The sequence below is a fragment of the Kocuria cellulosilytica genome, assembly GCF_040981245.1.
Taxonomy (GTDB): Bacteria; Actinomycetota; Actinomycetes; order Actinomycetales; family Micrococcaceae; genus Kocuria; species Kocuria cellulosilytica.
Genome location: NZ_JAVFWZ010000011.1, coordinates 1 through 113,170, shown reverse-complemented (window position 1 = coordinate 113,170; position 113,170 = coordinate 1). Strand labels below are relative to the sequence as shown.

Sequence of the window (113,170 nt, the reverse complement as noted above, 5' to 3'; positions counted from 1 at the left end):
GTGGCGTCGAGCTCGTCGGTGCGGTAGGTGCGCCCCGGGACGACGACGTAGACCGGCAGCTCGCGGTTCAGCAGCGTGCGCATCTGCACCGGTGAGGTGTGCGTGCGCAGCACGAGGTGGGCCTCGGGCGGGTCCACGAAGAACGTGTCCTGCAGCTCCCGGGCCGGGTGGTCCGGCTTGAAGTTGAGGGAGTCGAAGTTGTACCACTCGGACTCGACCTCGGGGCCGTCGGCGACCTCCCAGCCCATGGCCACGAACGTCTCCCCGACGCGCTCCATGAGGTTGGTCAGCGGGTGCCGCCCGCCCAGGCGCCGGCGCCGGCCGGCGGCGGTGACGTCCACAGCCTCCTCGACGAGGATCCGGGCGTCCCGCTCCTCCTCGAGCACCGTGGTGCGGGCGGCGATCGCCTGGTTGACGCGGCCGCGGGCCTGGCCGACGAGCTTGCCGGCGGCGGCCTTCTGCGTCTTGTCGAGCGAGCCGATCCGCCGGTTGGCCAGCGCCAGCGGGGAGCGCTCCCCCGCGTGGGCGAGCCGGACCTCCTTGAGCTCGTCCAGGTCGTGGGCGTTCTGCACGGCGGTCAGGGCCGCCTCGACGGCGGCGGTGACCGCGGCCTCGTCGGTCGGGTCGACCGCGCCGCTCGGGGCGGTCTCGGGTGGCAGTTCAGACATCAGCTGGCGACTTCTTCGGCTCGGGGACGGCTTCGTCCGGGCCGCGGGTCCACGGTGCGTGGAGCGCGTGCCACGGGAAAGCCCGGATCGGCACGGATCGCGGGCGGGTCCCAGTCTATGGCACGTCCCCCGGGGGCCGCCCACCGCTGCCCGGGCTCGTTCCGGCCCGTCCGGGCCCTGGGGGACCGCCCCGCCGGGCCCGGAGGCAGTCCGCCCCGAGGTCCGGATCCGGGCGGGGGGCACCGGGCGGGCCTAGGCTGGTGCCATGAGCCCCGGTCCGAGCCGCGCAGCACGCCTGCGGCAGGTGTGGAACATGCTGAACCTGTCCACGCCGCTGGGGCTGCTGGTCGCCGCGGCCACGCGCACGCCGGTGGTCCGCGGGCCCGAGGGGCTGCTCCTGGGGTTCGGCTACCGGCCGCGGCTGCCGAGGGCCGGGGCCTTCACCGTGGGCAACGTCGTCCTGTTCCGCGCCGGGATCGGCGACGTCGCGGCCCGGCCGCGGCTCCTGGCCCACGAGTCGCGGCACGCGAGCCAGTGGGCCAAGTGCCTGGGGCTGCCGTTCCTGCCGGCCTACCTCGTGGCCGCGGGGTGGTCGGTGCTGCGCTGCGGACATCCCGCGCTGCACAATCCCTTCGAGGTGCGCGCCGGCCTCGCCGACGGCGGCTACGTCCCCGGCCACCGGCACCACGGCTGACCGCGCGGGCTGCGGCCTGACCCGCCAGGGTCAGGCCGACCACCGGAGGACGTGGTCGACCGGGCCCTGCGGGGTCGGCCGGCGCGGGCCGGATCAGGCCCGCAGGAGGTCGAGCAGGGCGTGCACGATCGGCAGGTCGGCCGGGATCCAGGGGAGCGCGAGCGCGGCGGCGGGGTCGGCCAGCGGGAGCCACCGCACGGCCAGGTGGTCCTCCCCCACCACGGGCCGGGGGTCGCCGCCGGCGGCCACGGCCGTCCAGACCCGCATCGCCGCGGTGTCCTTGAGCGGCCAGCCCTGGGCGTGCGGTCCGCGCACCTCCGCGAGCAGCCGGACGTCCACGCCGAGCTCCTCGGCGCACTCCCGCACCAGGGCCTGCTCGCAGCTCTCGTCCGGCTCCTGCTTGCCGCCGGGGAACTCCCACAGGCCCCGCAGGGCCTCGGGATAGGCCCGTTGCGCGGCGAGGAAGCCCGTGGGCCGCTCGGCGTCGTCGAGGAGGGCGGCACCGACCACCTGAGTGTGGTACGCGGCGGGCAGCGGCGCGCTCACCGCTCTTCCCCGGCCGCGGGGCGGCGCTGGGCACGGGCCGAGGCGTAGAGGCACACGGTGGCGGCGGTGCCCACGTTGAGGGACTCCGCCCGGCCGTGCACCGGCACGGCGACGCGGTGGTCGGCGAGCGCCTTCTCCTCCTCGGACAGGCCGCGGGCCTCGTTGCCGAACAGCCACACGGTGGGCCGGGCCAGGTCGTAGCCGGAGTCGTCGGGCGGGGCCCCGGCGGCGCGGGCGGCGGAGGCGTCCTGGAGCCGGTCGAGGTCGACGTCCCCGTGGCCGTCCGCGGCCAGCACGCCGCAGCCGGCGGCGCGGGCGGCGTCGAGCAGCGCGGGCAGGTCGGCACCGACGACCACGGGCAGGTGGAAGAGGGAGCCGGCGGTCGAGCGCACGGTCTTGGGGTTGTAGACGTCCACGCTGCCGGTGGTGAGCACCACCGCGTCCGCGCCCGCGGCGTCGGCCGCGCGCAGCACGGTGCCGGCGTTGCCGGGGTCCTGCACCCGCGCCAGCACGGCGACGAGCCGGGGCCGGGCCGCGAGCACCGTCCCCAGGTCCGTGTCGAGGGGTCGGCACACGACGACGACGCCCTGCGGTGTCACCGCGTCGCTCATGGCGGCCAGCACCTCGCGGGTCACGAGGCGGACGAACACGGAGCGGTCCTCGGCCACCCGCTCGAGCAGGGCGGTGATGTCCGGGTGGCGGCCCAGGGCGTCCTCGGTGACGTAGACGGCGTCCGCGCACGGGGACTCCAGGTGCCGGGCGAGGGCCTCCCGGGCGTTCTGCGGACCCTCGGCGAGGAACAGTCCGCGCTTGGCACGCGCGGAGCGCCCGGCCAGTCCCGCGACGTCCCTGACCCGATCGGCTCGGGGGTTGGACATCGGCTGGGCGGCCAGGCGCTCCGTGAGGTTCACTGCTCCGACTGGGCTCAGGCGGCGGCTTCGCGCGGCGCGGAGGTGTCCTCCGGCAGCGCCTTCTTGGCGATCTCGACGAGGCCGGCGAACGCCTGCTCGTCGTTGACGGCCAGCTCGGCCAGCATGCGGCGGTCGACCTCCACCTCGGCGGCCTTGAGGCCCTGGATGAAGCGGTTGTAGGTCAGGCCGTTGGCGCGGGCCGCGGCGTTGATGCGCTGGATCCACAGCCGGCGGAAGTCGCCCTTGCGCTTGCGGCGGTCGTTGTAGCTGTAGACGAACGAGTGGGTGACCTGCTCCTTCGCCTTGCGGTACAGGCGAGAGCGCTGGCCGCGGTAGCCGGAGGCCTGCTCGAGGATCTCCCGGCGCTTCTTGTGGGCGTTGACCGCCCGCTTCACACGTGCCACGTGTGTACTCCTTCACTTCGGTCCCGGCCGGTCGGCCAGGAGGTCAAATCTGTGGGGGCGGGGAGGCGGGCTCCCCTGCGGATGCGGTGGGGACTACTTGCCCAGCATCTTCTTGATGACCTTGGCGTCGCCGGGGGCCACGATCTGGTCGGAGGCCAGGCGGCGGGTCAGCCGGGAGGACTTGTGCTCCAGGTAGTGGCGGCGGTTGGCCTGCTGGCGCTTCACCTTGCCGCTGCCGGTGAGCTTGAAGCGCTTCTTCGCCCCGCTGTGGGTCTTCATCTTCGGCATCTGGGCCGCTCTCCTTGCGATTCATCCGGTGGTGGCCACCGGAGGGCACGGCGACGTCCGCCGCACCTCCACGGTGCCCCCGGGCGCAGCCGGTCCCGGCTGCGCCCGCGGGGCGCTGTCAGTTCTGCTCCGCTCGCGCGGAAGGTCGTGCGCCGCTCAGGCCTGGGGCCCGGGCTTGGCACCCGGCTTGGGGCCGGGCCGGGGGGCCTTCGGCGCCGCGGCCGGAGCCTTCGGCGCCGGGGCCTTGGGCGCCGGCGGCTTCGGGGCCGCCTGCGGCGCCGGGGTCTCGGCGACCTCGGGCTCCGGGGCCGCCTGCGGCGCCGGGGCCTCGGCGACCTCGGGCTCCGGGGCCTCGGCGGCCGCAGGCGCCTCGACGGCCTCGGGGGCGGCGGGCTGCGCCGCCTCCGGGGCCGGCTGCTGGGCCTCGGGCGCCGGCTGCTGCACCGGCTCCTCGGTCCGGCCGGCCTGCTCGCGCAGCTCGGCCGGGAAGGCGTCCCCGATCGTCTGGGTCACGGGCGCCGCGGAGGACGTGTCGACCTTGTCCTTCGCCTTGCGCTCGTTCTCGGCCTTCGCCTCGTCGCGCTGCTTCTGGCGGCGCGCCTCGGCCTTGGCCTCGGCCTTGTTCTTCAGCGGGCCCACGACCATCACCATGTTGCGGCCGTCGACCCGGGGGCTCGACTCGACCGCGCCGACCTCGGCGACGTCGTTCGCGAAGCGCTCGAGCAGGCGGACGCCCATCTCGGGGCGCTGCTGCTCGCGTCCGCGGAACTGGATCATGGCCTTGACCTTGTCGCCGGCCCCGAGGAACCGCTTGGCGTGGCCGACCTTGGTCTCGTAGTCGTGGGTGTCGATCTTGAGCCGGAACCGGACCTCCTTGAGGACCGTGTTCGTCTGGTTCTTGCGCGACTCCCGGGCCTTGACCGCGGCCTCGTACTTGTACTTGCCGAAGTCCATGAGCTTGGCCACCGGCGGCTTGGCGTTGGGCGCCACCTCGACCAGATCGAGATCCGATTCGCGGGCCAGCCTCAGTGCGTCCTCGACGCGGACGATGCCGACCTGCTCGCCTGCGGGTCCGACGAGACGGACTTCGGGGACTCGGATTCTGTCATTGATACGTGGATCGCTAATGCCGTGCTCCTGATGTCTGGCGTGATCGCCCGGAGGTTTCCGGGGACCTCATGGTTCGGTCCGGTCCGCAACGACAAAAGCCCCCGCTGCGGTCGGCAAGCGGAGGCTCATCGGTGCGCCGCCCGGAGGTGGCGCATTGCGTGACGGTACGGACGAGGGATGCCCCGGCCGTGCCGTCGTGCGGACGATGTCGTCGCGGACCCGGCGGCCGTGCTCCGGTCCTCCGAGAGGCTCGCAGGACCGTGGCCGGCGCGGGTGGGAGTCTCCTCCACTTGCACACTGCCGACCAGTCTAGCCCATGGGCCTCCGGTTCGGGAAACGACGGCCGCGCCGGCGTCTCACTCGTCCTCGGTGCTGTGCAGGGCCCGGCGGGCCGAGAGCAGCTCCGTCTCCGGCCGGGCGGCGACGAAGCGCTCGACCTCGTCGAGGACCTCGACGAGGCGGGCGGCGTCCGCGGCGACCACGGCGGTGCCCACGAGGGCGCGCCGGTGGAGCTCGAGGTGGCCGACCTCGGCGGCGGTCACCGGGAACCGGCGGCGCAGCTCCGCCACGAGGGGCCGCACCACGGAGCGCTTGGCCTTGAGGGAGTGGACGTCCCCCAGGAGCACGTCGAACTCGATCCACCCGATCCACACGGTGCTCCGCCTCCTTCCGGCCGGCGCCCGGCCTCCCCTGCAGGATAGTGCGCAGGACCGGTGGGACGGTCCGGGCGGCGACCGGCGGTGTGGCAGAGTTGGGCCATGACTTCCGAGAACACCTTCCGCTTCGACGACGACGCCGCACGGTCCGGCCAGGAGATCCCGCAGGAGACGGTCAGCGCCGTCGACGAGCAGATGCGCGACATCGCGGAGGTCCCCGCCATCGAGGTCATCACCACCGCGGCCGTGCACCTCATGAGCGCGGCCGCCGTGAAGTGCGGGCTCGCCGCCGGCGAGGACGCCGAGGAGCTCAAGGACCTCGACGAGGCGCGCAAGCTCATCACCGCGCTGGCCGGTTTCGTCACCGCCGCGGCGCCGGAGATCGGCTCGCAGCACGCCGCTCCCCTGCGCGACGGCCTGCGCACCCTCCAGCTCGCGTTCCGCGAGGCCTCGCTCTTCCCGGACGCCCCCGGCCAGGGGCCCGGCGAGCGGTTCACCGGCCCGGTCAGCTGAGCACCGCTCCCTCCGTCCGTCGCGGGCTGGTCCGGGCTTCCCGGGTCAGCCCGCCGTCGTGAGGCGCAGCTGCATCGAGTCGACGTCCTCGGCGAGGGCCGGCTCGACGCTCAGCCGGGCCTGGAAGCGGGCGACGACGTCGTCCAGCTGCCCCTGGTCGAGACCGGCCTGCAGGGACAGCACGACGGCGAGCTCGGGGCCGGCCCCGCCGCCCCGGACGAGCGCCCCGTCCGCGGCGCGCACGGCCACGCCTTCGCCGGGGGCGGTCCCCACCCCGACGACCCCGGGCAGCCCGGTGGCGCAGCGCCGGACCGCCGCCTCGACGTCCGGGCTGCGGTAGGAGGGGGTCCAGGCCCTGCCCCGGGCCAGCGCCCAGAGGGCCGGGCGGCGCACCACGAACGGGAGGTCGGTGCCGGGGTCGAGCACCAGCAGCTGGGTGCCGTCCTTGACCGCGGCCACGGCGGCCCGGCGGAGGTCCGTGGCCACCGGCCGCGCCCGGGCGTGCCAGTCCGCGAGCGCCGCCGCGGAGCTGAAGACCGGCAGCACCTGCCGGCCGTCCGCGGCCCGCAGGGACACGAGCGCCATGTCGGCCTCCTTGTCGGCCACGAGACCGGCCTCCGTCACGGTCGAGGACGAGACCTCGGCCACGACGGGCACGAACACGCGGGTGCCGGCGAGCGCGGCGACCACGGCGGACTCGTCCCCGGTGCCCGCCCGCAGGGCCCGCAGGGCCTGCAGCACGGCGGGGGCGGCGGCGCCGTCGTCCCCGGGGAACCGGTGGGTGTGGCTGGTGCCCTCCCCCAGGTTGCGCCCGGCCCAGGCCTGGCCGCCGGTGTCCTCCGTGCCGCCGGCGCCCGCGAGCTGGGCGGCGATGTGCTCCGGCAGGGGCCGCTCCGTCACCGCGCTCCCGGCCGGCCCGCCACGTCGAGAGCCTCCTCGAGGGTGAACCGGCCCGCGTAGAGGGCCTTGCCCACGATCGCGCCCTCGACGCCCGAGGGCACGAGCGTCCGCAGGGCGGAGAGGTCGTCGAGGGAGGAGATCCCGCCCGAGGCGACCACGGGCTTGTCGGTGCGGGTCGCGACCTCCTTCAGCAGCTCGAGGTTGGGGCCCTTGAGGGTGCCGTCCTTGGTGACGTCGGTGACCACGTAGCGGGCGCAGCCGTGGTCCTCGAGGCGGTCCAGGACCTCCCAGAGGTCCCCGCCCTCCTCGGTCCAGCCGCGGGCGGCGAGGACGGTGCCGCGCACGTCGAGGCCCACCGCGATGACGTCGCCGTGCTCGGCGATGACCTTCTGCGTCCACTCCGGGTTCTCGAGGGCCGCGGTGCCCAGGTTGATCCGGGCGGGGTCCAGGGACAGCGCCCGCTCCAGGGACGCGTCGTCCCGGATGCCGCCGGACATCTCGACCTTCAGCTCGAGCTCGGCGGCGACGCGGCGGAGCACGTCGATGTTGTCGCCGCGGCCGAAGGCGGCGTCGAGGTCCACGAGGTGGATCCACTCGGCGCCGGCCTCCTGCCACGCGAGGGCGGCCTCCAGCGGGTCGCCGTAGCCGGTCTCGGAGCCGGCCTCGCCCTGGACCAGGCGCACGGCCTGGCCGTCCGCGACGTCGACGGCGGGCAGCAGCTGGAGGCGGGGGGTCTCGCTCAGGGGCATGGGATCTCTCTTCTCGGGTTTCGGGGTCTCGGACGGGCGGACGGGCGGGGCGTGCTCAGCGGCCCTGGAACCAGGCGTACCCGCCGTAGCCGACGAGGGCCGCCGCGACGGCGGCCAGGAGCACGACCGTCCAGACGGGCTTCTGCTGCTGCTGGAAGGAGATGGCCCCGCCGGCGAGGAACGCGCCGAGGACCATCACCAGGACGGCGGCGCTCACGCCGCGCCGTCCCCGGTCTCCAGGGTCGGCCGGCCGGCCAGGGTGTCCCCGCCCAGGGGGTCACCGGCCTTGAGGTGGTCCAGGCGCCCCGTGCGCGGCAGGGTGCCGAGCCAGTTGCGCAGGAGCTGGATGCCGGCCTCGGAGGACTTCTCCGGGTGGAACTGGGTGGCGCACAGGGGCCCGTTCTCCACGGCCGCGACGAAGCGGCCCCCGTGGTCGGACCAGGTGACCTGCGGCGCCCGCATCTTCTCGATGTTCTGCGGGAAGTCCCACTTCTGCACCCCGTAGGAGTGCACGAAGTAGAACCGCTGGTCCTCGATCCCCCGGAACAGCACCGAGTCCTCGGGCGGCTCGACCGTGTTCCAGCCCATGTGCGGGACCACGTCGGCCTTCAGCCGTTCGACGACGCCGGGCCACTCGCCCATGCCCTCGGTCTCCTGGCCGTGCTCCACGCCGGAGTCGAAGAGGACCTGCAGCCCCACGCAGATGCCCAGCACGGGGCGGCCGCCCGCGAGGCGGCGGCCGATCAGGCGCAGGCCGTCCACGGAGCGCAGTCCCTCCATGACGGCGGCGAACGCCCCGACGCCGGGGACCACGAGGCCGTCGGCGTCGAGCACCGCCTCCGGGTCGGCGCTGAGCACCACGTCCGCGCCGGCCGCCTCGAGGGCGCGCACGGCCGAGCGCACGTTGCCCGCGCCGTAGTCGAGGACCGTGACGGTGGGCCGGGAACCGCCGGGGCCCGTGGTGGTGTCCTCGGTGCTCACAGGGCCCCCTTCGTGGACGGGATGCCGTGCACCCGGGGATCGGGCTCCACGGCCTGGCGGAGGGCGCGGGCCACGGCCTTGAACTGGGCCTCGGCGATGTGGTGCGGGTCCCGGCCGGCCAGCAGCGTGACGTGCAGGCAGATCCCGGCGTGGTGGGCCAGGGACTCGAAGACGTGCTGGACCATGGAGCCGGTGAAGTGCCCGCCGATGAGGTGGTACTGCTGGCCCTCGGGCTCGCCCGTGTGCACCACGTAGGGCCGCCCGGAGATGTCGACCACGGCGTGGGCCAGGGCCTCGTCCAGCGGGACGGTCGCCTCGCCGAAGCGGCGGATCCCGGCCTTCTCGCCCAGCGCCTGGCGCAGGGCGTCCCCGAGGACGATCGCGGTGTCCTCGACGGTGTGGTGGACGTCGATGTGGGTGTCGCCGGTGGATCGGATCCGCATGTCGATCAGGGAGTGCTTCGACAGCGCGGTCAGCATGTGGTCGTAGAACGGCACGGACGTGTCGATGTCGTTCTCGCCGGTGCCGTCGAGGTCGATCTCGACGGACACCGAGGACTCGCTCGTGCGCCGGTCCAGGGCGGCGCGGCGGGGCGCGCGGGCGCCGGTGGGGGTCTGGTCGCTCATTCGGTGGGAACTCCTCGCGGACGCGGCGCCGCCCTCGGCGGGCCGCGGATGGTCCGGGCCGGGCCGCGGGCGGCGGCTCGGGCCCAGGGGTGGTCTGCTTCCATGCTATCCGGGCCGGGGCACGCCCCGGCCCGGGCTGCTCAGGCGCCGGAGACGATCCGCTCCAGGCTGGTCAGGAACGCGGTGGTCTCCGCCTCGGTGCCGGCCGTGACCCGCAGGTGGCCGGGGACCCCGACGTCCCGCACGAGCACCCCGTCCGCGAGCAGCGCCTCCCACATGCCGCGGGAGTCGGCCATGCCGCCGAAGAACACGAAGTTCGAGTCCGACTCGGCGGGCTCGAGCCCGAGCCGGGTCAGTCCCTCGACGATCCGGTCGCGCTGGACCTTGATGTCCTCGACGTTGGCCAGCAGCGACCCCGAGTGGCGCAGCGCCGCGAGGGCCGTGGCCTGGGTGACGGCCGAGAGGTGGTACGGCAGCCGGACGAGACGCACGGCATCGGCGACCTCCGGCGCGGCCGCGAAGTAGCCGAGGCGGGCGCCGGCGAGCGCGAACGCCTTGCTCATGGTGCGGGAGACGATCAGGCGGGGCCGGCCCTCGAGCAGGGTGAGCGCGGTGGGGGTGCCGCCGTGCGAGAACTCGGCGTAGGCCTCGTCCACCACCACGACCGTGCGGAACTCCTCGCCCGCCTCGTACACCGCGGTCACCACGTCCGCCCCCAGCGCCGTGCCCGTCGGGTTGTTGGGCGAGCACAGGAAGACGACGTCCGGCCGGTGCCGGCGCACCTGCTCGGCAGCGGACTCCGGGGACAGCCCGAAGTCCGCCGCCCGCTCCCCCGCGACGAAGGCGGTGTGCGTCCCGGAGGCCAGGAGCGGGTACATCGAGTAGGTCGGGACGAAGGTGAGCAGGGTGCGGCCGGGGCCGCCGAAGGCCTGCAGGATCTGCTGCAGGATCTCGTTGGAGCCGTTGGCCGCCCACAGGTTCTCGGCCCCGAGCCCGTGGCCGAGGTACGCCGCGAGCTCCTCGCGCAGGGTGGTGAACTCGCGGTCGGGGTACCGGTTGAGGGCCCAGGCCGCCGCGGTGACCTCCTCGACGATCGCCGCGTGCACGTCCGCGGGGACCGGATGGGTGTTCTCGTTGGTGTTGAGCGCCACGGCGACGTCGAGCTGCGGGGCGCCGTACGGCGTCCTGCCGCGCAGGTCGTCGCGGAGCGGGAGGGCGTTGAGTCGGTCCAGGTTCTGCGTCACCCGGACAGTTTAGTGCTCCGCCCGGGCCCTCCGGCCCAGGACCCGTCACGGACCCGGGGCTCCCGCGGCGGCCCGGGGCCACGCGCGGCCGGCCGGACCGGGCGGGCGGCTCAGGCGGCCGGGACCTCGAGCGGCCGGCCGGCCACGAGCACGGAGCTGTCCAGATCGTTGAGCTCCACGATCTCGTCCATGACCTCCCGCGGGTCCCGGTCCGGGTCCGCGGTCACGGCGAGCTCCCACAGGCTCTGCCCGGGATGGACGGTGACCTGCTCGGTCCCGGGGCCCGGGACAGGCTCGCTCGTGGCCGTGGCCGTCGAGGGGACGAGGAAGATCACCGCCAGCACCACGAGGGCGGCGGAGCCGGCGAGGACGGGCAGGCCCAGGAACACCAGGCGGCCTCGGCGGGTGAGGGTCAGCGGGGTGCGGGAGCCGGAGCCGGCGGGGCGGGCCCGCCGGGCCGCACGGCCGAGGCCGCCCGCCGCCGCGGAACCGCGGCGGCGCTCGACGACGGCGCTGAGGGTGGCACTGGCACTCATGACATGAACTCCTTGACGTTCCCGCACGGGCGGGCGATCTCGAACACCGGTCCGGTCGACGGCCCGTGCGGGCCTCCATTCGATCGAACATACTTTCGAATACCGATGACCCATGTCTAGCACGTGCCTGCGAACGCTGTCGACACCGGCTCGTACATATGTTTGAACACCCACGGCGTGTCGCCTAGGCTGAGGACGTGTTCGGGCCTCGGGCCGGCGCGCGCTGCGGACCCCCTGCGCCTGCCGACCGGGATCCATCGAACCACCCGGGTCCGACATCGGAACCGGGACCGTGAGGACCGGCGGCACCGGCAGCCGGACGGGAAAGGACGACGCTCCCATGGCCCAGCCCCCCACCCCCGAGGAGCCCCGCGCCCGGGGCGCCCGCCCCGGGGCGCGCTCGCGCAGCCGCGGGCTCAGCGTGCGCCAGCGCACGATCCTCGAGGCCATCCAGCGCTCCATCGCCGAGCACGGCTATCCGCCGTCCATGCGGGAGATCGGGGACCTCGTGGGCCTGGCCTCGCTCTCGAGCGTCACCCACCAGCTCTCCCAGCTCGAGAAGCTGGGCTACCTGCGCCGCGACCCCAAGCGGCCCCGGGCCATGGAGGTCCTCACGCCGCTGCAGCTGCGCGGGACCGCCGGCGCGGAGGCCCCCGAACCGGCGGCCGAGACCGCGGCGGCGCCCGCCGGCCGCGCCGCGGGCCCCGATTCCGTGGCCGAGCTGTCCACCTCGGCGGACGTGACGATGGTCCCGCTGGTCGGCCACATCGCCGCCGGCGGGCCGATCACGGCCGAGCAGGCCGTCGAGGACGTCCTCGCGCTGCCCCGCCAGCTGGTCGGGCACGGCGAGCTGTTCATGCTGCGCGTCAAGGGCGACTCGATGATCGACGCCGCGATCTGCGACGGCGACTGGGTGGTGGTGCGGCGGCAGAGCGCCGCCGACAACGGGGACATCGTGGCGGCCCTGCTCGACGACGAGGCCACGGTCAAGACCTTCCGCCAGCGGGACGGCCACACGTGGCTGCTGCCGCAGAACACCCGCTACGAACCGATCCTCGGCGACCACGCCACCGTGATGGGCAAGGTCGTCTCGGTGCTGCGCAGCCTCTGAGCCGCCGCGCTCCCCGGTGCCCTGGCCTCCGCCGCCGGCGGGGGCCCGGTGCCGTGCGGCCCGGTGTCGTGCGGCCCCCCTGTCGAACGCGCCGGCCGGGCCCGGCCGGTTCGCACCCCGCCCGCGCGGACGTCCGGGCGGGGGCGGCACCCGGTCGGCGCCGGGCCTGCTCAGCCCGTGGCGAGGCGCTGCAGGGCCCCGAGCACCACCGAGCGGTCCGTGGTGGTCCACAGCGGCGGCAGGGAGCCCCGCAGGAAGCCGCCGTAGCGGGCGGTCGCGATCCGCGAGTCCAGGATCGCCACGACGCCCCGGTCCCCGCCCGTGCGGATGAGCCGCCCGGTCCCCTGGGCGAGCCGCACGGCCGCGTGCGTCGCGGAGACGGACATGAAGCCGTTGCCGCCGGCCCGCTCCGCGGCGCGGCTGCGGGCGCTCGCCAGCGGGTCGTCCGGGCGGGGGAAGGGGATCCGGTCGATCATCACGAGCCGGCAGGAGGCCCCCGGGACGTCCACGCCCTGCCACAGGCTCATCGTGCCGAACAGGCTCGTCGAGGGGTCGTCGGTGAACTCCTGGACGAGGCCCGCGAGCGAGGACTCCCCCTGGCACAGGATCGGCAGGTCGGTGCGCGCGCGCAGGGCCTCGGCCGCCTCCTCCGCGGCCCGGCGGGAGGAGAAGAGCCCGAGGGCCCCGCCCCGGGAGGCCTCCAGCAGCGCCAGCATCTCGTCCAGCTGGGCCTCCGTGAGCCGGCGGCCGGGCTTCTCCAGGTGCTTGGCGAGGTAGAGGATGCCCTGTCTCGGGTAGTCGAAGGGGCTGCCGACGTCCACGCCCTCCCAGCGCGGGGCGCCCTCGCCGCGCAGGCCCAGGGCACCGGCGGCGGAGTCGAAGGACGAGCCGACGGACAGGGTCGCCGAGGTGAGGACCACGGTGCGCCCGTCGAAGAGCCCCTCCCGCAGGGTGCCGGCCACGCTGAGCGGCGCCACGTGCAGGGTCGCCGGATCGGTGTCCTCGGCGGGGACGTAGCCGCGGCCGGGCTCCCAGCCGCCCTGCCGGGAGATCCACAGCACCTCGCGGTGCTCCTCGGCGGCGAGGATCCGCTCGGCGAGGTCGAGGACGTCGCTGACCCGGGAGCGGGCCAGCTGCCGGCCGGCGTCCCCGTCCTTCTCCCCCGCACCGGCCTTGGACTCGGTCATCACGGTGCGGGCGGCGTCCCGGATCTGGGCCACGGCCGCCGCCTGGGCGTCCCCGAGGCCCCGGTGCAGCAGCTCGGCCGCAGCGCCCGTCAGGGCGGCCTCGAGGTTGGCGGCCCCGACCGTGAGGGAGTCGGCGCTCGCGGAGGTGTGCTTGCGCACGGACGAGGCCGCCGAGCGCACCATGGCCGCGGAGAGCTGGCCGGTGACCGCACCCGTCACCCGGTCCTGGAGCTCGTGGGCCTCGTCGATGACCACGACGTCGTGCTCGGGCAGCACGGTGATCCCCTCGAACGCGTTGATCGCGAGCAGGGCGTGGTTGGTGATGACGATGTCGGCCTCGCCGGCCCGCTGCTTGGCGAGCTCGGCGAAGCAGTCCTCGACCAGGGGGCAGCTGCGGCCCAGGCACTCCTTGGCGGTGACGGACACCTGGCGCCAGGCACGGTCGCTGACGCCGGGGAGCACCTCGTCCCGGTCCCCGGTCCCGGTGTCCCGGGCCCACTCCCGCAGGCGCTGGACCTCCTGGCCGAGCCGCCCGGGCTGCTCGGCGGCCTCCGGCTGCGGCGCGCCGGGGTGCGGGGCGGCGTCGGGCAGGGCGAACAGCGCGCCGGGGTCGTCGTCGGACGGATAGCCGCCCTCGATCTTGTGCAGGCACGCGTAGTTGCTGCGGCCCTTGAGCAGGGCCACGTCCACGTCGCGCTCGAGCTCGCCCTCGAGGGCGGCCAGCAGCCGGGGCACGTCCCGGCCCACGATCTGCGACTGCAGCGCGAGCGTCGCCGTGGCCACGACCACCGGCTTGTCCGCGTGCTGGGCGTGCTCGACGAGCGGTGCCAGGTAGGCGAGGGACTTCCCCGTGCCGGTCCCCGCCTGGACCAGCAGGTGCCGGCCGCGGTCCAGGGCCTCGGCGACCTTCGCGGTCATCAGCCGCTGGCCGTCCCGGACCTGCCCGCCCATCGCGGTGACGGCGGTGTCCAGCAGGGCTAGGGCGTCCTTCGCCCCGGACAGGGTCTCGGGGCGCACGTCCGGGACGGTGCGCCCGGACTCTTCCACGGATGCGGCGGCCACGCGCTCAGGCGCTCTCGGCGCCGAAGCCGGGAGCGCGCTCGGGGGCGAACTCCGCGAGCTCGGCCGCGAGGTCCTCGCGGACCTTCACGAGCAGGTGGGTGCCCTCTGCCAGGTGCTCGGTGCGCAGGATCTCGGCGTCCCAGTCGTGCAGCCGGCTGACCACGTCGCCGCGCTGGTACGGGACCAGCAGCTCCAGCACCGTCTCGGGGCGCGGGATGGACTCGCTGATCCGCTGCCGGAGCTCGTCGATGCCCTCCCCCGTGCGGGCGGAGACCACGACGACGTTGCGCTCGCGCTGCTTGATCCGCTCGACCACGAACGGGTCGGCGGCGTCCACCTTGTTCAGGGCGATGATCTCGGGGATGTTCTGGGCGTCGATGTCCGTGAAGACCTGGCGGACCGCGCGGATCTGGCCCTCCGGGTCCGGGTGGGAGGCGTCCACCACGTGCAGGATGAGGTCGGAGTCGGCGACCTCCTCGAGGGTGGAGCGGAACGCCTCGACGAGCTGGGTGGGCAGCGAGCGCACGAACCCCACCGTGTCCGAGAGCGTGTAGCCGATGCCGTCCGGGGTCTGCGCGCGGCGGACCGTGGGGTCCAGGGTGGCGAACAGGGCGTTCTCCACGAGCACCCCGGCGTCCGTGAGCCGGTTGAGCAGCGAGGACTTGCCCGCGTTGGTGTAGCCGGCGATCGCCACGGAGGGCACGGAGTGGCGGCGGCGGTTGAGCCGCTTCGTCTCGCGCGCCGGCTTCATGGCGGCGATCTCGCGCCGCAGCTTGGCCATGCGGGTGCGGATGCGGCGGCGGTCCAGCTCGATCTTGGTCTCACCGGGGCCGCGGGAGCCGATGCCCTCACCGGCGGCGGCGCGGCCGCCGGCCTGGCGGGACAGGGACTCGCCCCAGCCGCGCAGGCGCGGCAGCAGGTACTCGAGCTGGGCGAGCTCGACCTGGGCCTTGCCCTCCTTCGACTTGGCGTGCTGGGCGAAGATGTCGAGGATCAGCCCCGTGCGGTCGATGACCTTGACCTTCACGACGTCCTCCAGCCCGCGGCGCTGGGAGGGGGCGAGCTCGGAGTCGACGACGACGGTGTCCGCGCCGGTCGCGGCGACGATGTCCCGCAGCTCCTTGGCCTTGCCGGAGCCCAGGTAGGTCGCCGGGTCCGGCTTGGTCCGGCGCTGGACGATGCCGTCGAGCACCTCGGAGCCCGCGGTCTCGGCGAGCGCGGCCAGCTCGCGCAGGGAGTTCTCGGCCTCGGCGAGCGTGCCGTCCGTCCACAGCCCCGCGAGCACCACGCGCTCCAGGCGCAGCTGCCGGTACTCGAGCTCGGTGACGTCCTCGAGCTCGGTGGACAGCCCCGCCACGCGGCGCAGGGCGCGGCGCTCCTCGAGGTCCTGCTGGTCGCCGTCGTGGACGGTGTGCCCGTCCTCGGCGTCGGCGAGCTCACGGGCCCGGCCGGAGAGCCGGCCCGGCGTGCTGGGGTCGTCCTCGTGCGCGGCGTCCTGGCCGGCGGCCTGCTCCCGGGCGCGGGCCCGGGACAGCACGCGCTCGACGACGTCCTCCAGGTCCTGCCGGCTCAGGCCGTTCTCGGGCTCCGCGGCGGCGCGGGGCTCGGCAGGGGTTTCACGGGGGTGGGTCATGGTTCCTTTCGAAACGGGCTGCTGATCGGTCCAGTCTAGTGGCGGCGCCGGACATCCCGGCGGCGGAGGCGGTGGTCCCCGCCGGGTCCGCGCCGAGGGCCGGCCCGTCCCGCGGTGCGAGGGCCGGCGGGCGCTGTCGGTAGCATGGGGCGCTATGGCACCGCGTCCCGACTCCCCCGATCCCGTGGCCGGCCCGGCGACCCCGAACCCGGGGACCGAGCACTACTTCTCCGAGGACCCCTCGGCGCCCGAGGTGCGGCGCTCCGTGGCCGTGACCCTGCGGGGGCGGGAGGTCGTGCTGCAGACCTCCAACGGGGTGTTCAGCCCGCGGGGCCTCGACAAGGGAACGTCCGTGCTGCTGGAAAATGTTCCCGCTCCCGCCGGTGCGGAGCTCCTGGACATCGGCTGCGGCTGGGGTCCGATCGCCCTGAGCCTGGCCGCCGCCGCCCCGGGGGCCCGGGTCACGGCCGTGGACGTCAACGAGCGCTCGCTGGGGCTCACCCGGGACAACGCCGCGGCCCTGGGCCTGGCCGGCGTGGAGGCGCTGCTGCCGGAGCAGGTGCCCACGGACCGGCGCTTCGACACCATCTGGTCCAACCCGCCCATCCGGATCGGCAAGCAGCAGCTGCACGAGCTGCTGCTGCAGTGGCTGCCGCGGCTGGCCCCCGGCGGCACGGCATGGCTGGTGGTGCAGAAGAACCTCGGCGCGGACTCGCTGCAGAAGTGGCTCGGCACCGCGCTGGGCGGCGCCTTCCGGGTCTCCCGGCACACGACCGACAAGGGCTTCCGGGTCCTGCTGGTCGAGCGCCGGGACTGAGTCGAGCGCCGGGACCGGGCGGCCGTCCCGGGCGGCACCGGCCGCCGGGGCCCGGCGGCAGCCCCGGTCCGGGGCAACGGCGGACGGGACCCGGCGGCAGCCCCGGTGCGGGGCGCCGGGCCGTGCGCGTCAGAGGAAGGTGCCGTCCGCCACCAGCACGGCCGGTCCGGCGAGCACCACGTGCTCGGCGCCGTCGGGCGCCGGCACGAACGTCACGGAGACGACCCCGCCGGGCACCTGCACGAGCCACTGGTCGGGCGCCGTGGCGCCGCCCCAGAAGCGGGTCGCCGCCGCCGCGGCGCACGCGCCGGTCCCGCAGGACTGCGTCTCGCCCACGCCGCGCTCGTGCACGCGCATCCGCACCCGGCCCACCCCGTCGTCGTCGCCGTCGGCGGGGACCACGAACTCGACGTTGGTCCCGTCCTCGGGCTCCGGGCGCACGACCGGGGCGGTGTGCAGCTCGAGCTGGTCGAGCTTCTCTCCCTCCGCGAGCGCCACGACCGTGTGTGGATTGCCCATGCCGATCGACAGCGCGGGGCGGGACACCGTCAGCCCGCCGGCCGTCACGACGGCGTCCGAGCCCCGGGTCCGGGCCGCCTCGCCGTCGAGGAAGGTCCACGGCCCCATGTCCACGGCCCAGCCGGAGTCGGTGCGCGCCACGGTCTTCACGCCGGCGCGGGTGCCGATGCGCAGCACGTCCCCCTCCGGGACCTCGGCGAGGCCCCGCTGGACGAGGTAGTGGACGAACACCCGCACCCCGTTGCCGCACATCTCGGCGACGGAGCCGTCGTTGTTGCGGTAGTCCATGAACCACTCGGCGTCGGGCGCCTCCGCGAGGACGGCCCTGCCCTCGGGGATCGCCTCGGAGCGCACGGCGCGGATCAGCCCGTCCCCGCCGATGCCCCGGTGGCGGTCGCACACCAGCGTCACCAGCTCGGCGTCCAGGGCCAGCTCGGCATGCGGGTCGGTCAGCAGCACGAAGTCGTTGCCCGTGCCGTGGCCCTTGGCGAAGCGGCGGCCGCCGAGCTCCCCCCACGGGCCGGCGTCGGGGCCCGGAACGGCGTCCGGGGCGTGGCGGGTGTCGTGCGTCGGGGCGGGGCTGGTCCGGGCGGAAGTCACCCGACCATGATACGCGGCCCCGGACGGGGTCGTGGGCTGGGTCCTGGGCGGGGCCCGCCGGCCGGGCCGCGCTCCGGGCCCCGGTCGGTGCCGTGGGCCGGAACGCGCTCGGCACCGTGGGCCGGGACGCGCTCGGCGCCGCGGGCCGGGCCACGACCGGCGCCGCGGCCGGGCAGCGGCTCAGCGGGCGGCGCCGGCCCGTTCGACGGTCCGCACGGCGCGCTCCACGAGGCCGGGCTCGGCGGGGTCGAGCCAGTGCACCCGCGGGTCCGCCCGGAACCAGGTCCGCTGGCGGCGGGCGAACCGGCGGGTGGCCGTCACCGTGGCCTCGGCCGCCTGCGCCACGGTGGCACGTCCGTCCACGACGTCGAGGAACTGCCCGTACCCCAGGGCCCGGGACGCCGTGCGGCCCTCGCGCAGCCCGCGCGCCGCCAGGGCGCGCACCTCGGCCTCCAGTCCGGCCTCGACCATGGCCCCGACCCGCCGGGCGAGCCGGTCGTGCAGCGCGGCGCGGTCGACGTCCAGGCCGATCTGCACCGTGGGCTCCACGTGCTCGCGGCGCGGCATGAACGCGGTGAAGGGGCGGCCGGTCAGCTCCCACACCTCGAGGGCGCGCACCAGCCGCCGGTCGTCCCGCAGGCGGGCGGCGGACTCGGGGTCCACCTGCCGCAGCCGCTCCCGGAGGGCACCGGGGCCCCGCTCGGCGAGCTCGTCCTCGATCCGCGCCCGCACCGCGGGGTCCGTGCCGGGCAGCTCGAGCACGTCCAGGGCCGCGCGCACGTAGAGTCCCGAGCCGCCCACCAGGACGGGGACCCGCCCGCGGGAGCGGATCCGGGCGAAGCACGCCCGGGCGTCGCGCTGGAAGTCCGCGACCGAGGTCTCCTCGGTGACGTCCAGGACGTCGAGGAGGTGGTGCGGCACCCCGCGCCGCTCCGGCACGGTCGCCTTGGCGGTGCCGATGTCCATGCCGCGGTAGAACTGCATGGAGTCGGCGTTGACGACTTCCCCGCCCAACCGCAGCGCGAGCTCGACGCCCAGGGCGGTCTTGCCGGTGCCCGTGGGACCGACGACGGCGACGACCGGCAGGTCCGCGCCGGTCACCGGACGGGCAGGCCCGGCATGCCCAGGCTCACGGGCCCGGGGCCGGCGGCGCCCGGGGCGGCAGGGACGCCGCAGGACGCGGCCTGGCGGCGGTCCCAGGCGTCCCCGGCGCGCGAGCGCCGCAGCGCGTAGTCCTGCGGGGAGCGCGGGTCGGCGACGAGGTGGTAGGCGGCGGCGCCGGTGACCTCGACCGTCACGAAGTCGCCGGGGCGCGGGACCTCGGCGCCCTCGGGCACGGAGAAGTGCACGAGCCGCTGGTCCCGGGCGCGGCCCGAGAGCCGGTGGGTCTGCTCGGACTTCTTGCCGGCCTCCGCGGTGACGAGCAGCTCGACCTGCCGGCCGACGACCGCCCGGTTCTCCTCCGCCGCGATCCGGTCCTGCAGGGCCACGAGCCGCTCGAAGCGCTCCTGCACCACGGCCTTGGGGACCTGGTCCGCCATCTCGCCCGCCGGGGTCCCGGGCCGGACGGAGTACTGGAACGTGTACGCGGAGGAGAAGCGGGAGGCGGCCACGACGTCGAGGGTGGCCTGGAAGTCCTCCTCGGTCTCCCCCGGGAAGCCCACGATGATGTCGGTGGTGATGGCGGCCTCGGGGATCCGTTCGCGGACGGTGTCCAGGATGCCGAGGAACCGCTTCGAGCGGTAGGAGCGCCGCATGGCCTTCAGGATCCGGTCGGAGCCGGACTGCAGGGGCATGTGCAGCTGGGGCATGACGTTCGGGGTCTCCGCCATGGCGTCGATGACGTCGTCGGTGAACGCGGCCGGGTGCGGGCTCGTGAAGCGCACGCGCTCGAGGCCCTCGATCTGACCGCACGCGCGGAGCAGCTTCGCGAACGCCCCGCGGTCCCCGAACTCGACGCCGTAGGAGTTCACGTTCTGCCCCAGCAGGGTGACCTCGACGGTGCCGTCGTCGACGAGGGCCTGCACCTCGGCGAGCACCTCCCCGGGCCGGCGGTCCTTCTCCTTGCCGCGCAGGGAGGGCACGATGCAGAACGTGCAGGTGTTGTTGCACCCCACGGAGATCGAGACCCACCCGGAGTAGGCGCTGTCCCGCTTGGTGGGCAGGGTCGAGGGGAAGACCTCGAGGGCGTCGAGGATCTCCAGCTGCGCCTCGGCGTTGTGCCGCGAGCGCTCCAGCAGGGCGGGCAGGGAGCCGATGTTGTGGGTGCCGAAGACCACGTCCACCCACGGGGCCCGCTCGAGGATCGTGTCCTGGTCCTTCTGCGCGAGGCAGCCGCCGACGGCGATCTGCAGGTCCTGGTTGCGCCTCTTGGCGGGCACGAGCTGGCCGAGGTTGCCGTAGAGCTTGTTGTCGGCGTTCTCGCGCACGGCGCAGGTGTTGAACACCACGAGGTCCGGCTCGCCGCCGGCGGCGGGGACGTAGCCGGCGGCCTCGAGCAGACCCGTGATCCGCTCGGAGTCGTGCACGTTCATCTGGCACCCGAAGGTGCGCACCTCGTAGGAGCGCGGGGCGGGCGCGGCGGAGGACGCGGTCAGGGACGGGGCTGCGGGGGTCGACATCACCGGACAATTGTACGGGCCCGGCCCGGTCACGGGGTGTCCAGGTGCTCCTCGCCGATCCCGTCGTCCTGGACCGGGGTGCCGGAGCGCGCCTCGAGCTCCTCCTTCACCACGGCGAAGGCCAGGCCGGGCGGATAGCCCTTCCGGCCGAGCATGCCGACCAGGCGCCGCACGATCTTGTCCCGGGCGGCGCGATCGGCGGGGTCCGGTCCGGCGGGGAGCTTGCGGCGCACCAGCTCGGCGGCGTCCTCCCGCTCGTCCTCGTCGGTGCGCTGCTCGAGCGCCGACTCGGCGATCTCCCCGGTCACGCCGCGGGTGGCGAGCTCGCGGCGGATCGCGGAGCGGGAGAGCTTGCGGGAGTTCGCGCGGGAGCGGACGTAGAGCTGCGCGTACTGGGCGTCGTCGACGAGGTCGACCTCCTCGAACCGGTCCAGCACCTCCCGGGCGACGTCCTCGGGGACGTTGCGGTCGGCGAGCTTGTCCTCGAGCTGCTTGCGGCTCTTCGCGGAGGCGGTGAGCTGGCGCAGGACGATAGCCCGGGCCACCTCGCGGGGGTCCGGCTCGGGATCCTGCGCCGGGGACGACGCCGCCGCCGGGCCCTCCGGCCCGCGGTGGCGGGCGGAGGACCGGCGGCGCCGGCGTGCGTAGGGGCTCTCGGTCACGGGCCCGCTCAGAAGGCCGGGCCGGGGACCTCGGTGGGCAGCCCGGCGACCGGCGGCTCCGCCGCGGTCTCCTCGGCCGCCTCCGGCTCCTGGACGACCCCGAGCTTCACCAGGATCCGGCGCTCGATCTCCTCGGCCAGCTCCGGGTTGTCCTTGAGGAACCGCCGGGAGTTCTCCTTGCCCTGTCCCAGCTGGTCGCCCTCGTAGGTGAACCACGCCCCGGACTTCTTCACGATGCCGTGCTCCACGCCCATGTCGATGAGCCCGCCCTCGGTGGAGATGCCCTCCCCGTAGAGGATGTCGAACTCGGCCTGCTTGAAGGGCGGGGCCATCTTGTTCTTGACGATCTTGGCCCGGGTCCGGTTGCCCACCGGGTTGGCCCCGTCCTTGAGGGTCTCGATGCGGCGCACGTCCACGCGGACCGAGGCGTAGAACTTCAGCGCCTTGCCGCCGGTGGTGGTCTCGGGGCTGCCGAAGAACACGCCGATCTTCTCGCGCAGCTGGTTGATGAAGATCGCGGTGGTGTTGGAGTGCGAGAGCCGGCCGGTGATCTTGCGCAGCGCCTGGCTCATGAGGCGGGCCTGCAGGCCCACGTGGCTGTCGCCCATCTCGCCCTCGATCTCGGCCTTGGGCACCAGGGCCGCCACCGAGTCGATGACGATGATGTCGATGGACCCGGAGCCCACGAGCATGTCCATGATCTCCAGGGCCTGCTCGCCGGTGTCCGGCTGGGAGACCAGCAGGCTGTCGGTGTCCACGCCGAGCTTCTCGGCGTAGGCGGGGTCCAGGGCGTGCTCGGCGTCGATGAAGGCGGCGATCCCGCCGGCCTTCTGGACGTTGGCCACGGCGTGCAGGGCCACGGTCGTCTTGCCGGAGGACTCCGGGCCGTAGATCTCCACGACGCGCCCGCGCGGGAACCCGCCGATGCCCAGCGCGACGTCCATCGCGATGGAGCCGGTGGGGATGGTCTCGATCTTGGTCGCCGGGCGGTCGCCCAGGCGCATCACCGAGCCCTTGCCGTAGTTCTTGTCGATCTGCGCGAGAACGGTCTCGAGAGCCTTCTCGCGGTCGCTGCCGAACTGCTGGTCGGAGCTCTGCTTGTTGCCCTTGGCTGCCATGGTTCACCTCGTGGTCGGGGGGCTCCGCCGGTGCGGCCGGAACCGTTGTTGCTGGTCTTTTCGTGTTCCACGGTATCGCCGGGGTCGGACACCGTAAGGCGTTCGCGCGGGGTCTGGGGAGGAGCGGCGAGCACCGCCCCGGACGGCACGGGCTGTGCAGTCCGCCCTCGGTCTTCGAATATACCTTCGAAGCGCCCCGGGGTCCACGACCACGCCGGGGCGGGCCCCGCGCGTCAGTCCCGGGGCGGGCGGTCCACGCCCCACCAGCGGGTCTCCGGGACGTCCTGGGTCCGGCAGATGGCGAACCACACGGTCCGCGGGTCGACCCCCGCCTCGATGGCCTCGAGGGCCGTGCGGTGGTCCAGTTCCCCGAGCACCAGGTCCCGGGCCAGGACCTTGCTGTAGCCCGCGCCGAACTCGTCGGCCATGAGCTGCCAGAAGCTGCTCAGCCGCATCCGCGTCCTCCTTCGTCGTGCCCCCGCCCGGCGGCGTGCCGGGCGTCGTGCCCGTCCATCCTGCCATCCGCGGCCCGGCCGCCGCAGACCGGAGGGCCCGCCGGTCCTGGGACCGACGAGCCCTCGGGGACGTCGTGGACGGGTGGCGGGCCGCCCGGGCGGATCAGCGGGCGCCGGCCGCGGCTGCCTCGCCGCCGTTGACCCGGCCGAACTCCCGCGAGTACTGCTCGGTGAGATCGCTGGGCACGGTGTCCGGGACCAGGAGGCCCTCGGCGTAGGCCAGGCGGTCCGCGACCTCGCGCAGCATCTGGGACATCGGGATGTCGAGGGCGGCGCAGATCGACGCGAGCAGCTCGGAGGAGGCCTCCTTCTGTCCGCGCTCCACCTCGCTGAGGTAGCCGAGGGACACGCGGGCGCTGTGGGAGACCTCTCGGAGGGTGCGCCCCTGGCGCTGGCGAACGCTGCGCAGAACCTCACCGATCTCCTGGCGGAGTACACCCATCTTCATGTCCTTCGTCTCGGTGCTGTCGTCCTCGTCCAGGCCCACGTCCTTCCAACGGACGACGCCATTGACGGACACGGGTTGCTTGGTCATGTGAATCGCTTGTCTCCTCGTGTGTACGGCAGCTTCACCGCCTGGTGCGGGCGGTGCCCCGGCGCCGGCCGGTCGACGTCGTGACGTCCACCGGCTCAACTCGAGCCTGCGATCATTGCTAACCCCGCTGACGGTTCCATTCTTCCCCCCGGGAGGCCTTTTTTCACTGGGAGTTGGCTGGGAGCACCATCGCCGCGGTGAGCCGCTCCAGGGCCGCGTGCACCGCGGCCGCCCGGATCGCCGCCCGGTCCCCCGCCGCGGCCAGCTCGTGGACCGCGGAGCCGGCCGGTCCCGCGATGCCCAGGTAGACGGTGCCCACGGGCTTGCCGTCGTGCGGCTCGGGGCCCGCGACGCCCGTCGTGGAGACGGCCCAGTCCGTGCCGAGGCGGCGGCGGGCGCCCTCGGCCATGGCGACGGCGACGTCCGGGTCGACGGAGCCCCGCTCGGCGAGCAGCCGGGCCGGGACGCCGAGGACCTCGGTCTTGACCCGGTTCGAGTAGGACACGACCCCGCCCTCGAAGCAGGCCGAGGCCCCCGGCACGTCCACGACGGCGGCGGCGAGCGCGCCCCCGGTGAGGGACTCCGCCGTCGCGACCGTGAGCGCCCGGCGGACGGCCTCCTCGACGAGGGCCCGGGCGGGCGGGCGCGGCTCCGTCACGCCGCGTCCCGCTCGGCCAGCGCCCGGCGGCGCAGCTGCACGGCCTTGACGACGTAGTCCACGCCGGTGACGACCGTGACCACGAGGGCCGCGCCCATCACGGTCCAGCCCAGCCACGGCCACCACGCGCCGACCAGCGGCACCAGCGGCAGCAGCAGGAGCAGGAGCGCCACGGTCTGCAGGACCGTCTTGAGCTTGCCGCCCTTCGAGGCCGCCATCACCCCGTAGCGGATGACGACGAAGCGCATCAGCGTGATCCCCCACTCCCGGACGAGGATCACCACGGTCACCCACCACCACAGCTCGCCGAGCATCGAGAGCACCACGAAGGCGGCGCCGGTCAGCAGCTTGTCCGCGATGGGGTCCGCGATCTTGCCGAAGCTCGTGATCAGCCCGCGCGCCCGGGCGATGTCGCCGTCGAGCTTGTCCGTGTACATCGCGACGGCGAAGACGGCCAGGGCCGCCCACCGCATGCCCAGGGAGTCCTCCCCCTGGGTGCCGCCCGCCCACAGGAACCAGACGAAGAAGGGCACCAGCACGATGCGCAGGGCGGTCAGCGCGTTCGGGAGGTTGAGGTTGGACGCCTGGTCGGCGGGGCTCATCGTGTGCTCGCTTCCTGGTGGGGTGGGGCGGGGCCGGCTCAGCGGCCGGTCAGCTGCCAGGCGTCCTCGGAGCCCTCGGGGTCCTCGGCGCCGTCGCCGTGGTCGGCCGCGGTCCGGGCCAGCGAGGCCTCGACCGGGTCCTCGCCGTAGTCCACGGATCCGCCCTGCGGCGCGGGCGGGTCCTCGCCGCGGATCACGGCGAGGGTCGCGGCGAGGTCGTCCGGCTTGACGAGCACGTCGCGCGCCTTGGACCCCTCCGAGGGGCCGACGACGCCGCGGGACTCCAGCAGGTCCATGAGCCGGCCGGCCTTGGCGAAGCCGACGCGCAGCTTGCGCTGCAGCATGGAGGTCGACCCGAACTGGGTGGTCACCACGAGCTCGGTCGCCTGCAGCAGGACGTCGAGGTCGTCCCCGATGTCCTCGTCGATGGTCTTCTTGGGGGCCTCCTGCACCACGTCCTGGCGGTAGTGGGCCTTCATCTGGCCCTTGACGTGGTCGACGACCTCGTGGATCTCGGACTCGGAGACCCAGGCGCCCTGCACGCGCATCGGCTTGGAGGCGCCCATGGGCAGGAACAGGGCGTCGCCCTGGCCGATGAGCTTCTCGGCGCCCGGCTGGTCCAGGACCACGCGGGAGTCGGTGACCGAGGACGTCGCGAACGCCATCCGGGAGGGCACGTTGGCCTTGATCAGCCCGGTGACCACGTCCACCGAGGGTCGCTGGGTGGCGAGCACCAGGTGGATGCCGGCGGCGCGGGCGAGCTGGGTGATCCGCACGATCGCGTCCTCGACGTCGCGCGGGGCGACCATCATGAGGTCCGCGAGCTCGTCCACGATGACCAGCAGGTACGGGTACGGCCGGATCACGCGCTTCGAGCCGGGCTCGGGCTGGACCTTGCCGTTGCGCACGGCCTTGTTGAAGTCGTCGACGTGCTTGTACCCGTAGTGCGAGAGGTCGTCGTAGCGGGCGTCCATCTCCCGCACGACCCACTGCAGCGCCTCGGCGGCCTTCTTGGGGTTGGTGATGATCGGCGTGATCAGGTGGGGCACGCCCTCGTAGGCGGTGAGCTCCACCCGCTTGGGGTCGACCATCACCATCCGCACCTCGTCCGGGGTGGCGCGCATCAGGAGCGAGACGATCATCGAGTTCACGAAGCTCGACTTGCCCGCGCCGGTGGCGCCGGCGACCAGCAGGTGCGGCATCTTCGCGAGGTTGGCCACCACGTAGCCGCCCTCCACGTCCTTGCCCACGCCCATGACCATGGGGTGCTCCGTCTTGCGGGCGTTGTGCGAGCGCAGGACGTCGCCCAGGGACACGGTCTCGCGGTCGGTGTTCGGGATCTCGATGCCGATCGCGGACCGGCCGGGGATCGGCGAGAGGATGCGCACGTCCGCGGAGGCCACGGCGTAGGCGATGTTCTTGGACAGGGCCGTGACGCGCTCGACCTTGGTGCCGGAGCCGAGCTCGATCTCGTACCGGGTGACGGTGGGCCCCCGGGAGAAGCCGGTGACCACGGCGTCCACGTTGAACTGGTCCAGCACGCTGGTGAGGGCGGCGACCACGGCGTCGTTGGCCTCGGAGCGCTCCTTCGGCGGCGGCCCCTGCACGAGCGCCCCGGGCACCGGCAGCGAGTAGGCGATGTCGCCCTCGAGCTTGAGCTGCTCCGCGCGGGCGGGGATGGGCGACTCGGGGGTGTGGGTGCGGGCGGTGACGGCCGTGGAGCCGGTGGGCTCGGCGGCCACGTCCTCGAGCGCCGGCGAGCCGGAGCCCGCCGCGGTGTCCGCGGCCGGCTCCAGGCCCTGGTCCCGGCGCAGCCGGCGGGCCGCCAGCTGCTCCTGGGTGGGCCGCTTCTGGCCCGGCCGCGGGGTCCCGCCGCCGTCCTCGGCGTCCGCCGGTCCGGTGGCCGGTCCGGCGGGCGCGGCCGCCGTCCCCGCCGCGGCGGCCCGCTGCCGGGCGGCGCGCGCGGAGTCGACGTCGAAGACGCGGGTGGGCGCCTGGCCGTCGGCGGCCTCCTCGTCGACGACGGCCCGCTCGAACGCCTCGTCCCCGCGGTAGCCGTCGAGGGCGCGCCGCTCCGCCTCGGCCTCCTTGCGCTCGCGGCGCTTCTCGCGGCGGGTCTTGGCCGCCTCGGCGCGCGCACGGTGCTCGTCCAGGTAGGAGCGGTCGTGCCGGGCGGCGGAGACGTCGGTCGCGGAGACCGGGCCGTCCTGGCCCATTAGCCGCCAGTAGCCCTGCCGCAGGCGCGGCAGGATGAGGTTGACGGGCGTGGCGGTGACCACGAGCACCGACAGGAACAGGGCGGCGACGAAGATGGCGCCGGCACCGGCCGGGGTGATGAGGGCGCTCAGCGGGTCCGCGGCGAGGAAGCCCACGTAGCCGCCGGCGCTCCGCAGCGCCTCCTGGCCCTGGCTCGGGGACGGCCGGCCCAGGAGCACGTGCGCCAGGCCCGAGCCCGCGACGACGGCGGCGCCGAGCCCGATCGCGATGCGGTTGTTGGCCGAGGTGTCCTCGGGGTGGCGGAAGCGGCGCAGCGCGAAGCCGACGAGCGGCAGCGGCAGCACCAGGGCCGTCCAGCCGAACGTCCCGGCGAGCACCTCGTGCACCGCGACCGCGGGGACCGCCAGCCACGGCGCCGAGGCGCCGGGCAGGTTCCACCACTCGACGGCGGCGGCGAGCAGGCCCAGCAGGAGCAGGAACAGGGCGCCCCCGTCCCGCAGCGACTCCGCGGGCACGTCGGTGCGCAGGGTGCCCATCCGGCGCACGGCGCCGCCGACCACGTGGGCGAGGGCCGTCCAGAGCCCTCCGACGACGCGGGCGCACCACGCCAGGGCGGCGCCCAGCCCGTGCAGCACCCGCGGGGAGGCCGGGGCGGCGGTGCCCCGCCCGGCGGACGCGGGACGGCGGGAGGAGGTGGACCGGCTGGATCCCGACGACCGCGCAGAAGACGTGCTGTTCTTGCCACGCGACGTCGAGGCGCCCTTGCGGGCGGGGGAAGTACGAGTCGCCATGCTCCCAGGGTAGACCACGGTCCCCTCCCGCCCGCGGTGCCGCACGGGCGGGAGGGGACGGGGCGCTCAGGCCTCGATGACGACCGGCACGATCATCGGCTTGCGGCGCAGCCGGCGGCTGACCCAGGAGCCGATGGTGCGGCGCACCACCTGCTGGAGCTGCTGGGTGGTGTGGTTCTTGCCCGAGTGGTTGATGGCGTCCTCGAGCGCGGCGGTGATCTTCGGCTTGATCTCGTCGAACACGCTGTCGTCCTCGGCCACGCCGCGGGCGTGCACGTCCGGGCCGGTGACGACCTTGCCGGTGTCCCGGTTCACCACGGTGATCACGGAGATGAAGCCCTCCTCGGCCAGCACCAGCCGGTCCTTGAGGTCGGCGTCGGTGATGGTGCCCACGGAGGAGCCGTCCACGTAGACGTAGCCGCACTCGATCTGGCCGGTGATCCGCGCCTGCCCGGCGGCCATGTCCACGACGGTGCCGCCCTCGGCCATGAGCACGTGGTCGGTGGGCACCCCGGTCTCCTCGGCGAGCTTGCCGTTGGCGATGAGGTGGCGGACCTCGCCGTGCACCGGCATGACGTACTCCGGCTCCACGATGTTGTAGCAGTACAGCAGCTCGCCCGCGGCCGCGTGCCCGGAGACGTGCACTCTGGCGGTGCCCTTGTGGACCACGGTGGCGCCCAGCCGCATCAGCCCGTTGATGATCCGGAAGACCGAGTTCTCGTTGCCGGGGATGAGCGAGGACGCGAGGATCACGGTGTCGCCCTCGGTGAGCTGGACCTTGTGGTCGCCGTTGGCCATCCGCGACAGCGCGGCCATCGGCTCCCCCTGCGACCCGGTGCACATGATGACCAGCTCCGAGTCCGCGTGGTCGTCGATCCGCTTCTGGTCGACCAGGGTGTTCGGCGGGACCTCGAGGTAGCCGAGCTTCTCGGCGATGGTCATGTTGCGCACCATGGACCGGCCCATGAACGCGACCTTGCGCCCGTGCTCGGCGGCGGCGTCGAGGACCTGCTGCACGCGGTGGACGTGCGACGAGAAGGACGCCACGACCACGCGCTTCGGCGCGCGCCCGATCACGTCCGCGAGGACGGGGCCGATGTGCTTCTCCGTGGGGGTGAACCCGGGGACCTCGGCGTTGGTGGAGTCGGTGAGGAACAGGTCCACGCCCTCCTCCCCCAGCCGCGCGAAGTGCCGCAGGTCGGTGATCCGGCCGTCGAGCGGCAGCTGGTCCATCTTGAAGTCGCCGGTGTGCAGGACGGTGCCGGCCTTCGTGCGCAGGAACACCGCGAGCGCGTCGGGGATCGAGTGGTTGACGGCCACGAACTCGCACTCGAACTCGCCGAGCCGCTCGACCTGCCCCTCGCGCACCGCCATGGTGTAGGGCTTGATCCGGTGCTCCTGGAGCTTCGCCTCGATGAGCGCGAGCGTCAGCCGTGACCCGATGACGGGGATGTCGGGGCGGCGCTTGAGCAGGTACGGGACGGCGCCGATGTGGTCCTCGTGGCCGTGGGTCAGCACCACCGCCACGACGTCGTCGAGCCGGTCGACGATGTGGTTGATGTCCGGGAGGATCAGGTCCACCCCGGGCTGGGTCTCCTCGGGGAAGAGCACGCCGCAGTCGACCACGAGCAGCTGCCCGTTGATCTCGAACACCGTCATGTTCCGTCCCACCTCGCCCAGCCCGCCCAGCGGGACGACGCGCAGGACGTCCTTGCCGAGGGCGGGCGGGGCCGACAGGTCGGTGTGCCACTGGGTCATGTGACCTCTTTCGTCAGTCGATGGTCTCGAGGAGGGTGTCGGAGATGACCGAGCCCGCCAGGTCCGCGCGGATCAGGGCGGCCTCGGCCTCCGTGGGCGGGACGTGCGGGAGGCGCACGGTGTTGTGCGGCAGGCGGCCCTGCCAGCTGAGGATCGTCTTCGCGGCGACGGCGCCGGGGGCGCGGGTCATGGTCGCGCGGACCACGGGCTCGAGCTCGCGGTTGATCCGCTGGGCCGTGGCGAGGTCCTGGGCGCGGACCGCGTCGACGAGGCGGCGGTACCGGGCGGTGGCCACGTGGGTGGTGACGCCGATGAGCCCGGCGGCGCCGATGGCCATCCAGGGCAGGGTCAGCCCGTCGTCGCCCGAGTAGTACAGCAGGTCGGTCTCGGCCAGCACCCGGGTCGCGGCGACCAGGTCCGCCTTGGCGTCCTTGACGGCCACGATGTTCGGGTGCCCGGCGAGGGAGACGAGGGTCTCCGTGGCGATCGGGATGCCGGCGCGGCCCGGGATGTCGTAGAGCATGATGGGCAGGTCCACGGAGTCGGCGAGGCTGCGGAAGTGGGCCTCGACGCCGGCCTGGGAGGGCTTGTTGTAGTACGGGGTGACGATGAGCAGCCCGTCCATGCCGATCTTCTCGGCGGCCCGGGAGAGGTACCGGGAGTGCTCGGTGTCGTTGGAGCCGGTGCCCGCCAGCAGGGGCACGCGGGAGCCCACGGCGTCCTTGACCACGCGGAACACGGAGAGGTTCTCGTCGTCGGTCATGGTGGAGTACTCGCCCGTGGTGCCGCACACCACCAGGCCGTCGCAGCCGTCGTCCACGAGCTGCTCGGCCATGGTCGCGGTGGCGTCCAGGTCCACGGAGCCGTCCTCGGCGAAGACGGTGATCATGGCGGTGAGCAATGTCCCGAACATGGGCTCGGACCGGGTCGCGGGCAGGTCGGCGGGGGAAGGCGAGGCGTTGGCAGTCATGGGTGCCAGGTTACCGTCTTCGCTGCGGGCGCACCGCCGGGGGACGCGTCCGGTCCCGGTGTGCCCGCCACGGGCTCAGGCCCGTTCCCCGCCCGGGGGGTCGGCGGGCTCCGTGCCGCGGGCGGCGCGCCCGCGGGAGAGGGCCACGGCGTCGCGCATCGCGGCGCGGGCGCGGGTCCGGTCCCCGGCGGCCGCGTAGGCGAGGGAGAGCCGGTACCAGTTGCGCCACTCCCCCGGGTCCTCCTCGGTCTGCGCCCGGTACGTCCCGAACCGCTCGTCGGCGGCCTCGCGCACGATGCGCCCGCCGGGGGTGCGCGGCAGGTCGTCGGGCGGCAGCCCGCCCTCCGCGTGCAGGGTCCGGCCGAGCTGCTCGGTCCGGACGCCGAAGAGGACCTCGCGCACCAGCGCCCACACGCCCACGGCCGGCAGCACGAGCAGCGCCGCCCCGAAGGCCTTGGCGATCCAGCCGTCCGTGCCCAGCAGCAGCACGGCGCGGTGCAGGCTCAGCCCCAGGTAGACGACGAGCAGCGACACCATGGCCGCGGCGAGCAGCTTCGCCTTGTTCGTGGACTCCAGGAGCGTGAAGACGCCGGCGAAGACGAGCACCGCGAGGATCCACAGCTTCGAGCCGCCGGGGATCGGCAGCAGCCACAGGGTCAGCAGGGCCGCCGCGAACAGGCCCAGGACCCAGGTCCGGATCGAGTCCATCGGCGCTACAGGCCCAGGTCGAGGTAGTCCTCGAGACCGTGCGTGAGCCCGGGGTGGGAGACGACCTGCCGGACGCCGAGCACCACGCCGGTCATGAAGGAGATGCGGTCGAAGGAGTCGTGCCGGATGGTGAGCTGCTCGCCGAGGTTGCCGAGCAGCGTCTCCTGGTGGGCCACCAGTCCCCGCAGGCGCACCGAGTGCACGCGGACGTCGTCGACGAGCGCCCCGCGGGCCCCGTCCGGGTCCTGCTTCGTGGCGTCGGGCGAGGGCGCGACCCCCGCGGCCCGCCGGGCCTCGCCGACGAGGGCGGCGGTGCGGGCGGCCGTGCCCGAGGGGGCGTCGACCTTGTCCGGGTGGTGCAGCTCGACGATCTCGACGGACTCGAAGAACCGGGCGGCCTGCGCGGAGAAGCGCATGGCCAGGACCGCGCCGATGGAGAAGTTGGGGGCGATGAGCACGCCCACGCCCCGGTGCCGCTCGAGCAGCGCCCGGGTCCGGTCCAGGCCCTCGTCGTCCCAGCCGGTGGTGCCCACCACGCAGTGGATGCCGTGCTCCACCGCGAAGCGCACGTTGTGCTCGGTGACCGACGGGACGGTGAAGTCGACGACGACCTGCGCGCCCGCCGAGACCAGGACCTCGAGGGAGTCCTCGTGGTCGAGCTCCGCGACGAGCTCCAGCCCCTCGGCGCGGCGGACCGCCTGCGCGGCCTCGCTGCCCATGCGGCCGCGGGCGCCGAGGACGGCGACCCGGAGCCCGCCGGTGGTGGTCGCCGGGGCGGTGGTGGTCTCGGTGGCTGTGCGCTCGGTCATGGCTCCAACTCTAGGTCACGGGCTCGCGGGTCACGGTCCCTGGGTCGCGGGGCGGGCGGGCCCCGGTGGCGGGGCGGGGTCAGCGGCGGGTGGGCGCCACGATGGTGGTCACGACGGGTCCCTCGGCCAGCCACGCGGCGAGCTCCCGGACCTGCTCCGGCGTCACGGCGCGCACCCGGTCCAGGGACTCGTCGATGTCGAGGAACTCCCCGGACTTCAGCTCCGCGGAGCCCAGCCGGGACATCCGCGAGCCGGTGTCCTCGAGGGCGAGCACGGTGCCCCCGCCCAGCTGGCCCACGACCTTGCGCAGCTCCTCCGCGCCGATGCCGTCCCGGGCGAGCGTCTCCAGCTCGCCCGTCATGAGCGCCACGACCTCGTCGGTGCGCGCGGGCAGGCACCCGGCGTACATCCCGAAGTAGCCGGCGTCCGAGTAGGCCCCCGAGAAGGAGAAGGTGCTGTAGGCCAGGCCCCGCTTCTCGCGGATCTCCTGGAACAGGCGGGAGGACATCCCGCCGCCCAGGGCCGCGTTGAGCACCGTCATCGCGAACCGGCGGTCGTCCCCGGCCACGAGCCCGGGCCGGCCGACGACCACGTTGGTCTGCTCCACGGGACGCTCCAGGAAGTGCTCGCCCCAGTCCGGGGCCAGGGGCGCCGGGGTGCGCTCGCGCCGCGGGACGGGCGCCGCCGGGACGGCGGGGTCCCAGCCCGCGCGCTCGAGGGCTTCGGCGACGAGGGCGACGACGACGTCGTGCTCGAGCCCGCCCGCCGCCGTCACCACGAGGCCCTCGGGCCGGTAGTGGCGGCGGTAGTGCTCGACCACCGCGTCGCGGGGCACCTCGAGGATCTCCTCGGGGGTGCCGCCGATGGGCCGGCCCAGGGGGTGGTCGCCGAGCACGCGCTGGGTGAACTCCTCGAAGGCGACGTCCTCGGGGTCGTCCTTGTCCATGGCGAGCTCCTCGAGGATGACCCCCCGCTCCCGCTCGAGCTCCTCCGGGTCCAGGGCGGCCGACGTCACCATGTCGGTGATGACGTCGATCGACATCGGCAGGTCCTCGGCCAGCACCCGCGCGTAGTAGCACGTGTGCTCCTTGGCCGTGGCCGCGTTGGACTCCCCGCCCACCTCGTCGAAGGCCTCCGCGATCTGCAGCGCCGAGCGCCGCGCGGTGCCCTTGAACAGCAGGTGCTCGAGGAAGTGCGTGGAGCCCAGCCGGCCCGGCTGCTCGTCCCGGGAGCCGACGCCGACCCAGAAGCCGACGGTCACGGCCCGCTGGGCGGGCATCCGCTCGGTGAGCACGCGGGTGCCGCACGGCAGCACCGTGCGGCGGACCACGTTGCCGCCCGCGCCCTCGTGGAGGGTGTGGCTGAAGCCCGCGGCGGCCGTGGTCAGGGCCGCCGCCGCGGCGGAGGGGGAACTGCGGGGAACCGCCGAGAGGCGGGCGTCCGGGCCCGGGGTGCTCCCCGGGCCGCGGTCGCCCGCCTCCAGCGGCAGATCGACTGCCGTCATCCAGCTGTGCTGCCTTCTCTGCTCGTGCGGTGCTGTGCGCGGGACGGGCCCGGCTCAGGCCTCGGTGTCGTCGTCGTCCTCCGGGAAGACGTTCGGCTCCTCGGCGACCACGGGGGCCAGCGAGAGCTTGCCGCGGTCGTCGACCTTGGTGATCTCGACCTGGACCTTCTGGCCGACGCCCAGGACGTCCTCGACGTCGGTGACGCGCTTGCCCTCGTTGAGCTTGCGCAGCTCCGAGATGTGCAGCAGGCCGTCCTTGCCGGGAGTGAGGGACACGAAGGCGCCGAAGGTCGTGGTCTTGACCACGGTGCCGAGGTAGCGCTCGCCGACCTCGGGGACCTGCGGGTTGGCGATCGCGTTGATCGCGGCCCGCGCCGCCTCGGCCGAGGGGCCGTCGGTGGCGCCGATGTAGACGGTGCCGTCGTCCTCGATCGAGATGTCGGTGCCGGTGTCCTCCTGGATCTGGTTGATCATCTTGCCCTTGGGGCCGATGACCTCGCCGATCTTGGAGACGGGGACGGTCACGGAGATCACTCGCGGGGCGAACTCGCTCATCTCGTCGGGCTGGTCGATGGCCGCGTTCAGCACCCCGAGGATGTGCAGCCGGGCCTCGCGGGCCTGGGTCAGCGCGGCGTCGAGCACCGAGGAGGGGATCCCGTCGAGCTTGGTGTCGAGCTGGATCGCGGTCACGAACTCCGAGGTGCCGGCGACCTTGAAGTCCATGTCGCCCAGCGCGTCCTCGGCGCCCAGGATGTCGGTCAGCGCGGCGTAGCGGGTCTCCCCGTCCACCTCGTCCGAGACCAGGCCCATGGCGATGCCGGCCACCGGCGCGCGCAGGGGCACGCCGGCGTTGAGCAGCGACAGGGTCGAGGCGCAGACGGAGCCCATCGACGTGGAGCCGTTGGAGCCCAGCGCCTCGGAGACCTGGCGGATCGCGTAGGGGAACTCCTCGCGGGAGGGCAGCACCGGGGTGATGGCCCGCTCGGCCAGCGCGCCGTGGCCGATCTCGCGGCGCTTCGGGGAGCCCACGCGACCGGTCTCGCCGGTGGAGTACGGCGGGAAGTTGTAGTGGTGCACGTAGCGCTTGTGCTTGACCGGGGACAGCGAGTCGATCTGCTGCTCCATCTTGAGCATGTTCAGCGTGGTCACGCCCATGATCTGGGTCTCGCCGCGCTCGAAGATCGCGGAGCCGTGCACGCGGGGCAGGACCTCGACCTCGGCGGTGAGCTGGCGGATGTCCGTCAGGCCGCGGCCGTCGATGCGGACCTGCTCGGTGAGGATGCGCTGGCGCACGGTCTGCTTGGTCAGGGCCTGGTAGGCGCCGTTGACCTCGTCCTGGCGGTCGGCGAAGGGCCGGCCCTCACCGGTGAGCTCGGCCAGGGTGGTCTGGTGCAGCTCGTCGGTCGCGGCCTCGCGCTCCTGCTTGTCGGCGATCGAGTAGACCTCGGCGAGCCGGGACCCGACGGAGGCCGCCACGGCCTCCCGGACGTCGTCGCCGAAGCCGCCGAAGCGGGGCAGCTCCATCGCCGGCTTGCCGGCGCGGGCCCGCAGGTCGGACTGGGCGTCGCACAGCGCCTTGATGGCCGGCTTGGCGGCCTCGAGGCCCTGGGCCACGAGCTCCTCGGTGGGGGCCACGGCGCCGTTGTTCTTGATGAGGTTCCAGGAGGTGTCGGTGGCCTCGGCCTCGACCATCATGATCGCGACGTCCTCGGAGCCGTCCTTGCCGGTGACCACGCGGCCGGCCACGGCCATGTCGAACACGGCGTTCTCGAGCTGCGAGTGCTTGGGGAAGGCGACCCACTGGTGCTGACCGTTCTCCCCGGCCATGAGGGCGACGCGGACGCCGCCGACGGGGCCCTGGAAGGGCATGCCCGACAGGGTCGTGGCCATCGACGCGGCGTTGATCGCGACGGTGTTGTAGATCTCGTCCGGGTTCATGGACAGGATCGTGACGACGACCTGCACCTCGTTGCGGATGCCCTTGCCGAAGGCGGGGCGCAGCGGGCGGTCGATGAGCCGGCAGGTGAGGATCGCGTCCGTGGAGGGACGGCCCTCGCGGCGGAAGAACGAGCCCGGGATGCGCCCGGCGGCGTACATCCGCTCCTCGACGTCGACCGTCAGGGGGAAGAAGTCGAAGCCCTGGCGGGGCGACTTGCCCACCGTGGTGGCGGCGAGCATGGTGGTGTCCTCGTCGATGGAGACGAGGGTGGAGCCGGCGGCCTGCTTGGCGAGGCGGCCGGTCTCGAAGCGCACGACGCGCTTTCCGTAGGAGCCGTTGTCGATGACGGCTTCGGCGTACTGGATCTCGGGACCCTCCAAGGGTCACCTCCGTTTCGTGTCGGCGGGACCGTCCGCGCGTCACCCGGTCTTCGATCGAGATCCACGGAAGGGCCGGGGCCGCGGGGGGCCGTCCGGTGTCCGGAGATCACTACCGAGGACCGCGAATGATCGGCGCGGTGGCCCCGTCTGGTGTTCGATGGTGCTGTCTGTGGTGGTGCACCACGCCCGTCCGGCTGCCGTGCCGGGCGGGCCGGTGCTCCGGCGGCGTCCTCCCGTTGCCGGGCGGACGCCGCCGGGGACCGACTAGCGGCGCAGGCCGAGCCGCTCGATGAGCGTGCGGTAGCGCGTGATGTCGGTGTCGCGCAGGTAGGTCAGCATGCGGCGGCGGCGACCGACCAGGGCCATCAGGCCGCGGCGGGTGTGGTGGTCGTGCTTGTGCTGCTTCAGGTGCTCCGTCAGATCGGCGATCCGGCGGGTCAGGACCGCGATCTGCACCTCGGGCGAACCGGTGTCGCCCTCGTGGGTCGCGAAGTCCTTGATGATCTCCTGCTTGATGGCGGCGTCGAGTGCCACGTGTAACTCCGTTCGAGTCAGTACCGTGCGGCCCGGACGACGGGCTCGTCGCCGGGTCCCGGGGCTCCCCGGGGGTCCGACAACCACGGACTGCAGTCGGACCGCCGTCCAGTCTAGCGGACGCGGGCGCGCCGCCCCACCCTCGCCCCGCGCGGCGCGCTGGGCTGGGCGCGCCCCGGCCGGTGGGCCAAGATGGGAGGGACACGACGGCGACGTCCCGGCGCACGGGCGTCCGGGCGCCGGGACGAGCAGCACGAGACGAGCAGGAGCAGCGCGTGAGCAAGGACGAGAAGGACGGGCGGGGGCCGGCGGTCGCCGACCGCACGCACACGATGCGGGACGGCCGGCGGATCCCCGCGATCGGGCTGGGCACCTATCCGATGGACGACGCCGCGGCCGAGGCCGACGTCGCCGAGGCCCTGATGCGGGGGTACCGGATGGTGGACACCGCGGTGAACTACGGCAACGAGACGGGGGTGGGCCGCGCGGTCGCGGCCGCCGGCGTGCCGCGCGGCGAGCTGTTCCTCACCACCAAGCTGCCGGGCCGGGACCACGGCACGGACTCGGTGCGTCGCTCGCTCGAGGGCTCCCTGCGGCGGCTGGGCACCGACCACGTGGACCTCTACCTCATCCACTGGCCGAACCCCTCGGTCGGCCGGTACGTGGAGACGTGGCGGACGATGCTGGAGCTGCGGCAGGAGGGCCTGGTCCGCTCGGTGGGGGTGTCCAACTTCACGCCCGCCCACATCCGGCGTTTGATCGAGGAGACCGGCGAGACGCCGGCGGTCAACCAGGTGGAGCTGCACCCGCAGTACCAGCAGGAGCGGCTGCGGGAGTTCCACGAGGAGCACCGCATCGTCACCCAGGCCTGGTCCCCGCTGGGCCGCAAGACCGACCTGCTCCAGCACGAGTGGATCGCGCGGATCGCCCGGCAGACCGGGCGGACCCCGGCCCAGGTCGTCCTGCGCTGGCACCTGCAGTCGCACACCGTCCCGATCCCCAAGAGCTCCGACCCCCGGCGCATGGCCGAGAACCTCGACGTCCTCGACTGGGAGCTGGACGAGGACCAGATGCGCCGGATGCGGATGCTGCACACCGGGATCAGCGGCTCCGGCTTCGACCCGAACACGCACGAGGAGATGTAGCCGGCGCGGGCGCGGCCGAGGGGCCGCAGCCGGGCCGTGCGGGCGGCCCTGCGGGGCGGCGGCGCGGGCCGCCGGGGCTCAGGCCTCGGCGGCCAGGATGCCCCGGGTGCGCTCGACGTCGTCGTCCATCTGCGCCACGAGCTTGTCCACGCCCTCGTAGGCGACCATCCCGCGCAGCCGGGCGACGAACTCCACGACCACTTCCTGGCCGTAGAGGTCGAAGTCCTCGACCCGCTCCTCGGGGCGGTCGATGACGTGCGCCTCGACCTGCCGGGGCACGTTCTCGAAAGTCGGGTTGGACCCCACGGAGATCGCGGTGGGCCAGCGGGTGCCGGAGGCGTCGACCAGCCACCCGGCGTACACCCCGTCGGCGGGCACGAAGCCGGCCGCCTCCGGGGAGAGGTTGGCCGTGGGATAGCCGAGCTCCCGCCCGCGGGCGGCCCCGTGCACCACCTCCCCGCGCATCCGGTGGTGGCGCCCGAGCAGCCGGGCGGCCGCGCGCACGTCCCCCGCCTGCAGGCAGGCCCGGATCCATGTGGAGGAGCAGCGCCGCTCCCCCGCCGTCGTCACGGCCGGGGCGTGCTCCGGGTGCTCCTCGTGCAGCGCGTCGAGCAGGTCGTCGACCACCCGGACCTCGAAGCCGTGGCGCTCCCCCAGCTCGCGGAGCGTGTCGATGTTGCCCGTGTTGTCCTTGCCCAGGCGGGTGTCCTCCCCGACCACGAGGCAGCGGGCGCCGAGCGGCCCCACCAGGGTGCTCAGCACGAACTGCTCCGTGGACTGGTCCGCGAACTGCAGGGTGTACTCCAGCACGAGGGCGGCGTCCGCGCCGGTCCGCTCGAGGGCGTCCAGCTTGTCCTCGGTGCCCATGATCAGTCCCGGGTGGCTGCCGGGACGGTGCACCTGCGCGGGGTGCGGGTCGAACGTCACGACCACCGAGGCCCAGCCCCGCTCGCGGGCCGCGTCGACGAGCTCGGACAGCACCCGCTGGTGACCCCGGTGGACGCCGTCGAAGTTGCCGATGGTGACCACCGACGGGCCGAAGCCCGGGGGGACGTCAGAGAGATCTCGCCAGCGGAACACGGTTCTCCTCGCAGGAACGACAACAGGCAGGTACGGGTGGGACTCGTCAGCGCGGGCCGGGTCGGTGCGGGCCGCCGGGCTCCTCCGCGGGCGCCGCGGACGGGGACGGCGGGCCGTCCCACGGGGTCTGCGGGGTGCGGGGGTCCTCGGCGCCGAGGGTCAGGATCCAGGCGTCCACCGAGGCGCCGCGCTGCTCCATGAACCCGTCGATCCGCACCGGGGAGCGGAAGCCGAGCCTCCACGCGAGCTTGCGGCTGGCCCAGTTGGGGACCTTGGCCATCCAGTAAGCATAGGTGAGGCCCAGGGACCCGAACGCGTGCTCGAGCAGCAGCCGGCAGGCGCCCTCCGCCGCGCCGGAGCCGCGGGCGTGCGGGCCGAAGTTGAGCCCGATGTCGGCCGTGGTCCCCCGCAGGGCGTTGAGCCCCACCGTCCCGTGCAGGCGGTCGGTCCGGGCGTCCGCCACGGCCCAGTTGTACTCGCGGCCGGCGCGCCAGGCCGCGGGGACGAACTCCTCGACGTACCAGCGGGCGTCCGCCTCCGTGTAGCCGAGGGGCACGGTGGTGAACTCCGCGGCCGCGGGGTCCGCGCAGTTGCGGGCCAGCTGCGGGACGTCGCGCTCCTCGAGCCGGCGCAGCACCACGGTGCCGTCGGTGAGGACGGGGACGTCGTAGTCCTCGGCGCCGTCGGGGCGTACGGGCATCGGCGGGAATCCTTTCGAACGGCGTGCGGCGCAGGGCGCTGCGGCCCGCGACCGAGCCTACCCGGTGCGTGCCGGGGCGCCGCGCGGGGCGGGACCGGCGGGCGGGCGGTCAGGCCGGGGCGAGCCCGGCGCGGGGACGGGACCGGCGGAGCCAGGCGAGGCCGACCACCGGCAGCACCAGGGGGACGTAGCCGTAGTCCCGCCCGAAGTGGGACCACACGCTGGCCTCGGGGAACAGGGCCGGGGCGAGCACGGAGAGCAGCCCCACGCCGAGCACCCCGAGCAGCTCCACGCCCACGGCCGCCGTGGCCAGGCGGTGCCACCGGGGGCCGGGCCGGGCGAGGGCCACGGTGGCCACAACGTAGACCGCCGCGGCGAACGCGGAGAGCAGGTACGGCAGCGGCGCGGTCCCGAAGCCGGTCAGGATCTGGTAGAGCGAGCGGACCCCGGCCGAGAGGGAGAAGACCGCGTAGACCACGACCACCAGGCGCCCGAAGCCCGAGGACTTGCGGTCGCCGCGCGCCGTGCCGGCCCGCGGCCCGAAGCGCTGCTGCAGCCGGGTGGGCCCGCTCTCCGGGGCGTCGTGCGTCATCGGGGTGCCTCCTGCGGGGTCGGGGCGGTGCGGGGGCTCACTGGTAGTACCAGATGAAGTTCATGCGGTAGACCATGATCGCCACCACGGGGCCCGCGGCCGCGAGCACCCAGTTGGACCAGCTCGAGCGCTCCACGAGCGACCACACGAAGGTGCCCGCCGGGACGAGCAGCGCGGTCAGCAGGTAGCCCCAGTGCTCGAGGGCCGAGCCGGTGGGCCCGGGGCCCCGGACGTGCATGACCACCGTGCCCACCGCGTGGACGAGCAGGAACGCCTCGAGGACCAGCACGGAGCCCTGGGTCCAGTCGTCGGGCCGCCGTCCGCGCACGGCCTGCACGGCGCACACGAGGAAGGAGAGGGCGCCCAGCAGCGCCGCGGCCCAGAACCAGCCGTCGTAGCCCCACAGCATCAGCGCTCCCCCGGCGGGGTCCCGGGCGGCGCGGCGAACCGCTCCCCGGGCAGGAAGACGAGCACGGGCTTGGCGGTGCGCTCCCCGCGGTGGCCGCGGTCCGAGAGCAGGGCCACGAGCCGCCCGTCGGGGGCGAAGCCGCCCGTGACGGCCTCGTTGTCGGGCGGGCCCGCACCGGGGTCCGCGGCGCTGGGGCCGATCCGGCGGCCGTGGGCGACGTCCTCGGCCTCGGCCGCCGTCAGCCGGCGGACGGGGAACAGCCCCGCCGCGGCGTCCTCGAGGCTCGTCACGGGCAGCGGGCGGCCGGCGGCCACCTCCGCGGCGAGCTCCTCGAGGGTCGAGGCGTCCTCGAGGCCCCACGCGCCCACCCGGGTCCGGCGCAGGGCGGTCAGGTGTCCGCCGACCCCGAGGTCGGCGCCGAGGTCCCGGGCCAGGGCCCGGACGTAGGTGCCGGAGCTGCAGGTCACGGTGACGTCGACGTCGAGGACGTCGCGCCCGGCGTCGTCGCGGGTCCGCACCAGCCGGTGCACGGCGAACTCGGACACGGTGACGGGGCGGGCGGCGAGCTCGACGTCCTGCCCGGCCCGGACCTGCGCGTAGGCGCGCCGGCCCTCGACCTTGATGGCGCTGACCTTCGCGGGGACCTGCTCGAGGTCACCGGTGAGCCGGGCGACGCCGGCGGCCACCGCGTCCTCGTCCACCGCGGCCACGGCCCCGGGGCCGGCGACGTCGAGGACCTCGCCCTCGGCGTCGTCGGTGACGGTGGTCAGCCCGAGCCGGATCGTCGCCGCGTACGTCTTGTCCCGCCCGACGACCCAGGTCAGGAGGCGGGTGGCACGGTCCACGCCGAGGACCAGGACGCCGGTGGCCATGGGGTCCAGGGTCCCGGCGTGGCCGACCTTGCGGGTGCCCGCGAGGCGCCGGGCACGGGCGACGACGTCGTGGCTGGTCCAGCCGGCGGGCTTGTCCACGACCACGAGCCCGGACGGCGTCGGCAGGGACGGGTCCGGGCTCGGGACGTCAGGCTTCGTGCGGGTCACTTCCCCGGTGCCTCCGCCCGCTCAGCGGTCCCGGGAGGACTCGTCGTCCTCCTCGGCCGGCTTCCGGTAGGGGTCCTCCCCCGCGGCCCAGCTGGCGCCGGCCGCCTGGGCGGCGACCTGGGCGTCCTTCTCCTTGGCCGCACGCAGCACCTCCTCGAGGTGCGAGGCGTTGACCGGGATCTCGTCGGGGACGAAGGTCAGCGTGGGCGTCAGGCGGGCCGTGATGTTGCGGCCGACCTCGCTGCGCAGGACGCCCTTGGCGGACTCCAGGGCGGCGCGGGTGCTCTCCTGCTCCTCCGCGGTGCCGAACACCGTGTAGTACAGGGTGGCGTGCTGGAGGTCGTTGGTGACGCGGGCGTCCGTGATGGTCACGAAGCCCAGCCGGGGGTCCTTGACCCGGCGCTCGAGCGCCTGGGCCACGACGACCTTGATCCGGTCGGCGAGTCGGGCGGCGCGTGCTGCGTCAGCCATGGTGGATGCTCCTCGGGTCGGGGCGGTGCAGTGCTCGAAGCGGTGCTGGAAGGGTCGCGGCGGCACGGGCGGGCGCTGGGCCCGCCCGTGCCGCCGCGGGCGTCCCGCGCGCGGGGCGCGGGACGCGGGACGGGTCAGGCGCGCGGCTTCTCGCGCATCTCCCACGTCTCGATGAGGTCGCCCTCGTGGATGTCGTTGAAGGAGCCGAGCCCGATGCCGCACTCGTAGCCCTCGCGGACCTCGGTCGCGTCGTCCTTGAACCGGCGCAGCGAGTCGATCGTGAGGTTGTCCGCCACGACGTTGCCGTCCCGGACGAGCCGGGCCTTGGCGTTGCGCCGGATGGTGCCCTTGGTGATGTAGGCACCGGCGATGTTGCCCCACTTGGAGGACCGGTAGACCTCGCGGATCTCGGCGGTGCCGAGCTCCACCTCCTCGTACTCCGGCTTGAGCATGCCCTTGAGCGCGCTCTCGACGTCGTCGATGGCGTTGTAGATCACCGAGTAGAACTTCATCTCGACGCCCTCGCGGTCGGCCAGTTCCGTCACGCGCTCGGCGGGACGGACGTTGAAGCCGATGATGATCGCGTTGTCCACGGTCGCCAGGTTGACGTCGTTCTGCGTGATCGCGCCGACACCGCGGTGGATGACGCGCAGCTGGACCTCCTCGCCCACGTCGATCTTGAGCAGCGAGTCCTCGAGCGCCTCCACGGCACCGGACACGTCGCCCTTGATGATGAGGTTGAGCGTGTCGATCTTGCCGGCGGCCACGGCCTCGTCGAAGGACTCGAGCGTGATCCGCTTGCGGCGCTTGGCGAGCAGGGCGTTGCGGTCCGCCGCCTGGCGCTTCTCGGCGATCTGGCGCGCGGTGCGCTCCTCCGGGGTGGAGAGGAACGTGTCGCCGGCCCGGGGCACGGAGTCCAGGCCCAGCACCTGCACGGGGCGCGAGGGACCGGCCTCGTCGACGGCCTGGCCGTTCTCGTCGAACATGGCGCGCACGCGGCCGTACGCGGCGCCGGCGACGATCGCGTCGCCGACGCGCAGCGTGCCGGACTGCACGAGCACGGTCGAGACCGCGCCGCGGCCCTTGTCCAGGTTCGCCTCGATGGCCACGCCGCGGGCGTCCTTGTTCGGGTTCGCCTGCAGCTCGAGCGCGCCGTCCGCGGTCAGCACGATCGCGTCCAGCAGCTCGTCGATGTTGAGGTCCTGGCGCGCGGAGACGTCGACGAACATGGTGTCGCCGCCGTACTCCTCGGGGACCAGGCCGTACTCGGTGAGCTGGCCGCGGATCTTGTCCGGGTTCGCCTCGGGCTTGTCGATCTTGTTGACCGCCACCACGATCGGCACACCGGCGGCCTGGGCGTGGTTGAGCGCCTCGACCGTCTGCGGCATGACGCCGTCGTCCGCGGCGACCACGAGCACGGCGATGTCCGTCACCTGGGCACCACGGGCACGCATGGCGGTGAACGCCTCGTGGCCCGGGGTGTCGATGAACGTGATCTGCCGCTCCTGGCCGTCCAGCTCGGTGCTGATCTGGTAGGCGCCGATGTGCTGGGTGATGCCGCCGGCCTCGCCCTCGGTCACCTTCGTGTTCCGGATGGCGTCGAGCAGGCGGGTCTTGCCGTGGTCGACGTGGCCCATGACGGTGACGACCGGCGGGCGCGCCTCCAGGACGTCGTCGCCCTCGGCCGCGGCCTCGGCCTCCAGGTCGATGTCGAAGGACTCGAAGAGCTCGCGCTCCTCGTCCTCCGGCGAGACCACCTGGATCTTGTACCCGAGCTCGGCGCCCAGCAGCTGGAAGGTCTCCTCGTCGAGGGACTGCGTCTGCGTGGCCATCTCGCCGAGGTGGATGAGCACCGTGACGAGGGAGGCCGGGTTCGCGTTGATCTTCTCGGCGAAGTCCGTCAGGGACGCGCCGCGGCGCAGCCGCACGACCGTGGTGCCGTCGCCGTGGGGCACGGAGACGCCGCCGACGGACGGGGCCTTCATCTGCTCGAGCTCCTGGCGCTTCGCCCGCTTCGACTTGCGCTGCTTGCCGCGGGCGCCGCCGCGCCCGAAGGCGCCCTGGGTGCCGCCGCGGCCGCCGCGGCCGGGGCCGCCGCCGGGACGGGAGAACCCGCCCCCGCCGCCGCCGGGACCGCCGCGGCGCGGACCGGCGCCGCCGCCGGCCGGCCGCGAGCCGATCGGGGCCACGCCGGTGGTGTGACCGGGCATCATGTTCGGGCTGGGGCGCGCCCCACCGGGACGGGGACCGCCCTGGGGACGGGGTCCGCCCTGGCCCTGCGGACGAGGACCGCCCTGGCCCTGACCCTGGCCCTGCGGACGGGGTCCGCCCTGGCCCTGGGGACGGGGACCGCCCTGGCGCTCGGGACGGCCCGAGCGCATGCCCTGCTGGGCGGCGAACGGGTTGTTGCCCGGGCGGGGGCCCGCCGGGCGGGGAGCACCGGGGCGCGGCGCGGCGGAGCCCGGACGGGGCGCGGTGCCGCCGGGGCGCGGCGCGGCGGAGCCCGGACGGGGCGCCCCGCTGCGGCCCATGCCCTGCTGGCTGGCGAACGGGTTGTTGCCCGGGCGCGGGCCCGGGGCCGGCGCCTTGCCGCCCGGCGACGCCGGGCGCTGCGGGGCCTGCTCCGCGGGCTTCTGCTCGGGAGCCTGCTCGGCCGGCTTCTGCTCGGCGGGCTTCTGCTCGGCGGCCTTCTCGGGCGCCTTCTCCGCCGGCTTCCCGGCGGACCTGGCGGCGGCCGGGCCCGGGGCGGGCGCGGCGCTGCCGGGCTTGGACGACGTGCTGGGCTTCGGCGCGGGCCGGCCGGCCGGCGCAGCGGCGGCCGGGGCGGACTTCTCCGCCTTGCCGGCGAGGGCCGAGCGCAGCTTCTTGGCGACGGGCGGCTCGACGGTCGAGGACGCGCCTCGGACGAACTCACCCAGGGTCTGAAGCGTGGAAATCGCTTCCTTGGACGTTATTCCGAGCTCTTTCGCGAGCTCGTGAACGCGGGGCTTGGCCACTTCTCTCCTGTCTCGGTCCGCACCGAAACAGGCACGAACCACTTATTTTCCGTTGAGGCTCCCGGAGCATCGGCCGTCGAGGACGGCGCGGGGTCGCGGGAGGCCGTTGGCAGAGCACAACGAAGCACTCATCGCTGGGCACTCATCGGTTTTCCATCGGTTCTCTGACTCGCTTTCCAGTTCTGCACCCGCGGGCGGACGTGGTCACCGGTCCGGTCGGACCGCGCGGGCTGCCGTCCGGGGACGGCTGTGGTCGGCACTCGTGCGCCCGGTCACGGGACTGCCCTCGTGGACAGCAGGGCGTCCAGTCCGGGGGCGACCGCCTCCGTGTCCACGACCGCCCGGAACGCGCGCCGGAAGGCGCGCCGGCGCAGGGCCGTGTCCAGGCACTCGTGGGAGGGGTGGAGCCAGGCTCCGCGACCGCCGAGGCGCCCCGTCCGGTCGACCACGGCCCGGAGGCCGCCGTCGGTCGGTTCGGTCACCACACGTACGAGCTGGTCAGGGTGTTCGGTGGTCCGGCATCCGATGCACGTGCGACGGGAGTCTGCACTCACTCGCTCCGCACTCCTCGTCTCGCGCCGGGACGTCGGGGACGTCCCGTGCGGGCCGGGAGCCGGCGCCGGACAGGGACCACCAACGGTCTGACCGCTGTCCAGTCTATCCCGGGGACCGCCCTGGGCCGAAACCGGGCGCGCGCGGGATCCCGGGACGGGCCCCGGTGCGGGGCGCCGGCCCCGCACCGGGGCCCGTCTCAGCCGCGCTCGGCGGCCTTCGACTCGGGGACGATGTCGATCTTCCAGCCGGTGAGCTTCGCGGCCAGGCGGGCGTTCTGGCCCTCCTTGCCGATGGCCAGGGACAGCTGGGTGTCGGGGACGACGGCGCGGGACGAGCGGGCCCGCTCGTCGAGCACGCTCACCCGGGACACCTTGGCCGGGGACAGCGCGTTGGCGATGCAGCGGGCGGGGTCGTCCGACCAGTCGACGATGTCGATCTTCTCGTCGTGCAGCTCGTTCATCACGGCGCGCACGCGGGAGCCCATCTCCCCGATGCAGGCGCCCTTGGCGTTGATCCCGGCCTGGGTGGCGCGCACGGCGATCTTCGTGCGGTGCCCGGCCTCGCGGGCCACGGCCATGATCTCCACGGTGCCGTCGGCGATCTCCGGCACCTCCATCTCGAACAGGCGGCGCACCAGGTCCGGGTGGGATCGGGAGAGCGTGATCGACGGGCCCTTCATGCCGCGCTTGACCTCGACGACGAACGCGCGGATGCGGGCGCCGTGGGGGTACTTCTCGCCGGGGGCCTGCTCGTGCGGGGGCAGCACGCCCTCCACGGTGCCCAGGTCCACCTGGACCATGTGCGGGTTGTGCCCCTGCTGGATCTGCCCGGAGACGATCTCGCCCTCGCGGCCCTTGAAGTGGCCCAGCACGGCGTCGTCCTCGACGTCGCGCAGCCGCTGGAGGATGACCTGGCGCGCCGTGGAGGCGGCGATCCGCCCGAAACCGGCCGGGGTGTCGTCGAACTCCCCGACCGCCTCGCCGTCCTCGTCCAGCTCGGGGGCCCAGATGGTCACGTGGCCGGTCCGGCGCTCGATCTCCGCGCGCGCGCCCGGGAGCGCGCCGGCGGTCTTGTGGTACGCCAGCAGGAGGGCCTGCTCGATGGTGGGGATGAGCAGGTCCACGGGGATGTCGCGCTCACGCTCCAGCAGTCGGAGGGTGCTCATATCGATGTCCATGTCCGGCCTTCCTCACCTCTCGACCCCGGGGGCGGAGCGGCACGCCGTCGGGGATGACGGGGCGCCGTCACGGGTCGTGCTCGCACGATCGTCGTCGCACCCGGTGGTCGTCGCACTGCGGACCGCGGCGCCGGTGGGCGCCGCGGCGTCAACGGCACATCTTACACTCGTGCCGGGCCCGGGCGGGCCGTCAGTCCGTGAACTCGACCTCCACCCTGGCGCGGCGCACGGCGTCGAAGGCCCAGCGCTCCGGGTCCAGCAGCCGGGGCGGCATGCCCTTCTTCACCTGGTGGCTGCGCTGCAGGACCACGCCGTCCGGCTCCACCTCGAGCAGGCGGGCCGTGAACTTCTCGCCCTCCACCGGGGTGACGCGCACCAGCCGGCCGATCGAGCGCCGCCAGTGCCGCGGCGCCGTGAGCTCCCGGGTGGCCCCCGGGGAGGAGACCTCCAGCTCGTAGGCGGAGCCCGGCACGGGGTCCGTGCGGTCGAGGAGCTCGGACACGGCGCGGGAGACCGTGGCGATCCGGTCGATGTCCACGCTGGCCGTGCTGTCCTCCGGGAGGTCCACGAGCACCTGCAGCACGAGGCCGGTGCCGGTCGGCTTCAGGGCGACGTCCTCCAGGACCAGCCCCGACTCCTCCACGGCGGGGCCGATCAGCTCGGCCAGCCGCCGGTCGTCGTCGGGTCCGGGGGTGCTGTGCTCGCTCACGGGGTCTCCTCGTGCTGTCGGGACGGCGGGGTCGGTCCTGGAGATCCTATGATGAACGCGCCCCCCTCTCCCGCGCCCGTCCCCCAGGAGCCGCCCGGTGACCGACCCGCGCACGACCGCCTCCCGGGCGCTCCCGCTGCTGCTGGGCGTCCTGCTCGTGACCGGCGGCGCCGGGGCGTGGTGGCTGGAGTCCGCCCGCCCGGTGCCCCCGGACGAGGTCGCGCGCGCCGACGCGTGGCTGCGCACCCGGGCCGTGCTCGCGGTCCCCTCCCCCGGGCCGGTGCCCGCCGACCGGCGGGGCGACGTGCGCGCGGACCTCGCCCGGCAGCTCGAGGCCCTCGGCCCCGCGCCCGACGACCGCACGAGCGCCGCCGCCCGGGCGCGGCACCCGTCCCCCGCGGATGTCGTGGACGCCGACGGCACGGCGTCCACCGCGCTGCGCACGACGGCGACGGCCCTGGCCCGGGACGCCCTGACGGCCGAGGACCCCGCCCTGGCGCGGGTGCTCGGCGCCGCGGCGGTCTCGCGCGCCACGGCGGCCCGGCAGCTGGACGGCCCCGGGCCCCCGGCCCCGGACGGCGGCGCGCTGTGCGACGCGGCCGCGGCACCCGCGCCCGGCGCGCCGGCCGCACCGGGCGCCGTCCTGTGGTCGGCCCTGGACCGGGCCGGCTACGCCTTCGAGGCGCTGGCCGCCCGCACCGGCGCCTCGGCCGGCGGCTCCGTCCCCGACGGGCTCCCGGCCCGGGGCCGGGAGGACGTCGAGGACCTGCTCGAGCTCCCGGCCGCCCGGCAGGTGCTCGCGGCCGACCCGGGGCTGCCCGCGGGCGCCTACGTGCTCCCCGGCGATCTGCGGGCGCACCCCGGCCGGGTCGCGGAGACCGCGGTCCGGGACGTGCAGGAGGCCGCCGCGCACGTGCTCGCCCGGGGCGACGCCGGCACGCGGTGCTGGGCGCTCGTGGCGCTCGAGCGCGCCACGGGGCTGCAGGCCGAGCTCACCGGGGACGTGGAGGCCCTGCCCGGCGTGCTGCGCGACCCCGGCCCGCGGTGAGCTCGCGGACCGCCGGGGCCGCTCAGGCCCCGCGCAGGACGTCGACGCCCAGTTTGAGGATCAGCAGCGAGACCACGGTGAGGAACACGACCCGGATGAAGCGGCTGCCGCGGGCCACGGCGGTGCGCGCCCCGAGGTAGCCGCCGAGCATGTTGGACAGCCCCAGGACGAGGCCCAGTCCCCACAGCACGGAGCCGTGGCCGAAGAAGAAGACGAGGGCGCCCACGTTGGTGGCGAGGTTGACGATCTTGGCCTTGGCGCTCGCGGCCAGGAAGCTGTAGCCCAGCAGCGTGATCATGGCGATGACGAGGAACGACCCGGTGCCCGGGCCCATCACGCCGTCGTAGAAGCCGATCACGGTGCCGATGACCATCGCGGTGCCGTAGTGCCGCGCCCCGCTGTGGCGCAGCTCGGTGAGCTGCCCGACGGTCGGCCGCGCCACGGTGAACAGGAGCACGGCCACGAGCGCGGCGAGGATGATGGGCCGGAACACCTCCTCCGGCAGGGACGCGGCGAGCGCCGCCCCGCCGAAGCTGCCGACCAGGGCGACGCCGGCCATGGGCAGGGCCGTGCGCAGGTCGGGGGACGTGCGGCGGTAGAACGTCACCGCGCTCGTCGCCGTGCCGAACACGGAGCCCATCTTGTTGGTGGCCAGGGCCTGGACCGGGCTGATCCCCGGGACCATCAGGACCACGGGCAGCTGCAGCAGCCCGCCGCCGCCGACCACGGCGTCCACGAAGCCCGCGGCGAGACCGGCGACCACCAGCAGGGCGACGACGCCGGGGTCCATCTGCTCCAGGCCGGAGGGCCCGAGCCAGGCGCCGAGCCCGTGCACGGGCTCAGCCGCGCACGGCTGCGGCGACCACCGCGGCGACGCCGTCGCGGGCCACGTCCTCGCCGGCCCCGCTCGCGCGGTCCTTGAGCTCGAGGACACCGTCCTTGAGGCCCCGGCCGACCACCAGCACGGTGGGCACGCCGAGCAGCTCGGCGTCGCCGAACTTCACGCCCGGGGAGACCTTGGGCCGGTCGTCGAAGAGCACCTCGAGTCCCTCCGCCTCGAGCTCGGCCACGACCTTCTCGGCCTCCTCGAACACCTCGGGGCCCTTGCCGGTGGCGACCACGTGGACGTCCGCCGGGGCGACCTGGCGGGGCCAGATCAGGCCCTTGTCGTCGTGGTAGGCCTCGGCCAGGGCCGCCACCGCCCGGGTGACGCCGATCCCGTAGGAGCCCATCGTCACGGTGACGAGCTTGCCGTTGCGGTCCAGGACCTTCAGCCCCAGCGCCTCCGCGTACTTGCGGCCGAGCTGGAAGATGTGGCCCATCTCGATGCCGCGCGCCGCCTCCAGCGGACCGGAGCCGTCCGGCGCGGGGTCGCCCGCCCGGACCTCCGCGCACTCGAGGACGCCGTCCCAGGCGAAGTCGCGCCCGGCCGTGAGGTCGTAGACGTGCTGGCCGGCCACGTTCGCCCCGGTGACCCAGCGGGTGCCGCGGACCACGCGCGGGTCCACGAAGAAGGGGATGCCCGTCGCGGACTCCTCGCCGAGCACGGCCTGGTCGAGGGACAGGCCCGGACCGATGTAGCCCTTGACCAGCAGCGGGCAGGCGCGCAGGTCGTCGTCACCGGCCTGCTCCACCAGCAGCTCCCCGGAGACGTCCAGGGCGGCGCCGATCCCGGCCTCGATGCGCTTGAGGTCCACCGCGCGGTCCCCGGGCAGCCCGACCGCCACGAGACGGCGCTCGCCGTCGGGCAGGATGACGGCCAGCACGACGTTCTTGAGCGTGTCGGCGGCGGTCCAGGCGCCCTCGGCGCGCGGGTGCAGCTCGTTCGAGCGCTCCACGAGCGTGTCGATCGTGGGGCTGTTCGGGGTCTCGAGCACCCGGGCCTCGGGGGCCTCGGCGGGGTCGCGCTCCTCCGGCACCACGGTGGTCACCGCCTCGACGTTGGCGGCGTAGCCGCCGGGCGAGCGCACGAACGTGTCCTCGCCGATGACCGTGGGGTGCAGGAACTCCTCGGAGCGGGACCCGCCCATGGCCCCGGACTGGGCCGAGACGGCGACCACGGGCAGGCCGAGCCGCTCGAAGATCCGGACGTAGGCCTCGCGGTGCCGGGTGTAGGACTCGTCGAGCCCGGCGTCGTCGACGTCGAAGGAGTAGGAGTCCTTCATCACGAACTCGCGCCCGCGCAGCAGGCCGGCGCGGGGGCGGGCCTCGTCCCGGTACTTCGCCTGGATCTGGTAGAGGGTCACGGGGAGGTCCTTGTAGGACGAGTACAGGTCCTTGACGAGCAGCGTGAACATCTCCTCGTGCGTGGGCGCGAGGAGGTAGTCGGCCTCCTTGCGGTCCTTGAGGCGGAAGAGGTTCTCGCCGTACTCCGTCCACCGGTTGGTGACCTCGTAGGGCTCGCGCGGCAGCAGCGCCGGGAAGTGCACCTCCTGGGCCCCGATCGCGCCCATCTCCTCGCGCACCACCTGCTCGACCTTCCCGAGCACCCGCAGGCCCATCGGCAGCCACGTGTAGATGCCCGGGGCGGCGCGGCGGATGTAGCCGGCGCGCACGAGCAGCCTGTGGCTGTCCACCTCGGCGTCGACCGGGTCTTCGCGGAGGGTCCGCAGGAACAGGGAGGAGAGGCGCAGCGCCACGTGGGCTCCGTTTCTCCCGGGGAGCGCGGCGGAGTGCGGCCGGGCCCGGGCGTCATGAGGGTGGGCGGCGCCGACGGCGCCGCGGATTCCGGTCAAATCTACACCCCCGGCCCGGCGCGCCGCGCCGGGATCGGCCGGCCAGGCGGCTCAGAGCAGCACGGTGGCGAAGGTCCCGACGCGCTCGAAGCCGACCCGCCGGTAGGTGGCGAGGGCCCGGACGTTGTAGTCGTTGACGTAGAGGCTGACCACGGGCGTGCGCAGGCGGGCCAGGCGCACGGCGGCGGCCATGCAGGGCGCCGCCAGCCCCCGGCCGCGGTGCGCCGGGTCGACCCACACGCCCTGCACCTGCGCCACCCCGCGCACCACCGAGCCGAGGTCGGCCTTGAACACCACGCGGCCGCCGTCGTCGGTGAGCACGAGGCAGCGCCCCGCCCCGACCAGCGCGGAGACCCGGTCCCGGTATCCGCGGTCCCCGCCGGCGTACGGGGAGTAGCCGACCTCCTCCTCGAACATGGCGGCGCTCGCCGGGAGCACGGCGGGGAGGTCCTCGGGGCGGGCGACGCGGACACCGGGGTGCGGGGCGGGCAGCGGGTCCCGGTCGATCGCCAGGAGGGGCTGGACGGGGCGCACGTCGAAGGGCCGGGGCCAGGAGCGCTCCACCCGGGCCCACAGCCCGAGCACGAGCTCGGCGGGCCCGAACAGCGAGGCGTGCCGGGACCCGCCGCGCCGCAGGTGCCCGCCCACGAGGTCCAGGCCCTGGGCGTCGAGGGCCACGGGCACCACGTTCGTGCCGACCCAGCAGGCACCGGTGAGCTCCCCGTCCGGCCCGGCGGTGCCGACCACCGGCGGTATCCGCGAGCCCTCGGCGCCGCGGCAGGACTCCACGTGGGCGGCCACGAACGCGTGCGCGACGGGGTCCGCGCCGAGCAGCCGGTCCAGCTGGGCCGGATCGACCTCTCCCGCCGGCACCAGCCGCGGCGCCGTCCTCCGCTGCGTCCTCAACCGCCCGTCACCGGCCCGTCAGCCGACACTCACGACGGGGCTGCCCGCGGTGCTCTCCCCGTTCTCGTCCGTCTCCATCTCGGCGGCGATGCGGTTGGCCTCCTCGATCAGGGTCTCCACGATCCGGTCCTCGGGGACGGTCTTCACGACCTCGCCCTTGACGAAGATCTGGCCCTTGCCGTTGCCGGAGGCCACGCCGAGGTCGGCCTCGCGGGCCTCGCCCGGGCCGTTGACGACACAGCCCATCACGGCCACCCGCAGCGGGACGGTGAGCCCCTCGAGGCCCGCCGTCACCTCGTCCGCGAGGGTGTAGACGTCCACCTGCGCGCGGCCGCACGAGGGGCAGGAGACGATCTCGAGCTTGCGCGGGCGCAGGCCCAGGGACTGCAGGATCTGGTTGCCGACCTTGACCTCCTCGACCGGCGGCGCCGAGAGCGAGACCCGGATCGTGTCGCCGATGCCCTGGGAGAGCAGGGCGCCGAAGGCCGTGGCGGACTTGACGGTGCCCTGGAACGCGGGGCCGGCCTCGGTCACGCCGAGGTGCAGGGGCCAGTCCCCGCGCTCGGCGAGCAGCTGGTAGGCCCGCACCATGGTGACGGGGTCGTTGTGCTTCACGGAGATCTTGAAGTCGTGGAAGTCGTGCTCCTCGAACAGGGACGCCTCCCACACCGCGGACTCCACGAGCGCCTCCGGGGTGGCCTTGCCGTACTTGTCCATGATCCGCTGGTCGAGCGAGCCCGCGTTCACGCCGATCCGGATGGACACCCCGGCGGCCTTGGCCTCGCGGGCGATCTGACCGACCTGGTCGTCGAACTTGCGGATGTTGCCCGGGTTCACGCGCACGGCCGCGCAGCCGGCCTCGATGGCGGCGTAGACGTACTTCGGCTGGAAGTGGATGTCGGCGATCACCGGGATCGGGGACTTCATGGCGATGATCGGCAGGGCGTCGGCGTCGTCCTGGGACGGGCAGGCCACCCGGACGATGTCGCAGCCGGTGGCGTTGAGCTCGGCGATCTGCTGCAGGGTGGCGTTGATGTCCGTGGTGGGGGTGGTCGTCATGGACTGCACGCTCACCGGCGAGTCGGAGCCGACGCCCACGGACCCGACCCGGATCTGCCGGGTCTTCCGGCGCGGGGAGAGGACGGGCTGGGGCGCGGCGGGCATGCCGAGGCTGACCGGGGTCAAGGAGTTCCTCCGAGGTTTCGGGAGCAGGTTTCGGGAGCAGGTTGCGGGAGCAGGATCTGGGGTCGTGGCGCCGGGACCCGGTCGCCGGGCCCGTCGCCGGTTCCCATTGTGCCCCATGCTCCGGGGCGGTCCCCGGCGTGCGGGGCGGAATTCCTCCCTGGCCGAACGCCGGGCGGCCGGGTCCCAGGGCTCCGGGGCCGGCTTCGCCGGTGCGCCGGGGTCGGGCTCAGAAGAGCCGGACCGGGTCGACGATGTCCGCGTAGACCAGCAGCACGGACATCCCGATCATCAGCACGGCCACCGCGTAGGTCACCGGCAGCAGCCGGGCGGGGTCGAACGGGCCGGGGTCGCGCCGGCCGAGGAGCCGGGCGCCGCCCCGCCGCAGCCCCTCCCACAGGGCCCCGGCGACGTGCCCGCCGTCGAGCGGCAGCAGCGGGAGCAGGTTGAACACGAACAGCGCCATGTTCACGGAGCCGACGAGCCCCACGAGGGTGGCGGCCTTGTCCCGCAGCGCGATCTCCTCGTGCGCGGCGATCTCCCCCGAGATCCTCCCGATCCCCACCACGGAGATCGGCCCGTCCGGGTCCCGCGGCGCGTCGGAGAACGCGGCCTCCGCGACCTCGTAGATCCGCTGCGGCAGGTGCAGGACGACCCCGGCGATCTGCTGCAGGCCGTCGAGCACCGCGGGGGGCACCGCGGTCAGCGGCTGCCGGACGGGCTCGGTGGTCGGGCTGATGCCGATGAAGCCGACCCGCTCGTAGCGGGGGGCGCCGTCCTCGCCGGTCACCGCGGCGCCGGAGTCGTCCAGCACGGGACGCGACGACAGGATCGGGGTGAGCTCGGTGGTCACGGTCCGTCCGTCCCGCTCGACCAGCACCGGGATCCGCTCCCCGGCCCGGTCGCGGATGCGGCCCGTGAGCTCGTCCCAGGAGGCGACCGGGGCGCCGTCGACGGCGGTGACGACGTCCCCGGGGCGCAGCCCGGCGGCGTTCGCGGGGGCCTGGGGGTCCTCCGGGCGGCACTCGGCCTGCCCGGCGGCCTGGCGCTCGGCGGCCACCACGCACTCGGAGACCCACGCGACCGTGGTGGTGGGCGCCGCGGTCCCGAAGCCGGAGAGCAGCACGGCGAGGCACAGGGCCCCGAGCAGCAGGTTCATCACCGGGCCGCCGAGCATGATCACGATCCGCTTCCCCACCGGCAGACGGTAGAACGCGCGCTCCTCGTCCCCGGGAGCGAGCCCGCCCGCGGCGCCGCGGGCCTCGGCCGCCAGCTGCTGGAACACGCCGGTGCTCGAGACCCGGGCCGTCGCGCCGGCGCGCGCCGGCGGGTACATGCCCACCATGGAGATGTAGCCGCCCAGCGGGACCGCCTTGAGCCCGTACTCCGTCTCGCCCCGGCGGCGGGAGAACAGGGTGCGCCCGAAGCCGACCATGTACTGCGTGACGCGCACGCCGAAGAGCTTGGCCGGCACCAGGTGGCCGATCTCGTGGAGGGCGATGGAGACCGCGATGGCGACCGCGGCCAGCAGCACGCCCACGAGGAACAGCACGACGCCCATCCGTCGGACCTCCCGGGATCGTCGAGGGTCCCCGACGGGCGCCGGGGACGGCGGGGCCGTGCGCGCGGCACGGCGAGGACCAGTCTGCACCACCATCCTGGACGGCGGGTGGCAGGCGCACCGGGCCACGACGACGGCCGGTGCGCCTCCCGGGAGGAGACGCACCGGCCGTCGCGGGGTGTCCGGGGGGGGCGCCTCAGCGGCGCAGGATCCGGCGGGCCAGCCGGTTGCCCACCACCTGCACGAGCTGGACCAGGACCACGATGACGGCGACCGCCGCCCACGTGACCTCGTCGTTGAACCGCTGGTAGCCGAGCCGCAGGGCGAAGTCGCCCAGGCCGCCGGCGCCGATGGCCCCGGCCATCGCGGACATGTCCGTGATGCCGATGACCAGGAAGGTGTAGCCGAGCACCAGGGGCCCCAGCGCCTCGGGCAGGATCACCGTGGTGATGATCCTGCCGCGGGAGACGCCCATCGAGCGGGCCGCCTCGACGACACCGGGGTCCACGCTCATGAGGTTCTGCTCGACGATCCGTGCCACGGCGAACATCGCGCCGATCGTCATCGCGAAGATCGCCGCGTTGGGCCCGAGCCGGGTGCCGACGACGTCCTGGGTCACCGGTCCGAGCGCGGCCAGCAGGATGATGAACGGGATCGGCCGGACGAAGTTCACCACGAGGTTGAGGCCCTCGTGGACCGCGCGGTTCTCCAGGATGTTGCCGCGGCGGGTGACGTAGAGGCCCACGCCCACGAGCAGGCCGAGCAGGCCGGCGAGCAGCAGCGTGACGGCCACCATGTACAGGGTCTCCCCGAGCGCGGCCAGCAGCTCGGGTCCCAGGACGGACCAGTCGTTCACGCGGCCACCTCTCTCAGGGTCGTGATGCGGGACATCTCGTCGACCACGGCCTGCACGGCCGTGTCCTCGCCCGTCAGCTCGAAGGTCAGGGACCCGAAGGACTGCTCCTGGAGCACGCTGATCCCGCCGTAGGCGATGGTGAAGCGGACCCCGCGGGCGGCGCCGTCGGAGAGCACCCCGCCGATGTCCACGCCGTCGCCGACGTCGACGATCACCAGGCGCCCGCGGTGGGCGCGGCGCAGCCGCTCCACCTCGCGGGCGTCGGGCTCCGAGTGCAGGACGGAGGAGACGAAGCGGTGGGCGGTCTCGGTGCGGGGCCGGGCGAAGATGTCCACGGTCGAGCCGTGCTCCACGACCTTCCCGTCCTGCATCACGGCCACGCGGTCCGCGATCGCCCGGACCACGTCCATCTCGTGGGTGATGATCACGATGGTGATGCCCAGCTCCCGGTTGACCCGCTGCAGCACCTGCAGCACCTCCTGCGTGGTCTCCGGGTCGAGGGCGCTCGTCGACTCGTCGGCCAGGAGCAGCTTCGGGCTGGTCGCCAGGGCGCGGGCGATGCCCACGCGCTGCTTCTGCCCGCCGGAGAGCTGCTCCGGGTAGTTGCCGGCGCGCGCGGCCAGGCCCACGAACTCGAGCAGCTCGGCCACCCGCGCCCGGCGCTTCTCCTTCGGCCAGCCGGCCCGCTTGAGCGGGTACTCGACGTTGCCGGCGACGGTGCGGGAGGTGAAGAGGTTGAACTGCTGGAAGATCATGCCGATCTCCTGCCGCACCGGCGCCAGCTCGGTCTCGCGCCGGCCGGCCACCTCGAAGCCCTCCACGGTCAGGGAGCCGGAGGTGATGGGCTCGAGCCCGTTGATCAGGCGCACGAGGGTGGACTTGCCCGCCCCGGAGTAGCCGATCACGCCGAAGATCTCGCCGCGGCGGACGTCGAGGCTGACGTCGTCGACCGCCACCACCTCGCGCGCCGCCCGGCCGGAGCCGGTGCGGAAGGTCTTGGAGACGTTGCTGAAGCGCACGAGCACCTCGTCCGGGCGCCCGGGTGCGGACGGCCCGGTGGGGACCGCCGCGCTCACTGCTCCTGGTCCTTGAGCTCCTGCTGGTAGCGCTCCGTCAACTCCTGCAGCTCCTGCTGCTCCAGCTGCAGCGGGACGGCGGTGTCCTTGGTCTCCGTCATCTCGGCGTCGAGCACGGGCTGCTCGTGGTAGAGGTCGGCCACCTGCCGGAGGGTCTCGTCGTCGGCGAGCTCCTCGGTCGTGGTGAACAGGTTGACGTAGGCGCGGGAGCCCTCGGCGTCGGGGTCGTCCTGGGCGAGCGCGGACTTCGGGTCGATGTCCGCCCGGGAGAGGAAGTCGTTGTTGATGACCGAGCCGGCCACCGAGTCGAGCGAGAGCACCGTCTGCTCCGCGGAGACCGGGGTGACCGTCACCGTCGAGGCCTCGGTGTCGACGTCGAGCTCGGTGGGGATGAGGGTGTCGGAGGTCAGCTCGACCAGCCCGGCGGCCTCGAGCACGAGCAGCGCGCGGGAGAGGTTCACGGCGTCGTTGGGCACCGCGATCTCGTCGCCCTCCTGGAACTGCTCCACGGAGTCGTACTGGTTGGAGTACAGGCCCAGCGGGTAGATCGAGGTCGAGCCGACCGGGGTGATCGAGCCCCCCGCGGAGTTGTTGTAGTCGGCGAGGAACGGGATGTGCTGGAACCAGGTCATCTCCACGTCGCCGGACTCGTTGGCGGGGTTCGGCTGGTTGTAGTCGGAGAAGTCGACGTACTCGACGGTGATGCCCTGCTCCTCGGCCAGCTGCTTGAGGGCGTCGTGGGTCGGGTCGGTGCCCACGACACCGATGGTGACCTTGTCGTCGGCGAGGACGCCCTCGCCGGAGGACTCCCCCGCGGAGCCGCCGCAGGCGGTGAGGGCGAGGCCGAGGGTGGTGGCCAGGGCGAGGAAGGGGAGGCGCTGCGATCGCATGTGGTGCCTTTCCGTGGGTCCGTAGGTGTCGGAGGTGTCCACCAGGGCCGGGATCCGGCGGCGTCGGCCGATCGGCGCGCGGAAGGGCGCGGGAGGCGTCGAGCCGTACTTGCCGCCGGCCGTCGTCGGCCGTGGCCGGATGGTTCACCTGGGGCACCCCACTACGGGAGAGGGTTGCCGCCCAGCCAGCCAGGGCTTCGTGCTGGGACTCGTCATCCGGCCGACAGACTAGCACGGACGCGCCGTGGCCCGCGGGCCGGGTCAGCGGGCGAGGACCTCGCGGGCCCGGCGGCGGGCCCAGTGCTCGGCCGCCAGGACGGCCTCGAGCTCGAGCGGGCCGCCGTCGTCGTGCCCGTCCAGCACCGCCTCGACCGTGTCCACGATGGCCGGGAAGCGGATGCGGCCGTCGTGGAAGGCGTGCACGGCCTCCTCGTTGGCCGCGTTGAACACCGCGGGGAAGGTCCCGCCCCGCTCCCCCGCCGCCTTGATCAGCTCGACGGCCGGGAACGCCACGGGGTCCAGGGGCTCGAAGGTCCACTCGGTGGCGCGCGTCCAGTCGCACGCCGGGGCGGCCCCGGGCACCCGGTGGGGCCAGGCCAGGCCGAGGGCGATGGGCAGGCGCATGTCCGGGGGCGAGGCCTGGGCGAGGGTGGAGCCGTCCACGAACTGGACCATGGAGTGGACCACCGACTGGGGGTGGACCACCACGTCGATCCGCTCGAGGGGGACGTCGAAGAGCAGGTGGGCCTCGAGCACCTCGAGGGCCTTGTTCACCATGGACGCCGAGTTGGTCGTCACCATCAGGCCCATGTCCCACGTGGGGTGGCGCAGCGCGTCCTGCGGCGTGACCGCCTCGAGCTCCGCCCGGGACCGGCCGCGGAACGGCCCGCCCGAGGCCGTCAGCACGAGCCGGTCCACCTCCCCGGCGGAGCCGCCGCGCAGCGCCTGCGCGAGCGCCGAGTGCTCGGAGTCCACGGGGATCAGCGCGTCGGGGTCCCCGGTGGCCACCGCGGCGGCCTTGACGAGGGCGCCGCCGGCGATCAGCGACTCCTTGTTCGCCAGCGCGAGCTTGTGCCCGGCCCGCAGCGCCGCCAGCGTGGGCGCGAGCCCGATGGAGCCGGTGATGCCGTTGAGGACCAGGTCCGCGCCGGGGTGGGCGGCGGCCGCCGACGCCGCGGCGGGCCCGTGCTCGATCTCGGGGCGGTAGTCCCCCATCCCGGCGGCCGCGGCCCGCTCCGCGATCAGCCGGGCCAGCCGGGCGGCGTCCTGGCCGGTGCCGCTCGTGGCCACGAGCGCGGCGCGGGTCTCGACGGCCTGTTCGGCCAGCAGCTCGAGGTGGTTCCGCCCGGCGGCGAGGGCGACCACGGTGAACGGGGCCCGGCCCTCGAGTTCGCGGGCCGCCCGCACGACGTCGAGGGCCTGGGTGCCGATCGAGCCGGTCGAGCCGAGGACGCTGATCCTGCGGGGACCGGCGGCGACCAGGGCCGCCAGCTCGGGCGTCTGCCGGGTGCGGGGCGAGGAGGCGGGGGGCGTCATGGCCCCAGTATCCCCCGGATCCCCCCGCGGGCCCGCCCCGGACGCGGATGCCGGTCCCGGCGCGGACGCCACGAGGCCCCGTCCACCGGGAACGGTGGACGGGGCCTCGTGGACCGGTGGGACCGGGTCAGTGCGTGCGGCCCTTGCGGCCGGTGACCGCGCCCCAGATGAAGAGCACGATGAGCGCTCCCACGACGGCGGTGATGATGGTGCCGATGTCGAACACGGACTCCAGGTCGCCGATGCCGATCAGCGACCCCAGGAAGCCTCCGAGGAGGGCCCCGACGATGCCGAGGACCATGGTGACGAGAATGCCGCCGCCCTGGTTGCCCGGCATGATGAGCTTGGCGAGAGCACCGGCGATGAGGCCGAGGACGATCCAGCTGATGATTCCCATGATTGCTCCTTATCCGTCCCGGGAGGGACTTTCATTGTAAGCAACCGGCGAGTTCCCCAGGAATACCCTGAGCCGGCTTCGTCGCCAACCCTAGCGGACGCTCAGCCTCCTGTCTTTTTACTTCAGTGAATACGCGCGTGTCCGCCGAACACGGACCGGCCCGCCCGAAGCCGGGGCTTCGGGCGGGCCGGGGATCGTCCCAGGTGGGAGCGGATCTGCCTCAGTGGGCGACGGGCTTCTCCGCCCCGATGCCTGTGAGGGAGCGCACCTCCATCTCGGACTGCTTGACCGGGTCCTCGAGACGGCGCTCCGTCATGGAACCGATGAAGCCGAGGAGGAAGGAGGCCGGGATCGAGACGATGCCCGGGTTCTGCAGCGGGAACCACGCGAAGTCGGCGGTCGGGATCATCGACGTCTCGGTGCCGGACATGACCGGGGAGAAGATGATGAGCCCCACGGAGATGATCAGGCCGCCGTACATGGACCAGACCGCGCCGCGGGTGGTGAAGCGGCGCCAGTACAGGGAGTACAGGATGGTCGGCAGGTTCGCCGAGGCCGCGACCGCGAAGGCGAGCGCCACGAGGAACGCGACGTTCTGGCCCTGCGCGCCGATGCCGCCCGCGATGGAGACGAGGCCGATGACCACCACGGTGGTCTTGGCGACCTTCAGCTCCTTGCGGGGGTCGGAGTCGCCCTTCTTGATGACACTGGTGTAGATGTCGTGCGCGAAGGACGCCGAGGCGGTGATGGCCAGGCCGGCGACGACCGCGAGGATCGTGGCGAAGGCCACCGCCGCGATGATGCCCATCAGCAGCGAGCCGCCGAGCTCGAACGCCAGCAGCGGTGCCGCGGAGTTCACGCCGCCGGGGGCCGCCTGGATCCGCTCGGCGCCGATGAGGGCCGCCGCGCCGAAGCCCAGGATCAGGGTGAAGAGGTAGAACAGGCCGATCAGCGCGATGGCCCAGACCACGGAGGTGCGGGCCTCCTTGGCGGTCGGCACCGTGTAGAAGCGCATCAGCACGTGGGGCAGGCCCGCGGCGCCGAAGACGAGGGCCAGGCCCAGGGAGATGAAGTCCAGCTTGCTGGTCTCGCTCACGCCGTACTTCAGGCCCGGCTCGAGGATGGCCGGGTTGCCGGAGACGGCGACCGCGTCACCGAGCAGGGACGAGAAGTTGAAGCCGTACAGCGCCAGGATCCAGACGGTCATGACCGCCACGCCGGAGACCAGGAGCACCGCCTTGATGATCTGCACGTAGGTGGTGCCCTTCATGCCGCCCACGAGGACGTAGACGATCATGAGCACGCCCACGACCACGATCACGAGGGACTGCCCGGCCCGGGATCCGATGCCCAGCAGCAGGGACACCAGGGCGCCGGCGCCGGCCATCTGCGCCAGCAGGTAGAAGGCGGACACGGCGAGGGTGGAGATGGACGCCGCCACGCGCACGGGGCGCTGGCGCAGGCGGAAGGACAGCACGTCCGCCATCGTGAACTTGCCGGTGTTGCGCAGGAGCTCCGCGATCAGCAGCAGCGCCACGAGCCAGGCCACGAGGAAGCCGATCGAGTACAGGAACCCGTCGTAGCCCTGGATGGCGATCGCGCCCACGATGCCCAGGAAGGACGCCGCCGAGAGGTAGTCGCCGGCGATGGCCAGGCCGTTCTGGGTGCCGCTGAAGCCGCGGCCGCCGGCGTAGTAGTCGGCCGCCGTGGCCGTGGACTTCGAGGCCCGCAGGACGATGACCATCGTGACGACGACGAACGCGCCGAAGATGGAGATGTTGATCCAGGGCGTGCCGACCGTCTCCGTGGTGCCGGCCGCCATGGGCACGAGCGCGGAGTGCAGAGGATTCATCGATCAGTTCTCCTGTCCGTGGGCGCCGCGGGGGAGGTCGAGGGCGGGCTCGAGGCGCTCCCGGATGGCCGTGGCTTTCGGGTCCAGCTTGCGGTTGGCGAAGGACACGTAGGCGCCCGTGATCGCGAAGGTCGTGACGAACTGGAGCAGGCCCAGGACGACGCCGAGGTTGACGTTGCCGATGACCTGGATGGCGAACAGCTGCGGCACGTACATGGCGAGCACCACGTACAGCAGGTACCAGACCAGGAACACGACGGCGAGCGGGAAGACGAAACCACGGTGGGTCTTCCGCAGCTCCTGGAACTCTGGCGACCGCTGGGCCGCGGGGAAGTCGACGTCGGCGACGAGGTCGTCGGCGTCGATGGGTGGCTGGTTGGCCATGGGCTACCTCCTCATGTGATGTGGCCCACACTAGGCCGTTGTATGCACAGGAGCAAGACGCAACGCCCAAAAGTTCCTGTTCAGCGGTCAAACATGACATGCGGCGGCGTTTCTGGACGTTGCCTGGTCCAGCATGTATACACAGGGCCGTTGGGCGGCGCGGTTCAGCGGACGGCCAGGAGCAGTTGGACGGCGCGGTCCAGGAAGGCGTCCACCTGCTGCTCCTCGTAGCTGCGCTCGCCCTGCGCGGGCGGGAAGACGGCCCGCCGCAGCTCGGCCGGCTCCAGGGGGACCGCGCCCGTCAGCCGGGCGCCGAGGCGCTCGCACAGGACGTCCACGTGCGCCGCGGAGTAGCCCTGGGCCCGGGGCCGGGAGGGGCGCCGGAAGCGCTGGGTGCGCGGGCGGTCGAGACGGTTCCGGAGCAGCCGCGCCAGGGCGTCGACGTGCTCCTGCCAGGCCTCGGGGCCCCGGACGCGCAGGCACTGCTCGCGCTCCGCCGCGGCGAGCGCGTCCTCGGCGGCCTCCAGGAGCTCGTCCACGGCCTCCGGCCGGTAGCCGCCCCGGGCGGCGGCGAAGGCGACCGCGCGGACCTGGGTGCTCGTCAGGGCCCGTGGACGTTCGCCGGCGGGCCCAACTGGGGCGAACCCGTCCGGGGCGGGCCCGTCCGGGGCGTCCCCGAGGGCCGCCCGCACGGCGACCAGGACGTCGTCCACCTGCTCGACGTCGTAGCCCCGTTCGGCCGGGCTGCACCGGGGGATGCGAGCGGTGGGAGGCCGGGCTCCCGGGGGTTCGGAGGGCATGTGCTGCGGTTCCTCGACTCCCGGCTCAGGCGCCCGCGGCGAACAGCTCGAAGAGCAGGTACCCGGCGGGGACGGCGAAGAGGATGGAGTCGATCCGGTCCATCACTCCCCCGTGGCCGGGCAGCAGGGTGCCCATGTCCTTGATCCCCAGCTCCCGCTTGACCATGGACTCGGAGAAGTCGCCGAGGGTGGCCGCCAGGACGAGGACCGCGGCCAGCACGGCGCCCTCCCACCAGGCGTGGTCGAGCAGCAGGACGGCGCACAGCACGCCGATGACCACCGAGCCGCCGAGCGAACCGGCGAAGCCCTCCCAGGACTTCTTGGGACTGATCCGCGGCGCCATGGGGTGGCGGCCCCAGACGACTCCCACGGCGTAGCCGCACGTGTCGGAGCCGATGGCCAGCAGGATCACGGTGAGCACCTTCAGCGGGCCGGCCTCGGTGTGGTAGAGCAGCAGGGCGATGCTGAGCAGGAAGCCCACCCACACCAGGGCGAAGACCGAGCCCATGATCGACAGGACCATGCCGTCCCGGTCCCCCAGGGCCCGCCACACGATGACGAGCGTCAGCCCCACGATCACGGCCATCATGAGCGCCTCGCCGCCGCCGGCGAAGGCGGCGACCGGCATCAGCACGCCCGCCGTCACCGCGGGCACGCGCGGGATCGCGATGTCGCGGTAGCGCAGCGACCGGCCGACCTCCCAGACCCCGATCCCCGCGGCCGTCCCGGCGAAGAGCGCCAGGACGAGGGGCTGGACGAACAGCCCGACGAGGAGGGTCCCGATGAGCACCACGGCGACGCCCACGGCGGCCGGCAGGTTCCGGCCGGCGCGGGAGGGCGCAGTGTGCCGGCGCCCCGGGGCCGGCACGGCGCCGTCCGGGACGGGCTCGGCCCGGGTCCGCGAGGAGAAGGCCCCCCCGGCGGTGCCGGGGGAAGCCTTCGTCTCCTGGTGCGGTCGTCGCTGGTGCGGCATCAGACCTGCAGCAGCTCGGCTTCCTTGTTCTTGAGCATCTCGTCGATCTGGTCGATGTGCTTCTTGGTCGAGGCGTCGAGGTCCTTCTCGGCGCGCTTGCCCTCGTCCTCGCCGATGTCGCCGTCCTTGACGGCCTTCTCGATCAGGTCCTTGGCGTGCCGGCGGATGTTCCGCACGGAGACGCGGGCCTCCTCGGCCTTGTGCCCGACGACCTTCACGTACTCCTTGCGCCGCTCCTGCGTCAGCTCCGGCATGACCACGCGGATGACGTTGCCGTCGTTGGCGGGGTTCGCCCCGATGTCCGAGTTGCGCAGCGCCTTCTCGATGTCGTTCAGGGCGGAGCGGTCGTACGGCGTGATGAGCAGGGTGCGGGCCTCGGGGTTCTGGAAGGAGGCGAGCTGCTGGAGCGGGGTGGGAGTGCCGTAGTACTCGACCAGCACGCCCGAGAAGAGGGAGGGGTTGGCCCGGCCCGTGCGGACCGCGGCGAAGTCCTCCTTGGCGCCGTCCACGGCCTTGCCCATCTTGGTCTTCGCTTCGGACATGGTCTCTGAGATCACGTAGGGGCTCCTTCGTCGTGTCGCACGGAGTCCTCCGCGCGGGGTCGGTCCGGCCGGTCGCTGCGCGGTGACCGCGCGGCCCGGCCGTGCTGGCCCCAGTCTAACCGGGGGCCGTCCCGCACCGGCTCACGCGGTGACGAGGGTGCCGATCTGCTCCCCGAGGATGGCGCGGGTGACGTTGCCCTCGCCCTCCATGCCGAACACGCGCATCGTCACGTCGTTGTCGCGGCACAGGCTGAAGGCGGTCTGGTCCATGACCCGGATGTCGCGGGCCAGGGCCTCGCCGTAGGTGAGGGTGGACAGCCGCTGGGCGTCCGGGTTGGTGCGGGGGTCCGCGGTGTAGACGCCGTCCACCCCGTTCTTCGCCATGAGCACCTCGTCCGCGTGCACCTCGAGGGCGCGCTGGGCGGCGACGGTGTCGGTCGAGAAGTAGGGCAGCCCGGCGCCGGCGCCGAAGATCACGACGCGGTCCTTCTCCATGTGGCGGATGGCCCGGCGGGGGATGTAGACCTCGGCCACCTGCTCCATCTTGATCGCGGACTGCACCCGGGTGTCCACTCCGCACTGCTCGAGGAAGTCCTGCAGCGCCAGGCAGTTCATGACGGTGCCGAGCATCCCCATGTAGTCCGCCCGGGACCGGTCCATGCCGGCCTGGGAGAGCTCCGCGCCGCGGAAGAAGTTGCCGCCCCCCACCACGACGGCCGTCTCGACCTGGCCCACGGTGGCGGCGATCTGCTCGGCGATGTCGCGGACCACGCGCGTGTCCACCCCGATGGAGCCGCCGCCGAACACCTCGCCCGAGAGCTTGAGGAGCACCCGGCGGCGGGTGGGGGCGACCCGGGGGTCCCTGCTCAGGCGCAGGGCCTCGTCCTTGATCTCGGAGGCAGAAGTGGTGGGCATGGTTCCTCCCGGCGACGACGGAGCTGCGTGGACGGCTCGACCCCGCGAGGGTGCAGCTGGCTCGGGGCCGGGCCTCACTCAGCATACAGAACACGTCCGCCCGCCGACGCCGCCCCCGGAGGCACTGGGAGCATCGCCGCAGGTCGGAACGGAAACGACGAAGGAGGCGCCCCTGCGGTGCAGGGGCGCCTCCTCGGCTGGGGCGCGGGGCGCCCGGACGGGACCGGTCAGGCGCCGACGCGGAAGCGGGCGAAGGCCGTGGCGGTCGCGCCGGCCTCCTCGAGCACCTTGCCGACGGTCTTCTTCGAGTCCTTGGCGAAGTCCTGGTCGAGCAGGACGACGTCCTTGAAGTAGCCCTTGAGCCGGCCGTTGATGATGTTCGGCAGGATCTTCTCCGGCTTGCCCTCGGCGCGGGCGGTCTCCTCGGCCACGCGCTTCTCCGACTCGACGGTCTCGGCGGGCACGTCCTCCTGGGAGAGGAACGTCGGGGACATCGCGGCGATGTGCACGGCGACGTCGTGGGCGACCTGGCCCGCGTCGGCGCCGGCGACGGCCAGCAGCACGCCGACCTGGGCCGGGAGGTCCTTGGAGGTCTTGTGCAGGTAGACGGCCACGTTCTCGCCCTCGACCCGGGCGATGCGGCGGACGACGACCTTCTCGCCGAGCAGCGCACCGGTCTCGGTGACGAGCTCGGAGACGGCCTTGCCGTCGACCTGGGCGTCCAGGAGGGCCTCGAGGGTGGCGGCGTCGGCGGCCACGGCGGCGTCGAGCACCTTGTTGCCGAACTCGACGAACGGGGCGGACTTCGCCACGAAGTCGGTCTCGGAGTTGACCTCGACCATGTACCCGACGGTGCCCTCGACGCGCGCGGCGACGAGACCCTCGGCCGTGGCCCGGCCCTCGCGCTTGGTGACGCCCTTGAGGCCCTTGACGCGGATGATCTCCTGGGCCTTCTGGAGGTCGCCGTCGGCCTCGTCGAGCGCCTTCTTGACGTCGAGCATGCCCGCGCCGGTGCGCTCGCGCAGGGCCTTGATCTCAGCGGCGGTGTAGTTCGCCATGGAAACTCCTCACGTAGTCGGTGGTGCCGGCCGGGACGGGCGCGTGCCCGTCCCGGCCGGCCCCGGGCGGGGACGGCGCCCCGACCGGGGGGAACGAACGGTGGACGGAGACTACTCGGCGGCGGTCTCGGTCTCGGCCGGGGCCTCGGCCTCGGCGGGGGCCTCGGTCGCGGCGGCCGTCTCGGCCGGAGCGGCGGCCTCGGCGGGGGCCTCGGCCGCGGCGGTCTGCTCGGCGGCGTGCTGCTCGAGCAGCTCGCGCTCCCACTCGGCCATCGGCTCGGCGGCCTGGTCGGCGCCGCCGGACTTCTTGTTGTGGCGCTCCATGAGGCCCTCGGCCACGGCGTCGGCGATCACGCGGGTCAGCAGGTTGACGGAGCGGATGGCGTCGTCGTTGCCCGGGATCGGGAAGGCGACCTCGTCGGGGTCGCAGTTGGTGTCGAGGATCGCGACGACGGGGATGCCCAGCTTCTGGGCCTCGTCCACCGCGAGGTGCTCCTTCTTGGTGTCCACGATCCAGATCAGGGACGGGGCCTTGGTCAGGTTGCGGATGCCGCCGAGGGTGCGCTCCAGCTTCTCCTTCTCGCGGCGCAGGAGCAGCAACTCCTTCTTCGTGTACTGCGAGCCGGCGACGTCGTCGAAGTCGATCTCCTCGAGCTCCTTCATGCGCTCGATGCGCTTGGAGACCGTGGCGAAGTTGGTGAGCATGCCGCCGAGCCAGCGGTGGTTCACGTAGGGCATGCCCACGCGGGTGGCCTGCTCGGCGATGGCCTCCTGGGCCTGCTTCTTGGTGCCGACGAAGAGGATGGTGCCGCCGTGGGCCACGGTGGTCTTCACGGCCTCGTAGGCGCGGTCGATGAAGGACAGCGACTGCTGGAGGTCGATGATGTAGATGCCGTTGCGCTCGGTGAAGATGAAGCGCTTCATCTTCGGGTTCCAGCGGCGGGTCTGGTGGCCGAAGTGCACGCCGCTGTCGAGGAGCTGGCGCATGGTAACGACAGACATGTCGTCTCCTTGTTCTCGTGCGGGAGGGCGTGCGACGACGCCCGGCCCGCGGGTACGGTTCTCGGCTGCGTCCGGCGGACGAGCCCCTGGCACAGCGGTGGGCGGACCCTGCGGGTCCGTCTCCCGGCCGCCGTGCCGCACCCCGCCGGGACGGGGAACGCGGACCGGGGCGGCCGGGCCGGGACGAGAGGCCCCGGCGGCGCTGCGCGCGAAGTCAGCTGCTCGCCACCGCGCCGCCGGCTCCGGCGTCGGGGCCGGGTCCGGGAAGGTCGCGAGGGCACGCCACGGAGGGCGCGGCAGAGCACACTGCGGGCCCTAGTGTACTACAGGGCCTCGTCCGCCCTGCACACCCCCGGAGGCCGGCGGTCGCGCCCGGGACGCGTCCACAGCACGGGGCCGGAGCCGCCCGCCGCCCGGGGCGCGGCCCGACAGTGGGAGCATGCTCCTCGGATCCGACCGGCCCCTCCGGGCCTCCTGCCCCGCACGCCCGGGACGCTCCCGGACGGTGCGCGCCGCGGCACTGGGGCTCGTGCTCGCCCTCGGGGCCGCCGTCCCCTCCCCCGGCTCGGCGTCGCCGGGGTGGACGTGGCCGCTGGCGCCGCGACCGGCCGTGGTGGGCGACTGGGTCCCGCCCGCCCAGCGGTGGGCGGGGGGTCACCGGGGCGTGGACCTCGGCGCCACCCCGGGCGCGACCGTGCGCGCCCCCGCGGCGGGGACGGTGAGCTTCGTGGGGTTCGTGGTGGACCGGCCCGTACTGACGCTCGACCACGGCCGGGGCGTGCGCTCGAGCTTCGAGCCCGTCGAGTCGGACCTCGCCGCCGGGGACCGGGTGCGCCGCGGGCAGGCGGTGGGCGTGCTGGGCGGTCGCGACCACTGCGGTGCGGGCACCTGTCTGCACTGGGGCGTGCGCCGGGACGGCGACTACGTCAATCCGCTCGGGTTCGTCGGCGCGCTCGGCCCGTCGGTCCTGCTGCCCGTGCCCGGGGAGCGGCGGCGGGCAGCAGCTCAGCCGTCGCCGCCCTGCACGTCCTCGACGCCCTGCTCGACCTCCTGCTGGAGCTGGTCGGCGCCCTCCTGCAGCTGACCGGCGCCCTCCTCCACCTCCTGCTGGACCTGGTCGGCGCCCTCCTGCAGCTGGTCCGTGCCCTGCTCGAGCTCCTGCTGGACCTGGTCGGCGCCCTGCTCGACGTCCTCGGCGGTGGTGTCGCAGCCCGTCAGCGCGGCGGCCCCCAGGGCGGCGACGGACAGGAGGCTCCACGGCGTGCGGCGGCTCATCTCGGGGTCCTTACGGTGGGTGGTGTCCGGATCGGACCACCAGTGCACCACATCCGCGGCGGACGCGCACCCGGTGGCGGCACGGTCCGGAAGGAGCGCCCCTGCCACCGGGAGGAGCGCGGTGACAGGGACGAGGGGTAGGGCCGGTGGGGCTTGAACCCACGACCGAAGGATTCTCAATCAATGGATTCCGTTGGGTGCGCATGCATGCCCGGCTATGCCATGACGTTGGGCTAAACAGAAATTGGGGTCACCTCGAGCGCCACGTTTACACCGTGGATGCGTCTCTCCCTGTCCCCGCATCCGTGTCTTGCAGTCGCAAATACCCTCCCGTAGGAAGGAGTGGATGGCGAGTGGGGACTCGTCACGCAGATGAGGGGGCTGGTCTGTGAGTGAGAAGCAGGGGACTTCGAAGGGTCTGGTGTTGCTCGGGGTAGTCCTGTTCTTGGTGCCCTTCTGGGTGTTGCGGCAGATGGACTTGCCACTCTGGGCCACGATGCTCTGGCTGGGGATCGTCATCGCCGCTTGCCTGGCGTTCGGTTGGTGGGCTCGGCACGCACCCCGCCACGAACGGTTCGCCCTCGAGGACGAGTGGGAGTCCGGGCTGCCAGCCGCACAAGCCCTGGAACGCATCACGGATCACTTCCGCGCAGAGGGAGCCACCGTCCGACAACAGGGCAAGGAAGTCATCGTCGAGGTCGGATCGGACTTCAAGTTCCGCTTCAGCGGCATCGAGACCGCCAGGGGCCGGCGGGCTTTCCCCTCCACGCTGACCTTGACTGCGATCGACACAGGCTCCGGTTCAACCGTGAAAGCACGGAGCCGCGACAACCTCGGTTGGTACGCCAAGATGCACTCCTGGATCCCGCAGTGGGCGGACGAACGCAACGCACATCTCATCGACTCCACCCGACACCTCACGGGCGCCGCCACCGACCGCCCCCACCTGGACACCATCAAGGACCGGCCGTCCGATAACAGCTTCCGCCCCGAGAACGCCATGAACTGGTCGTCCGCGGTGATCGTGTGGGGTTGCTGGGTGGTCCTCACGGTGTTCGTCGTCATCGACGGCGAAACCCTACAGGACTTCTACTGGCTCTTCACCGCGGCGGTGGCCCTCTTTACTGCGCTCCTGTTCTGGTCGCGGCGGAGGCGGGACCGATCCTGGTCCCAACGGGTGCAGAAGATGTAAGCAGACCCAGTCCTATCCCCGTGTCAACTGCCACCAAGCCCACCGGAAGACAGGCCCTCATGCAGGACACCCAGTTCATCGTCCTCTTCGTCAGCTTTGTAGCGTTGATCCTGACGTCGGCGGCCCTCATGTACGGCCGCCGGCCCTTGGCCCGCCGTCTCGCCAAGGACCCGAACGAGCAAACTGTGCGCAGCGTCGAGCTGGTCGCCGGGTGGACGCCCACGGTGCTATCCCTCGGATTCCCGTTGATGGCACTGCTCATCCCCATCAACGATTTCGACCGTGGGTTCCAGCTCATGGTCATCGGGTTCTTCGCCATCGGCGCGGTGTGGATGCTCACGGTCGCCAAGCTGCCGCGACTCAGGAACCTCATGGCGCAACAGGCCTACGCAAGTACGCTCGGCGCGAAGAACCACGGCGAGACCCCAGAGCTCTACCAGGACGTCATGAGGCGCTTTCTGCCTCTCGCTGGAGCTGTGGTGGCTCTGGCCTTCGTCATCGTCCTGCTCCGGGCGCTGCTTTGAGGATGAGCGAACATGCCCATGGTGTCGTCGACAACGTGACGGTAGGCCCGACATCCCAGAGTGGCTTTCCGGTTCTCGGTGATGAGGGGCCAGTCAGTCCCCCCATGTGTGCCGGGACGCCCACATGCTCCGGCCGGTAGCGACAGCGCCATGGACGAGACTGCCCAGCGCCCCGCCGCGGTGCCCGTGCCGACAGCCAGGCAGGTCCTCGTCCGCGCTCTGCCGGCGGCGGCCGTTATGGTGATCAGCCTCCCGCTGGCCACATGGTGGTGGGTGGAGGTCACCGGTGACGGCGGCCCGTGGTGGTGGTTGCTAATCCTGGCGGCCACCGTCGGACTGTCGGCGATTATCCAGCGCTACACGAGCCCTCCACGTCCTCGCATCGATCCGCGCACCGGCGAGGCACAGTGGGCCCCGGCAACCGCAACCGCCGCGAAAAACGGAGAGCTGCCTGCTTGCCCCGAGGTGCGAACCGCGGTCGGGGTTGCAGCCTGCGCCGGCATCGAAGGGCTGATCGTACTCATCGCCCTGCTCATGGCCATCATCTTCAGCGCGATGATCCTTCCGGACCTGTGGACTGTGCTCCTGCCAGTGACTGTGATGACAGGGATGGCAGCTTTCCGCGTCCGCCGCTCCTGGGTCTACCTGCGCGTCCTGCACAGCGCTGACCACGGCGGCTGACGACCTGAAACGGGAGGCACTGTGACCAAGGGAAAAGCTCCGATCAGCGGGGCCATCGCGATCGCCTGCGGACTCCTGTTCGCCACCACCGTCCTTCTCGCCGTGACTGTGGACCTGTCGTGGTTCACGGTGGCGAGCACGCTGATGACATTCGTGCTCACCGTGCTCATCTGGCGCCGGTTCCGGGCCAGCGACCTCGAGTACCGCCACCGCATGGAGAGACTCGACCAGCGGCTGAGCGGCGGGCAGTAGTCCTCAGCAGGCGCATGGACCTGCGCGCCCTCAGACTCGTCGCTGCTCGAGCGCCTCGCGCCGCCGCTGGATCGCCCCGGCCACCCGGTACGATTCCGCGGCCGAGACCTCCACCGAGTTGTCTGCGGTGTTGATGCGCACGCTGGGTCCGCCCATCAGGTATCCGTTGGCCCCGTCGTCCAGACGGCGCCGGCCGATCTGCCACCACGGGGTGCGGAGCCCAACGGCTACTTCGGTGATCTGCTCGTACGGGATCCTGGTCTTGCGCCAGCCCTGCCGGATGTTCCGTTGGGTAAGCGATGACTGAGGGACTCACTACCAACAGAAAAGCCCACCCCGCCAGGTATTATGCCTGGTGGGGCGGGCCTTTAGGTAGGGCCGGTGGGGCTTGAACCCACGACCGAAGGATTATGAGTCCTCTGCTCTGACCAGCTGAGCTACGGCCCCGCGCCGGGCCGGGCCCGGCGGCGCAGCACCACGTTACCGCACGAGCGAGGCCAGCCTGCTGCGGAGCCGCCCCGGACCTGCGGCGCGGGCGCGCACCGGTTCCGGGTGCTCGCCGCGGTAGAGCCGCACGAACGTCTCGAGGGTCCGCGGGAAGCTGTGCTGGGCGACCTTGCGGCGGCTCTCCCGGCCCATCCGTGCGCGCTCCTCGGGCGGGGCGCCCAGGACGAGGGCGAGCTTGCGCGCCAGGTCCTGCGCGTCGCCGGGGGTGAAGAGCCAGCCGTTGACGCCGTCCTCGGCCAGGTGCGGCAGGGCCCGCGCGTCCGCCAGGACGACGGGCCGCGACGCCGCCATGGCCTCGAGCGTCACGAGGGACTGCAGCTCCGCGGTGCCCGGCTGGCAGAACACGTCCGCCCGGAGGTAGGCCGCGCGCAGCTCCTCATCGGGGACGTAGCCCAGGAAGCGGACCCGCTGGGCGACCCCGAGGGCCCTCGCCAGCTTCTCGAGCGCGGATCGCTGCTCGCCGTCGCCCACGAGCTCCAGGTGGGCGTCCAGCTCGGCGGGCAGCAGCGAGAGGGCCTCGATGAGCACGTCGACGTTCTTCTCGACCGCCAGCCGCCCGGTGAACAGGACCGTCGGGGGCGCGCCCCGCTCCCGCTCCTCGCCGTCGTGGGCCTCGTAGTCGGCGATCCGGATCCCGTTGGACACGGCGAGCACGGTGTCGGGGAAGCCGTTGCGGCGCATGGTCTCGACCGCGAGCGGGGTGGGTGCGGTCACCACGTCGCAGGCGCCGAACACCCGCACCATGTCCCGCCACGACACCGCGCGGTACCGGTCCAGCACCCACGCGGGGAACGGCAGGAACGGTTCCAGGTTCTCGGGCACGAAGTGGTTGGTGGCCACGGTGCGGATGCCCCGCCGCCGGGCCTCCCGCACCAGCATCCGGCCGATGATGTAGTGGTTCTGGACGTGGACGACGTCGGGGCGGACCTCGTCGAGCACGCGGCGGATCTCCCCGGCGACCTGCCACGGGAAGCACAGGCGGAAGTACGGGTGGGTGAACGCCCGGTGGGAGCGCAGGCGGTGCTCCAGCACGCCGTCGTCCTCCGCACGGCAGGACGGCCCCGGCTCGGGGCGGGCGCACAGCACGTGCACCCGGTGGCCCCGCTCGTGCAGGCCGCGGGCGAGGCGGTGGCCGAACTGCGCGGCCCCGTTGACGTCCGGCGGATAGGTCTCGGCGCCCAGGAGGACGGTGAGAGGGCGGTCGGCGGTCGTGGTGTCGGCGCTCAAGCGTGTCTTCCCGGTCGGTCGTGTGCTGGGCGGTCGGGTGCTGCGGGATGGGCTGCTGGAGGGCCCGGGGCCGCGGGGCCCGGGGCGGGCTGTGCCGCGTCCCGCCGTGCCAGCTCGGCGCGGCGCTCGAGCACCTCCGGGTGGTGCTGCGAGAGCACGGCGACCCCGACTATAGCAACGGCGCCGGCCCCGGCCATGAGGATCCCGACCGGGACGGAGAAGCCGGGCGCCGCCTCCCCCAGGACCAGCAGGCCCAGGAGCACGCCCACCATCGGGTCGATCACGGTCAGCCCGGCGATCACGAGGTCCGGCGGCCCCGCCGCGAACGCCGTCTGCACGAACCACCCGCCCAGCACGGCCGCGACCACCGCGGTGGCCACCGCCAGCCAGTTGACGTCGTCCAGGGGCGTCCCCGCGCTGCCCTGGATGCGGATGAGCGTCAGCCGCACCAGCACCGCCACGAAGCCGTAGAGGATGCCGGCCCCCACCACGTAGAAGGTCCCGCCCAGGCTGCGGCCGAACATGGCCGCGGAGACCCCGAGGACACAGGTCAGCACCACGAGCATGACCACCACGGTGTGCTCGGCCCACTGCGAGATGCCCTGGGCGGGATCGGTCGCCGCCACCGCGCAGGTCACGAAGACCGCCCCGCCGGCGGTGCACAGACCGATGGCCGTCCAGGTCCGCCGGTTGATCCGCAGCCGCCGGTGCCGGGCGTGCAGCAGCGTGGTGATGACCAGGGCCACGACGCCGATCGGCTGGACCACCGTCACGGTGGCCAGCCCGAGCGCGGTGACGTTGAGGGCCGTGCCGGCGCCCAGCAGGCCCAGCCCGAGCAGCCAGCGGGGACGGCGCAGCAGGACCCCGATACTGCGCAGCCCCAGCCGTCCGTGCGCGACGTCGGCCACGGCGCTGCCCTGCTGCTGCGTCCCCGTGGCCAGGCACACGGCCGAGAGCAGCGCCAGGACCACGGCCAGCCACTGGCTCACGGGGCCCTCCGATCTGTCGTCACGCCCGGGAGTCTATCGAGCCGGCCCGCCCGTCCGGTCCGCAGCGCGTGGACGGCCGGTGAACGCACGGGGAAGGCCCGGAAGCCTGTGGCTTCCGGGCCTTCGGCCGGTGCGCTCGTCCACGGGCGGCCCATGGACGGCGACGTCACCGGAACAGCTTGCGCAGGAAGACGACGAACGCGCTCCCCGCCACGGCCAGCACCGTGAGCGGCTGCCACCGCTCGCCGATCCCGGCCTGCCCGGCGCCGGCCTTCGAGCCGGACTTCGCCCCGCCCTGGGCGAGCAGGCCCTTGACGTCCTTCGGCGTGGTCTTCACGGTGCGGCTGGTGCGGTCCACGAAGCCCTTGGTGGTGGACTGGATGGTCTCCGCGCGGCCCTGGACGTCGTCGCGCAGCGTCTTGAGGTGCTCGCGGCGCAGCTTGAGCCGGTGCCGCAGCTGCTCCTCGGTGGGCGCCGGGGGCTTCTGCCGGGCCGGGTCCTGGGCGGCCTCGCGCTTCTCCTGCTCCTTGCGCTCGCGGGCCAGCTGCTCCTCGCGCTGGACGCGGCTCTCGGTGTAGGCGGACCCCTCCTTGACCACGCCGAGGTCGTACTTCGTCCCGAAGACCGCCTTGCGCGGCACGAGCGGGAGGGCCTTCTTGATGGTCGACACCCCGATGAGCGCCGCGACGGCCAGGATGACCAGGAACAGCACGGCGAGCAGCAGGGCCGCCAGCCAGGCGGGCATGACCTGCGCCAGCCCGGCGATCGCCGCACCGACGAGGGCGATCGTGGCCAGCAGCAGGAACACCAGGCCGACGACGACGAAGGCCGCTCCCTTGCCCAGCGTCTTCGCCTTCTCCGTGAGCTCGAGCTTGGCGAGCTGGGCCTCGTCCTTGAGCTGCTTGGGCAGCAGCCGGGCGAAGACCTTCACGACGTCGAGGATCGACGCCGACCCCGGATCGGAGTGCTCCGACCTGGTTCCTGACGTCCCGCCCGTGCTGGGGCCTACCGAATGACTCATGCCCGCCTCCGTTGATGATGTGAAAAGTACGTGGACTGAGCACCAAACTACCATCGGGGACGCCGGGGGCGGGCGAGCACCGGGCCGTGAAGCGGCCTGCGGGGACGCACGGGAGGGCCCGTCCGGATATTCCGGACGGGCCCTCCCGTCAGTGCGCCGGGACCGGTGTCAGTGCTTCCCGTCCCGCTTGTCCTTGCCCTTGCCCTTGTCGTCCTTGCCCCAGTCCTTGCCCTTGTCGTCCTTGCCCTTGTCCCAGTCCCTGTCCTGCTCGAAGTAGACCCTCACGTACCGCTTGCCGCAGACCTTGTCCGACTTGCCGGTCCGGTCGACCTTGCGGGCGTCCTTGTAGTAGTCCCACCAGTCGCCACCGTGGCACTTGTCCTTGGCGATGGACGCGGCCCGCTTGAGGCTCACGCCGTCCTTCGAGTAGGACTTCCAGCCGTGGTCCTTCTTGTACTTGACGACGACCTTGACCTCACCGTCATTGCGGTTCTTGGACCAGCTGTGTCCGTGGCCGTTGCCGCGCTCGTCCTTGCCCCCGTCAGCGAGTGCCGGTGATGCTCCCCCGAACAGCAGTCCCGCCACCGCGACGCTCGCTACCATCTTTTCCAGAGTTTTCACTGTGCTCCCCCTCGGTGAATATGGTGAGGTCAGCGTAATTCGCTTCTGACAAGGGACTCAATAGCAAACGATGACGTTCCGGACGCGGTACGGTCACGCTTCGGCACTACCAATCGGTGGACCCGCTGGTAGTCACGGAGGGGTTCCGGTCCGACCTCCGGCGGGCCAGCACTGCGGGCTGCCGCCCCGCTCGGGCATCCCGGCGCCGCGGGCGGCGCCGCGCTCCCTCCGCGGCTCCGCCGAGGCATCCCGCCTTGGAACGGACCGCTGCTGTGACCGACCCGGTGGTGGGAACAGCACTCGAGGCGGCCGTTCACCGGCGAGACCCCGAGGGTGGGGTCGATGCTCCCCCGTGGACGCGAGAAGCATGACGGCCGTGACCGGCACGACGAAGCCTGCCTGAAGGGCGTCTCCGCTTGGAGGGATCGGCATGGCGGCCGGACGCCGCGGGGAACTCGATGCGTCGGGTGGGGAGTTCACGGGCCGGGTTGCCCCCGAACGTGGTCTGCGCCGGCACCTCTTCACCTTTCATCAGGAAGGAATCGGCCTCGACGAACGCTCCGTCACCGATCGTCACGCCGTAGTGGATGAAGGCCTTCACCCCCACGGTGCACCCCTTGCCGATAGTGATGCCGTCCAGCTTGAAGGCCCTGTCCTCCATGGAATGGCACTGGATGATGGCCCGCGCGTTGAGGGTGCACTCGTCACCGACGGAGACGATGGTCTTCTCGATGATGAAGCATCCGTCGTCGAAGACACGCTTGCCCATCCTCACACCGAGCAACCGCCAGACGCCCGGCTTGAACGGTGTTCCGTTGAAGACCGCCATGATTCCTTGGATGAGGAACTTCCAGTAGCGCTCATGCCGCCAGAACCTTTGGTCGTAGATGGAGCAGAACACCGGGTCGAGTCGTCGGAATCTGAAAGAGGCGCGTTCGATCAGCACGGAAAAGCCGAGGGCGAACAAGAACAGGGCCAAGAATGCGGCGGTGACCACCAGGACACCGTAGCGAGAGTGCAGCGCCACGGCGTAGGAAGCGATCAGCATTGTGACGACGATGAAGAACCACCTGCTCAGCAGGTACAGCACAAGCGTGACGGCGTTGTGCTTGTTCTTGGCCCGGAGTCCGGCGCGCAGAGCTGCCCCCGTGACCCTGTCGCGGACCTCGATGTCGCGGCGTACGGAGCGTGGGATCTCGAAAGACGGAGAGCCCAGGAGTCCGACACCTTCGCGGATCGGGCCGTCCACCGGGACCATGGCCTTGGTGCCGAGCAGGCAGTTGTCGCCGATTCTGCTGCCGGAAGGGTAGTGGATGTCGTTCCCGAAGTAGCACGTTGAGCCGACGGTTGCGGGCGCAACCTTGAATGAACTGCTCGAGTACTCGTTGTTCATCACGGACAGCCCGTCGGCGACCAGCGTGCCGCTGCCGATCGTGACCAGAAAGGGATTCTCGTGCTTCTGATCCGAGCCGAAGTTGGACCCGGTCTGGACGAGCTCTGGTTGTTTGTAGCCCAGCAGGCGCAGGTAGTGCACGATCAGCGAGCTGTCACCGGCCGCCCACATGTAGAAGCGCAGGTTGGTGAGCCGGGCGACGGCGCGCTGGAGAACGTAGTGCACGCCGTACAACGGATACACACGGTTGGGCTTCAGAAACAGGTTCAGCACACGGGGCACGATGGCAACCGCGACGAGACCGGTCGCGGTCCCACCGAAGAACAGGACGAACGAGACCACTACCAGATGGAGATAGAACGCCGAATCAGTGTGATCGAGGTGATCGGTCGACAAGTAGGCCGGCAACAGGATCGCGAGAAGTCCCAGGCCAATGACAGAGACGAAGAACACCCGGTTGATGACCGTGAAGACACTGTAGACGACGCGCCGAAGGGTGCTGCAGTCGACGGGGTCGGCGGCGCGGTAGTCGGTGCCGGTGGGCTCGGCCGGCGAACCGTGCCAGTGCTGCCCCCGGGGCACCGACTGATGCGTGTGCAGGGCTGAGACGTGACCGAGCTGGGCGTCGTCGCCGATGTACGTGCCGATGTCCAGTACGGATGCCTCACCGACCAGAACGTTGTGGCCGATGGTCACGGTGCCCGTCTGGATCATGCCCCGGTGCGCGCGGTAGCAGTTGAAGAGGGTGTCCTTGCGGATGACGGTGTCGTCGCCGATGGTCAGGAGGTCCGTGCAGACGGGCACGAAGCCCGAGAGGATGACGGTCCGCTTGCCGACCTTCGCCCCGAGGGCCCTCAGGTAAAACGGATAGACGGGCGTGCCGATGAACATGCGCATGGGATTGGCACGGATCAGCGACTTGACCACCCAGAACCTGAGATAGCGCGCGGACCAGACGGGGAATTCCTGGGTCTTCCACCGGCCGATCAACAACCACTTGGCGACGACGGGCAACAAGATCATGATGAGGAGCAGCACAAAGCCGAAGAGGAACGAGTGCCACAGCACACCGAGAACCCCTTCGCCACTGGACGCGAAGAGATAGCCCTCCACCAAGAGGAAGGACGCTCCGAACATCGAGAGGAGAAAGTACAGGGCCTGCACCGCCCCGCACACGGCGTACCGGAGGGCGCTCACCGGCGCGGGCAACTCCGACACGCCAACTGGGGCCACGACCGGACTCGAACCGGTGGCACGAGCATCCTCCACGACGACTGCCAGAGCGGACACCGTGGGATTCAGGTAGATGTCACGCATCGCCACGTTCGGCACGCGCTCGTCCTTGCGGAGGCATCCGCAGAACTGCGCCATCAGCATCGAGTTCGCGCCGAGGTCGTCGAAGAAGTGCGCCGCCGCTGAAACCTTCTCCACCCGGAGGACCGCAGTCAGTGCGTCGGCCAGAATCTGCTCCGTCTCCGAAGAAGGGGCCACGTACTCGTCGTCGCTGCTCGAGGTCCGAGGTCCGCCCGGGGCCGGGAGCTTCTTGCGGTCGACCTTGTCACTGGGCAGCCTGGGCATCCGGTCCAGCCGCTCGAAGTAGGCCGGCACCATGTATCCGGGCAGCCGTTCCCGGAGGTGCTCGCGGATCGCCTGCGCCGGAACCTCCTGGGTGCCTTGGCGCACCGTGTAGTAGCCCACGAGTTCCACGCACCCGGGCTCCGGCTCATAGGTGTTGACCACGGCTTGGACGATTCCGGGGAGGCGGAGAAGAACGGACTCGATCTCGCTCAGCTCGATGCGGTAGCCCCGCACCTTGACCTGGGTGTCGATGCGGCCGTGGTACTCGATCTCCCCGTCCTCGTTGAGCCTGCCCAGGTCCCCCGTCCGGTAGATCCGGCCGGACGGGTTGTCCGGGATGCCGAGGAAGTCGGGAATGAACGCCTTGGCCGTGAGATCGTCCCTGTTGACGTACCCTCTGGCGAGGCCGATGCCCGCCAGGCCGATCTCCCCGAGCTCACCATGGGGAAGGACCCGGCCCCTCTGCGGATCCAGAATGACGGCGGAGTAGCTCGGCAGAGGTTCCCCCAGTGTGACCGCACGATCCGGGTGCGCCACCGCCATGGTGGCTGTGACCGTCGCTTCGGTGGGACCGTAGACGTTGAGGAAGCGACGCCCGGGCCGGTGCCATCGGACGATCAGGTCCCGGGGACAGGCCTCGCCGGATACCAAGAGGAAACTCAGTTCGGGAAGGTCCTCCTCGATGGTCGACAGCAGGGTCGGGACGCAGCACATCGCCGTCACCTGCTTCTCGGTCAGGAACTCGGCCAGCTCAGCACCGAGCAGCGCGGTGCCGCGAGGCTTCGGGACGAGTGTCGCCCCGGCCATCCACGGGACCCAGATCTCCTCGACGGAGAAGTCGAAGGCGATGGTCATGCCCTGGTAGACGCGGTGCTGGGACCGGATCCCGTAGACATCGGCGGCCACACGGACGAAATTGCAGATGCTGGCGTGTTCGATGGCCACACCCTTGGGGCGGCCCGTGGAGCCTGAGGTGTAGATGATGTAGGCCAGGTCGTCCTGGCCCACCGCGCTCACTTCGAGCTGGACCCGCCTGGAATCCCTGTGGTCGATCTCCTCCTGCTCGCGGTCGATGCACAAGACAGGAGCGCTGACCTCCGGCATGATGGCTTCCAGGCTCGCCAGCGAGAGCACGCGCGAGACATCGGCGTCCTCGATGATGTAGGCCATGCGGTCCGAAGGAAATCCCGGGTCGAGAGGTACATATGCCGCGTGGATCTTCAGGACCGCGAGCATGGCCACGTAGGCGGGCACGGCATGGTCGAAGAGCAGTGCGATCCGGTCCCCCGGGCCTGCGCCGGCCTCGAGGAGATGACGGGCCAGTCGATTCGCCCGGGCGTCAAGCTCGGAGTAGCTCAGACGCGTCTCGTCCGCATCCACGGCGAGGACACTCTCCCGACCGTCGGCCCTGGAACGGTCACAGACGGCCTCGAAGAGCTGCTCCAGCCGATTCCCCTGTCGACCGAGGATGTGTTCGCCGTCCAGGAGGGACGTGGGCACCGGACCGTCGTTTCTCGACAGCAACTCCGACGGCTCTGGCTCGTACCGTTGCGATGTGCTGTCAACATTCGTACTCATATGGCTCCCCCAATGCACTGCAAAAAAGCCTTGATGTGGCCATGACAATGCCCGGACACCAAGGCTTCGATAAAATCTCGGGAACCTCCGGAATCCCCTTCCCGGAGTGTCAGATAGAAATCAGCCTAACTCCGCAAATGCAAACGCTGGAGAAGTTGTCGCGATGTTTCTCCAGGTCAGAGGGGTGCCGAAGCAAATTTTACTTGCAGGTGCAAGATCCTCACGCCGCGCCAAAGCATTGTCGGTGATTTACGGAATTGCCTGGGTAGTACGTTTGCGCGTAATTAGGGTCTGTGCCATGCCGAACGACTTCAATAACCGGGCGGTGAGTTCAACTCGATGTGCTGGGCCGCCGCGGACTCCGCCGGATCGGATGGCCGTTCGGCAGTGGCCTCCCGCACTCATCTCATCCCGACCGGACGCCCCGGCCTGTCACAGCATCCGCCAGGACAGGCACCCAGCAGCACCCGACCGACGAGCGGTCGGCTGGAACGCCGATCGACTCGAGAACCGTCGCGCTCATTTCTCACTCATCGGAAGTCATCACCCTGTCCACTTCCATCTTCGGGGACCTCGGGTCTAACGTCCGCAGCTACTGCCGCAGCCGGCCCGCCGCCTTCGAGACCGCCCGCGGCTCGCGGCTGCACGCCGAGGACGGCGAGGTCTACCTGGACTTCTTCTCGGGCGCCGGGGCGCTGAACTACGGGCACAGCGATCCGGATCTGAAACGTGCGCCGATCGAGTACTTGGCTGACGACGGCGTCGTCCACTCCTTGGACACCGGCACCACGGCCAAGCGCCACTTCCTCACCGCCTTCGAGCACCATGTCCTCCGGCCGCGCGGCCTCGACAACAAGGTCCAGTTCACTGGTCCCACAGGGACCGACAGCGTAGAGGCCGCTCTCGAACTGGCACCGCTGACCACCGGCCCCACCGGGGTCGTGACCCTCACGAACGCCTTCCACGGCATGACCCTGGGGTCCTTGTCCGTCACCGGCAACGCCATGAAGCGCAACGGCGCGGGTGTGCCGCTTTCGTTCGTCACCACCGCACCGTACGACGGATATCTGGATGATCCTTCCTGGGGCTTCGCCTGGCTGGCCAAGACCTGAACCGACCCCGGCTCCGGGATGGAACGCGCCGCCGCCGTCATCGTCGAGACCGTCCAGGGCGAGGGTGGTCTTCACGCGGCCTGTCCCGAGTGGTTGCGGGGACTCGAGACGCTCTGTCGCGATCAGGGCGTCCTGCTGATCGTCGACGACGTCGAGGCGGGCTGCGGGCGAACCGGCACTTTCTTCAGCTTCGGGGAGGCCGGCATCGCACCGGACATCGTGTGCCTGTCGAAGTCCATCTCAGGCTACGGGCTGCCCATGGCGCTGCTCCTCCTGCGCCCGGAGCTGGACATCTGGCAGCCTGGCCAGCACAACGGGACCTTCCGCGGCAACAACGCCGCGTTCGTCACCGGCACCGCCGCTCTGGAGTAGTACTGGGCCGACGGCGGCACCTTCCAACGATCCGTCGTCGAGCGCGGGAAGCAGCTCGGGGACGGCCTCGCGAGGATCTCGACGAAGGTCGCGAGGTCCTGATGGACGCCACGCGCGCCGTGCTCGCCGAACGCTGTCCATTCGGCACCTTGAGAGTGGAGACCACGGAGACGATGCATAGCGCCAGGATCTCCTGAGATCGGAGAGGTGCCTCGGCACCGCGTCGAGAACACCGGTCGCTGTGCGGTATCGCTGAGACACCGAGCCTGCGACCGGTCAGCGACATCGGGGAGCGCGAGCCATGGCCGCCTCCTGGCCACACGGGTCCCCCGCAGTCCACGGCTCCCTAGACGCTATGTAGTGACCGCCTGGGTTCACTGGGGACAGCGGGCCGGGGCCTCACTCACTGATCTTCGTGGGTTACCGGACAAGTTGTCCCTCGCCCGGCCTATCCAACAGCAGTGGGAGGCCCCGGTGTTCACAGAGTTTATGAGCGTAGGGCTCGATGTGCACGCACGATCGGTCGCCGCAGCAGCGATCGACGGTGTGACCGGCGAACTCGTCCAGGCGAGACTGACCCCTGATCACGGCCACATCCGATCCTGGATCCAGGACCTGCCCGGGCCGGTGGCGGTGGCCTACGAGGCCGGCCCCACCGGGTTCGGACTGGCCCGGGCGCTGGAAGCCGAGGGCATCCGCTGCGTGGTCGCGGGCCCCTCGAAGCTGCAACGGCCCTCCGGGGACCGGATCAAGACCGATGCCCGGGACGCGGTGCACCTGGCGCGGCCGCTGCGCCTGGTCGAGATCACCGCAGTGGTCTTGCCCGGTGCAGAAGACGAGGCCGCCCGCGACCTGGCGCACGCCCGCGAGGACTGCCGCGGGGATCTGATGCGCGCCCGGCACCGGGTCTCGAAACTGCTGATGCGTCACGGCACCGTTTACACCGACGGGCATGCCTGGACCGGCGCCCACCACGCATGGCTGGCCCGCCAGCCCTCCGACACCCCGACCACCCGGATGACCTTCGACGCCGAGCACGAGACCGTGCTGGCCACCATGGCCCGCCGGGACCGGCTCGATCGAACGTTCACCGCGATGGCCGCCGAGTCCGAGTTCACCCCGGTCGTGGCGCGGTTGTGCTGCCTGCGGGGGATATCCGCCCTCGCCGGGTTCGGACTGGCCGTGGAGATCGGCGACTGGCACCGTTTCACCGGCTCCACCATCGGCTCCTTCGTCGGGCTGGTGCCTTCCGAGCACTCCTCCGTGGCCACCCGGTCGCAGGGGCCGATCACCTGTCAACGCCGAGTGCATATTGACCCCCTATCGCCGGGCGGATTCAACGGCGCCCGAGGGTCAGTATTCACACGGCATCGACATCACCAGGACCGGCAACAGCCACGCCCGCCGGCTGCTGGTCGAGGCCGCCTGGCACCACCGCCCCGCCTACCGGCCCGGAGTCACGATGCATGCCCGATGGGACGATGCCCCAGCCGCCGCCCGGGCTCGCGGGACGCCGGCAACCGCCGGTTGCACGAGCGCTGGGTGCGGATGCTCGAGCTCAAGAATCGACCCACCGTGGCCAATGTCGCGGTCGCCCGTGAACTGGCCGGGTAATGCTGGTCCCTGGCGGTGATGGAGGACTGAACCGCCACCTCTGAAGCTGCTCCCTCGACGCTGCCCGGAGGCAGCGCGTGGCGCGATCAGAGCTGCGACTGTGAGCAGCCCCGCAGCCTTCTTCGCCGCGGTGCGACGCTCGATCCTGGAGACGCGGTGCGCTCCAGCCGAACACCCCGCCCTGCGGTGCCCGACCCGGGCATGCCTCTGCTGGGAGACGGCTGGTCCGGGACCGAGACGGACCACAACGAGGCGCCGTCCGGATCGCTCCAGACGGGCGCCTCACCCTGCTCTCTTGACAAGACCCCCTACGGATCAGTCGAGCTCCGTGCCGGAGGATGCGGCCATGGACCGTCGGCGTGCGCTCTTCGCCACGGCGCCGACCATTCGCTCCAGCGGTCCCTGGCCGATGGATCGTTGCCATGCCACGGCGAACAGGACCGCCGTCATCAGCTGGATCGTCAACCACAGGTAGGGCCGGTCGTAGTGGACCTCGAAGGACAGCGCGACCAGGTGGGCGGTGTACAGGGACAGGGTCATCGACCCCATCGCCGAGAGCGGCAACAACCAGGCACCGACCGCCCGGGTGATCAGCAGGAAGAAGCCCAGCACCGCCATGCCTGTGCCGAGGCTCGCCGCGATGGCCAACGGGGCGTTGGTGTGCGGCGTGTCGACCGCCAGCGACCACCAGGTGTCGGTGGGCAGCCAGTCCGATCCCCAGACCAGCACGTCGGCCAGTTCGTCCGCGTCTCCCGAGGAGGCCGCCAGCAGCCGTTCGTAGCCGCCCAGGCCGTAGAGCAGCACGTACGAGGCGGCCTGGGCGCAGACGGACACGCCTGCGCCGGCCAGCAGCAGGCGGACCTGGACGGCCCTCCTCCGGAGGTCGAGCCGGCCCAGTCCCATGCCGGCCAGCAGATAGGTGAGGTAGGCCAGGGCCGGATAGGTGCCGGTCAGCAGCAACTGGGCTGCCGTCGCCCCCGGCTCCGTCACCAGGTCCGCGAACGCGGGGTTGCTGGACACGGATTCGGGAAGCTCATCGCGCAGCAGCTGCATGAGCACCGGGGCCGTGACCGCGAAGAATGCCGCTGACGCGACCAGCAGCCTCCAGCCCGCGCCCAGGAAGGGGACTGCCAGCAGGAAGAACACGCCGTAGTAGATCAGGATGTTGTCCGCCGGCAGGTCGTCGGAGAGCACGGAACCGATGGCCAGTCCCAGCACGGCGATCAGCACGGCCCGCACCACGAGCGCCACCCGGTCCGCGCTCAGCTCCATGCCCCCGTGCGGGCGGGCTCCCCCGGTGGCCAGAGCCAGACCGACGCCGGCCAACAGCGCGAAGAGGGCCGCCGAGTCCCCGGAGAAGATGATGTAGGACCAGGTCGGCTCCGAGCTCTCGTCCTCGTGGGAGGGCAGGACGTGCACTGACATCAGACCGACGAGGGCCAGCCCGCGAGCCGCGTCGATGCCCACCAGACGTCCGGACGGGCCCCGCGCAGCACCGGGGTCCTGCGAAGCGGCAGTTCCGGTGGTCCTGGCCGTCCAACGCATGGTTCCCCCTGGTGTTCCGGGTGCCGCCCGGGACACCAGGCCGGCCGGGCTCCCGACGCATCCGGGACCTCGGCAGGCCCGAGGTCCCGTGCGACCGGACGTCCTGGACCAAGGATGCGCCCGCACTCCGGCTCTGGCCAGGGGAAATCCGAGGATCGCACAGGTTCCTCACGAAGATGGCGAGGGTGCTCTGTGGTGCGGAGACGGTGCCCCGCGGCGGGATGTCCACCGAAGAGCGGGCATTACATTCGCGACTGGATGCGAGTCAATGGAAGTGAGCTTGATCCGAGCTCCCGCCGGAAGGACCACGCCATGACCACCATCCCCCACGCCCGTCCCGCAGAGTCCCTCGTGAGCACCGGTGTCGCCGGAGCGCTGGCCGCCCGGGGCGTCACCGTCACGTCCGTCGAGATGCTCTTCGACGGCCGGGAGTGGGCCGTGGCCGTGTCCTCCCACCCCGAGGCGATGTCGGAGACCGAGGTCCGCGTGGCGGTGTGGACCGCCGTCCTCAACTACACGGCGGTCTTCGACGTGCCCGCCCCCACGGACGGGGTCCGGATCAGCCTCCTGGGCTGAGGGCCGCCCGTCCCGGCAGGACGTCGGCGGCACGAGAAAGGCCCTCACCGGCGTTCGACGCGGTGAGGGCCTTCTGGGTGGCTCCCCCGACTGGACTCGAACCAGTAACCCTTCGATTAACAGTCGAATGCTCTGCCAATTGAGCTACGGGGGACCGTGCACGCACGCGTGCAACGAGCCATCACTTTACCGCCCCCGCCGGGCTTCGACAAATCCGGTCCCGTCCGGCGGGTCAGTCCTGGCGGAGGCCCCGCCGCTGCATCTCCAGTTCCAGCAGCTCCCGCTGCAGCTGCTGGTAGCGCTCGCGCTGCCCGGTGGGGTCGGTGCGCTGGAGCTCCGCCAGCCGGTCCGACTTCCGCCGGTTGATCTGCAGCTCGAAGAGGCGGTTGAGGATGTCCGCGGTGTAGCGCTCCAGCTGCTGCTGGGTGGTGGCGGGCAGCGGCGTCACGGCGAGCTCGGCGAGGTAGCCGTGCAGGGGCTCGGGGAGGTGCCCGCGCACCGCGTCCACCCAGACCTGACCGCCCGGCACGGCGGACCCGTCCCCGAGGAGCCCGGCGCGGGCGGCCAGGACCGCGTCGTGCACGGCCCCGTGCACGGGGTAGCGGAAGGCGCTGAGGCCGAACTCCTCCCAGTGCCGCTCGAGCATCAGGTCCGGGCACTGGATGACGGTCTCGAGCGCCTCGCGCTCCATCCGCGCCACGGGCTCGCGGGCGTCGGGCAGCTCGACCGGGGCGGGCCCGGACGCCTCGGGCTCCGCCGGCCGGTGCGGCGCGGGGCGCTCCTCCTGCCGGTCGCGGCCCGCGGAGTCGACGGCGCGCTGGACCTCCGCCGGCTCGAGGCCGAGCCAGCCCGCCAGCTGCCGCGCGTAGGCCGGGCGCAGGGAGCGGTCCCGGATCCGCGCCACGATGGGAGCGCAGGCCCGCATCGCGCGGATCCGGCCCTCGATGGTGTCCAGGTCGAAGTTCTTCAGCGTCGCCCGGATCGCGAACTCGAACAGCGGCCGACGGTTCTCCACGAGCTCGGCCACGGCGGCGTCCCCGCGGGCGAGCCGGAGGTCGCACGGATCCATCCCGTGGGGCTCGACCGCCACGTAGGTCTGCGCCACGAACTTCTGGTCCTCCTCGAACGCGCGCAGGGCAGCCTTCTGCCCGGCGGCGTCGCCGTCGAAGGTGAAGACCACCTCTCCCCCGCCGCCGTCGTCGGAGAGGAACCGCCGGACGATCTTGATGTGCTCGGCCCCGAAGGCGGTGCCGCACGTGGCCACCGCCGTGGTCACGCCGGCGAGGTGGCAGGCCATGACGTCGGTGTAGCCCTCGACGACGACGAGGCGCCGCTGCTTGGCGATCTCCCGCTTCGCGAGGTCGATGCCGTAGAGCACCTGGGACTTCTTGTACAGGGCGGTCTCGGGGGTGTTGAGGTACTTGGGACCCGGATCGTCGTCGTGGAGCTTGCGGGCGCCGAAGCCGATGACCTCGCCGGCGACCGCACGGATGGGCCACACGAGCCGGCCGCGGAACCGGTCGTAGAGGCCGCGGTTGCCCTCGGAGAACATGCCGGTGAGCTTGAGCTCCTGGTCCGTGAAGCCGCGCTCGCGCAGGTGCTTGAGCAGGTGGTCCCAGCCGCGGGGCGCGTAGCCCACGCCGTAGCGCCGGGCCGCCTCGCCGTCGAAGCCCCGCTCGCCCAGGAACTGCTGGGCGGGGGCCGCCTGGCGGGTGTAGAGGTTGCGCTGGAAGAACTCCGCGGCGACCTTGTGCGCGTCGAGCAGGCGCTGGCGGCGCCCGACCTCCTCCTTGTTCGGCCCGGAGCCCTGCTCGTAGTGCAGCTCGTAGCCCACCCGCGCCGCGAGCTTCTCCACGGTCTCCGAGAACGTGGTGTGGTCCATGGTCATGAGGAAGGAGATGACGTCCCCGGACTCGTCGCAGCCGAAGCAGTGGTAGGTGCCCATCTGGGGCCGCACGTGGAAGGACGGGGTGCGCTCGTCGTGGAACGGGCAGAGGCCCTTCCAGGAGCCGATGCCGGCGCTCTTGAGGGTGACGTAGCCGTCGACGATCTCCTTGATGTCGGTGCGCGCCCGCACCTCGTCGATGTCCTCGCGTCTGATCAGTCCTGCCACAGGGACAGTCTAGGGGCGGGGCCCGACGCCCGAGGGCCGGCCGGTCCGGGCGGTGGAGCACCGCGCGGAGCGGCCGGCCCCCGGAGCGGGCACCGCCGGCGGGTGCTCAGCGGGAGCTCTCCCGCAGGTCCTGGCGGGTCCTGCTGCCGGTCAGGGCGAGCCCGCCCAGGGCGCCCACCGCGGCGAAGGCGAAGAAGCCCCACGGATAGGCCAGGCCGGCCGTGAGCAGGGTGCCGCCGACGACCGGGCCCGAGATCGCCCCGAGCCGGCCCACCCCGGCGGACATGCCCAGCGCCGTGGCCCGCACCCGCGGCGGGTGGTTGGCGGCGGTGAACGCGTAGACGAGCACCTGGGAGGAGAACACGAAGCAGCCGGTGACGAGGATCAGCACGTAGATGCCGAGCAGCGGCAGCCTGATCGCCAGGGACGCGAGCAGCACCGCCGACCCGAGGAACCAGATGATGCCCGCCACGCGCGGGGTGATCCGGTCGGCCACCCGCCCGGCGACGGCCAGCCCGGCGATGGCGCCCACGTTGAGGATCAGCAGGAAGCCGAGGGAGTTGCCGAGGTCGTAGTCGGCGGCGCGCATGATCTGCGGCAGCCAGGTGTTGAGCCCGTACACCAGCAGCAGCCCCATGAAGGAGGCGACCCAGATCGCGATCGAGTTCCGGCGCCAGCCGCCGGAGAGCAGCATCGTGGCGCCGACCTGCTCGGCCTGCTCCTCGGCGGTGTGGTGCTCGAGGCGCACCCCGTAGTGCTCGGCCACGGCCCGGGCCTCCGCCAGGCGCCCCTTGGACGCGAGGAACGAGGGGGACTCCGGGAGGAACACGAGCATGAGGGGCACGAGCACGAGGGCCGGCAGGGAGCCCAGGACGAACATCTCCTGCCAGCCGAACTGGCGGACGACGACGATGGCGAGCGCCGCCGTGAGCACCGCGCCGACGTGGTAGCCGGTCATCACGAGGGTCGTGGCGTTGGAGCCCCGGCCGAGGCGCGCGAACTCGGTGACCATCGCGATGGCGGTGGGCAGGCACCCGCCCAGGCCCAGGCCCGCGAGGAAGCGCAGGAGGCCGAAGACGAACACGCTCGGCGAGAACGCCGCGGCGAAAGTCAGCAGCGAGAACAGGACCACGGCCCCGATGAGCATCTTGCGGCGCCCGAGCCGGTCGGTCAGGTAGCCCATGGTCAGGGCGCCGATCATCATGCCCACGAGGCCGACGGTGGCCACGGCCGTGCCCTGGGCGGTGGTCATGCCCAGCTCGCCGTTCTCGAGCATGGACGGCAGGACCGCCCCGAGCACCACGGCGTCGAAGCCGTCGAGCAGCACGGCGATCCAGCACAGCGGCGCCACCCACGCCCGGGAGCGCAGGATCGGCCGGGCGCCCGGGGTCGAGGCGGACGCCGGCGGCGGGGCGGATCCGGTGGAGTTTCCCATGGCAGTCATCCCTTGGTGAGGTGGAGCACAAACGCGCCGAGTCTAGGGAGCGGCACCGTGTGCGGCCCAGTTCACAGTCATTGAACGGGATCCGGTGCCGCTCCGGTCCGGCGGGTCACCAGAGCGGCTTGTCCCCCACGCGCCAGTGGGTGCCCCGGATCCGGTCGTGCAGGGACACCGCGGAGAGGTCGGTGAGGGAGGCGATCTGGTCCACGACGAGCCGCAGCCGGGCGGCCTCGGTGCCGGGTCCCTCGCCCAGGTCGTGCCAGTCCGCGGCGAACGCGGGCGAGAGGTGCCGGCCGTCCGAGTCCATCAGCGCGCCCACCAGGATCGAGAGCACCTCCTGCTGGTTGTCGTAGATCGGCTGGGCGTCGCGCACCGTGATGACGTAGGTCGTGGCGATGCCCTTGAGCACGCCGATCTCCTCCGTGGTCCCCTCCGGCACCACGAGCTGGGCGTCGTAGCGGGTCAGCGGGTCCTCGCCGTAGATGTCCCGGGTGGCGCCCACCGCGGACATCGCGAAGCGGCCGATGAGCTGGCTGGTCATGTTCTTGAGCCGGGCGAGGTCCTTGCGGGACCCGTCCATCTCCCGGACCCACAGGGACGAGTCCTCGAGCCGGGTCAGCGCGGCGTCGAGGGACTCGGGCGCGGCCTCGGGCAGGTACCAGCGCCGGGTGAGCTCGAGCACCCGGTCCCGCTGGGTGGTGTCGGCGAGCCAGCCCAGCTGCACGAGCCCCGAGGCGATCGCGTCCTCGACGTCGTGCACGGAGTACGAGATGTCGTCCGAGAGGTCCATGACCTGGGCCTCGAGGCACTTGGTGCGCGCCGGGGCGCCCTCGCGCAGCCACGTGAACACCGGCAGGTCGTCCGTGTAGACCCCGAACTTCGGGGACCGGGTCCCGTCGGCCCGCAGCGGCGCCTCGTGCGCCTCCCACGGGTACTTGCACACCGCGTCCAGCACGGCGCGGGTGAGGTTCAGGCCGGCGGGCCCGCCGTCGTCGTCGAGCACCTTGGGCTCGAGCCGGGTCAGCAGGCGCAGGGTCTGCGCGTTGCCCTCGAAGCCGCCGATGTGCTGGGTCAGCCGGTGCAGGGCGGACTCCCCGTTGTGCCCGAACGGCGGGTGGCCGAGGTCGTGGGAGAGGCAGGCGGCGTCGACGACGTCGGGGTCGCAGCCGAGCATCCGGCCCAGCTCCCGGCCGATCTGGGCGACCTCGAGGGAGTGGGTCAGGCGGTTGCGCACGAAGTCGTCGGTGTCCGGGGAGACGACCTGCGTCTTGGCGGCCAGCCGGCGCAGCCCCGAGGAGTGCAGGATCCGGGCGCGGTCCCGCTCGAAGTCGGAGCGGTACTTGTTGTGGTGGTCCTCCGCCACCCAGCGCGCGACGTCGCGGGCCTCGTAGCCCGGGGCGGGCGCGCCGGTGCGGTCGATCTCGATGGACGTGTGGGACATGCCCGGTCCTTTCCGTGTCGTGGGGCCGGCTCAGCCGCCGGAGACGTCGAGCTCCGCCGCGACCAGCCCGAGGCGCTCGGCGTCCCCCAGCTCGCGGGAGTCGAGCCAGCCGTACGGGAGCTGCGCCCGCTTCGGTGTTCCGGCCCGGCCCCGGGGGCCCTCGACGGCGTCCCCGGGGTAGCCCTGGTCGAGGTCGAGCTCGGCGAGCAGCTCCCGCAGGGTCGCGAGGTCGGGGACCTGGGCCATCCGGGCGCGCAGGGCCCCGCCCACGGGGTAGCCCTTGAAGTACCAGGCGACATGCTTGCGGATCTCACGCAGGCCCTTGGCCTCGTCGCCGAAGGTCTCGACGAGCAGCTCCGCGTGGCGGTGGATCGTGCGGGCGACGTCGGCCACCCCGGGGCGGAAGCGGTCGGGGCGGCCCTCGAACGCGGCCTGCAGGTCCCCGAAGAGCCAGGGCCGGCCCTGGCAGCCGCGGCCGATCACGACGCCGTCCACACCGGTCTGCTCGACCATGCGCACGGCGTCCTCGGCGCTCCAGATGTCCCCGTTGCCGAGCACGGGCACGTCCGGCAGGGCCTCGCGCAGCTGCGCGATCGCGTTCCAGTCGGCGGTGCCGGAGTAGTGCTGCTCGAGGGTGCGCCCGTGCAGGGAGACCGCCGCCACGCCGCAGTCGCGGGCGATCCGGCCGGCCTCCAGGAACGTCAGGTGCTCGTCGTCGATGCCCTTGCGCATCTTGATCGTCACGGGGACGTCCCCCCGGGAGGCCTCCTGGACGGCCGTGCGCACGATGGCGGTGAACAGATCGGTCTTCCAGGGCAGGGCGGAGCCGCCGCCGCGCTTGGTGACCTTGGGCACGGGGCAGCCGAAGTTGAGGTCGATGTGGTCGGCCCGGTCCTCCTCCACGACCATCCGCACGGCCTGGCCGACGTGCACGGCGTCGACGCCGTAGATCTGGATGGAGCGGGGCGTCTCGTCCGGGTCGTGGTCGATGATCCGCATGGACTCGGGCCGCCGCTCCACGAGGGCGCGGGCGGTGACCATCTCCGTGACGTAGAGGCCGCCGCCGTACTCGCGGCACAGGCGGCGGAACGCCTTGTTGGTGACTCCGGCCATGGGCGCCAGCACGACGGGGACGTCGATCGTGAGGTCGCCCAGGTGCAGCGGCGGCAGGTCGAGCCGGGCGGGGTGCTTCTCGGTAGAGGTGTCCATCACCGGGGAATTCTCTCACGGACGGGGACGCCGAAGGGTCCCGGGGCGCGCCCCGGGACCCTTCGCACGCCGGACGACGTCCGGCGCTGCGCCAGGCCGCTCAGTCCGCGGGCTCCGCGAGGACGACGGAGGTCTCCACGACCGTGGCGGCACCGGCCGCCAGGAGGTTGTCGACGACGGCGGTCAGCGGCTCCATGGACCCGTCCACCTGGAACTGCACGGGATGGTGGTGGGCCAGCAGCGCGAGCAGCTGCTCGAGCGCGGGACCCGCCGCGGCGTCCCCCGGCGTCCAGCCGAGCATGACGTGGGCGGGCTCGTCCGGGGCCTCCTCCGGGGCCGGGGCGCCGGGGGCCGCGTCGAGCTCGACGGGCCGGTAGCTCACGGCGAACGCGGAGATCCTCCCGCGCTCACCGGGGCCCACGCCGTTGCGCAGCACGAGCGCGCCGTAGGCGTGCGCGGCGTCGGAGAGGAACAGCTGGTTGACCCGCCCCACCGGCAGGTCCGCCGGCTCGTCCCAGGCGTGCACGGAGCGGTAGAACGCCCACAGGGCCCGGGTGAGCTCCACCGAGCCGGTGGCCAGGTCCTCGACGGCCTGCGCCGGCGTCCCGTCGGGCTGCTCCCGCAGGGGCTGGAGGGGCAGCGCCCCGGCCGCCACGCGGACCACCCGCGAGTCCTGGACGGGCTCCAGCCCGGCGGCGCGGGCGAACCGCTCGCCGGCCGAGCCCGGCGCCGCCTTCGTGCGCAGGGCCTGCACGCCCGAGGGCGCGCCCGCCGCCTCGGTGCGCAGCCGCTCCAGCAGCGCCCGCCCGAGTCCTTCGCCGCGGCGGTCGGGGGCGACCTCGACGTAGGCCCACAGCCGGGACGGGTGCAGCGCCGACTCGTAGACCGTGCCGGCACCGATCGGCACGCCGGAGTCCTCGGCCACGACGGTGCGGGACCACGGGGCGTCGTCGTCGGGGCGCAGGGTCGCGCGGAAGGCCGCGGCCTGGGGCGTCTCCGGGTCGGGCCAGACCTCGAGCAGCCGCAGGTCGTCCCCGTCCCGCCAGGGCCGCAGCCCCGGACCGGTCAGTGCGCCGCTCATCAGCGGACGAGCTTCCCGGCGAGGTAGGACTTCACCTGGTCGAGGGCCACGCGCTCCTGGGTCATCGCGTCCCGCTCGCGGATGGTCACGGCCTGGTCCTCGAGGGTGTCGAAGTCCACCGTGATGCAGAACGGGGTGCCGATCTCGTCCTGGCGGCGGTAGCGGCGCCCGATCGCCCCGGAGTCGTCGAAGTCGATGTTCCAGCTCCGGCGCAGCTCCGCGGCCAGGTCCTTCGCCCTGGGCGAGAGGTCCTCGTTGCGGGACAGCGGCAGCACCGCCGCCTTGACCGGGGCCAGGCGCGGGTCCAGCTTCAGGACCGTGCGCTTGTCCACCCCGCCCTTCGAGTTGGGGGCCTCGTCCTCGGTGTAGGCGTCCACGAGGAAGGCCATCATCGACCGGGTCAGGCCGAAGGACGGCTCGATCACGTACGGGACGTAGCGCTCGTTGGTCTGCTGGTCGAAGTAGCTGAGGTCCGTGTTCGAGTGCTCGTTGTGCACGCCGAGGTCGTAGTCGGTCCGGTTCGCCACGCCCATCAGCTCGCCCCACGGGTTGCCCTGGAAGCCGAACCGGTACTCGATGTCGATGGTCCCGGCGGAGTAGTGCGCCCGGTCCTCCTCGGGGACGTCGTAGCGGCGCATGTGGTCCGGGTCGATGCCCAGGTCGGTGAACCAGTTCCAGCAGGCCTCGACCCACTCGTCGAACCAGTGCCCGGCCTCGGACGGATGGGTGAAGTACTCGATCTCCATCTGCTCGAACTCGCGCGTGCGGAAGATGAAGTTGCCGGGGGTGATCTCGTTGCGGAAGGCCTTGCCGATCTGGCCGATGCCGAACGGCGGCTTCTTGCGGGCCGCCGTGACCACGTTGTTGAAGTTCACGAAGATGCCCTGCGCGGTCTCGGGCCGCAGGTAGTGCAGGCCCTCCTGGTTGTCGACCGGGCCGAGGAAGGTCTTGAGCAGCCCGGAGAACTGCTGCGGGTCGGTCCACTGGCCCTTGGTGCCGCAGTTGGGGCACGGGATCTCGGCCATGCCGTTCTCGGGGGCGCGGCCCTTCTTCTCCTCGAAGGCCTCGATCAGGTGGTCCTGGCGGGCGCGCTTGTGGCAGGAGGTGCACTCCACGAGCGGGTCGGTGAAGGTCGCCACGTGCCCCGAAGCCTCCCACACGGCCTTCGGGAGGATGATGGAGGAGTCGAGGCCCACCATGTCCTCACGCCCCCGGACGAAGGTCTGCCACCACTCGTGCTTGATGTTCTCCTTGAGCTCCGCGCCGAGGGGCCCGTAGTCCCAGGCCGAGCGGGAACCGCCGTAGATCTCACCCGCCTGGAACACGAATCCGCGGCGCTTGGCCAGCGAGATGACGTTGTCCAGCGTGGACTTGGGGGCCATGTGGGTCTCCTCCAGGGTCTCGCCCGACCGCCGGCTGCGGACGCGCGTGGTGGGTGGTCCGGCCCGGCGGCGCGCCGGGCGGGAACGGGCCGTCGTCGGCCCGCACGAACGAGGACGCCGCAGGCGACGTCCTCCGACCAGCGTAGCCAATTCCCGCGGTGCCCGCCGACCGCCCGGGAACGGGGACAATGGGGCCATGACGACTTCCCAGCAGCCCAGCGATCCCGACGAACTGCCCATCCGCGACGACATGATCCGGCTGGGCCAGGCGCTCAAACTGGCGAACCTCGCCGAGGACGGGGCGCACGCCCGGGGCCTCGTGGAGGACGGTCAGGTCTCGGTCAACGGCGAGGTCGAGACGCGGCGCGGCCGGCAGCTGCACCCGGGGGACGTCGTCACCGCCGGCGGCGCCGCGGTGCGGATCACCGCGGGGGGCTGACCCGGCGGTCCGGCCCGCGCAGCACCACCTGGGTGAGGTACTCGCGCACGTGCCCGACCTCCTGCGGGCTGATCCCGTGGCCGACCCCGGTGTAGTGCACCTTCATGACGTCGGCGTGGTCCAGCGCCCACTCGGCCGTGGAGTCCACGAGCTCCTGCGGGATCACCGGGTCCTGCGGGTCCCGGCCCCAGAACATCCGCAGCGGCTGCTCCCGCAGGCGGTCGTCGGCGAAGAGGGGGTGCTCCCCGGGCACCACGAACCCGGAGAGCCCGACCACCGCGGCGATCTCCCCGGGCATGTGGCGGGCCAGGGACGTGGCCATGGCCATGCCCTGCGAGAACCCGAGCAGCGTGATGCTGGGGTGGTCGGCGGCCAGTCGCCGCAGCCACGCCGCGACCGGCTCGACGGCCTCGGCCACGCGGTCGAGGGAGAAGCTGAGGTCCGCGGCGAGCGGGAACCACTGGTAGCCGAACTGCACGGGCTGAGGGGCGCGCAGGGACGCCACGCTGAACTCGTCCGGCAGCGCCGGGACGAGACCCATGAGGTCCTGCTCGTGCGAGCCGTAGCCGTGCAGGAGGACCAGCAGCGGGGTGCCGGGGCGGGCGTCGGCGTCCTTGCTCCAGACGGCGAAGGGGGTGTCGGTTCCGGTCGGGACGGTGGCGTCGGTCATGCCCCCCAGTGTGCCATCCGCGCCCGGACGGGACGGGCGCGGGCCCGGCGCGATCCGTGGACCCGCGCCGGGCCGGGTGGTAGACCGGGGGCATGACCGACACGACCGCAGCACCCCCGGACACCGGAGCGCGCGCCCACCCGTGGCGGCGGATGGTGGCGATCGGCGACTCCTTCACGGAGGGCATCGGGGACCCGGACCCCGGGTCCCCGGGCGGGCACCGCGGTTGGGCGGACCGTGTCGCGGAGGAGCTCGACCGCCTCTCCCCCGGCCTGTCCTACGCCAACCTGGCGATCCGCGGCCGGCTCTTCCGCCAGATCGTCGACGAACAGGTGGCGCCCGCCCTGGAGCTGTCCCCGGACCTCGTGACGATCTGCGCGGGCGGCAACGACATGCTGCGCCCGGGCGGGGACCCGGACGCGATCGCCGAGGAGATGGACGACGTCGTCGGCCGGCTCGGGGCGGACGGGGCCACGGTCGTGCTGATCGACGGCCCGGACATCGGCGCCACGCCCGTGCTGCGGGGCATCCGGGGCCGGATCGCGGTCTACAACGAGAACGTGCGCGTGGTCGCCTCCCGGCACGACGCCGTGCCGGTGGACCTGTGGGGGCTGCGGGAGCTCGCGGACCCGGCGATGTGGGACCCGGACCGGCTGCACTTCTCGCCCTTGGGCCACCACCGGATCGCGGTCGAGGTCCTCGACACCCTGGGCCTCGAGCACGGCCTGGTGCCCGAGGTCGTGCCCGACCGCCCGCCGTCGTCCTGGCGGCAGGCCCGGGGCGAGGACCTCGTCTGGGCCCACCGCTACCTGCGGCCGTGGGTGGCCCGCCGCATCCGGCGCACGAGCTCCGGGGCGCAGGTCCGGCCCAAGCGCCCGCACTTCGGCACCGCCACCGTGCCCGGGGGCGGGCTCGCCCCCGGCGGCGGGACCGCGGACGGCTGAGGACCCGGCCCGGCTCAGGGCTCGCGCAGCACGGTCTCCAGGAGCAGCTTCCCCAGCTGCGGCGTCTCGATGAGGAAGCCGTCGTGGCCGGAGGGCGAGGTCAGGGTGTGCCGCCGGACGTCCCCGGGCAGCGCGGCGGCCAGGACGTCCGACTCGCGGGGCAGGTAGAGCCGGTCGGAGTCCACGGCGGCCACGAGCCACTCGCACGAGGTCACCGACAGCGCCTCCTCGAGCGTGCCGCGCCCCCGGGCCACGTCGTGCGACATGAGCGTCTCGTTGACCGCCAGGTAGCTGTTGGCGTCGAAGCGCCCGGCGAGCTTGGACGCCTGGTGGTCGAGGTAGCTCTCCACCTGGTAGCGCCCCCGGCCGCCGGGGTGGGTGCCGATGACGTGCTCGTCGGCCTGCGGCGAGCGCCCGAACCGGTGGTGCAGCTCGTCGGCCGAGCGGTACGTGATGTGGGCGATCCGCCGGGCCAGGCCCAGGCCCGTGACGGGCAGCGGCCCGTCGTAGTAGTCCCCGCCGCGGAAGTGGGAATCCTGGCGGATCGCGAGGTTCTGCGCCTGGCCCCAGGCGAGCTGCTCGGCGCTGGACTGGGCGCACGCGGCGACCACCGCGCACGCCCGCACCCGGTCCGGGTAGGTCACGGCCCACTCCAGGGCCCGGGCACCGCCCATGGAGCCGCCGATGACCAGGCGCCAGGAGCCGATCCCGAGGGCGTCGGCCAGCGCCGCCTCGGCGTGCACGGAGTCCCGGACCGTGACGAGCGGAAAGCGGGAGCCCCACGGGCGGCCCTCCGGGTCCACGTCCGGCGGAGCGGGGGCCGCCGGGCCCGTGGACCCGTAGCAGCCGCCCACGATGTTGGTGCAGACCACGAACCAGCGGTCCGTGTCGATGGCGGCGCCGGGGCCGACCAGGCCCTCCCACCAGCCGCCGCTCTGCGCGGCGCGCCGCTCCGCCTCGGAGGCACCGGGGCGGGCCCGGCCGGCCGCCACGTGGGTGTCCCCGGTGAGCGCGTGCTCGACGAGCACCGCGTTGGACCCGTCCGGGGCCAGGGTCCCCCAGGTCTCGTAGGCGATCCGGACCTCGGGCAGCCGGAAGCCCGACTCGAGCTCCAGCTCGCCGATCGCGGCCGCGCGCGGCACACCGTCCTCGCGGACGGCGGTCCCGGCGCCGGCACCCCCCACGACGGTCACGGTCACTCCTGCCCTCCGTGCGCGGCCGCGGCGAAGCCCTGCTCCAGGTCCGCCAGGATGTCCTCGACGTGCTCCAGGCCCACGGACAGGCGCACGAAGCCGGGCTCCACCCCGGCGGCCAGCTGCTCCTCGGGCAGGAGCTGGCTGTGCGTGGTGGACGCCGGGTGGATGACGAGGGAGCGGACGTCGCCGATGTTCGCGACGTTCGAGTGCAGGGTCAGGGCGTCCACGAAGGCGGCCCCGGCCTCGCGGCCGCCCTCGAGCACGAAGCCCAGGATCGACCCGGCGCCCCGGGGCGCGTACTTCAGCGCCCGCCCGTGCCACGGGGAGGACTCCAGCCCGGCCCAGGACACCGAGCGCACGTCCTCGCGCGCCTCGAGCCAGCGGGCCACCGTCCCGGCGTTGGCCACGTGCCGCTCCATCCGCAGGGACAGCGTCTCGATGCCCTGCTCGATGAGGAACGCGTTGAACGGGGAGATCGCGGAGCCGAGGTCGCGCAGCAGCTGCACCCGGGCCTTGAGGATGTAGGACAGGTTGACGCCGAAGGGTCCCTCCGCCCCCAGGGCCTGGGCGTAGACGAGCCCGCCGTAGGACTCGTCCGGCTGGTTGAAGCCGGGGAAGCGCTCCGGGTAGCGGCCGAAGTCGAAGGCCCCGGAGTCCACGATCACCCCGCCGATCGCCGTGCCGTGCCCGCCGAGGAACTTCGTGGCCGAGTGCACCACGACGTCCGCGCCCCAGCGGAAGGGCTGGACCAGGTACGGGGTCGCCACGGTGTTGTCCACGATGAGCGGCACCTCGGAGTCGTGCGCGATGCCGGAGACCGTCTCGATGTCGAGGAAGTCGTTGCGCGGGTTCGGGATGGTCTCCGCGAAGAAGGCCTTGGTGTTCGGCCGCACCGCCCGCCGCCACTCCTCGGGGTCGTCCGGGTCGGTCACGAAGGTGGTCTCGACGCCGAGCTTGGGCAGCGTGTACTTGAACAGGTTGTACGTCCCGCCGTAGAGGCTGGGGCTGGCCACGATGTGGTCGCCGGCGCCGGCCACGTTGAGCACCGCGAACGTCGTGGCCGACTGCCCCGCGCTGAGCATCAGGGCGCCCACGCCGCCCTCCAGGGCGGCGATCCGGTTCTCCACGACCTCCGTGGTCGGGTTGCCGATCCGCGTGTAGATCGGCCCGAGCTCGGCGAGGGCGAAGCGGTCGGCCGCGGCCTGGGCGTCCGGGAAGACGAAGGACGTGGTCTGGTGGATGGGCAGGGCCCGGGAGCCGGTGACCGGGTCGGGGCTCTGCCCCGCGTGGATCTGCCGGGTCTCGAACGCCCAGCCCCCCGGGTTCTCGGGGGTGGGCCGCTCGGCGGCGGGGACGGGGGCGCCGGCGGTGGAGCGGTCGGTGCTGGAAGCGGTGGTCTCGGACATGCCGTGGGACTCCTTGCGGGTGTCAGGGGTCCCGTCCCGGCCGAGGCGGTGCGGCCGGGAGCGGCCGGGCGCCGGGGACCCGCGCTTGCTCGCTCGCCGGTCGCGAGGAGCCTGGTCTTCACCCAGGGCACCCCACCGCGGTGGAGGGTTGCCGGCCAGCTAGCTGGGGCTTGGACGCTGGCGCTCATGACCTAGACAGCATTCTCCGGATCCGGACGACACGGCGTCAAGCCGGGCCCGGGCGTGACGCCCGGCGGCGGGGGCCGGGTGCACCGCGCCGGGTGCGCCGCGGACCGATTTGGAGACGAAACTCACACGGTGCCACGATGAGCCCATGAGAGTCGACCACGTGTCCTACGCCTGCCGCCCGGAGGGCCTGGCGGCCACCACCGAGCGCATCGCCGACCAGCTCGGGATCGAGCCGGTCAAGGGCGGGGTGCACCCCCGTTTCGGCACCCGCAACATGATCCTCCCCCTCACGAACCACCAGTACGTCGAGGTCGTCGAGGTCCTCGAGCACCCGGCCGCGGTGAAGGCGCCGTTCGGCCAGGCCGTGCGCGCCCGCTCCGAGGCGGGCGGCGGCTGGCTGGGCTGGGTCGTGGAGGTCGACGACCTCGCCCCCTTCGAGCAGCGCCTGGGCCGGTCCTCCGTCCCCGGCTGCCGGGTGTTCCCGGACGGCCGGTGCCTCGAGTGGCGTCAGATCGGCGTGAAGGGCCTCATCGCCGACCCCCAGCTGCCGTTCATGGTGCACTTCGAGTCCGACCCCGAGATGCACCCCTCCCAGGCGCGGATCACGGACGTGGGCCTGGCGGGGATGTGCATCGCCGGGGCCCCGGACCGGGTCACCGAGTGGCTGGGCGCCCCCGTGGAGACCGCGCTCGAGGACCTGGAGGTCGACTGGCGCTATCCGGAGGGCACCCCCGGGGTGCTCTCCGTCACCTTCAGCACCCCGGACGGCCCCGTCACCATCTGAGTCCCGGGGCCGCCGGACGGGTCCGGCCCCCGGGCGTCAGCCCAGCAGCCGGGCGGCGCCGAGGAAGCCCACGGCGTCCAGCAGGAAGTGCGCGACGACGAGGGGCATCACCCGGCCGGTGCGCCGGTAGAGCTCCGCGAAGACCAGGCCCATCACCACGTTGCCGAGGAACGGCCCGATCCCCTGGTAGAGGTGGTAGCTGCCGCGGAACAGGGCCGTGACCACCAGCACCACGGGCCAGCTCCACCCGATGCGGGTGAGCCGGTCGGTCAGGAACGCCACGACCACGACCTCCTCGACCAGGGCGTGGCGCACGGCCGAGAGCAGCAGCACGGGAACCGTCCACCAGTGCTCGGCGAGCCCGGACGTGCTGACCTGCGCCGTGACGCCCAGGGCCCGGCCCGCGGCGTAGAGCACCAGCGTCCCCAGCCCCATGAGCAGGAAGAGCACGGTGCCCAGGCCGAGGTCCGGAACGGGCATGCGGGCGTCGAGGCCGATCCGCCGGCGGACCGTGCCCAGCGCTCCGGCGGAGCCGGCCAGCAGGTACAGGGCCAGCAGCACCGGCACCAGGTCCAGGGCGATGCCGGTGAGCTGGCGCAGCAGGTCGAAGAGAGGCTGCAGGCTCAGCGGCGGGTTCATCGTGGCCTGCGCCTCGGACAGCGGTCCGCGGGCGAGGTCCTCGGCGAGGGAGAGCACCGCGTAGAGGGCCGAGGCGCCCAGGGAGACCCCGAGCACCAGGAGCACCTGCAGCCACAGGTCGGCGCGGGTGGACCCGAAGGCCGGCGGGCGGGGGTGCAGGTGGGCCGGGGTGCTCATCCGGCCATTGTGGCACCGGCCCGGGTGCCCGGCCGGGCAGCCGGGCCGGGCACCCGGGCGGGGCGGCTCCCGGACCGCCCGGCCCGCACCACATGTCCCGGCCCGTCCGCTCCCCGGGACGTCTTCCCTAGGATGGGGACCATGACTGTCCTTCCCCCGCAGATCCGTCAGCAGCCCGTCGAGCGAGCCTTCCACGGCCACGTGTTCTCCGACCCGTACGAGTGGATGCGGGACAAGGACTCCCCCGAGGTGCTGGCCCACCTCGCCGCGGAGAACGAGTACGCGGAGTCCGCCACCGCCCACCTCACGGGGCTGCGGGAGATGATCTTCGGGGAGATCAAGGACCGCACCCAGGAGACCGACCTGTCCGTGCCCAGCCGGCGCGGCGCCTGGTGGTACTTCGCCCGCACGGTGGAGGGCGGCGCGCACCAGGTGTTCTGCCGGGTCCCGGCGGTGAGCACCGGGGACGTCGTCGCCGACTGGACCCCGCCCGTCGTCGAGGCCGGCACCCCCATGACCGGGGAGCAGATCCTCCTCGACGCCAACGCGGAGGCCGCGAAGCACGAGTTCTACTCCCTCGGCAGCTTCGACGTCTCCGAGGACGGGGAGCTGCTGGCCTGGGCCGAGGACGTCACCGGCGACGAGCGCTTCACCCTGCGGATCCGGGACCTCACCACGGGAGCGCTGCTCGCCGACGAGATCCCCGGGACCTTCTACGGCTCCTTCCTCACCCCGGACGCCCGCGCCGTGTACTACACGGTGGTGGACGAGTCCTGGCGCCCGCACCAGCTGCGCCGGCACGAGCTGGGCACCCCGGTGGCCGAGGACGTCGTCGTCCACGAGGAGGCCGACCCCGGTCTGTGGCTCGGGGCGGGCCTGTCCGCGGACCGCCGCTGGATCGTGGTCGAGGCGATGTGCTCCGAGTTCTCCGAGCAGCTCCTCCAGCCGGTCGCGGACCCCGCGGCGCCGCTGCGGGTGGTGCTCCCCCGCACCGACCGCGTGCTCTACGAGGCGGAGCCCCTGCTGCTGGACGGGCGGGAGCAGATCCTGCTGACCCACGACCACGAGGCCCCGAACTCCCGGATCTCCCTCATGGACCCGGCCGACCTCGGCCGCCCGATCGCGGAGGTCGCCCTGCGCGACGTCGTGCCGGCCTCGGAGACCGTCCGGGTCAACGGCTGCGCCGTGACGGCCACCCACCTGGTGGTCTCCGTCCGGGCGGACACCACGCTGCGGGTCCGGCTGCTCCCGCTCGCCGGCCTGGGCACGGCCGGCCAGGCCGACCCCGTGGAGCCGGCCTTCGCCGAGGAGCTCTACACGGCGAGCGTCTCCGCCGCGGAGCACGACGCCCCCGTGGTGCGGCTGTCCCACACGTCCTTCACGACGCCCCCGCGCGTCTACGACGTCTTCGTGGCGGGCGCCACGGGGGACGACGACGCCCTGCCCGCCGAGCCGCTGCTGCGCCGCGAGGCCACGGTGCTCGGCGGCTACGACCCCGCCGACTACACGGTCGAGCGGGACTGGGCCGCCGCGGCGGACGGCACCCGCATCCCCGTCTCCCTGATCCGCCGGGCGGACCTCGACCCCGCCGTGCCGGCGCCGGTGCTGCAGTACGCCTACGGCTCCTACGAGCACAGCACCGACCCCGCGTTCTCGATCTCGCGGCTGTCCCTGCTGGACCGCGGCGTGGTGTGGGCCGTGGCGCACGTGCGCGGCGGCGGGGAGCTCGGCCGGACCTGGTACGAGCACGGCAAGAAGCTGCACAAGACGAACACGTTCACCGACTACGTGGCGGTCACCGACCACCTCGCCGCCCGCCCGGACGTCGACGAGCGGCGGATCCTGGTGATGGGGGGCTCCGCCGGCGGCCTGCTGGTGGGCGCCGTGCTCAACCTCGCCCCCGGGAAGTACTGCGGCGCCCTGGCCGCGGTGCCGTTCGTGGACCCGCTGACGTCCATCCTCGACCCGAGCCTGCCCCTCACGGCGCTCGAGTGGGAGGAGTGGGGCAATCCCATCGAGGACGCGCACGTCTACCGGTACATGCGCGACTACTCCCCCTACGAGAACGTCCGCGAGCTCCCCTATCCCCCGGTGCTCGCGGTGACGAGCCTCAACGACACCCGGGTGCTCTACGTGGAGCCCGCCAAGTGGGTGGCCGCGCTGCGCGGCGCCTCGACCTCCGGGGAGCCGGTGCTGCTGCGCTGCGAGATGGCCGGGGGCCACGGCGGCGCCTCCGGCCGGTACTCCCAGTGGAAGGACACGGCCTGGGAGTACGCCTGGGTGCTCGACCGGATGGGCCTCGCCGGGGCCTGACCGCGCCGTTCCGCCCCGCCCGCGGGAGCGGTGGCCGGGGCAGGGACCGCCCGCACCGCCGGGAGGGGTGGCTCGTGGCGGCATAGACTGCGGGGCATGGGGAACGACCTGCCCGTCCACCGCTCCCTCCTCGCCACGGGCGTAACCGTGTCCTGGGTCGCCACGGGTCCGGCCGGCGCGACACCGGTCGTCCTGCTCCACGGCTGGGGCGAGTCCCACCGGGAGTTCTCCCGGCTGCTCCCCCTGCTGCCCGCCACCGTGCGTGCGGTCGCCCCGGATCAGCGCGGCCACGGGGAGGCCGACCGGCCGCAGGACGGCTACGGGTTGCCGGACCTCGCCGCGGACGTGGTGGCGCTGCTGGACGCTCTGGGCCTGAGGTCGGCCGTCCTGCTGGGCTCGTCCAGCGGCGGGTACGTCGCCCAGCAGGTCGCTCTCCACCATCCGCACCGGGTGCTCGGCCTCGTCCTGGTGGGCTCGCCCCGCTCGCTGCAGGGCCGTGCGCCGTTCGCCGACGAGGTGGAGGGACTGAGCGACCCCGTCGACCCCGCCTGGGTCCGGGAGTTCCTGGGCTGGTTCCCGACCGTCCAGCCGGTTCCGCAGTGGTACGTCGAGGAGAGCATCAGGCACGGCGCGGCCGTCCCCGCCCGCGTGCGGCAGCGCTCCCTCGAGGGCCTGTCCGCCGCCCGTCCTCCGACCGACGCCGGGACGATCGCCGCCCCCACCCTGGTCCTCTGGGGAGCGTGCGACGGTCTGCTCTCCCGGGAGCACACGGATGCGCTGGTCGCGGCGATCCCGGGAGCTCGGCTGATCGTCTACGAGGACACCGGTCACCTGGTGACGTGGGAGCGGCCGGAGCGCGTCGTCACCGATCTGGTGCGCTTCGTGGACGGCCTCGGCCGCTGACGGACACGCCCGGCAGGACTGTGCCCGGCGTGCACGGGCAGCTGCGGTTCCCGCGCCGCTCCGGGAGGGGACCCTCCCCGCTCGGCTCAGCGACGAAGTCGGAGCGGGTCCAGCGCGGCGGCGGTCTCCCGGGAGCACCACGGGCCCACGGTCCCGTCGAGGAGCAGGTCCGCGGCGGCCCCGGCCATGGCGGAGCTGGTCTGGAAGCCGTAGCCGCCCTGGCCCGCGAGCCACAGCAGCCCGGGCACGGCGACGTCGAAGCCGCACACGGGCACGCCGTCCGGGGCCTCGGTGCGCAGCCCGGTCCAGGCCCGCTCGATCCCGGTGACCCCCAGGGAGGTCGTGGCGTTGAGCCGCGCCACGAGGTCCTCGACGTCCTCGAGCACCGGCTGGGCGTCGCAGGGCTCGCTGGGCACGGCCTCGGACGGGGAGACGAGCGCGCCCTCCCCGGCCCGCCGGTAGTACCAGCCGTGGTCCGCGGCGACGACCATGGGGTGGTCCGCGGCGAGCGGCTTCGCCAGCCGCACGAGGGCCGCGGTGCGCCGCAGCGGGCGCAGGGCCAGCGGGGCGGCGCCGAACAGGCCCGCCACCTCGTCCGCCCAGGCGCCCGCCGCGACCACGACCTGCCGGGCCCGCAGCCGGTGGGCGCCGGCCGTGACTCGCCAGCCGGCGCCGTCGGGCTCCGCCGCGGTCACCGGGGCGCCGGTGAGCAGCCGCGCGCCCGCCGCCGCGGCGCGGTCACGGTGCCACGCGACGAGGGCCCGGGCGTCGGTGCGCACGGAGGTGCTGTCGAGGCGCCCGGCCTCGACCGCGTCCGCCGGGGAGCAGGCCAGCTCGGGGCACAGTTCCACGAGCTCCGCACGGGACAGCGCCCGGGTCCCCGGGGCCGCCTCGGCCCGGAGCCGTTCCTCGGTGCCCACGAGGACCATCCGGCTGGGCCAGGCCAGGGGCCGGGGCGGGGCGGGGTGCGGGTCGAGCAGGCGGGCCACGGTGGCCCCGGTCAGCTCCCGGACGGGCGCCGGTCCGTAGCTGGGGATCAGCTGCTCGGCCGAGCGCCCGGAGGTGTGGTGGGCCAGGTCGGGCTCGGCCTCCACGAGGGCGAGCCCCTCCCCGCTCCCCCGCCGGTCCGCCAGCTCCGAGGCCAGGGACAGTCCGGCGATGCCGCCGCCGATGATGAGCACGTCGCATGCACGGTCCATGCGCCCATGCTCGCACGCCGTGCGGCCGGGCCGCCTCCGCGGCCCCGCCGCACGGCGAGGGGCCGTCTCCGGCCGGAGTGCACGTGCGGCTCCGGCCGGAGACGGCCCCTCGCGGTGTGCGGGCGCGGCGCGCGGGCCCGCCGCGGGCGGGGGCGTCAGCCCTGCACGCCGAGCTTCTCCAGGATCAGCTCCCGCACCCGGCCGGCGTCGGCCTGGCCGCGGGTGGCCTTCATGACCGGGCCGATGAGGGCCCCGACGGCCTGGACCTTGCCGGCCCGGACCTTCGCCACGACGTCGGGCATCTGCGCCATGGCGTCGTCGATCGCCGCGGTCAGCACGGAGTCGTCGGAGACCACCGCCAGCCCGCGCTGCTCGACGACCTCCGCGGGCGATCCCTCGCCGTCCAGGACGTGGCCGAGGACCTTCTTGGCGAGCTTGTCGTTGATCTTCCCGGCCTCGATGAGCCCGTTGAGCTCGACGACGTGCTGCGGGGTGACCCCGAGCTCGGCGATCTCCACCTCCCGCTGCTTGGCCAGGCGGGCGATCTCGCCCATCCACCACTTGCGGGCCGCGGCCGGGGCGGCGCCGGCCGCGACGGTCTGCTCGATCTCGTCGAGGACCCCGGCGTTGACGACGTCCCGGAACTCCTCGTCGGAGAACCCCCAGTCGGACTTCAGCCGCTTCCGGCGCTCGGCCGGGGGCTCCGGCAGCTCCGCCCGCAGCCGCTCGATCCACTCGTGGTCGGTCACGACCGGCACGAGGTCGGGCTCCGGGAAGTAGCGGTAGTCGTCGGCGTCGGACTTCGGGCGCCCGCTGGTGGTGGAGCGGGTGTCCTCGTGCCAGTGCCGGGTCTCCTGCACGATCGTGCCGCCGGAGTCGAGGACCGCCGCGTGGCGCTGGATCTCGAAGCGCACCGCGCGCTCCACGGCGCGCAGGGAGTTCACGTTCTTGGTCTCCGAACGGGTGCCGAACGTGGCCCCGCCCTTGGGCATGAGGGACACGTTGGCGTCGCAGCGGACGTTGCCGCGCTCCATCCTCGCGTCCGAGATGCCGAGGTTCTTCACGATCTCCCGGATCAGGGTCACGTACACCCGGGCCAGCTCGGGAGCCCGGGAGCCGGCGCCCACGATGGGCTTCGTGACGATCTCGATGAGCGGGACCCCGGCGCGGTTGTAGTCGACCAGGGAGAAGTCGGCGCCCTGGATGCGCCCGGCGGCGCCGCCCATGTGCGTGAGCTTGCCGGCGTCCTCCTCCATGTGCGCCCGCTCGATCTCGACCGTGAACACGGTCCCGTCCTCCAGCTCGACGTCGACGGAGCCGTTCTCGGCGATCGGCTCGTCGTACTGGGAGGTCTGGAAGTTCTTGGGGGTGTCCGGGTAGAAGTAGTTCTTCCGGGCGAAGTGCGAGACCGGGCGGATCTCGCAGCCCAGGGCGAGACCGAGCTTGATCGCCGACTCCACCGCCACCCGGTTCACCACGGGGAGCACGCCCGGCAGGCCGAGCGAGACCGGGGTGACGTTGGTGTTGGGCTCGTCCCCGAAGACGTTGGGGGCGGCGTCGAACATCTTGGTCCGGGTGTTGAGCTCCACGTGGACCTCGAAGCCCAGGACGGGGTCGTACTTCTCCATGGCCTCGTCGAAGGACAGGACCTCTTCGGTGCTCCGGTTCATCAGCGGGCTCCTCCCCGGACGGGTGCGGACAGATCGGACGCGGCGGGGGCGCCGGCCAGGTCCCGGACCAGGGCGGCGGTGTCCGGCAGGTCCTGCCAGAGCGGCCCGCCCCAGCGCTGCTCGAGCAGGGCCTCCAGGCCGGCGCCGGCGCGGTAGAGCCGGGCGTCCTGGCGGGCGGGGGCCATGAACTGGATGCCCACCGGCAGCCCGTCCTCGGGCGCGAGGCCGCCGGGGACGGAGATCGCGGGGACCCCCGCCAGGTTGGTGGGGATGGTGGCGATGTCGTTGAGGTACATCTGCATGGGGTCGGCGGACTCGTCCACGGCGCCGCGCTCGAACGCGGTGGTCGGGGCCGTCGGGGAGACGAGCACGTCCACCAGCTCGAACGCGGCCGCGAAGTCCCGCTGCACGAGGGTGCGGACCTTCTGCGCCGAGCCGTAGTAGGCGTCGTAGTAGCCCGCGGACAGCGCGTAGGTGCCCAGGATGATGCGGCGCTTGACCTCGGCCCCGAAGCCGGCGGCCCGTGTGGCGCCCATCACGCGCTCGATGGTCAGGGGCCCGTCCTCGGGCAGCACGCGGTGGCCGAAGCGCACGCCGTCGTACTTGGCGAGGTTCGAGGAGACCTCCGACGACATGATGAGGTAGTAGGCGCCCAGGGCGTACTTGAAGTGGGGGGTCTCGACCTCCACGACCTCGGCGCCCGCGGAGCGCAGCAGCTCCACGGCCTCCTGGAAGCGCTGCTGGACGCCGGGCTGGAAGCCCTCGCCCGTGAGCTCCTTGACGACGCCCACGCGCAGGCCGGCCAGCCCGCCCTCCGCGGCGCCGGCCCGCGCCTGGGCGGCGAGGTCGCCGACCGGGCCGGGCAGGGACGTGGAGTCCCGCGGGTCGTGCCCGCCGATCACCTCGTGCAGCAGCGCGGCGTCCAGCACCGTGCGCGCCACGGGGCCCACCTGGTCGAGCGAGGAGGCCATGGCGATCACGCCGTAGCGCGAGACACCTCCGTAGGTCGGCTTGACCCCGACCGAACCGGTCAGGGCCGCCGGCTGGCGGATGGACCCGCCGGTGTCGGTGCCCAGGGCCAGCGGCGCCTGGAACGCGGTCACGGCCGCGGCGGACCCGCCGCCGGAGCCGCCCGGGATCCGGGACAGGTCCCACGGGTTGGCCGTGTCGCCGAAGGCGGAGTGCTCGTTGGAGGAGCCCATGGCGAACTCGTCGAGGTTCGTCTTGCCCAGCATCGGCATCCGGGCGGCGCGCAGCCTCCGGGTCACGGTGGCGTCGTACGGGCTCATCCAGCCCTCGAGCATCCGCGAGGCGGCGGTGGTGGGCTGGCCCTCCGTGACGATGAGGTCCTTGACCGCGATCGGCACGCCGGCCAGCTCGGGCAGCTCCTCGCCGCGGGCGCGGGCGGCGTCCACCTCGGCGGCCACGGACAGGGCCTCCTCGGCGTTGACGTGCAGGAACGCGTTGAGTCCGGTCTTCCCGCGGCTGCGGTCGGCGGGGTCGGCGGGGGCGCCGTCGGTCTCCCGGATGCGGTCCAGGTGGGCCCGGACGGCGTCGACGGACGTGGTCTCCCCGGCGGCGAGCTGCCGGGCGAGCTCGGCGGCCGAGAGACCGACGACGCCCTGGGGGGTTCCAGTGCTGGTCATGCGACTACTCCTCGTCCAGGATCGCGGGCACCTTGAACTTGCCCTCGGCGGCGTCGGGCGCGTTGCGCAGCGACTCCTCGGCGGTGAGGGTCTCCCCCACGACGTCCTCGCGGAAGACGTTCTGCAGCGGGATGGGGTGGCTCGTGGCCGGGACGTCCGGTCCGGCGGCCTCGCTGACGGACGCCACCGAGTCGACGACGAGGTCCAGCTCCGTCGCCATGGACCGCAGCTCCTCCTCGGTCATCTCGATGTGCGCGAGCTTCGCCAGGTGGGCGACCTGCTCGCGGGTGATCGCAGACATGCGCGCTCCTGCTCGTGATCGGGGGTGGTTTCCGGTCCAGTCTAGCCGCGCGGCACTCCCCTTCTTCCCGGCCGGAGGGGACCCCGCAGGGGCATACCCTGGAGGGACGCACCGACCACCGCACAGGAGCACCCGGACATGGCCAAGAGCACCCCCGCCCGCACGAAGAAGGACCGCGGCGCCAAGACCCGGCGCCCCGGCGCCCGGACCGGCCGGGCCGCGCGCGCGACGTCCGCCACGGACGCCGCCAACGCGTGGCGCCAGCGGGTCAGCAAGGACGCCGCCGCGACGATCGACACGGTGGTGGCCCACGTCCAGGCCGTGGCCGAGCAGCAGCTGGGCCGGCACGGGGCGTTCCCCGCCTTCCTCGTGACCGCCCGCAAGGACGGCGAGTACGAGCTCGACAGCCTGCCGGCCGAGCAGGCCGAGGAGCTGAGCCCCGAGGCCGCCCTCGAGGCCCTGCGGGCGCGGGCGGTGGAGCTGCGCGACGACGTCCTCTGCGCCGCGGTCGCCTTCCCGGTGACCCTGCCGGACCGGTCCGGGCAGACCGCCGTGGCCATGGAGACGCAGCACCGGGAGGGCGAGTCCCTGCTCGTGATCCAGCCCTACCGGGTCAAGGGCGCGGAGCGCTCCGTGAGCTTCGGCGACGCCGCGGTCGAGCCCGCCGACCCGTGGCTGTGGACCTGAGCGCACCCGCCGCGCCTCCCCCGGCGCTCGCCGGGCACGCGAAAGGGCCCCTCCGGTGGGAGGGGCCCTTTCGCGTGCCCGCTGCGCGGCACGGCCGCGCAGGAGAGATCCTGGTGGGGATCAGACGACGGGGACGGTGAACACCTGGCCCGGGAAGATCAGGTTCGGGTCGGCGATGACGTCCGCGTTGGCCTCGTAGAGGTCCTCCCAGTTCTCGATGCCGAGCTTGTCGGCGATCGAGCCGAGGGTGTCGCCGGCGACCACGGTGTAGGTCTCGCCGGACACGGCGGCCGGGGCCACGGGGGCGGCCGGGGCCACGTACTCGACGACGGGGGCCTGGGCGACAGCCGGGGCCGGCGCCGGGGCGGCGGCCGGCGCGGGAGCCGGAGCGGCGGCCGGCGCGGGGGCGGGAGCCGGAGCCTCGATCGGGGCCGGGGCCTCGACGGACTGCGGGGTCACGGCCCCGGCGCCCATCGGGTTGGCGGAGGGGGCGGCGGAGCCGGTGAGGCCCAGCTTCGCGGAGCAGGCGGGCCACGCGCCCCAGCCCTGGCCGTCGAGGACGTTCTCGGCCACGGCGATCTGCTGCTCACGGGAGGCGTCCTGCGGGGCGCCCTGGCCACCGAAGGCGGCCCAGGTGGAGGGGGTGAACTGCAGGCCACCGGAGAAGCCGTTGCCGGTGCTGATGCCCCAGTTGCCACCGGACTCGCACTCGGCGAGGGCGTCCCAGGTGGAGGCGGGGGCGGCGTTGGCCGGGAGGGCCATGGCGCCCACGGCGGTTCCGCCGAGGATCAGGGCGGCGGCACCGCGACGGACGTTGCGACGAACAGCGAAAGCGTTGGTCATGATGCTCCCTGAGGCCACCTGCGCTCGTTTCCGTCCCCGGATGTCTTCGCGCCGTCGTCTACCCGTGAAGGTGTTGTGGGTAAGTGCTCACAGGTGTCTGCCCTATAGACGACGTGCGGTGTTACGGCAGCACCTAGCATGATCTGGTGGCGTGCCGGACATCGGAGCCCGGGCACACCGGATCCCCGGAGGAATCCTCGGGGAAGCTGTTTATCACGATAGCGTAACGATTTTCGTTGCGCTACCCCTTCCGGGCCTCCGTGAGGTATCACACACGATCGGCCGGTACGGGGTGCCGGTCCGTGATGGGCACCGGTGAGCGGAACTCGCGTTCCGGAAGCGGAGGACATGCCTCGGGAAGAACGCTTCGAAGATCACGCTATGGCAACTTTTTGATCTCGGTCAAGTTACGAGAGGCATCTCACACCGGGGCGGGGCCGCGCCGGCCCCCGGTCTCAGCCGGGGATGCCGCGCTCGCGGGCCGTGATCCAGGCCGCGAGCCGCTCGGCCGCCGGCACCTCGCCCGCCGCCGGGGAGGGCAGCTCCGGACGGCTCACCAGCGCCCCGGCCTCCTCGGCGATGAGCGCACCCGCGGCCCAGTCGTGCTCGTGCAGGCCCTGCTCGCCGTACCCGTCCAGCGTCCCGTCCGCGACCATGCACAGGTCCAGGGCCGCCGAGCCCAGGCGCCGCAGGTCCGCGTACTGCCGCATGGTGGTCAGGAACGCCGGGATCTGGCGCTCGCGCCGGTCGGCGTCGAAGGAGAAGCCCGTGCCGTAGATCCGGCCCGCCCGGCCCGGCACGGGCCCCTCGAGCCGGCGGGACGTCCCGTCCGCCTCCACCCAGGCCCCGGCGCCGCGCACCGCGAAGTAGGTCCGGCCCAGGGCCGGGGCGTTGACGGCACCGACGAGCCAGTTGCCCTCGGCGTCGGCGGCGGCCACGGAGGTGCAGTAGTAGACGATGCCGCGGATGAAGTTGGTGGTGCCGTCGAGGGGGTCCACCGACCAGCGGATCCCGGAGGGGTGCTCCGGCCGGTGCGTGCCGGACTCCTCGCCGGTGACCGTGTCGTGCGGGCGCCGGTCCAGGATGGTGCGCAGCACGGCCTGCTCGGCGGCCACGTCGAAGCGGGTGACCCAGTCGCCCTCGCCGGACTTGCCGGTGACGCCCAGGCGGTCGGCGTCGCGGCCCCGCAGGACCTCCGCCCCGGCCTCGGCCGCCGCCAGGGCCAGCTCCAGCAGCTCCTCCAGGTGGGCGCCGGTGGGGCCGAGGCCCTCCAGCGCGTCGTCGTGCCGTCCCATGCTCAGGCCCCGTCCTCGTCGTCCGCGCTGTTTCCCGCGCTCTTTCCCGTGCTGCTCCTCGTGCTGTTCCCGGCGCCGCTTCCCGGGCTCTCCCCGGTGCCGTCCGCGCCGTTGTCCGCGGAGCCGACCTCCGAGCTGTCGGGGACACCGGCGAACGCCTCCGGCCCCTCGGCGAGGAGCCGCTCGAAGCCGGCCTCGTCGAGCACGGGCACGCCGAGCTGCTCGGCCTTGTCCAGCTTGGTGCCGGCGCTCTCGCCCGCCACCAGGAAGTGCGTCTTCTTCGACACGGAGCCCGAGGCCTTCCCCCCGCGCACCAGCACCGCCTCCTTCGCGGAGTCGCGGCTGAAGCGCTCCAGGGTGCCGGTGATGACCACGGTGGTGCCCTCGAGGGTCCGGGGCACGGACTCGTCCACCTCGTCCACCATGCGCACGCCCGCCGCCGCCCAGCGCTCCACGATCTCGCAGCGCCACGGCTCGGCGAACCACTCGGTCAGGGCCGCGGCGATCACGGGTCCCACGCCGTCGGCCTGGGCCAGCGTCTCCTCGTCGGCGTCGCGGATGGCCGGCAGCGAGCCGAACGCGGTGGCCAGGGACCGGGCCGCGGTCGGGCCCACGTGCCGGACGGACAGGGCCACGAGCACGCGCCACAGCGGCTGCGCCTTGGCCTTCTCGAGCTCCTCGAACAGCTTGCGGGTGGTGGCCGTGGGCTCGGACGGCTTCTTGGCCGTGCCCTTCGTCCAGAAGTACGGCACCAGCTCGGTCTCGCCCGTGGGCGTGCCGCGCGACCGCTTCTCCCGCCGGATCCGGACCTCGCGCAGGTCCTCGGGCGTGAGGTCGAAGAGGAACGCCTCGCTGGTCAGCGGCGGGTCCTCCGGCTCGTCGGGCCGGGTCAGGGCGAGGGCGGCCTCGTAGCCGAGCGCTTCGATGTCGAACGCCCCGCGGCCGGCGGCGTGGAAGACCCGCTCCCGCAGCTGGGACGGGCAGCTGCGGGCGTTGGGGCAGCGGATGTCGACGTCGCCCTCCTTCGCCGGGCGCAGCTCCGTGCCGCAGGACGGGCAGTGCGTGGGCATCACGAACTCCCGCTCCGTGCCGTCCCGCAGCGCCACCACGGGGCCCACGATCTCGGGGATCACGTCCCCGGCCTTGCGCAGCACCACGGTGTCGCCGATGAGCACGCCCTTGGCCTTCACCACGTCCTGGTTGTGCAGCGTGGCCATCTCCACCGTGGACCCGGCGACCCGCACCGGCTCCATGAGCCCGTAGGGGGTGACCCGCCCGGTGCGGCCCACGTTGACCAGGATGTCCTTGAGCTTCGTGTGCACCTCCTCGGGCGGGTACTTGTAGGCCACGGACCAGCGGGGCACCCGCGAGGTGTGCCCCAGCCGGAACTGGGTGCGGCGGTCGTCGACCTTGACCACGATGCCGTCGATCTCGTGGATGAGGTCGTGGCGGCGGCGGCCGAACTCCTCGATGAACGCGAGGACGTCCTCCGTGGACGGCAGCACCTTGTAGTACGGGCTGACCGGCAGGCCCCACCGCTCGAGCAGCCCGTAGACCTCGGACTGGGTGTCGGCGTGCAGGCCCGTGGCGGCGCCCACCCCGTGCACGTACATGGACAGCCGGCGCCGGGCCGTGACCTCCGGGTCCTTCTGCCGCAGCGAGCCCGCCGCGGCGTTGCGGGGGTTGGCGAAGGGCGCGCGCCCCTCGGCCACGATCGCCTCGTTGAGCGAGCGGAAGTCGCTCGAGGAGATGAACACCTCGCCGCGGATCTCGACCTCCTCGGGGACGTCCTCGCCGGTGAGCGTGCCGGGGATGCTCGCGATGGTGCGCACGTTGTGCGTGACGTCCTCGCCCGTGGTGCCGTCGCCCCGGGTCGCGGCCCGCACGAGCTCGCCGTCGCGGTAGAGCAGGTTCACGGCCAGGCCGTCGATCTTCAGCTCGGTGAGCCACGCCGAGCCGGGGGCGTCCGGCAGCGCCTCGATCGAGGCGGTGGTCTTCTCCAGCCAGGCGGTCAGCTCGTCGATCGAGAAGACGTCCTCGAGGGAGTACATCCGCGCGAGGTGGGTCACCGGCGTGAACGCCGCGGAGACCTCGCCGCCGACCTCCTGGGTGGGCGAGTCGTTGGCCACGAGCTCCGGGTTCAGCGCCTCGATCTCCTCGAGCCGCCGGTAGAGCTCGTCGTACTCGGCGTCCGAGACGGTCGGCGCGTCCTCGACGTAGTAGGCGGTCCGGGCCGCGCGCACCCGGTCCACGAGCTCCGCGTACTGCTCCTTGAGGTCCTCGCTGGGCGGGGCGGGGTTGAGGTCCTGGCCGGTGGCGTCGACGGGTGGGGCGTCTGTCCTCTGCTGTGGGCTCACCCGACCATTGTGGCCCACGCGCCGGGCGTGGTCCTCGCTCCGCCCCGCCGCGGCGGGACGCTCCTATCGTCCGTCAAGCCGGGTTGGGTTGGTGCTCCAGCAGCCGGTAGAGATCTCGGGCGATG

Annotated in this window: 105 protein-coding genes, 2 tRNA genes, 1 pseudogene and 2 riboswitches (1 of these 110 cut by a window edge); of the genes and pseudogenes, 20 read left to right on the top strand and 88 right to left on the bottom strand. The window is 73.0% G+C overall.

Annotated features, from left to right (window positions below; all coding sequences use genetic code 11):
* On the bottom strand, positions 1-668 hold the 5' portion of the coding sequence (pheS, locus tag RCG67_RS15085) for a phenylalanine--tRNA ligase subunit alpha (protein WP_368827438.1). The gene continues 403 nt to the left of window position 1, outside the view; the window shows 668 of its 1,071 coding nt (coding positions 1-668); the start codon lies at positions 666-668; its stop codon lies off the left edge, out of view.
* A 265-nt stretch (positions 669-933) separates the two neighbouring features.
* Between pheS and RCG67_RS15080 the strand changes: the two genes are divergently transcribed.
* Positions 934-1,362 carry a hypothetical protein gene (locus tag RCG67_RS15080; RefSeq protein ID WP_368827436.1) on the top strand — a complete coding sequence of 143 codons (429 nt, stop codon included), beginning with the start codon at positions 934-936 and terminating at the stop codon, positions 1,360-1,362.
* Between the two features lie 93 nt (positions 1,363-1,455).
* Here the strand turns inward: RCG67_RS15080 and RCG67_RS15075 are convergent, their stop codons facing one another.
* The 6 genes from RCG67_RS15075 to RCG67_RS15050 form a co-directional block, all read right to left on the bottom strand.
* A complete protein-coding gene (locus RCG67_RS15075) occupies positions 1,456-1,908 on the bottom strand; it encodes an NUDIX domain-containing protein (protein ID WP_368827434.1) in 453 nt (150 codons plus the stop codon).
* Complete coding sequence (locus RCG67_RS15070) at positions 1,905-2,819, bottom strand: TrmH family RNA methyltransferase (RefSeq protein WP_368827433.1); 915 nt, start codon at positions 2,817-2,819, stop codon at positions 1,905-1,907. The genes RCG67_RS15075 and RCG67_RS15070 overlap by 4 nt, the downstream gene beginning before the upstream one ends.
* A 14-nt stretch (positions 2,820-2,833) precedes the next feature.
* Complete coding sequence (rplT, locus tag RCG67_RS15065) at positions 2,834-3,223, bottom strand: 50S ribosomal protein L20 (RefSeq protein ID WP_368827432.1); 390 nt, start codon at positions 3,221-3,223, stop codon at positions 2,834-2,836.
* A 93-nt stretch (positions 3,224-3,316) separates the two neighbouring features.
* Positions 3,317-3,511, bottom strand: coding sequence for a 50S ribosomal protein L35 (gene rpmI, locus RCG67_RS15060; RefSeq protein WP_058873524.1), 195 nt, complete (start codon positions 3,509-3,511; stop codon positions 3,317-3,319).
* A gap of 156 nt (positions 3,512-3,667) precedes the next feature.
* A complete protein-coding gene (infC, locus tag RCG67_RS15055) occupies positions 3,668-4,612 on the bottom strand; it encodes a translation initiation factor IF-3 (RefSeq protein ID WP_438612681.1) in 945 nt (314 codons plus the stop codon).
* Positions 4,613-4,977: 365 nt separating this feature from the next.
* Positions 4,978-5,274 carry a DUF503 domain-containing protein gene (locus RCG67_RS15050; protein ID WP_058873522.1) on the bottom strand — a complete coding sequence of 99 codons (297 nt, stop codon included), beginning with the start codon at positions 5,272-5,274 and terminating at the stop codon, positions 4,978-4,980.
* Positions 5,275-5,379: 105 nt separating this feature from the next.
* Between RCG67_RS15050 and RCG67_RS15045 the strand changes: the two genes are divergently transcribed.
* Positions 5,380-5,790, top strand: coding sequence for a DUF1844 domain-containing protein (locus RCG67_RS15045; RefSeq protein ID WP_368827429.1), 411 nt, complete (start codon positions 5,380-5,382; stop codon positions 5,788-5,790).
* A gap of 45 nt (positions 5,791-5,835) precedes the next feature.
* Here RCG67_RS15045 and RCG67_RS15040 read toward each other — a convergent pair whose 3' ends face one another.
* From RCG67_RS15040 to RCG67_RS15010, 7 genes are all read right to left on the bottom strand, one after another.
* Positions 5,836-6,690 (bottom strand): SseB family protein, encoded by an 855-nt coding sequence (locus RCG67_RS15040; protein ID WP_368827427.1) that lies wholly within the window; start codon positions 6,688-6,690, stop codon positions 5,836-5,838.
* On the bottom strand, positions 6,687-7,439 hold the full coding sequence (gene priA, locus RCG67_RS15035) for a bifunctional 1-(5-phosphoribosyl)-5-((5-phosphoribosylamino)methylideneamino)imidazole-4-carboxamide isomerase/phosphoribosylanthranilate isomerase PriA (RefSeq protein WP_058873519.1): 753 nt from the start codon (positions 7,437-7,439) through the stop codon (positions 6,687-6,689). The genes RCG67_RS15040 and priA overlap by 4 nt, the downstream gene beginning before the upstream one ends.
* 55 nt (positions 7,440-7,494) lie before the next feature.
* Positions 7,495-7,656, bottom strand: a complete 162-nt coding sequence (locus tag RCG67_RS15030; RefSeq protein WP_368827425.1) for a CG2302 family histidine operon protein — start codon at positions 7,654-7,656, stop codon at positions 7,495-7,497.
* Positions 7,653-8,420: an imidazole glycerol phosphate synthase subunit HisH gene (gene hisH / locus RCG67_RS15025; protein WP_368827423.1), complete on the bottom strand. Its 768-nt coding sequence runs from the start codon at positions 8,418-8,420 to the stop codon at positions 7,653-7,655. Before hisH ends, RCG67_RS15030 begins: the two co-directional genes overlap by 4 nt.
* The gene (gene hisB, locus RCG67_RS15020; RefSeq protein WP_368827421.1) at positions 8,417-9,046 is read right to left on the bottom strand and encodes an imidazoleglycerol-phosphate dehydratase HisB; all 630 of its coding nucleotides are present in this window, start codon (positions 9,044-9,046) and stop codon (positions 8,417-8,419) included. The genes hisH and hisB overlap by 4 nt, the downstream gene beginning before the upstream one ends.
* A gap of 140 nt (positions 9,047-9,186) precedes the next feature.
* Entirely contained in the window at positions 9,187-10,290 is a 1,104-nt protein-coding gene (locus tag RCG67_RS15015) for a histidinol-phosphate transaminase (RefSeq protein ID WP_368827419.1), read from the bottom strand.
* Positions 10,291-10,400: 110 nt separating this feature from the next.
* Positions 10,401-10,826 (bottom strand): LysM peptidoglycan-binding domain-containing protein, encoded by a 426-nt coding sequence (locus tag RCG67_RS15010; protein WP_368827417.1) that lies wholly within the window; start codon positions 10,824-10,826, stop codon positions 10,401-10,403.
* A gap of 340 nt (positions 10,827-11,166) precedes the next feature.
* On the opposite strand from RCG67_RS15010, the gene lexA reads away from it, so the two are divergent.
* Positions 11,167-11,937 carry a transcriptional repressor LexA gene (lexA, locus tag RCG67_RS15005; protein WP_368827415.1) on the top strand — a complete coding sequence of 257 codons (771 nt, stop codon included), beginning with the start codon at positions 11,167-11,169 and terminating at the stop codon, positions 11,935-11,937.
* A 170-nt stretch (positions 11,938-12,107) separates the two neighbouring features.
* On the opposite strand, the gene RCG67_RS15000 is transcribed toward lexA, so the two are convergent.
* Positions 12,108-14,186 (bottom strand): ATP-dependent DNA helicase, encoded by a 2,079-nt coding sequence (locus RCG67_RS15000; protein ID WP_368827413.1) that lies wholly within the window; start codon positions 14,184-14,186, stop codon positions 12,108-12,110.
* A gap of 4 nt (positions 14,187-14,190) precedes the next feature.
* Positions 14,191-15,819, bottom strand: coding sequence for a GTPase HflX (gene hflX, locus RCG67_RS14995; protein ID WP_368827411.1), 1,629 nt, complete (start codon positions 15,817-15,819; stop codon positions 14,191-14,193).
* 154 nt (positions 15,820-15,973) lie between these two features.
* Between hflX and RCG67_RS14990 the strand changes: the two genes are divergently transcribed.
* Positions 15,974-16,636, top strand: coding sequence for a class I SAM-dependent methyltransferase (locus RCG67_RS14990; protein WP_368827409.1), 663 nt, complete (start codon positions 15,974-15,976; stop codon positions 16,634-16,636).
* A 129-nt stretch (positions 16,637-16,765) separates the two neighbouring features.
* Here RCG67_RS14990 and dapF read toward each other — a convergent pair whose 3' ends face one another.
* The 17 genes from dapF to rpsO form a co-directional block, all read right to left on the bottom strand.
* Positions 16,766-17,755 (bottom strand): diaminopimelate epimerase, encoded by a 990-nt coding sequence (dapF, locus tag RCG67_RS14985; protein ID WP_368827407.1) that lies wholly within the window; start codon positions 17,753-17,755, stop codon positions 16,766-16,768.
* Positions 17,756-17,935: 180 nt separating this feature from the next.
* Positions 17,936-18,856: a tRNA (adenosine(37)-N6)-dimethylallyltransferase MiaA gene (miaA, locus tag RCG67_RS14980; RefSeq protein WP_368827406.1), complete on the bottom strand. Its 921-nt coding sequence runs from the start codon at positions 18,854-18,856 to the stop codon at positions 17,936-17,938.
* Positions 18,853-20,376, bottom strand: a complete 1,524-nt coding sequence (gene miaB, locus RCG67_RS14975; protein ID WP_368827468.1) for a tRNA (N6-isopentenyl adenosine(37)-C2)-methylthiotransferase MiaB — start codon at positions 20,374-20,376, stop codon at positions 18,853-18,855. The genes miaA and miaB overlap by 4 nt, the downstream gene beginning before the upstream one ends.
* Before the next feature lie 29 nt (positions 20,377-20,405).
* Complete coding sequence (locus tag RCG67_RS14970) at positions 20,406-21,038, bottom strand: regulatory protein RecX (protein ID WP_368827405.1); 633 nt, start codon at positions 21,036-21,038, stop codon at positions 20,406-20,408.
* Positions 21,039-21,046: 8 nt separating this feature from the next.
* Positions 21,047-22,156 (bottom strand): recombinase RecA, encoded by a 1,110-nt coding sequence (gene recA / locus RCG67_RS14965; protein WP_058873509.1) that lies wholly within the window; start codon positions 22,154-22,156, stop codon positions 21,047-21,049.
* A gap of 233 nt (positions 22,157-22,389) precedes the next feature.
* Positions 22,390-22,611, bottom strand: a complete 222-nt coding sequence (locus RCG67_RS14960; RefSeq protein ID WP_368827403.1) for a DUF3046 domain-containing protein — start codon at positions 22,609-22,611, stop codon at positions 22,390-22,392.
* Positions 22,612-22,774: 163 nt separating this feature from the next.
* Positions 22,775-23,206 carry a helix-turn-helix domain-containing protein gene (locus RCG67_RS14955; RefSeq protein ID WP_017832912.1) on the bottom strand — a complete coding sequence of 144 codons (432 nt, stop codon included), beginning with the start codon at positions 23,204-23,206 and terminating at the stop codon, positions 22,775-22,777.
* 163 nt (positions 23,207-23,369) lie between these two features.
* Complete coding sequence (locus RCG67_RS14950) at positions 23,370-23,864, bottom strand: CinA family protein (protein ID WP_368827401.1); 495 nt, start codon at positions 23,862-23,864, stop codon at positions 23,370-23,372.
* Positions 23,861-24,466: a CDP-diacylglycerol--glycerol-3-phosphate 3-phosphatidyltransferase gene (pgsA, locus tag RCG67_RS14945; protein ID WP_368827399.1), complete on the bottom strand. Its 606-nt coding sequence runs from the start codon at positions 24,464-24,466 to the stop codon at positions 23,861-23,863. The genes RCG67_RS14950 and pgsA overlap by 4 nt, the downstream gene beginning before the upstream one ends.
* 38 nt (positions 24,467-24,504) lie before the next feature.
* Positions 24,505-27,474: an FtsK/SpoIIIE family DNA translocase gene (locus RCG67_RS14940; RefSeq protein WP_368827397.1), complete on the bottom strand. Its 2,970-nt coding sequence runs from the start codon at positions 27,472-27,474 to the stop codon at positions 24,505-24,507.
* Between the two features lie 66 nt (positions 27,475-27,540).
* Entirely contained in the window at positions 27,541-29,232 is a 1,692-nt protein-coding gene (locus RCG67_RS14935; RefSeq protein ID WP_058873504.1) for a ribonuclease J, read from the bottom strand.
* A gap of 13 nt (positions 29,233-29,245) precedes the next feature.
* Positions 29,246-30,202, bottom strand: coding sequence for a 4-hydroxy-tetrahydrodipicolinate synthase (gene dapA / locus RCG67_RS14930; protein WP_438612680.1), 957 nt, complete (start codon positions 30,200-30,202; stop codon positions 29,246-29,248).
* A 75-nt stretch (positions 30,203-30,277) separates the two neighbouring features.
* The gene (locus RCG67_RS14925) at positions 30,278-30,910 is read right to left on the bottom strand and encodes a hypothetical protein (RefSeq protein ID WP_368827394.1); all 633 of its coding nucleotides are present in this window, start codon (positions 30,908-30,910) and stop codon (positions 30,278-30,280) included.
* A 5-nt stretch (positions 30,911-30,915) separates the two neighbouring features.
* Positions 30,916-31,719: a 4-hydroxy-tetrahydrodipicolinate reductase gene (gene dapB, locus RCG67_RS14920; RefSeq protein ID WP_368827392.1), complete on the bottom strand. Its 804-nt coding sequence runs from the start codon at positions 31,717-31,719 to the stop codon at positions 30,916-30,918.
* Positions 31,720-31,798: 79 nt separating this feature from the next.
* Complete coding sequence (locus RCG67_RS14915; RefSeq protein ID WP_368827391.1) at positions 31,799-33,223, bottom strand: M16 family metallopeptidase; 1,425 nt, start codon at positions 33,221-33,223, stop codon at positions 31,799-31,801.
* Positions 33,224-33,277: 54 nt separating this feature from the next.
* Positions 33,278-35,542 (bottom strand): polyribonucleotide nucleotidyltransferase, encoded by a 2,265-nt coding sequence (locus tag RCG67_RS14910; RefSeq protein WP_368827389.1) that lies wholly within the window; start codon positions 35,540-35,542, stop codon positions 33,278-33,280.
* Positions 35,543-35,806: 264 nt separating this feature from the next.
* The gene (rpsO, locus tag RCG67_RS14905; RefSeq protein ID WP_017832923.1) at positions 35,807-36,076 is read right to left on the bottom strand and encodes a 30S ribosomal protein S15; all 270 of its coding nucleotides are present in this window, start codon (positions 36,074-36,076) and stop codon (positions 35,807-35,809) included.
* Positions 36,077-36,351: 275 nt separating this feature from the next.
* Here rpsO and RCG67_RS14900 point away from each other — a divergent pair, with 275 nt between their 5' ends.
* Positions 36,352-37,221 carry an aldo/keto reductase gene (locus RCG67_RS14900; RefSeq protein WP_368827388.1) on the top strand — a complete coding sequence of 290 codons (870 nt, stop codon included), beginning with the start codon at positions 36,352-36,354 and terminating at the stop codon, positions 37,219-37,221.
* Between the two features lie 78 nt (positions 37,222-37,299).
* Here RCG67_RS14900 and RCG67_RS14895 read toward each other — a convergent pair whose 3' ends face one another.
* From RCG67_RS14895 to rimP, 10 genes are all read right to left on the bottom strand, one after another.
* Positions 37,300-38,301 (bottom strand): bifunctional riboflavin kinase/FAD synthetase, encoded by a 1,002-nt coding sequence (locus RCG67_RS14895; protein WP_058873500.1) that lies wholly within the window; start codon positions 38,299-38,301, stop codon positions 37,300-37,302.
* Positions 38,302-38,347: 46 nt separating this feature from the next.
* Positions 38,348-39,001, bottom strand: a complete 654-nt coding sequence (locus tag RCG67_RS14890) for a GNAT family N-acetyltransferase (RefSeq protein ID WP_368827387.1) — start codon at positions 38,999-39,001, stop codon at positions 38,348-38,350.
* A 109-nt stretch (positions 39,002-39,110) separates the two neighbouring features.
* Complete coding sequence (locus RCG67_RS14885) at positions 39,111-39,593, bottom strand: hypothetical protein (protein WP_368827385.1); 483 nt, start codon at positions 39,591-39,593, stop codon at positions 39,111-39,113.
* Positions 39,594-39,630: 37 nt separating this feature from the next.
* Complete coding sequence (locus RCG67_RS14880) at positions 39,631-40,002, bottom strand: hypothetical protein (protein WP_368827384.1); 372 nt, start codon at positions 40,000-40,002, stop codon at positions 39,631-39,633.
* Complete coding sequence (gene truB / locus RCG67_RS14875; protein WP_368827382.1) at positions 40,002-41,042, bottom strand: tRNA pseudouridine(55) synthase TruB; 1,041 nt, start codon at positions 41,040-41,042, stop codon at positions 40,002-40,004. Before truB ends, RCG67_RS14880 begins: the two co-directional genes overlap by 1 nt.
* Before the next feature lie 21 nt (positions 41,043-41,063).
* Positions 41,064-41,513 carry a 30S ribosome-binding factor RbfA gene (rbfA, locus tag RCG67_RS14870; RefSeq protein WP_058873496.1) on the bottom strand — a complete coding sequence of 150 codons (450 nt, stop codon included), beginning with the start codon at positions 41,511-41,513 and terminating at the stop codon, positions 41,064-41,066.
* 134 nt (positions 41,514-41,647) lie between these two features.
* Positions 41,648-44,509 carry a translation initiation factor IF-2 gene (gene infB / locus RCG67_RS14865; protein ID WP_368827380.1) on the bottom strand — a complete coding sequence of 954 codons (2,862 nt, stop codon included), beginning with the start codon at positions 44,507-44,509 and terminating at the stop codon, positions 41,648-41,650.
* Between the two features lie 272 nt (positions 44,510-44,781).
* On the bottom strand, positions 44,782-45,063 hold the full coding sequence (locus tag RCG67_RS14860; RefSeq protein WP_368827378.1) for a YlxR family protein: 282 nt from the start codon (positions 45,061-45,063) through the stop codon (positions 44,782-44,784).
* A 197-nt stretch (positions 45,064-45,260) separates the two neighbouring features.
* Positions 45,261-46,241 carry a transcription termination factor NusA gene (nusA, locus tag RCG67_RS14855; protein WP_058873493.1) on the bottom strand — a complete coding sequence of 327 codons (981 nt, stop codon included), beginning with the start codon at positions 46,239-46,241 and terminating at the stop codon, positions 45,261-45,263.
* Positions 46,242-46,431: 190 nt separating this feature from the next.
* Positions 46,432-46,950, bottom strand: a complete 519-nt coding sequence (gene rimP / locus RCG67_RS14850) for a ribosome maturation factor RimP (protein WP_368827377.1) — start codon at positions 46,948-46,950, stop codon at positions 46,432-46,434.
* A 97-nt stretch (positions 46,951-47,047) separates the two neighbouring features.
* Between rimP and RCG67_RS14845 the strand changes: the two genes are divergently transcribed.
* Positions 47,048-47,998, top strand: a complete 951-nt coding sequence (locus tag RCG67_RS14845) for a hypothetical protein (protein ID WP_368827376.1) — start codon at positions 47,048-47,050, stop codon at positions 47,996-47,998.
* 22 nt (positions 47,999-48,020) lie between these two features.
* Here the strand turns inward: RCG67_RS14845 and RCG67_RS14840 are convergent, their stop codons facing one another.
* From RCG67_RS14840 to rpsB, 18 genes are all read right to left on the bottom strand, one after another.
* The gene (locus RCG67_RS14840) at positions 48,021-48,788 is read right to left on the bottom strand and encodes a TSUP family transporter (RefSeq protein ID WP_368827464.1); all 768 of its coding nucleotides are present in this window, start codon (positions 48,786-48,788) and stop codon (positions 48,021-48,023) included.
* A 49-nt stretch (positions 48,789-48,837) separates the two neighbouring features.
* The gene (locus RCG67_RS14835; RefSeq protein ID WP_368827374.1) at positions 48,838-50,637 is read right to left on the bottom strand and encodes a proline--tRNA ligase; all 1,800 of its coding nucleotides are present in this window, start codon (positions 50,635-50,637) and stop codon (positions 48,838-48,840) included.
* Positions 50,638-50,784: 147 nt separating this feature from the next.
* Positions 50,785-51,606: a GNAT family N-acetyltransferase gene (locus tag RCG67_RS14830; RefSeq protein ID WP_368827373.1), complete on the bottom strand. Its 822-nt coding sequence runs from the start codon at positions 51,604-51,606 to the stop codon at positions 50,785-50,787.
* A 51-nt stretch (positions 51,607-51,657) separates the two neighbouring features.
* Entirely contained in the window at positions 51,658-52,824 is a 1,167-nt protein-coding gene (ispG, locus tag RCG67_RS14825; protein ID WP_368827372.1) for a flavodoxin-dependent (E)-4-hydroxy-3-methylbut-2-enyl-diphosphate synthase, read from the bottom strand.
* Between the two features lie 226 nt (positions 52,825-53,050).
* Positions 53,051-54,382 (bottom strand): M50 family metallopeptidase, encoded by a 1,332-nt coding sequence (locus tag RCG67_RS14820; RefSeq protein ID WP_368827371.1) that lies wholly within the window; start codon positions 54,380-54,382, stop codon positions 53,051-53,053.
* Between the two features lie 196 nt (positions 54,383-54,578).
* Positions 54,579-55,178, bottom strand: a complete 600-nt coding sequence (locus RCG67_RS14815) for a methionine ABC transporter permease (protein ID WP_082697010.1) — start codon at positions 55,176-55,178, stop codon at positions 54,579-54,581.
* 56 nt (positions 55,179-55,234) lie between these two features.
* Positions 55,235-56,314 carry a methionine ABC transporter ATP-binding protein gene (locus RCG67_RS14810; RefSeq protein WP_368827370.1) on the bottom strand — a complete coding sequence of 360 codons (1,080 nt, stop codon included), beginning with the start codon at positions 56,312-56,314 and terminating at the stop codon, positions 55,235-55,237.
* Positions 56,311-57,204, bottom strand: a complete 894-nt coding sequence (locus RCG67_RS14805; protein WP_368827369.1) for a MetQ/NlpA family ABC transporter substrate-binding protein — start codon at positions 57,202-57,204, stop codon at positions 56,311-56,313. Before RCG67_RS14805 ends, RCG67_RS14810 begins: the two co-directional genes overlap by 4 nt.
* Before the next feature lie 100 nt (positions 57,205-57,304).
* Positions 57,305-57,421: riboswitch (SAM riboswitch) on the bottom strand.
* A gap of 44 nt (positions 57,422-57,465) precedes the next feature.
* On the bottom strand, positions 57,466-58,740 hold the full coding sequence (dxr, locus tag RCG67_RS14800) for a 1-deoxy-D-xylulose-5-phosphate reductoisomerase (RefSeq protein ID WP_368827368.1): 1,275 nt from the start codon (positions 58,738-58,740) through the stop codon (positions 57,466-57,468).
* Positions 58,741-58,867: 127 nt separating this feature from the next.
* Positions 58,868-59,137: a GlsB/YeaQ/YmgE family stress response membrane protein gene (locus RCG67_RS14795; protein WP_058873483.1), complete on the bottom strand. Its 270-nt coding sequence runs from the start codon at positions 59,135-59,137 to the stop codon at positions 58,868-58,870.
* Positions 59,138-59,357: 220 nt separating this feature from the next.
* Entirely contained in the window at positions 59,358-60,989 is a 1,632-nt protein-coding gene (locus tag RCG67_RS14790; protein WP_368827365.1) for a monocarboxylic acid transporter, read from the bottom strand.
* Positions 60,990-60,992: 3 nt separating this feature from the next.
* Positions 60,993-61,373: a DUF485 domain-containing protein gene (locus RCG67_RS14785; protein ID WP_368827363.1), complete on the bottom strand. Its 381-nt coding sequence runs from the start codon at positions 61,371-61,373 to the stop codon at positions 60,993-60,995.
* 164 nt (positions 61,374-61,537) lie between these two features.
* Positions 61,538-62,173 carry a DivIVA domain-containing protein gene (locus RCG67_RS14780; RefSeq protein ID WP_368827361.1) on the bottom strand — a complete coding sequence of 212 codons (636 nt, stop codon included), beginning with the start codon at positions 62,171-62,173 and terminating at the stop codon, positions 61,538-61,540.
* A gap of 25 nt (positions 62,174-62,198) precedes the next feature.
* Positions 62,199-63,146: a phosphatidate cytidylyltransferase gene (locus tag RCG67_RS14775; RefSeq protein ID WP_368827359.1), complete on the bottom strand. Its 948-nt coding sequence runs from the start codon at positions 63,144-63,146 to the stop codon at positions 62,199-62,201.
* A complete protein-coding gene (gene frr, locus RCG67_RS14770) occupies positions 63,146-63,703 on the bottom strand; it encodes a ribosome recycling factor (RefSeq protein WP_058873478.1) in 558 nt (185 codons plus the stop codon). The genes RCG67_RS14775 and frr overlap by 1 nt, the downstream gene beginning before the upstream one ends.
* Before the next feature lie 126 nt (positions 63,704-63,829).
* A complete protein-coding gene (pyrH, locus tag RCG67_RS14765) occupies positions 63,830-64,603 on the bottom strand; it encodes a UMP kinase (protein ID WP_231738297.1) in 774 nt (257 codons plus the stop codon).
* Positions 64,604-64,830: 227 nt separating this feature from the next.
* Positions 64,831-65,661, bottom strand: coding sequence for a translation elongation factor Ts (tsf, locus tag RCG67_RS14760; RefSeq protein ID WP_368827356.1), 831 nt, complete (start codon positions 65,659-65,661; stop codon positions 64,831-64,833).
* 111 nt (positions 65,662-65,772) lie between these two features.
* Positions 65,773-66,663: a 30S ribosomal protein S2 gene (gene rpsB, locus RCG67_RS14755; protein WP_368827353.1), complete on the bottom strand. Its 891-nt coding sequence runs from the start codon at positions 66,661-66,663 to the stop codon at positions 65,773-65,775.
* Between the two features lie 439 nt (positions 66,664-67,102).
* Between rpsB and RCG67_RS14750 the strand changes: the two genes are divergently transcribed.
* On the top strand, positions 67,103-67,747 hold the full coding sequence (locus tag RCG67_RS14750) for a M23 family metallopeptidase (protein WP_368827352.1): 645 nt from the start codon (positions 67,103-67,105) through the stop codon (positions 67,745-67,747).
* Here the strand turns inward: RCG67_RS14750 and RCG67_RS14745 are convergent.
* Complete coding sequence (locus RCG67_RS14745; RefSeq protein WP_368827351.1) at positions 67,669-67,938, bottom strand: hypothetical protein; 270 nt, start codon at positions 67,936-67,938, stop codon at positions 67,669-67,671. The genes RCG67_RS14750 and RCG67_RS14745 overlap by 79 nt on opposite strands.
* A 388-nt stretch (positions 67,939-68,326) precedes the next feature.
* Here RCG67_RS14745 and RCG67_RS14740 point away from each other — a divergent pair, with 388 nt between their 5' ends.
* From RCG67_RS14740 to RCG67_RS14725, 4 genes are all read left to right on the top strand, one after another.
* Positions 68,327-69,130 (top strand): SGNH/GDSL hydrolase family protein, encoded by an 804-nt coding sequence (locus tag RCG67_RS14740; RefSeq protein ID WP_368827350.1) that lies wholly within the window; start codon positions 68,327-68,329, stop codon positions 69,128-69,130.
* Positions 69,131-69,189: 59 nt separating this feature from the next.
* Positions 69,190-69,654, top strand: coding sequence for a hypothetical protein (locus RCG67_RS14735; RefSeq protein ID WP_368827349.1), 465 nt, complete (start codon positions 69,190-69,192; stop codon positions 69,652-69,654).
* Positions 69,655-69,804: 150 nt separating this feature from the next.
* The gene (locus RCG67_RS14730; protein WP_368827347.1) at positions 69,805-70,335 is read left to right on the top strand and encodes a hypothetical protein; all 531 of its coding nucleotides are present in this window, start codon (positions 69,805-69,807) and stop codon (positions 70,333-70,335) included.
* A 21-nt stretch (positions 70,336-70,356) separates the two neighbouring features.
* A complete protein-coding gene (locus RCG67_RS14725; protein ID WP_368827346.1) occupies positions 70,357-70,587 on the top strand; it encodes a hypothetical protein in 231 nt (76 codons plus the stop codon).
* A gap of 30 nt (positions 70,588-70,617) precedes the next feature.
* Here the strand turns inward: RCG67_RS14725 and RCG67_RS14720 are convergent, their stop codons facing one another.
* From RCG67_RS14720 to RCG67_RS14690, 7 genes are all read right to left on the bottom strand, one after another.
* Positions 70,618-70,743 carry a hypothetical protein gene (locus RCG67_RS14720; RefSeq protein WP_368827344.1) on the bottom strand — a complete coding sequence of 42 codons (126 nt, stop codon included), beginning with the start codon at positions 70,741-70,743 and terminating at the stop codon, positions 70,618-70,620.
* Positions 70,744-70,960: 217 nt separating this feature from the next.
* Positions 70,961-71,034, bottom strand: a tRNA-Ile gene (locus RCG67_RS14715).
* 33 nt (positions 71,035-71,067) lie between these two features.
* Positions 71,068-72,321 (bottom strand): glycosyltransferase, encoded by a 1,254-nt coding sequence (locus RCG67_RS14710; RefSeq protein WP_368827341.1) that lies wholly within the window; start codon positions 72,319-72,321, stop codon positions 71,068-71,070.
* Positions 72,318-73,310 (bottom strand): DMT family transporter, encoded by a 993-nt coding sequence (locus tag RCG67_RS14705; RefSeq protein WP_368827339.1) that lies wholly within the window; start codon positions 73,308-73,310, stop codon positions 72,318-72,320. The genes RCG67_RS14710 and RCG67_RS14705 overlap by 4 nt, the downstream gene beginning before the upstream one ends.
* A gap of 166 nt (positions 73,311-73,476) precedes the next feature.
* Positions 73,477-74,331, bottom strand: coding sequence for a phage holin family protein (locus RCG67_RS14700; RefSeq protein ID WP_368827338.1), 855 nt, complete (start codon positions 74,329-74,331; stop codon positions 73,477-73,479).
* A gap of 168 nt (positions 74,332-74,499) precedes the next feature.
* Positions 74,500-74,934, bottom strand: a complete 435-nt coding sequence (locus tag RCG67_RS14695) for a hypothetical protein (protein WP_368827336.1) — start codon at positions 74,932-74,934, stop codon at positions 74,500-74,502.
* 331 nt (positions 74,935-75,265) lie between these two features.
* Complete coding sequence (locus tag RCG67_RS14690; protein ID WP_368827334.1) at positions 75,266-79,423, bottom strand: Pls/PosA family non-ribosomal peptide synthetase; 4,158 nt, start codon at positions 79,421-79,423, stop codon at positions 75,266-75,268.
* Between the two features lie 419 nt (positions 79,424-79,842).
* Here RCG67_RS14690 and RCG67_RS14685 point away from each other — a divergent pair.
* Both RCG67_RS14685 and RCG67_RS14680 read left to right on the top strand, forming a co-directional pair.
* Positions 79,843-80,985, top strand: a pseudogene (locus RCG67_RS14685) (diaminobutyrate--2-oxoglutarate transaminase).
* Positions 80,986-81,474: 489 nt separating this feature from the next.
* Positions 81,475-82,599, top strand: a complete 1,125-nt coding sequence (locus RCG67_RS14680) for an IS110 family transposase (protein WP_368827332.1) — start codon at positions 81,475-81,477, stop codon at positions 82,597-82,599.
* Between the two features lie 315 nt (positions 82,600-82,914).
* On the opposite strand, the gene RCG67_RS14675 is transcribed toward RCG67_RS14680, so the two are convergent.
* Positions 82,915-84,144: a heparan-alpha-glucosaminide N-acetyltransferase domain-containing protein gene (locus tag RCG67_RS14675; protein ID WP_368827331.1), complete on the bottom strand. Its 1,230-nt coding sequence runs from the start codon at positions 84,142-84,144 to the stop codon at positions 82,915-82,917.
* A gap of 312 nt (positions 84,145-84,456) precedes the next feature.
* On the opposite strand from RCG67_RS14675, the gene RCG67_RS14670 reads away from it, so the two are divergent.
* Entirely contained in the window at positions 84,457-84,720 is a 264-nt protein-coding gene (locus RCG67_RS14670; RefSeq protein ID WP_368827329.1) for a hypothetical protein, read from the top strand.
* A 78-nt stretch (positions 84,721-84,798) separates the two neighbouring features.
* Here the strand turns inward: RCG67_RS14670 and RCG67_RS14665 are convergent.
* From RCG67_RS14665 to RCG67_RS14635, 7 genes are all read right to left on the bottom strand, one after another.
* Positions 84,799-84,874: transfer RNA gene (locus RCG67_RS14665), tRNA-Asn, on the bottom strand.
* A gap of 78 nt (positions 84,875-84,952) precedes the next feature.
* On the bottom strand, positions 84,953-86,833 hold the full coding sequence (gene dnaG, locus RCG67_RS14660; RefSeq protein WP_368827328.1) for a DNA primase: 1,881 nt from the start codon (positions 86,831-86,833) through the stop codon (positions 84,953-84,955).
* Between the two features lie 106 nt (positions 86,834-86,939).
* Entirely contained in the window at positions 86,940-88,268 is a 1,329-nt protein-coding gene (locus RCG67_RS14655) for an MFS transporter (RefSeq protein ID WP_368827327.1), read from the bottom strand.
* Between the two features lie 115 nt (positions 88,269-88,383).
* A complete protein-coding gene (locus tag RCG67_RS14650) occupies positions 88,384-89,715 on the bottom strand; it encodes a deoxyguanosinetriphosphate triphosphohydrolase (RefSeq protein ID WP_368827325.1) in 1,332 nt (443 codons plus the stop codon).
* A gap of 30 nt (positions 89,716-89,745) precedes the next feature.
* Positions 89,746-90,924 carry a tRNA dihydrouridine synthase DusB gene (gene dusB, locus RCG67_RS14645; protein ID WP_368827462.1) on the bottom strand — a complete coding sequence of 393 codons (1,179 nt, stop codon included), beginning with the start codon at positions 90,922-90,924 and terminating at the stop codon, positions 89,746-89,748.
* Positions 90,925-91,024: 100 nt separating this feature from the next.
* Positions 91,025-92,005, bottom strand: a complete 981-nt coding sequence (locus tag RCG67_RS14640) for a GNAT family N-acetyltransferase (protein WP_368827323.1) — start codon at positions 92,003-92,005, stop codon at positions 91,025-91,027.
* Positions 92,005-93,387 carry a glycine--tRNA ligase gene (locus RCG67_RS14635; RefSeq protein ID WP_368827322.1) on the bottom strand — a complete coding sequence of 461 codons (1,383 nt, stop codon included), beginning with the start codon at positions 93,385-93,387 and terminating at the stop codon, positions 92,005-92,007. Before RCG67_RS14635 ends, RCG67_RS14640 begins: the two co-directional genes overlap by 1 nt.
* Before the next feature lie 196 nt (positions 93,388-93,583).
* Here RCG67_RS14635 and RCG67_RS14630 point away from each other — a divergent pair, with 196 nt between their 5' ends.
* Positions 93,584-93,826: an RNA-binding S4 domain-containing protein gene (locus tag RCG67_RS14630; protein ID WP_368827320.1), complete on the top strand. Its 243-nt coding sequence runs from the start codon at positions 93,584-93,586 to the stop codon at positions 93,824-93,826.
* Here RCG67_RS14630 and RCG67_RS14625 read toward each other — a convergent pair.
* Complete coding sequence (locus RCG67_RS14625) at positions 93,810-94,496, bottom strand: alpha/beta hydrolase (RefSeq protein WP_368827319.1); 687 nt, start codon at positions 94,494-94,496, stop codon at positions 93,810-93,812. The genes RCG67_RS14630 and RCG67_RS14625 overlap by 17 nt on opposite strands.
* 92 nt (positions 94,497-94,588) lie before the next feature.
* Here RCG67_RS14625 and RCG67_RS14620 point away from each other — a divergent pair, with 92 nt between their 5' ends.
* The gene (locus RCG67_RS14620; RefSeq protein WP_368827318.1) at positions 94,589-95,440 is read left to right on the top strand and encodes an SGNH/GDSL hydrolase family protein; all 852 of its coding nucleotides are present in this window, start codon (positions 94,589-94,591) and stop codon (positions 95,438-95,440) included.
* A gap of 14 nt (positions 95,441-95,454) precedes the next feature.
* On the opposite strand, the gene metX is transcribed toward RCG67_RS14620, so the two are convergent.
* The gene (gene metX, locus RCG67_RS14615) at positions 95,455-96,639 is read right to left on the bottom strand and encodes a homoserine O-acetyltransferase MetX (RefSeq protein ID WP_368827317.1); all 1,185 of its coding nucleotides are present in this window, start codon (positions 96,637-96,639) and stop codon (positions 95,455-95,457) included.
* Positions 96,636-98,042, bottom strand: coding sequence for a bifunctional o-acetylhomoserine/o-acetylserine sulfhydrylase (locus RCG67_RS14610; protein WP_368827316.1), 1,407 nt, complete (start codon positions 98,040-98,042; stop codon positions 96,636-96,638). Before RCG67_RS14610 ends, metX begins: the two co-directional genes overlap by 4 nt.
* Positions 98,043-98,118: 76 nt before the next feature.
* Positions 98,119-98,234: riboswitch (SAM riboswitch) on the bottom strand.
* A 142-nt stretch (positions 98,235-98,376) separates the two neighbouring features.
* Here RCG67_RS14610 and RCG67_RS14605 point away from each other — a divergent pair.
* Positions 98,377-99,015: a VOC family protein gene (locus RCG67_RS14605; RefSeq protein WP_058873459.1), complete on the top strand. Its 639-nt coding sequence runs from the start codon at positions 98,377-98,379 to the stop codon at positions 99,013-99,015.
* Positions 99,016-99,051: 36 nt separating this feature from the next.
* On the opposite strand, the gene RCG67_RS14600 is transcribed toward RCG67_RS14605, so the two are convergent.
* Positions 99,052-99,831 carry a CPBP family intramembrane glutamic endopeptidase gene (locus RCG67_RS14600; RefSeq protein ID WP_368827314.1) on the bottom strand — a complete coding sequence of 260 codons (780 nt, stop codon included), beginning with the start codon at positions 99,829-99,831 and terminating at the stop codon, positions 99,052-99,054.
* Between the two features lie 141 nt (positions 99,832-99,972).
* On the opposite strand from RCG67_RS14600, the gene RCG67_RS14595 reads away from it, so the two are divergent.
* Together RCG67_RS14595 and RCG67_RS14590 are read left to right on the top strand one after the other, a co-directional pair.
* Complete coding sequence (locus RCG67_RS14595; RefSeq protein WP_368827312.1) at positions 99,973-102,144, top strand: S9 family peptidase; 2,172 nt, start codon at positions 99,973-99,975, stop codon at positions 102,142-102,144.
* A 96-nt stretch (positions 102,145-102,240) separates the two neighbouring features.
* A complete protein-coding gene (locus RCG67_RS14590; RefSeq protein WP_368827311.1) occupies positions 102,241-103,047 on the top strand; it encodes an alpha/beta fold hydrolase in 807 nt (268 codons plus the stop codon).
* An 86-nt stretch (positions 103,048-103,133) separates the two neighbouring features.
* Here RCG67_RS14590 and RCG67_RS14585 read toward each other — a convergent pair whose 3' ends face one another.
* From RCG67_RS14585 to gatC, 4 genes are all read right to left on the bottom strand, one after another.
* On the bottom strand, positions 103,134-104,246 hold the full coding sequence (locus RCG67_RS14585; protein WP_368827309.1) for an NAD(P)/FAD-dependent oxidoreductase: 1,113 nt from the start codon (positions 104,244-104,246) through the stop codon (positions 103,134-103,136).
* A gap of 155 nt (positions 104,247-104,401) precedes the next feature.
* Positions 104,402-105,916: an Asp-tRNA(Asn)/Glu-tRNA(Gln) amidotransferase subunit GatB gene (gene gatB, locus RCG67_RS14580; RefSeq protein ID WP_368827308.1), complete on the bottom strand. Its 1,515-nt coding sequence runs from the start codon at positions 105,914-105,916 to the stop codon at positions 104,402-104,404.
* A complete protein-coding gene (gatA, locus tag RCG67_RS14575) occupies positions 105,916-107,562 on the bottom strand; it encodes an Asp-tRNA(Asn)/Glu-tRNA(Gln) amidotransferase subunit GatA (RefSeq protein ID WP_368827307.1) in 1,647 nt (548 codons plus the stop codon). The genes gatB and gatA overlap by 1 nt, the downstream gene beginning before the upstream one ends.
* A 4-nt stretch (positions 107,563-107,566) precedes the next feature.
* Complete coding sequence (gene gatC, locus RCG67_RS14570) at positions 107,567-107,863, bottom strand: Asp-tRNA(Asn)/Glu-tRNA(Gln) amidotransferase subunit GatC (protein WP_058873452.1); 297 nt, start codon at positions 107,861-107,863, stop codon at positions 107,567-107,569.
* Between the two features lie 138 nt (positions 107,864-108,001).
* Here gatC and RCG67_RS14565 point away from each other — a divergent pair, with 138 nt between their 5' ends.
* Positions 108,002-108,550, top strand: coding sequence for a hypothetical protein (locus RCG67_RS14565; RefSeq protein ID WP_368827305.1), 549 nt, complete (start codon positions 108,002-108,004; stop codon positions 108,548-108,550).
* Positions 108,551-108,670: 120 nt separating this feature from the next.
* On the opposite strand, the gene RCG67_RS14560 is transcribed toward RCG67_RS14565, so the two are convergent.
* The 3 genes from RCG67_RS14560 to ligA all read right to left on the bottom strand — a co-directional run bounded on the left by RCG67_RS14560 (position 108,671) and on the right by ligA (position 113,045).
* The gene (locus RCG67_RS14560; RefSeq protein ID WP_438612679.1) at positions 108,671-109,393 is read right to left on the bottom strand and encodes a transglycosylase family protein; all 723 of its coding nucleotides are present in this window, start codon (positions 109,391-109,393) and stop codon (positions 108,671-108,673) included.
* Positions 109,394-109,848: 455 nt separating this feature from the next.
* Positions 109,849-110,688 carry an inositol monophosphatase family protein gene (locus RCG67_RS14555; protein WP_368827303.1) on the bottom strand — a complete coding sequence of 280 codons (840 nt, stop codon included), beginning with the start codon at positions 110,686-110,688 and terminating at the stop codon, positions 109,849-109,851.
* A 2-nt stretch (positions 110,689-110,690) separates the two neighbouring features.
* Positions 110,691-113,045, bottom strand: a complete 2,355-nt coding sequence (ligA, locus tag RCG67_RS14550) for an NAD-dependent DNA ligase LigA (protein WP_368827301.1) — start codon at positions 113,043-113,045, stop codon at positions 110,691-110,693.
* Positions 113,046-113,170: the final 125 nt, after the last annotated feature.

Bases quoted from the DNA above. Each gene is read 5' to 3' on its own strand.
- RCG67_RS14655 (WP_368827327.1), bottom strand. From the start codon at position 88,268: ATGGGAAACTCCACCGGATCCGCCCCGCCGCCGGCGTCCGCCTCGACC.
- rbfA (WP_058873496.1), bottom strand. From the start codon at position 41,513: ATGGCTGACGCAGCACGCGCCGCCCGACTCGCCGACCGGATCAAGGTC.
- RCG67_RS14560 (WP_438612679.1), bottom strand. From the start codon at position 109,393: ATGACCAACGCTTTCGCTGTTCGTCGCAACGTCCGTCGCGGTGCCGCC.
- RCG67_RS14595 (WP_368827312.1), top strand. From the start codon at position 99,973: ATGACTGTCCTTCCCCCGCAGATCCGTCAGCAGCCCGTCGAGCGAGCC.
- lexA (WP_368827415.1), top strand. From the start codon at position 11,167: ATGGCCCAGCCCCCCACCCCCGAGGAGCCCCGCGCCCGGGGCGCCCGC.
- RCG67_RS14795 (WP_058873483.1), bottom strand. From the start codon at position 59,137: ATGGGAATCATCAGCTGGATCGTCCTCGGCCTCATCGCCGGTGCTCTC.
- RCG67_RS14925 (WP_368827394.1), bottom strand. From the start codon at position 30,910: ATGGACTCGATCCGGACCTGGGTCCTGGGCCTGTTCGCGGCGGCCCTG.
- RCG67_RS14620 (WP_368827318.1), top strand. From the start codon at position 94,589: ATGACCGACACGACCGCAGCACCCCCGGACACCGGAGCGCGCGCCCAC.
- RCG67_RS14555 (WP_368827303.1), bottom strand. From the start codon at position 110,688: ATGGGACGGCACGACGACGCGCTGGAGGGCCTCGGCCCCACCGGCGCC.
- RCG67_RS14790 (WP_368827365.1), bottom strand. From the start codon at position 60,989: ATGAATCCTCTGCACTCCGCGCTCGTGCCCATGGCGGCCGGCACCACG.
- priA (WP_058873519.1), bottom strand. From the start codon at position 7,439: ATGCCCCTGAGCGAGACCCCCCGCCTCCAGCTGCTGCCCGCCGTCGAC.
- RCG67_RS14935 (WP_058873504.1), bottom strand. From the start codon at position 29,232: ATGACCCAGTGGCACACCGACCTGTCGGCCCCGCCCGCCCTCGGCAAG.
- RCG67_RS14700 (WP_368827338.1), bottom strand. From the start codon at position 74,331: ATGAGTCATTCGGTAGGCCCCAGCACGGGCGGGACGTCAGGAACCAGG.
- RCG67_RS15045 (WP_368827429.1), top strand. From the start codon at position 5,380: ATGACTTCCGAGAACACCTTCCGCTTCGACGACGACGCCGCACGGTCC.
- RCG67_RS14670 (WP_368827329.1), top strand. From the start codon at position 84,457: ATGACCACCATCCCCCACGCCCGTCCCGCAGAGTCCCTCGTGAGCACC.
- RCG67_RS14675 (WP_368827331.1), bottom strand. From the start codon at position 84,144: ATGCGTTGGACGGCCAGGACCACCGGAACTGCCGCTTCGCAGGACCCC.
- RCG67_RS15080 (WP_368827436.1), top strand. From the start codon at position 934: ATGAGCCCCGGTCCGAGCCGCGCAGCACGCCTGCGGCAGGTGTGGAAC.
- RCG67_RS14940 (WP_368827397.1), bottom strand. From the start codon at position 27,474: ATGGCGACTCGTACTTCCCCCGCCCGCAAGGGCGCCTCGACGTCGCGT.
- gatB (WP_368827308.1), bottom strand. From the start codon at position 105,916: ATGAACCGGAGCACCGAAGAGGTCCTGTCCTTCGACGAGGCCATGGAG.
- RCG67_RS14840 (WP_368827464.1), bottom strand. From the start codon at position 48,788: ATGGACCCCGGCGTCGTCGCCCTGCTGGTGGTCGCCGGTCTCGCCGCG.
- RCG67_RS14820 (WP_368827371.1), bottom strand. From the start codon at position 54,382: ATGGGCGTCGTGCTGTTCCTCGTGGGCGTGCTGCTGGCCGCGGTCGCC.
- RCG67_RS14745 (WP_368827351.1), bottom strand. From the start codon at position 67,938: ATGAGCCGCCGCACGCCGTGGAGCCTCCTGTCCGTCGCCGCCCTGGGG.
- RCG67_RS15010 (WP_368827417.1), bottom strand. From the start codon at position 10,826: ATGAGTGCCAGTGCCACCCTCAGCGCCGTCGTCGAGCGCCGCCGCGGT.
- RCG67_RS14785 (WP_368827363.1), bottom strand. From the start codon at position 61,373: ATGGCCAACCAGCCACCCATCGACGCCGACGACCTCGTCGCCGACGTC.
- rpsB (WP_368827353.1), bottom strand. From the start codon at position 66,663: ATGTCTGTCGTTACCATGCGCCAGCTCCTCGACAGCGGCGTGCACTTC.
- RCG67_RS14960 (WP_368827403.1), bottom strand. From the start codon at position 22,611: ATGCGGCTGAGCAGCTTCTGGCAGCTCATGGCCGACGAGTTCGGCGCG.
- RCG67_RS14815 (WP_082697010.1), bottom strand. From the start codon at position 55,178: ATGGTGGCCGTCACGCTGCTGCTCGCCGGCCTGCTCGGCCTGCTCGTG.
- RCG67_RS14890 (WP_368827387.1), bottom strand. From the start codon at position 39,001: ATGCCCGTACGCCCCGACGGCGCCGAGGACTACGACGTCCCCGTCCTC.
- rpmI (WP_058873524.1), bottom strand. From the start codon at position 3,511: ATGCCGAAGATGAAGACCCACAGCGGGGCGAAGAAGCGCTTCAAGCTC.
- RCG67_RS14680 (WP_368827332.1), top strand. From the start codon at position 81,475: ATGAGCGTAGGGCTCGATGTGCACGCACGATCGGTCGCCGCAGCAGCG.
- recA (WP_058873509.1), bottom strand. From the start codon at position 22,156: ATGGCAGCCAAGGGCAACAAGCAGAGCTCCGACCAGCAGTTCGGCAGC.
- dapB (WP_368827392.1), bottom strand. From the start codon at position 31,719: ATGACCGAGCGCACAGCCACCGAGACCACCACCGCCCCGGCGACCACC.
- pyrH (WP_231738297.1), bottom strand. From the start codon at position 64,603: ATGCCCACCACTTCTGCCTCCGAGATCAAGGACGAGGCCCTGCGCCTG.
- gatC (WP_058873452.1), bottom strand. From the start codon at position 107,863: ATGTCTGCGATCACCCGCGAGCAGGTCGCCCACCTGGCGAAGCTCGCG.
- RCG67_RS14650 (WP_368827325.1), bottom strand. From the start codon at position 89,715: ATGTCCCACACGTCCATCGAGATCGACCGCACCGGCGCGCCCGCCCCG.
- RCG67_RS14625 (WP_368827319.1), bottom strand. From the start codon at position 94,496: ATGACCGACGCCACCGTCCCGACCGGAACCGACACCCCCTTCGCCGTC.
- dapA (WP_438612680.1), bottom strand. From the start codon at position 30,202: ATGACTGCCAACGCCTCGCCTTCCCCCGCCGACCTGCCCGCGACCCGG.
- RCG67_RS14750 (WP_368827352.1), top strand. From the start codon at position 67,103: ATGCTCCTCGGATCCGACCGGCCCCTCCGGGCCTCCTGCCCCGCACGC.
- RCG67_RS14635 (WP_368827322.1), bottom strand. From the start codon at position 93,387: ATGGCCCCCAAGTCCACGCTGGACAACGTCATCTCGCTGGCCAAGCGC.
- RCG67_RS14585 (WP_368827309.1), bottom strand. From the start codon at position 104,246: ATGGACCGTGCATGCGACGTGCTCATCATCGGCGGCGGCATCGCCGGA.
- dxr (WP_368827368.1), bottom strand. From the start codon at position 58,740: ATGACGCCCCCCGCCTCCTCGCCCCGCACCCGGCAGACGCCCGAGCTG.
- RCG67_RS14735 (WP_368827349.1), top strand. From the start codon at position 69,190: ATGCAGGACACCCAGTTCATCGTCCTCTTCGTCAGCTTTGTAGCGTTG.
- pgsA (WP_368827399.1), bottom strand. From the start codon at position 24,466: ATGAGCCCCGCCGACCAGGCGTCCAACCTCAACCTCCCGAACGCGCTG.
- RCG67_RS14780 (WP_368827361.1), bottom strand. From the start codon at position 62,173: ATGCCCTCCGAACCCCCGGGAGCCCGGCCTCCCACCGCTCGCATCCCC.
- RCG67_RS14600 (WP_368827314.1), bottom strand. From the start codon at position 99,831: ATGAGCACCCCGGCCCACCTGCACCCCCGCCCGCCGGCCTTCGGGTCC.
- gatA (WP_368827307.1), bottom strand. From the start codon at position 107,562: ATGACCAGCACTGGAACCCCCCAGGGCGTCGTCGGTCTCTCGGCCGCC.
- RCG67_RS14955 (WP_017832912.1), bottom strand. From the start codon at position 23,206: ATGACCAAGCAACCCGTGTCCGTCAATGGCGTCGTCCGTTGGAAGGAC.
- RCG67_RS14880 (WP_368827384.1), bottom strand. From the start codon at position 40,002: ATGCTGTGGGGCTACGACGGCTGGTTCTGGGCCGCGGCGCTGCTGGGC.
- RCG67_RS14915 (WP_368827391.1), bottom strand. From the start codon at position 33,223: ATGACGGCAGTCGATCTGCCGCTGGAGGCGGGCGACCGCGGCCCGGGG.
- RCG67_RS14565 (WP_368827305.1), top strand. From the start codon at position 108,002: ATGGCCAAGAGCACCCCCGCCCGCACGAAGAAGGACCGCGGCGCCAAG.
- RCG67_RS14630 (WP_368827320.1), top strand. From the start codon at position 93,584: ATGACGACTTCCCAGCAGCCCAGCGATCCCGACGAACTGCCCATCCGC.
- tsf (WP_368827356.1), bottom strand. From the start codon at position 65,661: ATGGCGAACTACACCGCCGCTGAGATCAAGGCCCTGCGCGAGCGCACC.
- RCG67_RS14605 (WP_058873459.1), top strand. From the start codon at position 98,377: ATGAGAGTCGACCACGTGTCCTACGCCTGCCGCCCGGAGGGCCTGGCG.
- RCG67_RS14990 (WP_368827409.1), top strand. From the start codon at position 15,974: ATGGCACCGCGTCCCGACTCCCCCGATCCCGTGGCCGGCCCGGCGACC.
- dusB (WP_368827462.1), bottom strand. From the start codon at position 90,924: ATGGACACCTCTACCGAGAAGCACCCCGCCCGGCTCGACCTGCCGCCG.
- miaB (WP_368827468.1), bottom strand. From the start codon at position 20,376: ATGTCGACCCCCGCAGCCCCGTCCCTGACCGCGTCCTCCGCCGCGCCC.
- RCG67_RS14730 (WP_368827347.1), top strand. From the start codon at position 69,805: ATGGACGAGACTGCCCAGCGCCCCGCCGCGGTGCCCGTGCCGACAGCC.
- RCG67_RS14610 (WP_368827316.1), bottom strand. From the start codon at position 98,042: ATGTCCGAGACCACCGCTTCCAGCACCGACCGCTCCACCGCCGGCGCC.
- RCG67_RS14640 (WP_368827323.1), bottom strand. From the start codon at position 92,005: ATGAGCGGCGCACTGACCGGTCCGGGGCTGCGGCCCTGGCGGGACGGG.
- RCG67_RS14720 (WP_368827344.1), bottom strand. From the start codon at position 70,743: ATGGGCGGACCCAGCGTGCGCATCAACACCGCAGACAACTCGGTGGAG.
- RCG67_RS14805 (WP_368827369.1), bottom strand. From the start codon at position 57,204: ATGCGATCGCAGCGCCTCCCCTTCCTCGCCCTGGCCACCACCCTCGGC.
- hflX (WP_368827411.1), bottom strand. From the start codon at position 15,819: ATGACCCACCCCCGTGAAACCCCTGCCGAGCCCCGCGCCGCCGCGGAG.
- RCG67_RS14590 (WP_368827311.1), top strand. From the start codon at position 102,241: ATGGGGAACGACCTGCCCGTCCACCGCTCCCTCCTCGCCACGGGCGTA.
- nusA (WP_058873493.1), bottom strand. From the start codon at position 46,241: ATGGACATCGATATGAGCACCCTCCGACTGCTGGAGCGTGAGCGCGAC.
- RCG67_RS14695 (WP_368827336.1), bottom strand. From the start codon at position 74,934: ATGGTAGCGAGCGTCGCGGTGGCGGGACTGCTGTTCGGGGGAGCATCA.
- hisB (WP_368827421.1), bottom strand. From the start codon at position 9,046: ATGAGCGACCAGACCCCCACCGGCGCCCGCGCGCCCCGCCGCGCCGCC.
- RCG67_RS14775 (WP_368827359.1), bottom strand. From the start codon at position 63,146: ATGCCGCACCAGCGACGACCGCACCAGGAGACGAAGGCTTCCCCCGGC.
- RCG67_RS14885 (WP_368827385.1), bottom strand. From the start codon at position 39,593: ATGACGCACGACGCCCCGGAGAGCGGGCCCACCCGGCTGCAGCAGCGC.